A 103849-nucleotide genomic window follows, 5' to 3' on the forward strand; every position below is an offset into this window, starting at 1 on the left:
CCTGCCCCTGGAGGCCTATGGCCTCAAGGTCCTCTCCATCGCCAACATCGTGCCCCCCGGCCAGGCCATGATCTGGCGGGGGCCCATCCTCCACGGCACCCTCAAGCAGTTCCTGGAGGAGGTGAACTGGGGGGAGCTGGACTACCTGGTGGTGGACCTCCCCCCGGGCACGGGGGACGTGCAGCTTTCCCTCACCCAGCTCACCCGGGTTTCCGGGGGGGTGATCGTCACCACGCCCCAGGAGGTGGCCCTGATCGACGCGGAAAGGGCCGCGGACATGTTCAAGAAGGTGCAGGTGCCCATCCTGGGGGTGGTGGAGAACATGAGCCACTTCCTCTGCCCCCATTGCGGGCAGCCCACCCCCATCTTCGGCCAAGGGGGGGGACGCCGGTTGGCGGAAAGACTTAAGACCCGCTTCCTGGGGGAGATCCCCCTTACCCTTGCCGTGCGGGAAAGCGGGGACCAGGGGCGGCCCATCCTGGTGGCGGCCCCGGAAAGCCCCGAGGCCGAGGCCTTCCAGAAGGCGGCCCGGGAGCTGGCCGGCGCCCTGAGCGTGCAGAGCTTCATCGCCCTGCCCATGGCCTGATATGGCGCTTCTCCTGGAGGGCACCAAAGAGCGGGTTCTGGACCTCCTAAGGCTCCGCCCCCGCACGGCCAAGGAGGTGGCCGAGGCCCTTGGGGTGAGCCGGGCCGCGGCCCAGCGGCACCTTCAGGACCTCGAGGCCCGGGGCCTGGTGCGCTCCGAGGTGCGGCGGTGCCCGGGCCGGGGGCGGCCCCACCGGGTCTACCGGGCCCAGGACCAGGGGGCCCCCTACGCTGCCCTGTGCGGGGATGTCCTGAAGGGCTTGGAGCGGGCCCTGGGGCGGGAGGCGGTGGTGGCCTTGCTCCTGGAGCGGAACCGGGCCCTCTTCGCCCCCCTTCGCCTGGAGGCCCTGCCCCTTAAGGAAAGGCTCCTTCGCCTGGCCCTCTTCCTCAAGGAGCAGGGCTACGAGGCGGAGGTGGTGGAGGAGGGGGGGCGCCTTTACCTCTGCCAGCGGCGCTGCCCCAAGCTGGCCCTCTCCCGGGAGCACGCCGCCCTTTGCGAAAGCGAACTCCTGGCCTACCAGGAGCTTTTGGGCCTCCCTTTGGTGCGGGAGGAGCGCCTGGCCGAGGGGGGGAGCTGTTGCCGCTACCGGATAGAATGACGGGGTGTGGGTTTACCGTCTGAAGGGCACCCCAGCCGACTGGGAACCCTGGATCCCCGAGCTCTTCCAGCGGGGGGCCCGGGGGCTTTGGGAGCGGGAGGGGGAGGTCCTGGCCTACTTCCCTGCCCCCTTGGACCTTCCCTTTGGTGGGGCGTGGGAGGAGGTTCCCGACGAGGATTGGCTCGAGGCCTGGCGGCGGGACCTCAAGCCCGCCCTGGCCCCGCCCTTCGTGGTCCTGGCCCCGTGGCACGCCTGGGAGGGGCCGGAGATCCCCCTGGTCATTGAGCCGGGGATGGCCTTCGGCACCGGCCACCACGAGACCACCCGTCTGGCCCTTAGGGCCCTGGCCCGGCACTTGCGCCCCGGGGAGCGGGTTTTGGACCTGGGCACGGGCTCGGGCATCCTGGCCATCGCCGCCGCCAAGCTGGGGGCCGAGGCCTTAGGCGTGGACATCGACGAGGCCGTCCTTCCCCTGGCTGAGGCCAACGCCCGGGGGAACGGGGTGGCCGTGGGCTTCCAGAAGGGGAGCCTGGAGGAGGCCTTGCCCCAGGGGCCTTTCGGCCTGGTGGTGGCCAACCTCTTCGCCGAACTCCACCAGGCCTTCGCCCCCCTTTACCCCCAGGCCCTGGCCCCGGGGGGGCGGCTCCTGCTCACGGGCATCCTACGGGAAAAGCTTCCCTTGGTGCGGGAGGCCTTGGCGGGCAGGGGACTCAGCCTTCTGGAAGAGGAGGCGGAAGGGGAGTGGGCCCTTCTGGCCTACCGGAGGTGAGGGATGCGCCCCCACCGCGCCTACAGCCCCGGGCTTACCGGGGTCCTCTCCTTGCGGGAAAGCCGCCACCTCTTGGAGGTCCTGCGGGCCCAGGTGGGGGACCGGTTCACGGTGTTCGACGCCGAGCGGGAGGCCTTGGCCGAGGTGGTGGACCTGGGCCCCCCTGTGCGCTACCGCCTCCTGGAGGAGCGCCGCCCCGAGCGGGAGGTGGGGGTGGAGGTGGTCCTCTACATGGCCCTCCTCAAGGGAGACAAGCTGGCGGAGGTGGTGCGGGGGGCCACCGAACTCGGGGTGACCCGGGTGCAGCCCCTCATCACCCGCCACACCGTGCCCAAGGAGATGGGGGAGGGGAAGCTGAGGCGGCTTGAGGCCATCGCCGTGGAGGCGGCCAAGCAGTCGGGGCGGCTTAGGGTCCCTGAGGTCCTTCCCCCCATCCCCTTAAGGGCCGTGCCCCCCGTGGCCCATGGCCTCCTAGCCCACGTGGGGGCAGGCCGCCGGGTGGGGGAGGTCCTGGATCCTGGGAAGCCCCTGGCCCTGGCCGTGGGCCCGGAGGGGGGGTTTGCCGAGGATGAAGTGGAGTTTCTCCAGGAAAGAGGCTTCGTCCCCGTGACCCTGGGCCGGAGGATCCTGCGGGCAGAAACCGCCGCCCTGGCCCTTCTGGCCCTCTGCACCGCGGGGGAGGGGCGATGAGGTTCCCTTTGGCCCTTTTCCTCCTGGTGGTTCTCTCCGCCTGCCGCTACACCTTCTTGCCCCTAGACCCCGGCCGGCCCCCCGCCCCGGAAAGGCCCTTCGCCGTGGCCAGGCTCCAGCCTATGGGCCAGGAGGCCCTTCTCCTCCTCCAGGTGGAGCGCTGGCCCCTACCCGGCTACCTCCACCTCCGCTGGTTCCGGGAGGAGACCCTGGTCTTGGAACGGGCCCTTTTCCTGGAAGGCCCCGGGGCCTACCGGCTGGCCTTTCCCCTGGCCCCGGGGTACCACCGCCTGGTGGGGCTCTATGGGGGTGGGGTCCTCTTTCAGCTGGACCTGGGGGCCCCGGCCCTACCGGACCCCGATGAGGAGGAGAAAGAGGGGAATCGTTAGGAAGGCCAAGAAGGTGGAGACCACCACGCTCCGGGCTACCCTTAGGGCATCCCCACCGAACTCCTTGGTCATGAGGAAGGCGTTCACCGCCACCGGGGTGGCGGACTGGAGGACCAGGACCTGGTGCTCCAGCCGGGGCAGGTCCAGGAGGAACCCCACCCCATAGGCCAGAAGGGGGGCCAGGAGGAGCCTGAGGCCGCTCGCCACCCCTTCAAAGGCCCCCACCTGGAAGCGGGTCTGGCCCATCTGCATCCCCAGGGTGAGGAGGAGGACGGGGATGGCCGCCTGGCCCATGAGGCGTATCCCTTCGTCCAGCCGGAAGGGAAGGGTTATCCCCAAGGCCTTGAGGAGGAGGCCCAGGAAGAGGGCATAGAAAAGGGGGAGGCGCAGGGTGAAGCGGAGGCCCTCCTGAAGCCCGCCGCCCCGGATGAAGGCCGGGCCCAGGCCGAACATGACCACGCTGGAGAGGATGAAGTAGACCACGGCCCGCCTCAGCCCCTCCTCCCCCAGGGCGAAGAAGGTGAGGGAGAGGCCCATGTTGCCGGAGTTGGGGAAGAGGCTGCAGACCAAAAGCCCCTTGGTGGCCTCAGGGGAGAGGCGCAAAAGCCTCCCCCCTCCCCAGATGGCCAGGAAGAGGAGGGCGTAGGTGAGGGAGAAGCCCAGGGCCAGGCCCAAAAGCCCTTCCCGCGAGTACTCCGCCCGGTACATGGCGTCAAAGATGAGGGCGGGCACCAGGAGGTAGAGGGTGAGGCGGCTCAGGGTGGTGAGGTCCATGGGCACGCGCCTTCCCAGAAGGTAGCCGGCCAGGACCACCAGGGCCACGGGGACCACGGTGTTGAGGAGGGCCTGCATGTGGGGCATTCTAAGGGCATGGGGGAATACCTGGCCCTGGCCGAGGCCATCCGGGGGGTGCTCCTGAGGGGGGCCGAGGCCCCGCCCAGGCAGGTCCTACCCATCCCTGGGGGGCAGTTTCTGGTGATGCCCGCCGCCGATGCCGAGGTGGCCCTGTGCAAGCTGGTGACCGTGGAGGTGGGGAAAAGCCCCAGCGTGCGGGCCGAGGTCTGGGTGAGGCGGCTTGGAAGCGAGGAGGTGCTCCACCTGCCGGGGGAGGAGCTCACCCAGAAGCGCACCGCGGCCCTCTCCCTCCTGGCGGCCCGGCTTCTTGCCCCCAGGCGGACGGGGGCCTTGCTGGTGGTGGGGCCGGGGGCCCAGGGGGTGGCCCACCTCGAGGCCTTCGCCGAAGGCTTCCCCCTCACCCGGGTCCTGGTGCGGGGGAGGGGGCGGGAGAGGGTCCTGGCCTTTCTGCAAAGGGCCCAGGAGCTTGGGCTTGCGGCGGAGGAGTGGACGGGGGAGGAGGTCCCGGAGGACGTGGCCTTCGTGGTCACCGCCACCCCAAGCCCCACCCCCGTCCTGCCCGAGCGGGTGCCGGAAGGGGCCTTCATCGCCGCGGTGGGAAGCTACCGCCCGGGGATGCGGGAGGTGCCCGCGCCCCTGGTGGCCCGGGCCGCCCTTTACGCCGACACTGAGGCGGCCCTTAGGGAAGCAGGAGAACTGGTGGGCCTAGGGAAACCGGTGGTGACCCTTAAGGAAGCCCTTTTGGGCCAGAGGGCCGAAGGGGAGCCCGTGCTCTTCAAGAGCGTGGGCCACGCCCTCTTTGACCTGGCGGCGGTGCGCCACCTTCTGGGCTTGGACTAAAGCCGCACCACGATCTTGCCGGTATGCCCCCGGTCCAGGAGGGCCTGGAAGGCCCTTTCCGCCTCGAGGAAGGGGAAGACCGCCCCCACCACGGGCCTAAGCTCCTTCCCCAAACGGGGGAGGAGGAAGGCCAAGGCCTCTTCCACAAGGGGCCTTTCCCGCAACAGGGGGGCCAGCCAGAAGCCCAGGACGGCCAGGTTCTTCCGCATGAGGCGCAAGGGGTTGAGGGGGGCCACCTCCCCCTCGGCGGCCCCGATGTAGACCAGCCGCCCCCCGGGCCTGAGGAGGGAGAGGCTTTCCTCCAGGTCCTTTCCCCGCACCTCCAGGACCAGGTCCACCCCGCCCAGCTCCTTGGCCACCTGGGGGAGGGCCTCGTAGGGGGCCACGGCCTCCGCCCCCAGGGCCTGGGGCAGGGGGAGTTTCTCCGGCCTCGAGGCCGCCGCCAGGACCCGAAGCCCCAAGGCCTTGGCCACCTGAACCGCCGCCGTGCCCAAGGCCCCAGCCGCCGCCTGGACCAGGACCCACTCCCCGGGCCTGGCCCCCGCCTGCCGCAGGGCCAGGTAGGCGGTGAGGAAGGAAACCGGGTAGGCGGCGGCCTCCTCGGGGGAAAGCCCTTCGGGCACGGGCAGGAGGGCTTCTTCCGGCACCGCCACCCGCTCGGCCAAGGCCCCGTGGCCCATGAGGGCGGCGTACCGCCTTTCCCCCACCTTCCCCACCGCCTCCATGCCGGGCACGAAGGGAGGGTGGAGGCGGGTCAGGTAGCCGCCTAGGCGCAGGAGGTGGTCGGCGAAGTTGAGCCCCACCGCCTCCACCTCCAGCACCACCTCCCCCGCCTTGGGGGAGGGTTCGGCCACCTCCTTGAGCGCCAAGGGAGCCCCCAGCTTTTCCTGGATCCAGGCCTTCATGGGGGAAGTTTACCCCCTTCTGACCTTTTGCTATCCTCGGGGATGTGACGGAGAAGAACCTCGCCCGCTTCTATCAGGCCGCCCAGGAAACCTGGAGCCAGCTCCCTCCCCAGGCCCGCTTCCGCCCCCTTGAGGACGGCAAGGTCCTGGCCCGCTACGCCTCCTTGATGGAGGGCTGGACCGAGGAGGTGGTCCAGGGGTTTTACGACACCCTCTTCGCCCACCCCGCCACCAAAAGGGTCTTCCGGGAAGGGGAGCGCCCGGAGCGGGAGAAGACCTTGAGGGACTGGTACCTGCGCACCCTAAGGGGCCCCTTCAACGGCCAGTACTTTGCCTGGCAGGCCCTGGTGGGCCTGGTGCACGTGCGCCGGGGGGTGACCAACGGCATGATGGCCGCCATGTGGAACTGGCTGACGGGGACCGTGGCCCAGAAGGCCCGGGAAACCCTCCCGGCGGAGGAGGCCCGGGCCCTGGAGGACGCCTGGCGCCGCCTGGCCTTCACCGTCATGGCCCTCATCGCTGAGGAGTACCTGGAGGCCTACCTCGAGGCCCTGGCCCTCACCTGGGGGGAGGACCCCCGGGTCTTCCTGGAAAGGGCCCAGGAGGCCGCGGCCCGGCTTCTGGCCCAGCTTACCCCCTCCTAGCCCTTCACCGACCCCGCCAGGAGCCCCCGCAGGAAGTACCGCCCCAGGAAGATGTAGACCAAAAGGGTGGGCAGGGCGGCCAGGATGGCCCCGGCCATGGGCAGGTTCCACTTCACCGCCTCCCCTCCCGCCAGCTGGGCCAGGGCCACGGTGATGGGCTGGCTTTCGGGACGGGTAAGGGTGACGGCGAAGAGGAACTCGTTCCAGATCTGCGTGAACTGCCAGATGGCCACCACCACGAAGGCGGGGGCGGAAAGGGGCAGGATCACGTGGCGGAAAACCCCAAAGAACCCGGCCCCATCCATGCGGGCGGCCTCCACCAGCTCGTCGGGGATTTCCGAGTAGTAGTTCTTGAAAATCAGGGTCACGATGGGGATGCCGTAGACCACGTGCACCAGGACCAGCCCCCCCAGGGTTCCGTAGAGGCCGATGGCCTTCACGAACTGGAAAAGGGGGATGAGGACGCTCTGGTAGGGGATGAACATCCCGAAGAGCATGAAGGCGAAGAGGAGGTCCGAACCGCGGAAGGGCCACTTGGCCAGCACATAGCCGTTTAGGGCCCCCACCAGGGCGGAAAGCAGGGTGGCGGAGAGGGCCAGCACCAAGGAGTTTTGGAACTTGGGCCGGAAGGCTTCCCAGGCGATGCGGAAGCTCTCCCAGTAGACGGGGTCAGGCCAGCGCCAGACGGTATCCAGGGTGATCTTGGCGGGCTCCTTGAGGGCGGTGAGGACCACCAGGTAGACGGGCAGGAGGAAGAAGCCCGTCATGAGGAGCAAAAAGGCGTAGAGGAAAATCCGTCCCATCAGCGCCGCACCTCCTTCCTCAGCTGGCTCGCCAGGTAGGGGATGACCACCCCCGCCACCAGGAGGAGGAGGAGGATGCCGATGGCGGCCCCCTTGGCGAACTGGTTCCCCCGGAAGGCCAGGAGGTACATGTAGATGGCCGGAACGTCGGTGGGGGCATAGTCCAGCCCGGCCATGGCGAAGATGAGGTCAAAGATCTTCAGGGCAATGTGCCCCAAGACGATCATGGCCGAGAGGGTGATGGGGGCCAAGAGGGGGAGGATCACATGGCGGTAGGTCTGCCAGGGGCTGGCCCCGTCTACCTTGGCCGCCTCCAAGACCTCCACCGGGATCCCCCTGAGCCCCGCCAGGTAAAGGGCCATGGTGTACCCGGACATCTGCCACACCGCCGCCAGGATCACCCCCACCAGGGCCAGGCTGAACCCGTGGGGCTCGGGGTAGGGGAGGAGGTGGACGCGGCTGCCCACGGTCAGGGCCCAGAGGAGGAGGACCCCTCCGGAAAGGAGGGCCCAGAAGCGCCGCCTTTTTTCCCCTTCCCGGTGGGCCCGCCAGGCCACGTAGAGGAGGACAAGCCCCACCACCCAAGCGGTGTAGAGGGGCAGGCGGTTCCAGTCAAAGACCAGGACCTGCTCCCGGGTGGTGAGCCAGGGGAAGGCCAGGGGGGGTAGGCCCAAAAGGGTGGGAAGGACGTTCACCCCTCCTTGGGGCTGGAGGAGCCAGCGCCAGATGGTGCCCGTGACGACGAAGGAGAGAGCCATGGGGAAGAGGAAGACCGTGCGGAAAAACCCCTCCCCCCTGGGGCCTTGGTCCAGGGCCACCGCCAGGAGGAGGCCTAGGCCCAGGCTTCCCGCCATGAAGAAGAGGGTGAAGAAGACCAGGTTGATGACGCTTTGGCGGAAGCGGGTCTCCACGAAGCCGGTGAAGAGCTCCCGGTAGTTTTCCAAGCCCACAAACTGGAGTTCCGGCCTAAGGGCTAAGGCCTGGGCGGGATTTTTCCCCCAGTCGGTAAAGGAGACCCAAAGGTTCTGCCCGATGAACCCGTAGACGAAGATCCCCACCGCCACCAAGGAGGGGAGGAGGACCAAAAGGGCCGTGATGCGGTCGCGCATGCTGCCTCGGGGAAAACCCCGTGGGGGTAAAGCCCCCACGGGGCCGAAGGGGCCTTACCGGCCCAGGCCCACCTGGTTGGCGATGGCCTGGGCGGCGTTGGCCGCCGCCTGCGGGTTTTTGCTCTGCAGGAAGATTTCCATCACCGTGCCGAACTGGCTCATGAAGCTCTCGGGGGCCACCGCCCCGTGGACCAGGGAGCCCACGATGCGGTTGGACTTCCAGTCCTTCATGGCCGACTGGCCGTAGGCGTTGTACTTGGCCGGGTCGGAGTCCAGCCGGGCGGCGATGGAACCCTTGAGGGGGTTGAAGGTGTCCTGCCCCTCCTTGGAGCCCACCAGCCGGAGCCAGTTGAGGGTGTTCTGGCGGTTCTTGGCCCCCTTGGGCAGGCCGAAGGAGTCGGAGAGCATCATGAAGATCCCCGAGGTGCCGGGGGAGGGAGCCCAGGCGAAGTCGGTGCCGGGGCGGAGCTTCAGGGTGGTGGCCATGTAGCCCGCGGCCCAGTCCCCCATGATGTTGAAGGCCGCCTGGCCCTGGACCACCCGGTCCACGGCCTGCTGCCAGGAGAGGCCAGCGGCGTCCTTATTGGCGCAGTCCAGCACCTTGCCGAAGGTTTCCCACACCGCCACCGCCTTGGGGTCGGTGAACTTCAGCTTCCCGTTCCAGAGGTTGTTCCAGCCGTCCGCCCCCAGGAGGGCCAGGGCCACGCTCTCCCAGAGGTGCTGCTGGGTCCAGTTCTCCCCTAGGGCCAAGGGGGCCTGCAGGCCCTTGCGCTTGAGGGTTTCGCAGGTGGAGAGGAACTCGGCCCAGGTGCGGGGCGGGTTCACCCCCCATTCCCGCAGCTTGGCGGGGATGTACCACATGACGTTGGAGCGGTGGATGTTCACCGGCACGCTCCAGATCCCGCCCTTGTAGGAGATCAGGTCAATGAGCCCCTTGGGGAAGGCCTGGAGCCACCCCTCCTGGCGGAAGAGGCCCGTGAGGTCCTCCATCCTGTCGGCCACCACCCAGGTACCGATGAGCTCCATGCCCGCATGCACCTGGAAGCTATCGGGGGGGTCACCGCCCAGCATCCTGGTCTTGAGCACCGCCTTGGCGTTCACCCCGGCGCCCCCGGTGACCGTGGCGTTGATGACCTCCACGTTGGGGTAGCGTTGCTTGTAGAGCCGGATGAGGGCCTCGAGGGCCGGCCCCTCGTCCCCCGCCCACCAGGAGAAGATCTCCAGCTTGCCCGTCTGGGCCAGGGCGCTAAGCCCCAATACCATGCCGATCGCCCAAAGCCACTTCCTCATACCTACCTCCATTGCGACGTGGGCTTTCCGCCCACAGGCCGCCCAGCTCAAAGAAGCGGGCCAGAAACAGGCTGGCCCCTCCTACCGCCGCCGCCAGATGCCCGTAGGCCGAGGGGTGCACCGGGAGGGAGCGGTGGGTGGGCAAAAAGGCGTGGGCCTCGAGGGCCTGGCGTAGGGGTTCTTCCAAGAGGGGGAAGAGCTCTGCGGCCTTCCCCCCCACCACCACCCGGGCCGGGTCGTAGGCCACGGCCAGGTTGGCCACGAACCGCCCCAGGGCCTCGCCCAGTTGGCGGATGACCTGTAGGGCCAAGGGGTCGCCCTCCCGGGCCAGGGCGTGCAGGGCGTCCCAGTCCCCTGCCTTCCCCCCCAGGGCCTGGTAGCGGGCCAGGAGGGACCCCAGGCCCAGCTCCCGCTCCAGGCACCCCCGGCGCCCGCAGGCGCAAAGGGTTTCCCCGCTCCCCAGCCAGTGGCCCACCTCCCCCGCCGCCCCCCCGGTTCCCCGCAGGAGGCGGCCTTCGGCCACCACCCCCACCCCCAGGCCCGTGCTGAGAACCAGGTAGGCCAGGTTGGCCTCACCGTGGAAGAACACCTCGGAGAGGGCCGAGGCCTTGGCGTCGTTTTCCGGCAGGACGGGGAAGGGCAGGGGGGCAAGGAAGGGCTTTAGGTCCAGGTCCTCCCAGCCCAGATTGGGGGCCTTGAGCAGGCGTAGCCCCACCACCACCCCGGGCAGGGTGAAGCCCAGCCCCAAGGCCCCTTGGGCCCGGGGGAGGACCTCCTGCCAAAGCCGTTCCAGGCGCTCCTTGGGCCCGGCTTGGGGGGCGTGGCGCCACTCCAGGGTCCAAAGCACCTCCCCCCGCCAGTCCAGGGCCAGGAGGACCGTACCCTCCACCCCCACCTCGGCCCCCAGGGCGAAGCGGGCTCGAGGGCGCAGGTGGAGGAGGGTGCCGGGGCGGCCCACAGGGGGTGAGGTGAAGGCCCCCTCTTCCAGGAGGCCTTCCTGCAAAAGCTCGTCCACCAGGCGGCTCACCGCGCTCTTGGCCAGGCCGGTAAGGCGGGAAAGCTCCGCCCGGGTGAGGGGGCCCCGCCGCAGGTGGCCCAGGATGGCCCGGCGGTTGAGCCTGCGGATTTCCTGCGTATCCCCCTTGCGCACCCCACCTCCTTAGTTCGTTCTCAGGACTAAGTAAATCACCCACCGGGTTTCCCGTCAAGCCCTTGCCTTTTGCCAAGCTTGGCCTTAGCCTCCTCTTAAGGCCCGCTAGGGCCCTAAAGCCAGGTCCCGTTGCCCTGGTGCCTGGGCGCGTAGTCCAGGCTTAAAGTGGGGAAGTCCGGTGCAAGTCCGGCGCTGTCCCGCAACGGTAACCGGCCCCGCACCATGCCTTCCGCCGCAGGCCGGAAGCCCGAATACCTGCCAGGGCCGCCCGCCATGCCCCATGGGCGGGCACCTCACGCGGATGGGGGGAGCGATGGGGGTGCACCCGCGGTATGCGCCCCTGCCGTTTTCCCGGCAGGGGTTTTCCCTACCTCCCCCGGGCCTGGCCCTAGCGGCCTTAGGGAGGTAGGCATGAAAAGGGTACTGGCTCTCTTGGCGGTTTTCTTGGCCTTGGCTTGGGCTTTCCCCCTTACCCTCACCGACGACCTGGGGCGCACGGTGACCCTGAAGGCCCCCCCCAAGCGGGTGGTTTCCATGCTCCCCTCGGTGACGGAAACCCTTTGCGCCCTGGGGGCTTGCGACCGCCTGGTGGCCACCGACGACTACTCCGACTGGCCCGAAAGGGTGAAGGCCCTGCCCAAGGCCGGGGGGCTTTACAACCCCAACCCCGAGCTCATCGTTTCCTTGAAGCCCGATCTGGTGCTGGTTTCCAAGTATGGCCGCCTCTACGAGACCCTGGAGCGGGCGGGGCTTGCGGTCTACGCGGTGCGCACCGAGACCTACGAGGACATCTTCCGCACCACCCGCACCCTGGGCCGGCTCCTGGGGATGGAGGCCCAGGCGGAGCGCCTGGTGGCCCAGATCCAGCGGGAGGTCTACGGGGAGGAGTCCCGGGCCGCCCAGGCCAAGGCCCGTCCCCGGGTGTACTACGAGATCGATCCCACCCCCTACACCGTGGGGCCGGAGAGCTTCATCGGGGTGCTCATCGCCAAGGCCCGGGGGGTGAACATCGTTCCCAAGGAGCTGGGCCTTTTCCCCAAGATCGCCCCCGAGTTCGTGGTGGAGAAGAACCCCGAGGTCATCGTGGCCACCTACCCCAACGCCCAGGAAACCCTCCGCACCCGCCCGGGCTGGAGCCGGGTGAGCGCGGTGCAAAGGGGGCGGATCTGCGTCTTCACCGGAGGCCAGGACAGCCTCCTCTCCCGCCCCGGCCCCCGGGTGGCCCAGGGGCTTAGGCTTCTGGTGGACTGCTTCCACGGACGGTAGGCCATGACCCAGGCCCTTCCCCTGGCCCTGAGGCGGAGCCTGGTCTTCGCCTGGCTCCTCCTCCTCCTGGGCCTGGCCCTGGTCCTAGGGGTGGCCTTGGGGGCGGTGAGCCTCCCCCCCCAGGAGGTGCTCCGGGCCCTTCTGGGCCAGGGGGAAAACCCCATCGTCACCGAGATGCGCCTGCCCCGGGTCCTGGGGGGGATGCTGGTGGGGGCGGCCTTGGGGGTGGCGGGGGCGGCTTTCCAGGGCCTCTTCCGCAACCCCCTGGCCGACCCTTACCTCATGGGTTCGGCCGCAGGGGCGGCCTTCGCCGTGGCCCTCCTGGCGGCCCTCCTGGGTGGGCTTTCCCCCGCTTTTGCCCAGCACGCCGTCTTCCAGTCCCTGCCCCTTTCCGCCACCCTTTTCGGTTTCCTTGGGGCCCTTCTGGCCACGCTTCTCACCCTCCTCCTGGCTGGGGGTGTGGCCAGGACGGGGGAGCTGGTCCTGGCGGGGGTGGTGGTGGGGAGCGTTCTCACCGGGGCCACCACCTACCTGATGCTGCAGGACGCGGACCGGGTGCGGGCCGTCTTCGCCTACACCCTGGGCAACCTGGCCTTCGTGGGCTGGCCGGGGGTCAAGGCCTTGGCCTTCTTCCTGGCCTTGGCCCTGCCTTGCCTTTTCCTCCTGGGCCGGGTCCTCAACGCCCTCCAGCTGGGGGAGGAGACGGCCAAGAGCCTGGGGCTTCCCCTGGAGGCCCTGAAGCTTCTGCTCCTCATGGCCTCGAGCCTCCTCACCGCGGCGGCCGTGGCCCAGGCGGGGATCATCGGCTTCGTGGGCCTGGTCACCCCCCACGTCCTGAGGCGGCTTCTGGGGGAGGACTACCGCCTCCTCCTGCCCGCCAGCGCCCTGGGGGGGGCGGTCCTCCTCTCCCTGGCCGACCTCCTGGCCCGCACCCTCACCCGGCCCGCGGAGCTCCCCGTGGGGGTGGTGACCACCCTGCTGGGCGGGCCCTTCTTCCTCTACCTGATGTGGAGGCGGCGTGGCCGGGCTTGAGGCCAAGGGCATCTGGGGCCCCTTCGCCCTCTTGGGGGTGGACCTGGCCCTAAGGCCAGGGGAGTGGCTGGCCCTCCTTGGCCCCAACGGCTCGGGCAAGAGCACCCTGCTTCGGGTGATGGCGGGCCTCCTCCGGCCCAAGGCGGGGGAGGTCTTCCTGGAGGGCCGTACCCTTCGGGCCTACGGGAGCTACCGCCGGGGCCAGCTTCTCGCCTACCTGCCCCAAAGCGGCCCCTACCCGGAAGGCCTCCTGGTGGAGGAGGTGGTGCGCCTAGGCCGGCTTCCCCACCTAGGGCTTTGGGGGCGGGAGACCCGGGAGGACCGGGAGGCCGTGGCCTGGGCCCTGGAGGTGACGGGGACCCTTTCCTTCCGCCACCGCCCCCTCGGCACCCTTTCCGGGGGGGAGCGCCAACGGGTCCTCCTGGCCCGGGCCCTGGCGGCCAGGCCCCGCTACCTCCTCCTGGACGAGCCCACCACCTTCTTGGACCTCGAGCACCAAGGGGAGGTGGTGGCCCTGCTCCAGGGCCTGGCCCGGCTGGGGGTGGGGGTGCTCTCCGTCCTCCACGACCCCAACCAGGCGGCCCTGGCCCACCGGGTGGCGGTCCTGAAAGGGGGAAGGCTTCTTGCCGAGGGGGGGCCTGGGGAGGTGCTCAGCGAGGCCTTTTTGAAAAGCCTCTACGGCCCCCGGGTTCGGGTGGCCCACCTGGAGGGGAGGCCCCATGTCTACCTGGACGGATAGGGCCCGGCTTTACGTGCGGGGCCGGGCCTTTTTGCTGGACTTGGGGGAAGAGGTGGAGTTCTACACGGAAAGCGGCCCAAGGCGGGCCCGCTACTTCCTGGTGGGGCGGATCTCCCCCCCGGAGCGCCTCCGCCTGGGCCTTCCCCGGGAGGGGGTGCTCCACTACCCCCTGGCGGTGGACCCCTTGGCCTTTGAGTGGGAGGGGGAGACCCTGGTCCTGCCAGGCTTGCGGGTCTACCTGGGGGGGCCGCCCCCCTTTGTGGAAACCCCCTATTACGCCTGGCGCTGGCCCCGCTTGACGGAGGGGGGGGCGGAGGGGTAGGGTGCCCTTACCGACCGTTCGGTCGTGAGGAGGTGCGCGGTGCGGCTCAAGGACAAGGTGATCCTCATCACCGGGGCGGCCCACGGGATTGGCCGGGCCACCCTGGAGCTTTTTGCCCGGGAGGGGGCGAGGCTCATCGCCTGCGACCTGGAGGAAGGCCCCCTGGGGGAGGCGGCCTCGGCCACGGGGGCCATGCCCCTGGTGATGGACGTGGCCGATCCCACCTCGGTGGAGGGGGGCTTCCGGGAGGCCCTGGCCGCCTTTGGCCGCCTGGACGGGGTGGTGCACTATGCGGGCATCACCCGGGACAACTTCCACTGGAAGATGCCCCTGGAGGACTGGGAGGCGGTCCTCCGGGTGAACCTCACGGGGAGTTTTCTGGTGGCCCGGGCGGCGAGCGAGGCCATGCGGGAGCGGAACCCGGGGAGCATCGTGCTCACGGCGAGCCGGGTGTACCTGGGGAACCTGGGGCAGGCCAACTACGCGGCCTCCAAGGCGGGGGTGGTGGGGCTTATGCGGACCCTGGCCCTGGAGCTTGGGCGGTGGGGGATCCGGGTGAACGCCCTGGCCCCGGGGTTTATTGAGACGCGGATGACGGCCAAGGTGCCGGAGAAGGTGCGGGAGAAGGCCATTGCGGCCACGCCCTTGGGGCGGGCGGGGAAGCCTTTGGAGGTGGCCTATGCCGCCCTGTTCCTGGTTTCCGAGGAGTCCAGCTTCATCACCGGCCAGGTCCTCTTCGTGGATGGGGGGCGGTCCATCGGGGCCGCCCCGGCCTAGGGCCATGGGCTTTGCCAGGCTGGACGCCTACCTGCGGGGCCTGGTGGCTGAGGGCTTGCTGCCCGGCTTCGTGGCCCTGGTGGCCCGGGAAGGGGAGGTGGCCTACCTGGGGGTAGGGGGGTACCTGGACCCGGAGAAGGGCCTTCCCATGCGGGAGGATGCCCTTTTTCGCCTCTACTCCATGACCAAGCCCTGGGTTTCCGCCCTGGCCCTCACCTTTGTGGAGGAGGGGGTCCTTTCCCTCCAGGACCCGGTGGAGAAGTACCTGCCGGAGCTGGCCGGGCTTAGGGTGGGGCGGGAGGTGGGGGAGGAGGTGGTTTGGGAGCCCTTGCGCCGCCCCCTTACCCTTTACGAGCTCCTGCGCCACACCGCCGGCCTCCCCTACGGGGTCTTTTTCCCCTCCCCGGTGCGGCGGCTTTACCTGGAAGCGGGGGTGGAGCGCTTTGACCTCTCGCGGGAGGCTTTTTTGGCGGGCCTTTCCCGGCTTCCCCTCCGCTTCCAGCCGGGGGAGGCCTTTGAGTACGGCTTGGCCACCGATGTCCTGGGCCACCTCCTCGAGGCCCTTTCCGGCAAGAGCCTGGAGGCCCTTTTGCGGGAGCGGGTCTTCGGCCCCTTGGGCATGGAGGATGCGGGCTTCTGGGCCAAGGACCCGGCCCGCCTGGCCCAACCCTTCCCTCAGGACCCGGAAACGGGCAAGCGCATCCGCCTCATCCCCGTGGAAGCCCCTCCCCCCCGGTACGCCGGGGGCCTAGGGGGGGTGGGGACGGCGGGGGACTACTTCCGCTTCCTCGAGGCCCTGCGCCGGGGCCAGGGCCTCCTCCACCCCCGCCTGGCCCGGCTGATGACCGCAGACCACCTGGGCCCCCTCTATGGGGAGGGGCTCCGCCGCGGCCCCGAGTACCTGCCCGGCCCCGGCTACGGTTTCGGCCTGGGGGTGGCGGTGCGCCTGGGGGAGGGGGGTCTGGCCCCGGGAAGCCCGGGGGACTGGTACTGGTGGGGGTTTGGCGGCACCCACTTCCTGGTGGACCCCAGCCTGGGCCTCACCGCCCTCCTCCTCACCCAGGCCCCCAACCTCCTTTCCCTCGCCCGCCCCGAAAAAGCCCTCCACTCCCGCCTGGGCCAGCGGCTGGGCCTGGCCTTCCGCACCCTGGTCTACGGGGCTTTGGCCTGAAGGGCCGCCTCCACCCGCCTTAGGGCCTCGGGGATCTCCTCGTCCCTCAGGTCGCGGTGGGTGACGAAGCGTACCCTTCCCCCCACGGCCCCGGCCAGGACCCCGTGGGCCCGGAGCCTTGCCAGGAAGCCTTGGGGGTCTTTGACCCGGGCGTAGACCATGTTGGTCTGCACCGCCTGGGGGTCCACCTCGAGGCCCAGGCGGAGGAGGCCCTGGGCCAGGGCCCGGGCCAGGGCGTGGTCCCGCTCCAGGTGCTTGGGCCCCTCGTTCAGGGCCAACAGGCCCGCCGCCGCCAACACCCCCGCCTGCCGCCACCCCCCGCCCAGGAGCCTGCGGTAGCGGCGGGCCTCGGGGAGGAGGGCCTTGGGCAGGAGGAGGAGGCTCCCCACCGGGGCCCCCAGGCCCTTGGAGAGGGAGACCGTCACCGTGGCGAAGCCTCGGGCCAGGCGGGCGGCCTCCACCCCGAGGAAGGTGGCGGCGTTGAAGAGGCGGGCCCCGTCCAGGTGGGTGGGGAGGCGGTGGGCCTGGGCCAGGCGGAGGAAGGCTTCCTGGACCTCTAGGGGCACCACGGTACCCCCGGCCAGGTTGTGGGTGTTCTCCAGGGCCAGAAGCCCCGTGGGGGCCTGGAAGGGGCCCGGGCGCAGGGCGCCCTGCAGGGCCTCCAGGTCGGGAACCCCGTAAGGGGCGGGCACGGGGCGGACCAGGGCCCCGGCCAGGAGGGCCGGGGCCCCGAGCTCGTACTCGTAGAGGTGGGCCCCTTCGGGGACCACCACCTCCGCCCCCCGGGGGAGGTGGAGGAGGAGGGCCACCTGGTTGGCCATGGTGCCCGTGGGCAGGAAGAGGGCGCTTTCCAGGCCCAGCATCTCCGCCGCTAGGGCCTCCAGGCGGTTCACCGTGGGGTCTTCCCCGTAGACGTCGTCCCCCACCTCCGCCTCGGCCATGGCCCGGCGCATGGCCGGGGTGGGCCGGGTGAGGGTGTCGCTCCGCAGGTCTATGGGCCGCATGCTGCCTCCACCCCCACGGCCTGGGCCAGCTCTAGGGGCAGGAGGAGGACCTCCCCTTTGAGCTCAATCCGCACCCCTCCCGCCTTCTCCAGCACCCGCAAGGGGGTACCCGGGACCAGGCCCAGCCGGGAAAGGAGGTTCAGGGTGCCCTGGTCCTGGGCCAGGGCCCGCACCACCCGCACCTCCGCCAGGGGGGCCTCGGCCAGGGGCAGGGTGGATTGGGGGGGGAGGGCCAGATCCTTGGTGGGGATGGGGTCCCCGTGGGGGTCAAAGGGGGGGTGGCCGAGAAGCTCGGCGATCCGCTCCTCAAAGGCCTCGCTGATCACGTGCTCCAGGCGTTCGGCCTCCTGGTGTACCTCCTCCCAGCCGTACCCCAGGGCCCGGTGGAGGTAGGCCTCCAGGAGGCGGTGGTGGCGCAGGACCTCGAGGGCCACCCGCTGCCCGGCCTCCGTGAGCCGGGCTCCCCGGTAGGGGAGGTGTTCCACCAGGCCCAAGGCGGCCAGCTTCTTCAGCATCCCCGTGGCCGAGGGGGGCCGGACCCCAAGCCGTTCCGCCAGGGCCTGGGTGGGGACGGCCCCTCCCAGGGCTTCCTGGAGGAGGAAAAGCTGCTTGAGGTAGTCCTCCTGGGCTTCGGAAAGGGGCGGACGGGCCATCCCCCTCAAGGTAGCATGGGGGCATGGACCTCACCCACTACCCCTACCCTTCCCGCCGCTTCGTGGTCCTGGGGCGGCGGGGGGTGGTGGCCACGAGCCAGCCCCTGGCGGCCCTGGCGGGGATGGAGATGCTCCTCAAGGGGGGAAGCGCGGTGGACGCGGCCATCGCCATGGCCGCCTGCCTCACGGTGGTGGAGCCCACCGCCAACGGGATCGGGGGGGACCTCTTTGCCCAGGTGTGGGACGGGAAGCTCCATGGCCTGAACGCTTCGGGGAAAAGCCCCCTGGCCCTTTCCCCGGAGCGGCTTCCCCAGGGCAGGATGCCCGAGAGGGGCTGGCTTCCCGTGACCGTGCCGGGGGCGATTTCGGGGTGGCGGGCCCTGCACGGGCGCTGGGGCCGGCTTCCCTTTGCCGAGGTCCTGGCCCCGGCCATCCGCTACGCGGAGGAGGGCTTCCCCGTGGGGCCGGAGACGGCCCGGGCCTGGCGGCGGGCGGAAGGGGTGTACCTGCCCCTTAGGGGCCCCGAGTTTGCCGCCTTCCAGGAGGTTTTTTTCCCCGGGGGGCGGGCGCCTAGGGCGGGGGAGGTGTGGCGGAGCCCCCTGCACGCCAAGACCCTGAAGGAGATCGCGGAGAGCCACGGGGAAAGCCTCTACCGGGGGGCTTTGGCCGAGGCCCTGGCCCGGTTCAGCGAGGCCACGGGGGGCCTCCTCACCCTGGAAGACCTGAAGGCCCACACCCCGGAATGGGTGGAACCCCTTTCCCTGGAGTACAAGGGCCTCACGGTGCACGAGCTGCCCCCCAATGGCCAGGGGGTGGCGGTCCTTTTGGCCCTGGCCATCCTGGAGGGGTTCAGCCTCAAGCCCGAGGACCCCTGGAGCTACCACCTGCAGGTGGAGGCCATGCGCCTGGCCTTGGCCGATGCCTTCCGGCACGTGGCCGACCCCCGGTACGCGGAGGTTCCTCCCCAGGCCTTTCTCTCCCGGGCCTACGCGGCGGAGAGGCGGCGGCTCATAGGGGAGGGGGCCCTGCCCTCGGTGCTTCCTGGTCTTAGGCCGGAGGGGACGGTCTACCTGGCGGCGGCGGACGGGGAGGTGATGGTTTCCCTGATCCAGTCCAACTACCAGGGGTTTGGGGCGGGGGTGCTGGTGCCGGGGACGGGGATCGCCCTGCACAACCGGGGGCTGGGGTTCAGCCTGGAGCCAGGGCACCCCAACCGGGTAGGGCCGGGGAAACGGCCCTACCACACCATCATCCCCGGGTTTCTCACCCGGGAGGGGAAGCCCTTGGGCCCCTTCGGGGTCATGGGGGGGTTTATGCAGCCCCAGGGGCACGTGCAGGTGGTGGTGGGCCTGGCGGACTTTGGGCTCAACCCGCAGGCGGCCCTGGACCGGCCCCGGTGGCAGGTGGTGCCGGGGCGGGAGGGGGACGAGGTGGCCCTGGAGCCGGGGGTGGCGCAGGCGGTGGCCCTGTTCCTGAAGGACCTGGGGCACCGGGTGCGGTACGAGGCGGAGCCGGGGTTTTTTGGCCGGGGCCAGGCCATTCTGCGCCAGGGGGAGGCCCTGGTGGGGGCCAGCGACCCCCGGGCCGAGGGGCTGGCCTTGGCCCTCTAGAGGAGGCTCCCCGCCCAGGGGGGTGGTCCCAGGCCCAGGAGGCGCTTGAGGCCCAAGGCCGCCTCCACCCCTTGGGTGCCGTAGTTGTTGTTGAAGGTGACGTAGACGGTTTCCGCCCGCGCCGCCAGGGTACGGGTGGCCTCGGCCAGGTCTTCCAGCTCCTCCTCCGAGTAGCGCCAGTTGAAGCGCTCGTAGGCTTTGCGGTGGGGGCCCTTCCAGGCTTCGGCGTTGCGGCCATGGCAGCGGAGGACGGCCACGGGGTGGGTGGGTTCCAGCACCCGGGGCGGGGCCTCGGGGTGGGGTGGGGCGTCCACGCTCACGTGGACCAGGCCCAGCCGCTCCAGCTCCCGCTTCACGAAGCCCCAGGCCACGTACCACCTAGGGTTGCGGAACTCCACGGCCACCAGGTAGCCCTGGGTTCTTTCCGCCAGGCGTTCCAGGTACTGGAAGCTGCGGGGTTTGGGTTCGGTCCACGGAGGGAGGCCAAAGTGCAGGTAGCCCAGTTTGCCCGCCTCCCGCAAGGGGGTGAGGGCGGCGAAGAAGCGCCGCCAGGCCTCCTCCACCACCTCCTCGGGCACCTCCCGCTGGGGGAGGTGGCCCTCCTTCGTGGGGAGGAGGGCCCTCAGGTCCTTGGGAAGGGTTTGGGCCTCGAGGCCGTGGCCGGTGAAGGCGGAGTAGGCCTTCACGTGGAAGAGGAAGCCCTCCGGGGTCCTCGCCGCCCACTTGGCCACCACCTCGAGGCGGGGCAGGGCGTAAAAGGTGCTGTCCACCTCCACGGTGTCCAGGTGTTCCGCGTAGTAGCGGAGGCGCCTTTCCGGGTGGTGGCGCACCGCGGGCGGGTACCAGCCAGAGGCCAGGAGGGTCTCGTCCGTCCAGCTGGCGGTGCCCACGCGGATGGGCATGGTGCCCTTAGTGTACGGGCGGCCCGGGTAGGATGGAAAACATGCCTTCCGCTTGGCCAAAACCCAGGGTGGTGGTGAGCGCCTGCTTGGGCTTCGCCGCCGTGCGCTACTCGGGGGAGCTCATCCCCGACCGGGTGGTGCGGGCCCTAGGGGCCCACGTGGACTTCGTGCCCGTCTGTCCCGAGGTGGAGATCGGCCTAGGGGTGCCCCGGCCCACGGTGCGCCTGGTGCGGGGAGGGGAGGGGGTGCGGATGCTCCAGCCCAGCACCGGGGAAGACCTCACGGGGCGGATGGCCGCCTTCAGCGGGGCTTTCCTCCAGGGCCTGGGGAGGGTGGAGGGGTTCATCCTGAAAAACCGCTCCCCCTCCTGCGCCCTCAAAGACGCTAAGGTCTACGCCCCAGGGGGCGGGGTGGTGGGGCGCGGGCCGGGCCTTTTCGCCCAGGCGGTGGAGGAGGCCTTTCCCTTGCTTCCCAAGGAGGACGAGGGGCGGCTCACCAGCGCCCAGGTCCGCGCCCACTTCTTCACCCGTATCTTCGGCCTGGCCCGCCTGCGGATAGTCCAGGACCTACCCGGGCTCATGGCCTTTCATGCCCGCTACAAGCTCCTCCTCGCCGCCTACCACCAAGGGGAGGCCCGGGCCTTGGGCCGCCTCCTGGCCGGGGCCAAGGGGAGGCCTTTTGCCGAGGTGCGCCGGGCCTACGAGGAGGGGTTTTTGCGGGCCACCCGGCTTCCCTTCCGCCAGGGCCCCATGACGGATGCCCTTCTCCACGCCTTTGGCCACTTCAAGCGCCACCTTAGCCCCCGGGAGAAGGCCCATTTTTTGGACATACTCCATGACTTCCGCGAGGAGAGGGTTTCCCTCGAGGCCCCCCTGGCCCTCCTCCAATCCTGGGCCTTGCGCTTTGGCGAGGCCTACCTCGAGGGCCAGGCCCTCTTCGCCCCCTACCCCCGGCCCCTCATGGACCTCAAGACCTCCTAAAGGGGCTCAACCCGCCCCCGGGCTTCCTTGGGGGTGCGGGCCCCGATGGCGAAGAGGGCGGTGCGCATCTCCCACAGGTAGTCCTCCAGGTAGGCCTTCACCGCCTCAGCGCCCTCGAGGGCCGGCCTGAGGAGGGGCCTGGCCACCGCCACCAGGTCGGCTCCCAGGGCCAGGGCCTTCACCGCCGCCGTGCCCGTGTAGACCCCCCCGGAGGCGATGAGGGGCAGGTGGGGCAGGACCTCCCGCACCTCCAGGATGGCCTGGGCCGTGGGGATGCCCACCTCGCAAAGCTCCGGGTGGCGCACCTGGCCGAAGCGCACCCACTCCTCCACCCGGGCCCAGCTGGTCCCCCCGGCCCCGGCCACGTCCACCGCCGCCAGGGGAAGCCCCTTCAGGGCCAGGGCCGCCTCCCGGGAAAGCCCGTGCCCCACCTCCTTCACCAGGACCGGGAAGGGGAGGGGAAGGAGGCGTTCCAACCTGGCAAGGAGCCCGCGGAAGTCGGTGTCCCCCTTCTGCACCGCCTCCTGTAGGGGGTTGATGTGGAGGGCCAGGGCGTCGGCCTGGAGCATTTCCACCAGGCGCAGGAGGTCCTCCCGCCCGTAGCGGCTGAGTTGGACCAGGCCCAGATTGGCGATGAGGAGCACCTTGGGGGCCACCCGGCGCACCTGGAAGCTCCGCAGGGCCTCGGGCCTCTCCAGGAGGATCCTACCTGAGCCCAACATCATCCCCACCCCCAGGGCCTCGGCGGCCTCGGCCAGGGCCAGGTTGATCCCCTCCCCCCTTTCCTCCCCCCCCGTCATGGCCCCGACGAGGAAGGGGGCTTTTAGGGTCTTGCCCAGGAAGGGGGTGGTGAGGTCCACCTCCCCCAGGGCCAGGCCTGCCAGGGCCTGGTAGCGGAGACGGTAGGCCTCGAGGCCGGTGGTGGTCCTCTGGTAGGCCACCTCCCCTTCCAGGCAGGCCTGGAGGTGCTTCCGCTTCCGCTCCAGGGTGCTCAAGCCTTGGCCTCCAGAAGCCCCTTGGGGGCCCTTTCCAGGCCCAGGTCGTGGGCGATGAGCCTAGCGGTCATCTTGGCCGACATCATCACGCTGGGAAGCCCCGCCCCCGGCTGGTAGCTCTGGCCCACCAGGTAAAGCCCCTTCACGTCCTCGGAGCGGTTGTGGGGGCGGAAGCTGGCTGTCTGCCACAGCACGGGCTCAGGGCCGAAGGCGTTGCCCAGGTGGCTGTTTAGGGTCCACTGGAAGTAGTCGGGGGTGACGAAGTGGGCGTAGACAAGCCGCTCCCTAAGGCCTGGGAGGTAGCCGGCCTCGTCCAGGTACCCCAGGGCCTTTTCCAGGTACCTGGGCCCCAAGGCGCGCCAGTCCAGGCCGCTTCCGTTGTGGGGCACGGGCACCAGGGTGTAGGCGGCGTGGTGCCCCGGGGGGGCCAGGGAGGGGTCGGTGAGGGTGGGGAGGTGGAGGTAGTGGGCGAAGTCCTCAGGGAGGACCTTGCGCTGGAAGATGTCCTGGAGGAGCCCCTCGTAGCGCTCGGAGAGGAGGACGTTGTGGTGCCTAAGCCGATGGCCCTCATCCCCCTGAGCCCGGAAGCCGAAGTAGGCCACGAAAAGGCTCATGGAAAGCCGGGTGCGCCTAAGCCGCCAGTCCCCGTGCCAGAACCGGTCCTCGGGGGCCAAAAGCTCCCCGTAGGTGTGCACGTAGTCGGCGTTGGAGACCACCAGGTCCGCGTCCAGGCGCTCCCCGCTTTCCAGGACCACCCCCACCACCTTCCCCTTCCGGGTGAGGATGCGGCGCACGGGGGCCTGGTAGCGGATCTCCCCCCCTAGCTCCAAAAGCTTCCGCACCAGCCCCTCTACCAGGGCCCCCGTCCCCCCCATGGCGAAGTGGACCCCCCAGGTGCGCTCCACGAAGTGGATCATGGCGTAGATGGCGGGCACGCTTAAGGGGTTTCCCCCGATGAGGAGGCTTTCAAAGGAGAAGACCCGGCGCATCTTGGGGTTTTGGAAGTACTTGCGCACGAAGGCGAAAAGGGGGCGGACCGCGTCCAGCCTGAGGAGGTCCGGGGCCACGCGGAGGAGGTCTAAAACGCTCCCGAAGTGGGTGAAGCCCAGCTCCAAAAACCCCCGCCGGAAGATGGCCCGGGCGTCCCGCTCAAAGCGCAGGTAGCCCTCCAGGTCCTCAGGGGCCAGGCGGCGGATCTCGGAAAGGAGGTGCTCCCGGTCGTCCTTGTAGTCAAAGTGGGTGCCGTCGGGGAAGTGGATGCGGTAGAAGGGGTCCAGGGGCACCAGCTTCACGTAGCGCTCCGTGTGCTTAAGCCCCTCCTCTTGGGGGAAGTCCGGGTAGAGCCGGGGGTCCCCGGGGCGGGTGGCGAAAAGGTCTTCCAGAAAGGCGGGCACGGTGATCACCGTGGGGCCCATATCGAAGGTGAAGCCTTCCGCCCGGTGCACCCGGGCCCGGCCCCCGGGGCCGTCCAGCTTTTCCAGGACCAGGACCTTCAGGCCCATGGCCGCCAGGCGGATGGCGGCGGAAAGCCCACCTACCCCGCTGCCGATGACGATGGCGCGCATGCCTAGGAGTCTACCAGCCTCACCCGCGGCGGAAGTTGGGCGGGGCCCACACTAGAGGGCGCGCCCCTTCCAACGCTTTCCCGGCAGGAGGGCCCGGAGGTAGGCGGGGAGGAGGAGGAGGGGGGCCAGGGGGGCGAGGAGGCCGGGCCAGAGGGGCCCCCCTAGGGCCTTTTGCACCCAAGTCCTTTCCAAAACGCCCAAAAGGCCCAGGTCCAGCCGGCCACAAAGCCAGGGAAGGGTGTAAAGGGCCAGGTGGTAGAAGGCCGAGCCCAGGAGGACCAGGGGATTATGCAGGTGGATCTCCAGGAAGTTCTTGCCAAACCCCTCCACCACCTCCCCGTAGCCCCGGTACATGCGGGTGCGGAAAAGGGGGTGGCCTAGGGCCAGGCGGTAGCGCCGCACCCGCTTGGCCAGGGCCACGTCCTCCAGCACCTCCCCCCGCACGGCCTGGTGCCCCCCCATGGCCAAGTAGGCCTCCCGGCGGAAGGCCAACACCTGGCCATTGGCCACCCGCAGTTCCTCCAGGAAAGGGTGGGGTAGGAAGGAGAAAAGCCCCCCCATGACGAAGGGCACCGTGGCCCCCACCAGGGGGTTTTCCCCCACCTCCTGCCGGGGGAGGGCGGAGAGGAGGTCTTGGCCTTCCAGGGCCTCCAGGAGGCCGCCCAAGGCCCCTTCCTCCCAAAGGACGTCGGCGTCGGTGAAGATCAGGACCTCCCCCCGGGCGGCCTGGGCCAGCTGCCAGCAGGCCCAGTTCTTTCCCGTCCACCCTGGGGGAAGGGGCTGGCCCCGCAGGAGGCGGAAGCCGGGGTGTCCCCCGCCCAGGGCCTCGGCCACCTGGGGGGTACCGTCCTCCGAGGCGTCGTCCAGGACCAGGACCTCCAGGGCTCCCTGGCGCAGGAGGGCGGGGAGGGTTTGGGAAAGGTTGGCCGCCTCGTTCCGGGCCGGCACCAGGAGGGAGGCCGTGGGGCGGGAAGGGGTGGGGGCGGGTCGGAGACGGGGGAAGCGGAGGAGGTTATAGAGGAGGGCCAGGAGGCGGAGGAGGAGGAAGAGGAAGACCCCAAAGAAGAAGTCCCCGCTCATAGCCGCTTCAAGGCCGCCACCAGGGGCCTGACCCGCTCCTCCAGGCTCCGCCGCCCCTTAAGGACCTCCTGGAAACCCTCGGGCACCTCCCGGGGATGGGTGGCCCTCAGGAGGGCGTCTAGGGCCTCCAGGAGGCCGCCCATGGCCCCTGGCAGGTCCCCTTCCGGGGGAAGGGGCTCCCCCACCCAGAGGAAGGCCTCGGGGTGCTCAAAGCCCCGCACCGCCACCCGTAGGGCCACGGGGAGGAGGGGTACCCCCGCTTTTGCCGCCAGCCAGGCCGCCCCCGGGCGCAAGGGGCCCAAAGGGCCCGGGTAGCGCATCTCCCCCTCGGGGAAAAGGGCCACCCACTCCCCCCGGCCAAGCCGCCTTAGGGCCTCCCGTACCCGCGTGGCCTCGAGGGCCCCCGCCAGGGCGAGCACGGGAAAGGCCTTTAGGTTCTCCCCCGCCACCAAAAGGCTCGTGGGCCTCCCCGCAAAGCGGCCCAAAAACCAGACCAGGTGGCCGTCAAAGAAGCTGTGGTGGTTCAGGGCCAGGACCAGGGGCCCTTCCGGCACCCTTCCCCGGAGGTAGACCCCCCGGAGGCTCCCCTTGAGGCTCAAGAGGAGCATCCCTTGCACCAGGAAGCGCAGGAAGCGCCCCAGGGGGCGGTCGGGGGAAAGCCTCATCGCAGGCGCCTCAGGGCCTCAGGATGCCACGCCAGGAGGAGGCCCTGCACCACGGCCAGGTTGGTAAAGAGGAAGAAGACCATCTCCTCTAGGGGCAAGCCCAAGGCCTTCAGCCCCAGGGTGTAGGCCGGGGAGATCCACCAGATCCCTTCCCGGGTAATGGCCCAGAAATCGGCGAACCATAGGTAAAAGGTGGGGAGGAAAACCCCTAGAAGGAAAGGCCCCCGCCAGGCCCAAAGGAGGTCCCCGCCGAAGGCCCATTGCAGAACGAAGACGGGGGCGAAGTAGGCCAGGATGAGGCCCAGGTAGAGGTAGGGCCCCCCCAAGGCCAAGAGCATCACCCCCAAGGCGGCCAGGAGGAGCCACACCCCGCCCCCCACCACCCGGGAAAGCCCCGGCCCAGGCGGGGGCGGGCTTCCGGCCAGGCGCAGGAGGAGGGCCCCGGTGAGGAGGGGCTGGAGGAGGAAGAAGAGGTACTCCTCAAAGGGGACGTAGCCGATGCGGAAGAGGACCCGCCCCTCGGGGTAGCCCCACACCCCCCGCCAGACCAGGTAGTTGTCCCAGGGGGTGGTGTAGAGGAGGGCGATGAGGGGCATGAGGAGGTAGGCCCAAAGCCGTGGGGGCCGGGGCCGGGCTCCAAGGAGGAGGAGGAGCAAGGGGGGAAGGAGGAAGACCAGGTGGAACTCCAGGTAGGTCATGCGCCCTCCAGGACGGCCCAAAGCCCCCCCTGGGGCCTCAGGGTGACCCCGGCGTGCACCCGGGGTTCGGGCAAGGGGGGAAGCCGGAAGCGGCGGAAGAAGGCCATGAGGGCCACGGGGCCTTCCAGAAGGGCGAAGTCCCGCCCTAGGCAGAGCCTCTGGCCCAGGCCGAAGGGGAAGTAGCGCCCCGAGGGGGTTCCCCTTTCCCCCAGGAAGCGTTCGGGACGGAAGGCCTCCCCCTCGGGGAAGTGCAGGCGGTGGGTCACGTAGGGGGAGAGGACCACCGTGCTCCCCCGGGGGACCTCCTCCTTGCCCAGGTCCAGGGGGGCCTCGGCCTTGCGGGTGAGGATCCACGCCGGGGGGTAGAGCCGGAGGGCCTCCTGGAAAGCGGCCAGGGCGTGGGAGGGGCTTTGGGCCACGGCCTCCTGCCACTCGGGCCTGTGGGAGAGGAGGTAGAGGCTCCAGGTGAGGGCGCTGGCCGTGGTCTCGTGCCCGGCCACCAGGAGGGTCTTGGCCTCGGCCAGGGCCCGCTCCCGGGGCAGGGCGTTCAAGGGGGGCTCCTGAAGGAGGGGAAGGGCCTCTTGCTCCAAGGCCTTCTTGTCCCGGTGAAACCGCCGCTCCGCCAGGAGGTCCAGGCGGGAGAAGGGGTGTTGCATGCGGGTGAGGATCCGCTCCAAAGCGGAGAGGGCCAGCCCGGCGATGCGCTCGGGTAGGGGTTTTCCCCAAAGGGCCCGCCCCAAAAAGCGCAAGGAGAGGTGGAGCATCTCCTGGTCCAGATCCCGCCTTTCCCCGGGACGCCAGGGGGCGAAGAAGGCCTCGGCCTCCTCCTGCAAAAGGGGGCGGTATCCGGCCACGGCGCGGGGCAGGAAGGGGTCTTTGAGGGCCTTGCGGGCCTTCCGGTAGTCGGGCCCCCAGTCGGTGAGGAGGCCTTTGCCCGTGAGGCGGGCAAGCTCTTGGTACTGAAAGGTGGCCTTGGCGTCCGGGCCCAGGAGAACCCGCTCCACCCCCTCCGGATCAAAGACCAGGAAAAGGGGCATCCCTGGTAGGGGGAGGCGGAGCCTGGGGTGGGCCCGTCCCCAGGCCAGGAGGGCGGCTAGGGGGTCTTCCCGCAGGCGGCGCAGGTCGGGGAGGGCCCGCTTTAGGTCCAGGGTAGCGGTCATGGGTATAAGGATACTAGCGGCCCACCAGGGGGCAGTACCCCCCTTGGGCCAGGGGGAGGAAGCCCAGGATTTCGCCCCGGACTGGGCTCGGGGAGGGGAAGGGGGTGGAAAGCCTAGGGCGGAAGGCCACTCGGGGGGTGGGTGCGCGGAACATGGCCCCAGGCTAGCCTGGCCCCATTCCAGAGGGTGTGGCCCCGCCTACCCTCGGAGGAGACCCTGGGCCAGGGCCAGGTAGCGGCGCCTTGCCCTTTCCAGGTCCACCACGGGGTTCAGGGGGGTGTAGGAGGGGTACTCGGGGGCCCAGCGGGCCAGCCACTCCCCCTGGGGGTCGTGCCGCTTGCCCTGTTCTACCAGGTTGAAGACGCGGAAGTAAGGGGCCGCATCCACCCCCAGCCCCCCCGCCCATTGCCAGCCCTGGAGGTTTTGCGGCGTGTCCCCGTCCAGGAGGAGTTCCTTGAAGTGGGCCTCGGCCTTCCGCCAGGGGAGGAGGAGGTACTTCACGGCGAACTGGGCCACGCACATCCGCGCCCGGTTGGAGAGGAAGCCCGTGGCCCAGAGCTCCCGCATGGCCGCGTCCACCAGGGGCACCCCCGTCTTGCCCAGGAGCCAGGCCTGGAAAAGCTCCTCGTCCTCGTTCCAAGGAAGGGCCTCGAGGCGGGGGTCCAGGGGTTTTTCCCTTAGCCAAGGGAAGTGGTAGAGGAGGTGGTAGGAGAAGTCCCGCCAGAGGAGCTCGGCCACCCACTTCCTGGCTCCTTCCCCCCCGGCCTGCAGGGCGGGCCAGGCGGCCTGGCGGGGGGAGAGGACCCCCAGGGTGAAGTAGGGGGAGAGCCTCGAGCCTCCCTGCCCATCCAGGCGGTCCCGCCTTGCGGCGTAGGGGCCAAGCCCTTCCTGGAGAAAACGCCGGAGGCGCTCCAGGGCCGCTTCCTCCCCGGGAGGGGGCAAGGGGATGCCCGCCTCCTCCCGGGGGATTTCCCCCTCCTCGGGGGCGGGGGGGAGGCTTTCCGGCGGGGGGAGGGGAGGGTCTACCCCCTGGAAGTTCCGGCTGAAGGGGGTATAGACCCGGTAGGCCCGGGGCAGGTCCGGGGGGATGAGGTGGGGGGCGGGGAGGAGGTGGAGGGGCACGGGAAGGGCCTCCTGCACCCGTTCGTCCCGGTGGCGGCCATAGGGGGTGTAGGCCTTGAGGGCGTAGACCCCCCGGGCCCGCAGGGCCCGGGCCGCCTCGGGCACCTTCTCCCAGGGCAGCCCCTCCAGGACCCAAAGGGCCCCGCCCCGTTTTCGGTAGGCTTCCCTTAGGGCCCGGACGTTTTCCAGGAACCAGGCCCGCCGCCTGGGGGTGGTCCTCAGGTTGTTGGGGTCCAGGACCACCAGGCCCACCAGGGGGCCTTGGCGTAGGGCCTTAAGAAGGGCCGGGTGGTCGCCTAGGCGCAGGTCGGCCCGGTGCCAGACCAGGAACATGGGAGGCAGGCTATGCGCCTCGGGCCTAGGTTTCCGTAGCCGGGAACCCGTTTCGGGAAAGCCGCAGGGCCTCGGGCAGGAGCCTGAGCCTTTCCCAGGGCTTGAGGTGGGCCCGCCTCCGCAGGTTGTCGTAGCCGGATAGGCGGAGCTTATCCAGGATGCCTTGGTACTGCAGGGCGGCCAAGGCGATGGCCGCCTGGCCCACCTTCAGCTCCTTGAGGCCGGCAAGCCCCTCCCGGTAGAACCGGCGGGCCAGGGCCTCCAGGTGCCCCATGAGGGCCCGGTAACCGGGTCCGGTCCGGCCCAGGCGTAACTCCTCCAGGCTCACCCCGAAGCGTTCCAGGAGATCCTGGGGCAGGTAGACCCGGTCCTGGGCCAGGTCCTCCCCCACGTCCCGCAGGATGTTGGTGAGCTGCATGGCCTGGCCCAGACGCACCGCCTTTTCCTCCACCTCCGGGCCCCCGCCGGCGATGGGGGCCATCATCCGCCCCACGGTGCCCGCCACCTGGTAGCAGTAGGTGAGGAGTTCGGCTTCCGTCCCGAGGCGCACCGGCCCCAGGTCCCGCAGGAAGCCCTCGTACATGTGGCGGAAGGCCTCTTGGGGGATGGGCCAGCGGGCAAGGGCCCAGGCCAGCCCCCTTTCCCAGGCCGTCTGGGGCCTGCCCCCGTAGGCCCGCTCCACCCCCTGCCACCAGGCCTCCAGGGCCTCCCGGCCAGCCCCGGGCCCGTCCACCGCCTCGTCCCCCAGGCGGCAGGCGGCGTAGACCGCCCAGGCCCCCTTGCGCTCCTCCTTGGGGAAGAGGAGGCTCCCCAGATAGAAGGTGGCGGAATGGGCTCGCACAATACCCGCCAGGGCTTTCCAATCGGGTTCCATATGCCTTCTAGTTTCAGGATACCACCTGGGAGGGACTTTTGTCCTGCCCACACTTGGGTAAGACCTGTACTAATACTTGACAAAACTTGTTCAACCCCCTAGACTGGGGGCATGACCCGGCCAGGGGTGTACACCATCGCCGAGGTAGAGGCCATGACCGGCCTCTCCGCCGAGGTCCTCCGGCAATGGGAGCGGCGCTACGGTTTTCCCCGCCCTGAGCGTACCCCCGGGGGACACCGCCTCTACCGGGAGGAGGAGGTGGAGGCCTTACGCCAGATCCGCCGCTGGCTGGAGGAGGGGGCAACCCCCCAGGCGGCCATCCGCCGCTACCTGGCCCAGGAAACCCATCCCCAGGACCTTTCCCAGGAGCTCAAGGCCGCCCTCCTCGAGGCCGACCTCCCCCGGGCCGAGGCCCTCTTCCGCCGGGGGCTTAGGCTCTTGGGCCCGGAAGGGGCGGCCCAGGGGCTCGTGGTCCGGGTTCTGCGGGAGGTGGGGGAAGGCTGGCACCAGGGGGAGGTGAGCGTAGCCCAGGAGCATCTGGCCACCCAGTTCCTGCGGGCCCGCCTGCACGAGCTTCTGGACCTGGTGGGCTACCCTCGTGGGGCCCCCATCCTGGTCACCACCCCCCCGGGGGAGCGGCACGAGCTCGGGGCCATGCTGGCCGCCTACCACCTGCGCCGCCGCGGTTTCCCTGCCCTGTACCTGGGCCCCGACACCCCCTTGCCTGACCTGCGGGCCCTAGCCGCCAAGCTGGAGGCCAGGGGGGCCGTCCTCTCCGTCCTCCTTAGGGAAAACCTCCAGGCCCTGCCTGCTGGGGCCCTGCAGGACCTGGCTCCCCGGGTCTTCCTGGGCGGTCCCGGGGCCAGCCTCGAGGAGGCCAGGCGCCTGGGGGCGGTGTACGTGGAACGGTTGGAGGATCTGCCCAAGGCATTGGAGGAGGCAGCATGAAAAGGATTGCCCGCAAGGAAGTGGTCTATCTGGCTGGGGACCGGGCCGACACCCTCTACCGCCTGGAGTCCGGGCTGGTGCGCATCGTGGAACTCCTCCCCGACGGCCGCACCCTCACCCTGCGCCACGTCCTCCCCGGGGACTTCTTCGGGGAGGAGGCCCTGGAGGGGCGGCGCTACCGCTACGCCGCCGAGGCCATGACCGAGGTGGTGGTGCGGGGGTTTGAGCCCAAGGCCATGACCCATGAGGAGCTGCACCAGGTGGCCAGGAACCTGGCCCGGCAGATGCGCCGGGTGCAGGCCTACGAGACCCACCTGCAGACGGGGGAACTCCGGGCCCGCATCGCCCGCTACCTCCTCTTCCTGGCGGACACCCCGGCTTCCTTCCGCGACGCCAAGGGCCTTTACGTGACCGCCTCCCACGAGGAGATCGCCGACGCCACCGCCTCCACCCGGGAGTCGGTCTCCAAGCTCCTTTCCGACCTGCGCCGGGAGGGCCTTATCGCCACCGCCTACCGCAAGGTCTACCTCCTGGACCTGAAGGCGTTGGAGCGGGAGGCGGAAGGGGTCTTGGAAGCCGCCTAGCATGCGGGTCTTGGTGGTGGGGGGAACAGGGTTTGTGGGGCGGCACCTGGTCCGCCGCCTCCTCCAGGGGGGGCATACCCCCCTGGTCCTGGCCCGCTCCCCCAGGGACCTTCCCCCCGGGGCGGTCTTCCTTCCCGGGGACATCACCCGGGAAGCCCCGGACCTAAGGGGGGTGGAGGCCGCCATCTACCTGGCGGGGATCATCCGGGAACGGGGGCAGACCTTCCAACAGGTCCACGTGGAGGGGGTGAGGAACCTTCTCATGGGGATGCGCCGGGCAGGGGTGGACCGCCTCCTGCACATGTCCGCCCTGGGGGCCCGGCGGGGGACGGGAAGCCGCTACTACGAGACCAAGGCCCAAGGGGAGGAGCTGGTGCGGGAAAGCGGGGTTTCCTGGACCATTTTCCGCCCGAGCCTCATTTTTGGCCCTGGGGACGAGTTCTTTGGCGGGGTCCTTCGGGGCCTGGTCTGCCAGCCCTTGCCCTTTGTTCCCCTCATTGGGGATGGCTCCTTCCCCTTCCGGCCCGTGTACGTGGGGGACGTGGCCGAGGCCTTCGCTGGGGCCCTGGAACGCGGGGTGATGGGGACCTGGGACCTGGTGGGGCCCAGGGAGTACACCTTCCGCGAGCTCCTGGAGCGCACCATGGAGGTCCTGGGCCGGAGGAAGCCCTTTCTCCCCATCCCCTTGGGCCTCATGGACCGCCTGGTCCCCCTCCTCGGCCTCCTACCCTTCGCCCCCATCACCCAGGACCAGTACCGGATGCTCAAGGAGGGGAACACCGCCCCTTTCCCCGAAGGGCTAAGGGACCTCCTCCCGAGCCCCAAGGCCCTGGAGGAGGTCCTGCCCAGCTACCTCAGGTGCTAGGGACCTCTTGGGCCTGGGGCCGGGCCTCGTTCTCCAGGCGGCAGACGGGGCGTAGGCGCAGGCCCAAGGCGGTGCCCAGGAGGGCGAAGACCCCCCAGAGGGGCCCGTGGAGGCTAAAGGAGGCCGTGCCCCCCAGGTAGGCCCCGATGTTGCACCCCCCGGCCAGCCTGGCCCCGTATCCCATGAGCACCCCGCCCAGGAAGACCCCCAGGTGGGTGGTCCAGGGGATCTGCCTTAGGTCCTTGAAGCGCAAGGCCCCTCCCAGGGCGGCCCCCAGGAAGGCTCCCAGGAAGAGGCCGAAGTTGGTGACGCTGGTGGCGTCCTTAAGTACACTCTCCTGGAGTTTTTCCGCAAAGGGCGGGTTGTGGAAAAGGGCCCAGTCCAGCACGGGAACCCCCAGGGCCTCGGCCAGCTTCCCTCCCCAGAGGGCGAAGGCCGCCGTTACCCCCCAGGGCCGGCCCAGGAGGAGGAGGATGAGGAGGCTGCCCAGGGCCAGGACCACCGCGCCCCCCGCCAGGCTCCAGGGGCCGAAGAGGGGGTGGGTGGCCTCTCTGCGCAGGAGGGGTTCCACCTGGCCCCGGCGCTTTCTTTCCACCCAGGAGACGCCCAGGTAGAGGGCGGCCAAGAGGGCAAGCCAGAGGAGGAGGCCCAGGGTGGGGGAGGGGAACCAGGTGAGGGCGCTTCCCGGGGCCCAGGCCGGCAGGGCCTGCCAGAAGGGGAGGTGGTAGACCCCAAGAAGGGAGCCCACCATGAAGCCCAAAAGGACCAAGACCCCCCGGGTGTCCCCGCTGCCCGTGTGGTAAAGGGTGCCGGAGGCGCACCCGTCCCCCAGTTGCATCCCGATGCCGAAGAGGAAGGCCCCCACGGCCAGGGCCACCCCCAGGGGCACCACGAAGCCCTGGATGGGGGTTCCGAAGGCCTCCCCTTGGGCCAGGAAGGGGAAGAAGAGCAGGCTGGCCAGGGCGAAGAGGAGGAAGTGGGCCCGCATGAGGCGGCTTTCCCCGGTGAGGAGGAAGCGGCGGAAGCCCGAGGCAAAGCCGAACTTGGCGTGGAAGAGGGCCATGCCCAGGAGGACCGCCACCCAGAAGGCGAAAACAAGCCGGGGGCCGGAAGCCTGGTAAACCGCCAGGGAAAGCCCTCCCCCCAGGAGGAAGAAGGCCAGGAGGGGGAGGGGTTGGGGACGCGCCGTCCGCTCCATGCCCCTTATGGTACCTATGAGTCCATAAAAGTCAAGGGTATAGGCCGCCAAAACCCAGGGCCCCGGGGGTACCCCCAGGGCCTCGAGGCCCACCCAGGGCTAGAAGGCGAAGTCCTCCAGGTACCAGCGCTCGGTCTTCTTGTGCTCCTCCTTGGGGTCCATCTTCTCCGCGTGGGCCAGCATCACGATAAGCTTCCTTCCCGGGGCGATCTCCACGTCCGTGGCTTCCCCGGTTTTCAGCTTGCGGCTAAACTCCACCATCCACTTTTCCCCCTCGTAGGTGGCCATGGCGGCGAGGATGGAGTTCTTACCCCCTTCCTTGTCGTCGGTTACCGGGGCACCCGTGCGCTTGGTCTGGTACATGTCCAAGGCCACCAGCTTGCCGCCCTCCATGTAAAAGAGGTACTGGTCCCCTCCCTTCTTCTTGTCGCTTTTCTCCGCCAGGAAGCCGATTCCGATCCAGCCCTTGCTTTGGCCCTCGAGGGCCAGATACAGGGTGTCCCCCACCACGCTCCAGTACAGGGTGATCCCGCTTTTCTCGTGCTTGTAGCTCTTGGCGTACTCCCCGCCCGCGATCTTCCCGTCCACCTTGGGCGCCTGCGCCAAAGCCGCACCCAGAACCAGAACCCAAAGCCAGGCTAAGCTCCGCTTCATCCTCGCACCTCCCTTAGTCCCTTATGGTTATCCCTACCACGAAGGCCACGGCGCCCACGTGGGTGTGGGCCAAAGCCGCCAGTACGGGGCGGCTCCCTTCAAAGGCCTCCAAGAAGCCTTTGAGGCTCCAGAGGCTTACCTCCGCGTCCTGGGCGTTCCAGAGGAGGTGGTAGTAGGCTCCCAGGACACCCGTAACCACGCTCAGGAGCATCCAGGCCAGGAAGGGGTAGCGCACCCACCTACCCCGGTGGAAGAACATGAGGAGGGTGAGGGGAAAGCCCACCAGGGAAACGTAGAAGGGGATCCTGCTCTGCCAGCTTTCCGTCCAGTGATCCAAGACCCAGTGCTCCATGCCGTAGAAGGCAAAGCCCACCAGGGCGATGAGGAGGAAGACCGAGCGAAGGAACTCCAGAAGCCTTTCCTCCTCGGTCTGGGCTTTGATGAGGGCCTCGATCATGCGCCACCTCCTACCTGGCCCGGTACAGGGCGAGGAGCCCCGTCACCCCCATATGGGTGAAGGCTAGGGCCGCCAATACTGGGCGGCTTCCCGCCATGGCCTCCATGGCCGCCTCAAACTCCCAGGCCACCTCCCCCTCAAAGTTCCAAAGCAGGTGGAAGTAGGCCCCCAGGACCCCCGTCAGCACCGAGGCCCACATGGTGAGGATGAAGGCCCAGCGCACCCAGGGCGTCTTGCGGTCAAAGAGCACCCAAAGGGTGAAGACGAAGCCAGGAACGGCCACCAAGAAGGGGATCTTGCTCTGCCAGCTCTCCGTCCAGTGGTCCAGGAGCAGGAGCTCCACCGGGTACATCACCCAGCCCACCAGGCAAAGGAGGAGCATCACCAGCCGAATAAACTCCAGGGCCCACTGGGTGGGGTTTTGCGCGCTTCTAAAGGCGGGTATCACCTCTCACCTCCTTACCCCTGCCAAGACCATAACACAGGTATCCGGGGAGGTTTGTCCCCCCTTAGGCATCGCCCTGCGCAAGGGCTGGCTCAGGGGCTAAGGGCAGGGGTAAGCCAGGTCTGCGCCCCCAAGGGAAGGCCCTGCTCCTTGCCCTTGGCCTCCACCATGATGTCCGCCGGGCCCGGAAGGGCCCTTAGAAGCTCCCCCCAGTCCGCTTCCGTCACCCGGAAGGCGTGGGCCCCGGGGCGTTTTCCTGGGTCTTGGCTTGCCAGGTGGACCTTGGGGCGGCCCTTCCAGGTGGGGAAGGCCGCCCTCAGGGCCTCGGATAGGGAAAGCCGCCCCGGGTTTAGGGCGTGGTGCAGGGTATCCACCACCGCCCTCACCCCTAGGGCCTCCGCCGCCTTCAAGACCTCCTCCACCCCCCAAAGCCGCTCGTCGTTTTCCAGGGCCAGGTAGCGGAGAACCTCCCTTTCCCCCCGGAGGTTTTCCACAAAGCGCCTGAGCGCTCCCTCCCGCCCCCCATACACCCCGCCCAGGTGGAGGACCAGCACCCCGTCCTCTGCCCCCAGGAGGGAGAGGGCCCGGGCGGAGTAGCGGAGTTCAGCCAGGGAGCGCGCCACCACCTGGGGGTCTGGGCTTCCTGGGTTCACGTAGGGCCCTGGGTGGAAGGAAAGCCGCTGCCCCCTTTCCCGGGCCAGGCGGCCCAGCCGCCCTAGCTCCTCTCCGTGGGCCCTTTCCCAGTCGTAGGGAAAGGCGGGATGGGAGGCAAAGGGGATGAGGTGCTGGCCGATGCGGAAAAGGCGGAAGCCTGCCTTGGCGTTCCAGCGAAGGATGCGCTCCAGGTCCTCGAGGTTCTCCGCCACCTTGGCCCGGACCCTTTCCTCGCTGAGGGAGGCCAAGCGCAAGGTGTGGTTGGTGCTGGCCCCTAGGGTGAGGTTTTCGCAGGGGTAGCCCAGACGGATCACCGGCGCACCTCAGCCTCCAGGTAGACCTCCACCTCGTCCCGCACCTCCAGGAAGAGGAAGCGGGGTCTTTCCAGGTTCCAATCGGAAAACCGGGTGCGAAACCCCCCGCGGAAGCGGTAGCCGCTGGGTTGGTCCAGAAGCTCCCCCTCCACCCGCACCCGCCGCCTCAGGCCCGCCATCTCCAGCTCACCTTCCAGAAGGAACCGGCCTCCCTCCAGGCGGGCTCGCTGGGGGTAGAAGCAGGCCTGGGGAAACTCCTTGGCCCTAAGGATCTCCAGGGCCTTCTTGTCCCGCTCCCCGTTCCCCGAGTCCCAGGCGCGTTGCTCCAGGCATACCCGCCCGGAAGCCCTTTCCCCGTCCCACACCACCTCCCCCCGGGGGGTGGGGTTTCGCCCCTCCCAGCTGCCCAAAGGGTAGGAGCCCCGGTAGCGGGCCTCCCCCTCCACCCGGTAGGGGGCCTGGGCCAGGGCCAGGAAGGGAAGGAGGAAGGCAAGGAGCCACCTCATGGCCTAAACCGCCACCTCTCCCCCAAGGTGGCGTAGTCGCGAAAGCCCAGGAAGAGGATGGGCCGTTCCTTGGCCTCCCTAAAGCCTTCGGCGTGGACCACCTCCCCCAGGAAGAGGGCGTGGTCCCCGTCCGTGGGCCACTCCGTCACCGATAGTTCGTAGACCGCCAGGGCTTTTTCCGGCACCTGGGTATGGGAAAGCCTCCGTGCCGGGCGCAAGGCCACGCCCAACCTTTGCGCCTTGTCCGCTTTCCTTCCCGAGAGGTAGCCCGCCCGCACCACCCAGGCCCGCTCCTCCCAAGGCAGAAAGCAGAGGGCGGCCTCCCCCAGTTCCCGCAGGAGGCTTAGGCTGTGGTTCTGGCGGTCCATGGCGAAGAGGAAGCGGAAGGGCGTCTTGGAAACCGGGGTCCACCAGGCCAGGGGCATGAAGTTGCGCCCCACGGCCAAAAGGGCCAGGCGCATGGGGTAGAAGAAGGCCCGGTAGGCGGTTTGGGGTTGGCCCTTAGGGGCTTGTGCGGCCATGGCTAGACCTCCAGAAGCTCCGCTGGGGGTTCCTGCAGGAGGCCTTGGAGCACCTTGGCCGCCGCCTCTTCCGGGGAGAGGGCGTGCCTCGGGGGGCCGCCCAAGGGGTCCCAAAGCCCGGTGGCCACCGCGGGGAGGCGCACCACCACCAGGTGCACCCCCTCCCGGCGGAACTCCTTACGGGCGGCCTCCACGTAGGCCTCGAGGGCCCCCTTGGCCGCGGCGTAGGCGGCAAACCCCGGCACCCGCACGTAGGCGGGGTAGGCGCCGAAGAAGGCCGCCCGGGCCCCCGGGCGGAAGCGGGCGTGCTTAAGGGCAAGGTGGGCGGTGAGGAGGTGGGCCTGGAGGGTTTCCTCCAGGAGGTCCCTGGGGGTTTCCCGCACCGGGGCCCGGGCCCCCACCCCCACCGCGTGGAGGAGGAGGTCCACTGGGCCTGCTTCCTCCAGAAGGGCCTTGGCCTCTAGCTCGTCCGTCAGGTCTGCGGGCAGGGGCTTTCCCCCCACCTCCTCCCCCAGGGCCCGTAGGGCCTCGGCCCGCCGCCCGGAAAGGAGAAGCTCATGCCCCTTAAGGGCCCGGGCCAGGGCCCTCCCCAAGCCTCCCGTGGCGCCTAGGATCAAGACCCGCATGGCCTTACCCTACCCTTGGGTCTCGCCCGGCTCTGTAGCCCAAAAAGACTTGGGGCCGAAGCCCCCAGGCAGGCCCCGAAGGCTTTAGGCGGCCCTGGCCTCGGCCCCAAAACCCTCCTCTAGGCTCTTGGCCCGGGCGATGGCAAAGACCAGCAGGCCGTAGATGGGCTTGGCGATCAGGTCGGCCAGGCTGTAGCCAATCTGGATGGCCACCTCCTGGGCCGCGCCCCCGGGGAGCCAGGTACCCAGGGCGTAGGCGATGGGGTAGAAGCCCCAGGACATCAGGAGAACATACCGGGTGGCGTTTAGGAGCTCCAGCACCCTGGGGCCGAACTTGGCCTCACGGATGGCCTGGCCTAGCTCCACCCAGAGCACGTAAAGGATGTAGAAGAAGGGGATGGAGGAAAGAGCCCCCCAAAGGGTCCTGGGCCCGGCTTCGGTGTTCACCTCCCCCACGTACCCCAAGGCCAGCATGAGCACCGAGGCCACCACCAGCTTCAGGCTCAGGTTCCAGGTGCGGGCAGCGGTAAGCCCCAGGACCAGGATGAGCTCCAGGAGGAGGAGCGGTACGGTGAGGAGCCAGTCGGCGTAGCGGTAGAAGTCGTTAAAGGGCTTTCCCGTGGGCACGTAGACCCCGTCCTGGAGCTGGTAGGCCCCGATCCAGCTTTCAAAGATCCGTAGGTAGTGGTAGCCGGCGATGAAGACGATGAGGGCCGAGAGGTAGAGGGCGATGTGGTAACGGGGGGCCACGTAGCTCCTCGCCAGGAGGAAGAAGACGAAGGCGGCCAGCATCCCAGCGATGGTTAGGGAGAGCATGTTGAAGACCAACCAGTACTGTCCAAAGGTGAGTTCCGGCATCTCCCGCATGGGTACCTCCTTAGGGGCCTGCCTGGGCCGTAGGCCAACTCCATTGGAAACCTTAAGGTACACTGAAACCTTTACTTAGACAACACTTGTACATAAAGCATACGCACCGCTACAAATGGGGATAACGGGGAAACAAAGCATGAGATTATGCTGAGTGTGTACCTTCTCCCCTTGGCCCTCCTTCCCGAGAGCTGGGGGCAAGCCCTCCTCCTGCTTTCGGCCTTGGTTTTAGGGCTTCCCCATGGGGCTGCGGACCTCCTGGTGGCCCGGAGGCTAGGCTGGCCCCTGGCCCCTTTCCTTGGGGCCTACCTCCTCCTGGCCGCCCTCCCCCTGGCCCTTCTCCTCGCACACCCTCCCTTGGGCCTCCTAGGCTTCCTCCTCCTTGCCCTTTTGCACTGGGGCCGGGTGGAGGGAAAGGGCTTTCTCGGTTACCTGCGGGCGGGCACGGTCCTCCTTTTCCCCTTCCTTTTCCACGGCGAGGCCATCGCTCCTTTCCTGAAGGCCTTTGCCCAAGGGTTTGCCCTTCCTCCTGGGGTGGCCTTCGCCCTATGGCTTGGCCTTCTCCTACTGGCCCTTCGGGAGCGCCATTCCTTGAGGCTTTGGGGGGATACCTTGGCCCTGGCCCTCCTGGCCTTTGTGGCCCACCCCTATGCGGCCTTGGCGGGTTACTTCCTCCTGCAGCACAGCCTGGATAGCCTGCGCCTCGTGGGCGTGCGGGACCGGGAGTGGCTTGGCGTTTACGCCGCTACCTTGGCCGCCCTGGTCCTGGCCTTACTTCTCTACCCCCATTTCCAGGACCCCCTGGCCGCCTACATGGCCCTCCTCTTCGCCCTCACCCTGCCCCACGCCCTAACCCTCGAGGCCTGGCTGAGGCGGCCTCCGCTTCCCGGGCGATGGCCCGCGCCAGGTCGCTGAAGATGGGACGGTGGATGGGGTAGAGGAGCCACCAGTAGAGGAAGCCCGTAAGGCCCACAGGCTCAAAGTAGGCCGTCTGGACCAGCCTTGCCCCTTCCCCCTCCGGAAGGGCCTGCCACTCCAGCCAGGCCTTGCCCGGGAGGCGCATCTCCGCCCGCAGGCGGAGGAGGCGCGGGGGCTCCACCCGCTCCACCCGCCAGAAGTCCACCGCCTCCCCAGGGAGGAGTTGTTTGGGGTGGCGCCGCCCCCGGCGAAGCCCCGGTCCCCCCAGGAGGCGGTCCAGAAGCCCCCTTAGGGCCCAGGCCCAGTTCCAGACCAGCCATCCCCTTTCCCCGCCCAAGGCGGAGAAGACCTGGAAAAGGGCCTCGGGCGGGGCCTCCACGGGCAGGGAGCGCACCTCCCGGATGAGGCCTTCCCGGTCCTCCAAACGGTAGGCCTGGCCGAAGAGGGCCCCCGACCAGCGGGTTTCCACCTCCCCCAGGGCGGTGCGCTCCAGGGCCAACTCCACCGCCTTGCGGTAGGGAAGGGGGTCTACCTGCGGGAAGAGCGCCCGGGCCCTTCCCGTGTCCGCCACCAGGGGGTGGAGGATCCCCTCCACCAGGGGAAGGGCTAGGCGGTTGGGGATGGGGGTGACGAGCCCCACCCAAAGGGCGGCCAGCCTGGGGGCCAGCACGGGCACGGGCAGGATGAGGCGCCTAAGCCCCCGCACCCCGGCGTAGACCTCCATCATGCCCTTGAAGGTGAGGGACGGGGCCCCGATCTCCACTACCCCCGAAGGCCCCCGTTCCAGGGCCAGGAGGAGGTAGGCCAGGACGTCCCGGATGGCGATGGGGGAGATGGGGTTTAGGATCCAGCGGGGGGCCAGCATCACGGGAAGCCGCTCCGTGAGGTAGCGGACCATCTCAAAGCTGGCTGAGCCCGAGCCCACGATGGGCCCGGCCCGGAACTCCGTGGTGGGAAGGTGGGCCCTCAGGATCTCTCCCACCTGGGCCCGGCTTTGCAGGTGGGGGGAGGGCCTGCCCTCCTTGGGGAGGAGGCCCCCCAGGTAGATGGCGTGCCCTAGCCCGGTTTCCCGGGCCACGCGGGCGAAGGTTTCCGCCTGGCGGCGTTCGGCCTCGAGGAAGGCCTTTTCCGAGAGCATGGCGTGGACCAGGTAGTAAGCGGCTTCCACCCCCTCTAAGGCCCGGCGGAGGGAGGAAGGGTCTTCCAGGCTCCCCTGGACCACCTCCACCTGGGCCACCCAGGGCCGCCCCACCAGCCGGGAGGGGTCCCGCACCAGGAGGCGGACCCGGTGCCCCCTTTCCAAGAGCCGGGGAACCAGCCTTCCCCCCACGTACCCCGTGGCCCCCGTGACCAGAACGGTCATGCCCCTAGCCTAAGGGAGGGCCCCTAGGGGGAAGGGTGTCCGGGAAGGGGGTTCTCTAGGAGGACCATCCCCTCCTGGGCCGCCTGGCCCACCGCCCCGATCTCCTCCCGCCGCTTGGACCACTCCTCGGGGGTTAGGGCCACGTCGTAGGGCTAGGGTGCGGTGAAGGCAGGTGAGGCGCTCCAGATAGTCCATGCCCCGAAAGGCGGGGAGGTCCCAGTCGCTTGCCTCCAGGGCCTCCCCCCGGGCCCTGGAGGCAAAGAGGAGGGCGAGGGCAGTCGGGAAAGGGGCGCCGGCAAGGGCCTCCCTCGGCTTTTGCCAAACTTCCCTTCCACCCATGCAGGGATTTTCCTGCAGGCTTTAGACGGGCTTCCGCTTGGGCGCGGCCCTAGAGCTTGGCCGGTAGGGCGTTTCGCTTCCGGCCGCGTCCCCTTCCATCTTAGCCTGGGCCATGGTAAGGGGGATGGGGAGGCTTAGCCTAAGAAGCATGCGGGCGGTGGTGGTGGGGGCGGGGATCGGCGGCCTGGTGGCGGCCAGGCTCCTGAAGCGGGCAGGCCTCGAGGTGGTGGTCCTCGAGGCCCACACCTACCCCGGGGGCCTGGCGGGGAGTTTCTACCACCGGGGCTTTCGCTTTGACGCCGGGGCCACCCTGCTTTCCGGCCTGGCCCCAGGGGCGCCCCTGGCCCGGGTGGGGGAGGCCTTGGGGATGGCCTGGCCCGTGGAGCCCCTGCCCCTGGGCTTTCCCCTCATGGAGGTCCTCCTTCCCCGGGGTAGGCTTCTTCGCCCCGTGGGCCGGGAGGCGGAGCGGGAGGCCCAGAGGGATTTCTTCGGTCCCCAGGTTCTCCCCTTCTGGACCTGGCAGGAGGACCGGGCCAAGAGGCTTTTGGAGGTGGCCCATAGGCTCCCCTGGCCCCCCGAGAGGGAGGAGGTGGGCCTCCTCCTGGGGCTTCTCCCCGGCCTCCTTCCCCTCCTGCCCGACCTCTTGCGGCGGGTGAGCCGCCTCGCCCCTAGCGCACCGGATTTCCGCCGCTTCCTCGAGGCCCAGCTCCTCATCAGTGCCCAGCACGCCGACCCCTACGCCCTCTACGCCGCCTTGGCCCTGGACCTTCCCCACCTGGGCCCGGCCCTGGTCCCTGGGGGGATGGGAAGGGTGGCCGAGGCCCTGGCCCAGGGCCTGGAGGTGCGCTACAAGGCCCGGGCCCGGCGGCTTCTCCTCCGGCGAGGCCGGGCCCTGGGCGTGGAGGTGGTCTACGGGGGGAGGCGGCGCGGGGAAAAGGAGGTGGTGGAGGGGGAGTTTTTCCTCCTCAACGTCCCCCTGGAGCCCCTTCTCGGCCTCCCCGGGAGGGCGCCCCGGGACGGCTGGGGGGCCTTTGTCCTCTATGGGGTGCTCCCCTTTGCCGTCCCACCCCCCTACTACCGGCAAAACGCCCGGGAGAGGCCCTTTGCCTTCCTTTCCTTACGCCCCGAGGGCGAGAGGACGGTCTTCGCCCTTTCCCTCCACACCCCCTTGGCCCCCTGGGAGGGGCTGGAGGGGGAAGCTTACCGCCGGCTCAAGGCCCTTTGGCAGGAGAAGGCCCTGGCCCTGGGGGAGGCCCTCCTTCCGGGCCTGAGGGAGGCCGAGCCCCTCTTCGCCGCCACCCCCCATACCTACCGCCGCTTTGCCGGGCGGGCCTGGGTGGGGGGCTACCCCCAGACCCATCCCTTCCGCTTCCCCCGGGTGCGCCTGGCGGCCAACGCCTTCCTTGTGGGGGAGAGGGTTTTCCCCGGGCAGAGCGTGCCTGCCGCCGCCCTTTCCGGCCTCAGGGCTGCCCGCCTCCTCCTGGCCCACCTAGGGGTAGACCCCCTAGGTACCCCAGGATGGCCCTGGCCGTCTTGCCCTCCCGCTCCGTGAGGAGGTCCAGGTGGGTAAGGCTGGGAAGGATCTGGACCCCTAAAGGGGTCTTGGGGAAGGTCTCCCCCACCCGGAAGCCCGCTGCCTCGGGCAGAAGCCCCCTTTCCGCCCCTAGGGCCAGCACGGGGTAGGGGAGGGGGCGGGGCCGGTAGGGGCCCACGTAGGGGTAGCCGGCGATCTCCAAGAGGAGGCGGTAGGGGAAGTACCACTCCGAAAACCCGGTTTCGGGACGGGTGAAAGCCCTGAGGAAAGCCCTGGGGTCCGTGGCCTCCCCCGTGTCCCGCCACTCCACCAGCCTCCCCCTAGGCCCCCGCACCGTGTGGACCAGCCGCCCCTGGAGAAGCCCCAGAAGGCTCAGCCCCTCCCGGGCCCAGGCCCGGCCCGCGCTCACGCTGAAGATGGGGAAGAGGCTGTAGTGGTCGTCCACCCGGAGGAGGGCCCGGGCCTCGCGGGTGGCCCAGTGGGCCCCCAAGGGGACGGGCTCCAGGGGGCGGCGGGCCGCCAGCCAGGCCTCGGCCTCGGCCAGGGCCAGGTCTTTGGGGGAGAGGAAGGCGGTCTGAAAGACGGGGCTCGCCCGTCCGGCCAGCAGGTCCTCCAGGCCGGGCAGGCGGCCCAAGGGGGTCTCCTGCCCCTGGCGGAAGGCCTCCTCGGAAACCCGCACCGCCCCTAGGCTTCCGTCCAAGAGGAGGAGGCCCGAGAGCTTCTCCCCGTGCTGCCAGGCGTAGAGGGTGGCCAGGGCGGCCCCCAAGGAGTGCCCCCCGAGGACCACGGGGGCCCGCTTCCGGGCCGCCTCCACCGCCAGGTCCAGGTCCTGGAGGTGCACCGCCAGGCCCCAGGCCCGCAAGGGGGAGAGGTCGGGCGCCTTCAGGGCCTGGTAGTAGGCCAAGGGGTCTTGGGCCAGGAAGCCCCGGCGGTCCTCGAGGCCGTTGGCCCGCCGTTCCCAGGCCCAGACCTCGAGCCAGGGGGCCTCCGCCCGCAGGCGTTCGGCCAGGAGGGCGAAGTTGGTGCTCCCCCCCAGGAGCCCCGGCACCAGGAGGAGGACCGCCTTGGGGTTCTCCGCGCGGTAGACCAGGGCGTAGCTCTGGTCCAGGGCCCCGTGGCCCGTGGGCGCTCCGGGAAGGGCCCGGTACTCCTGGGCCAAGGCCAGGGAGAGGAAAAGGGCAGGCAGCAGGGCGCGCATACCCCCATCCTGCCCCGGAAGCCGTGGGGCATTTGCGGGAAAGCTTACAGGTCTTCCAGGGCTTCCGTCCCCAGGGTCCGGGAGCGCTCCAGGACCCGCAGGCGGCTTTGGAACTGGCCTTGGGCGTAGGCGAAAAACTCCTCGGCGGAAAGCCCCAAGGGGGCGCCCCCGGGGTAGGCGGCAAAGATCTCCCCCACCACCCCCAGAGCCTCAGGGAGGAGGAGGCCAAGCCGCTCCTCCACTGCCGCCCAAAGCCCCGGGTGGGCCTTCAGGTGCCGGGCAAGGAAGTAAAGCCCAAAGGCCACGTGGCGGCTTTCGTCGCGCTTCACGTGGCCCACGCCTTCCAGGGTACCGGGCATGGCCAACCCCCCTTGGGCCAGCCGTTCGGCCATGCGGAAGAAGCCGTGGTAGCCGGTTTCCGCCAACACCCCCTCCACCACCACGTTGTAGGTGAGGGCGGCCGCCACCTGGGCCTCGGGGCTCGGGTCCTGCCAGAGGCGTTCCATGGCCTGGGGGAGGAGCTCGTGGAAAATCCGCCGGTAGTGGGGCCCATGGTAATGGGCAAGGCCTCCCCGCCGTCCCGCTACCCTTTCCAGGAAACGGGCGAAGAACTCCACGTGCTTGGCCTCCTCCAGGAGGAAGGTGGTAAGGTACATCTCCTCCTCCAGCCGTCCCTCCCGGGCCACCGCCCATAGGAGGGGCAGGAGGTCCAGGGTTACCGCCTCCTCCCCACCCAGGAAAAGGCTCACCAGGCGCAGGATGAGGTCTTGCCCCTCTGGGGGGAGGCTTTGGAAGGTTTCCTGGTCTTGGCCCAGATCCAAGGCGGCCGGGTCCCAGAAGAAGCGCTTGGCCTTGTGGTAGAGGCGCAAGGGGTAGCTATCCTCTAGCCCCCGTTCCACGCTGAGGAAGTTGCGCATCCTGGTTCTCAGCTTACCTCAGCCTCGAGGAGGCCCAGGGCCCCATCCCGCTCCAGCCTGGGTTGGAAGCCCGCTTCCGCCAGCAGGGCCAAGACCTCCTCCTCCCTGGGCCGCCAAAGCCCCAGGGTAGGCCCCGGGCCCAGGAGGAGCATGCCCCAAAGCCTCCCCCCTGGCCGCAGCACCCGCCGGGCCTCCAGGGCCGCCTTCCGGGGGTGGAGGAACTCGTTCCAGGTGGGGCCGATGGCCACCCCGCCGAAGGCCCCCTCCCGAAAGGGCAGGGCCTCCCCGTGGCCCAGGAGATAGGCTCCAGGGCGCCTTTGGGCCGCCACCCGCAGGAAGGTGGGGGAGGGGTCCAGGCCTACCGCCCTCTCGCCCAGGGCTTCCCGGTAGAGGCCGGTTCCTGTACCCACGTCCAGAAAGGGCCCTCCCGTGGGCAGGAGCCAGGCCTGGAGGCGCCGCACCTCCTCGGCCCAGAGGAGGCTTCCCCGGGAGAGGAGCCGGTCCGCGCGGACCCGCCAGAGGTCGTAGAGGGAGGCCACGGGGGGAAGGGCGTTGGCTAGGCGTAGGAGGGGCCTCTCCCGCCAGGCCCGTAGGTCCAGGAAGCCTCCCCTCTCCCCGTAAAAGGCCCCGCATCCCAGGCAGCGGGCCCCTCCTTCCTGGGCCAGCTCCCCCCGGCACCGGGGGCAGGCCAGGAGGGGGTAAAGCCAAAGGGGAAGCCCCCCGAAAGGCCGGGGGGCTTGGGCGAGTCCCGTTATCGGTTCCCTCCCAGGGCGGCGGCATCCACCACCGCCACCACGGTCAGGGTGCCTGCCCGGACGCTGCCCACGGCGAAGACGGTGTAGGTCTTCCCGCTTTCCAGGTTCACCCCAGGCAGGTTCAGGGCCACCTGGTTGGTTCCTGCCACCCGGACCTCGAGGTCATACCGCCCGGCGGGCACCACCAGGTACTCGCTGGCCCGGGGGAAGGGGAGGTTGGGGAAGAGGACCGCGCCGCCCTTCACCGCCACGTCCACCGCCGGGGCATCGGGGGAGGTGTGCACCACCCGCACCCGGGCGAAGCCCGCCCGGGGGAAGAGGCCGGCCAGGGCGTCCGTGTACACCTGGGGCCGGATCTGGGCCAGGAAGCCCGTGGCGGCCACGGTGTAGTAGACCCCCTCGCGGAGGTCCAGCTCCGCGTCGATGACCGCGGGGGAGTTCTGGCCCGCGGGCACCACCTGTACCCGTACCCTGGCCGCAGGCAGGGCAAGATAAGGGGTGACCTCTTTAAAGGCCAGGTTGGTGATGGCCCGTTGGCCGTTTACCAGCACGTCCACCGCGGGGGCATCCGGGGAAAGGTGGGCCACCCGCACCATGGCCCCTTGGGCCAGGGCCAAGCCGCCTGCCGCCAACGCCAAGAGCACGCCTAGAAGCTTTTTCATGCTTTTTCCCTCCCAGAATCAGATTGGCCCAGGTTGACTTGTAAAACCTTTGTCTAGGATACGAAAGGGTTCTTGCCTATAGGGGCTTCTCGGCCTTGAGCCGGGCGTGGAAGGCGTGGGTCAGGGCGATGGCCAAGGCGTCGGCCAGGTGGCTCGGTTTGGGGGCCTCCCTTAGGCCCAGCATTCCCCGCACCATCAGGGCCACCTCCTCCTTGGGGGCATGGCCGTGACCGGCCAGGGCCTGCTTGACCTGCATGGGGCCGTAGGCGTAGACGGGTACCCCTGCCTCAAAGGCGGCCACCAGCACCGCACCCAGGGCCCAGCCCACCTTGTAGGCCAGCTCGTTTTGCCGGTAGAAGAACTGCTCCTCCACCGCCACCGCCTCGGGGCGGAAGCGGAGGAGGGCTTCCCTGACCCGGGCGTGGATCCGCCCCACCCGCACCTGGGCGGGCTCCTTGGCCGAGGTGGTCACCACCTCCCCGTGCAGGAGCTGGGCCTTCAGGGCGCCCCTCGCCTCCACGGCCACCACCCCCAGGCCCAGGTGGGTGATGCCTGGGTCAATCCCCAGAACCACCATGGGGAGGATGTGGCCCTAGTTGCCCCGCTTGGGGGGGTAGTCCCCGTCCCCGTAGCGGATGAAGGCGGGGATATCCAAGTTGTAGAGGTCCGCGTGGCTTGGGAAGTCCAGGGGGCGGGCAGGGCGGGGGACCACGGTGCTCTCCCCGAAACCCGCGGCGATAAGGATCACCCGCAGCTCGTCCTGGGCCCGCTCGTCGTAGGTGACCCCGTAGAGGATGTCCACCTCCTCTACCCCTGTGGCCTCGCGCACGCGCTCCACCACCTCGGCGGCCTCCATGAGGGAGAGGTCCTCGGAGCCCACCACGTTGAGGAGGAGCCTCCTCGCCCCCTCAATGGAACGCTCCAGGAGGGGGCTGCTGACGGCGGTTTTGGCCGCCTCCTCCACCCGGCCCTCCCCCCGGCCCGCCCCGATGCCCATGAGCACCTGGCCTGCCCCTTCCAGGAGGGCCTTCACGTCGGCGAAGTCTACGTTGATGAGGCCGGGGAGGTTGATGACGTCCGTGATCCCTTTCACGCCATGGTAGAGGACCCGGTCGGCGATGAGGAAGGCGTCCTTGAGGCTCACCTTCTTGTCCACGGCGGAGAGGAGGCGGTCGTTTTGCACCACCACCATGGCGTCCACCCGCTCCTTGAGGCGGCGGATGCCCTCTTCCGCAGCCTTTAGCCGCTTGGGGCCTTCGAAGCTGAAGGGCCGGGTGACCACGGCCACGGTGAGGGCCCCCTGCCGCTTGGCCACCTCGGCCACCACGGGGGCACTCCCCGTACCCGTCCCGCCCCCCATCCCGGCGGTGATGAAGACCATGTCGGCCCCCTCCAGGGCCTCGGCGATCAGGTCTTCCGCTTCCTGGGCCGCCTTCTCCCCAATCTCCGGGTTGGCCCCTGCCCCCAGGCCCCGGGTGAGCCTTTCCCCCAGCTGGATGCGCACGTCGGCCAGGCTCTTGGCCAGGACCTGGGCGTCGGTGTTGGCGGCGATGAACTCCACCCCCGAGAGCCCGGCCTCGATCATGCGGTTCACAGCGTTATTGCCCGCGCCCCCTAAGCCGATGACCTTGATGACCGCTCCTTCCATGCCCTGCCTCCTCCCCCATGCCTAGTTAGAATAGATTGTTAAATATCTCCTTGAGCCTGGCCCAAAAGCCTTCCCCCTTGGGTTTTTCCTCCTTGGCCCGAACCCTTTTGGGCTCCGGGGCGCGCACCGGCAGGCTGGCCCCGAAGCGCACCAGGCCCACCGCGGCCGCGTGGGCGGGGGTGGCCACCACGTCGGTGAGACCGGAAACCCCGTGGGGCCGGCCCACCCGGACGGGCAGGGTGTACTGCTGTCGGGCCAAGAGGTCAAAGCCCCGGAGCATGGCCGTTCCCCCAGTGAGCACCACCCGGTTCACGTGGATCTCCAGGGGGCCTAGGGCCTCGTCCACGCTCTGGCGGGCCAGGTGGAGGATCTCCCGCAGCCGGGGGCGGATGATGCGGGCCAGCTCGGGGGCAGGCACCTCCCCCAAGGAGCCTCCTTCCTGGTTGATCTCCAGGACCAGCTCGGGGTCGGCCAGCTCCGGGAGGGCGGCCCCGTACTTGCGCTTCACCCTTTCTGCCTCCTCAAAGGGGATTTTCAGGAGCTGGGCGATGTCCTGGGTCACGTGGTCCCCCCCTAGGGGGAGGACGGCAGAGTGGGCCAGCCGCCCCCCGCGGAACACGGCCACGTCGGTGGTGCCCCCGCCCACGTCTAGGAGGAGGACGTTCATCCTCTCCTCGTCGGGGTTGAGGACGCCCAGGCCGCCGGCCAGGACCTGGACCGCCAGGGCCTCCACGGTGAGGCCAGCCTCCTCCACGGCCCGGCGCAGGTTGGCCAAGGGTCCCCGGCCCGCCGCCACCAGGTGGACGTCCACCTCGAGGCGCACCCCTGCCATGCCGATGGGGTCCCGGATCCCCTCCTGCCCGTCCACCTTGAACTCCAAGGGCAGGGCGTGCAGGAGCTCCAGCTCCCCGTCAAAGGGGTAGGCCTTGGCCTGCTCAATGGCCCGTTCCACGTCGGCCTCGGTGATGCTGTGCCCCCGCCGGATGGCCGCCAGCCCATGGCTGGTCACGCTCTTGAGGTGGGGCCCCCCCACCCCCACCACCACCCGCTCCACCTTGACCCCCGCCACCCGTTCCGCCTGGAAGACGCTTTGCCGGATGGCCTCGGTGGTGCGCTCCAGGTTCACCACCACGCCCCGCTTCAACCCCTGGGAGGGGACGGTTCCCTCGCCGATGATGTCCAGCACGCCGTCGGGGGCCAGTTCCCCGATGACGGTGGTAACCTTGCTGGTGCCTACGTCCAGTCCGGCGATAATCATGGGCGTACACTCACCCCCCAAGAATACACGTAAACCTGGCCTTCGGGCCGAGCGCTTTGCGCATACTCTAGCAGAAGGCGAACGTTTGGGGCAAAGATCCTAGCCTGGGGCAGTTCCACCCAGAAGCCCCCTGGGGTGTAGCGGAGCCGTTGCGCCCCGGGGTAGGCCCGGGCCAGGGCCAGAAGGTCCTGGACGGGCAAGGGCCCCTTTCCTTCCACCCGGGGGCCCCGGGCCAGGGGGGCCCCCCCGGGGAGGAGGGTGCCGTCCTCCGCCAGGGCGTCCCCGCCGGGGAGGGGCAGGAAGGGGGTGCGTTCCCGCAGGAGGAGGCGCACCCGGCCAGGCCCGGGCTTTTCCATGCGGGCGGAGGCCACCCAAGGGTCTTGCAGAAGGGGGTTTAGGCGGCGGGCGGTGAGCCAGAGCCAGGGTTCCCCGGGGAGGATCCCAGTGCGGGCCAGCACCTCCTCCCGCTTCAGGTGCCTAAGCCCTTCCACCGTCACCTCTTCCACCGGGAAGAGGACCAGGCTGGCCACGTAAAGGGTGGCGAGGAGCAAAAGGGCCAGCATTGCCCTCACGGTTCCCATCTTATCCCCCCTGTAGGCTTTCCGGGAAAGGCTTCACGGCCAGACCTCCCACTCCAGTTCCAGGGGCAGCTCCTCCTGGATGCGCCTAAGGAGCTCCAGGACGTCCTGGGCCGTGGCCTGGCCCAGGTTGACGATAAAGTTGCCGTGCTCCAGGGAGACCATGGCATCCCCCACCCTGAGGCCCTTCAGGCCCCGCTCGTCGATGAGACGGCCCGCTGACTGCCCCGGGGGGTTTTTGAAGGCGCAGCCGGCGCTTTTGCGCTTGGGCTGACCCCTTCGGGCGGCGTCCACCTCGGCCATGCGCCGCCGGATTTCCTCTAGGGGGCGCTCCTTAAGCCTGAGCCGTACCCGGGTCACGATGCCCCCCGGGGGAAGCCGGCTTTGCCGGTAGCCGAAGCCAAGTTCCTCAGGCAGGTAGATCTGGAAGCGCCCCTCGTGGAAGATCTCTACCGCCTCCAGGGCCTCGGCCATCTCCCCGAAGCGGGTGCCGGCGTTCATCTTCACCGCCCCTCCCACCTGGGCGGGGATGCCCAGGAGGCCTTCCAGCCCGGAAAGCCCGGACCGGGCCGCCTCCTGCACCAGAAGCGGAAGGAGGGCCCCGGCGCCCACCCAGCCCCTCAGGTCATAGGCCTGGAACTCCCCCGCTAGGCGGATGACCCGCTCCGGCACCCCCTGGTCCAGCACCAGGAGGTTGGAGCCGTTGCCCAGCACCCGGTAGGGGGCCTCGGTGGCCTTTAGGAGTTCCTCCCGGGTTTCCACCGTCCAGAGCTCGGCTGGACCCCCCACGCCCAGGGTGGTGTAGTCCCTGAGGAGAACCCGTTCAACCCGCATGGACCAGCCTCCGGGCCAGTTCCGTCACGTCCCCTGCTCCCAGGGTGAGCCAGAGGTCTTCCGGGCCTGCCGTGGCCAAGGCGTAGGCCAAGGCCTCCTCCTTGTCCAGGAAGCGCGCCTGGCAACCCAGGTCCTTTAGGCGCTCTGCGATCCGTTGCCCCAGGGCCTCCGGGGTCACCTGGCCCCGTTCCCCTGCGGTGTAGACGGGTAGGACCACCACCTCCTGGGCCAGGGTCAGGGCCTGGGCAAACTCCTCCCAAAGCTCCAGGGTGCGCAGGAGGCGGTGGGGCTGGAAGAGGACCCGCACCCGGCGGCCCAGGAGGTGGGCGGCCTCGAGGGTGGCCCGCACCTCCGTGGGGTGGTGGGCGTAATCGTCCACCACCCAGGCCCCGCGGATCTCCCCTACCTTCTGGAAGCGCCGCCCCACGCCGGGAAAGCGGGCCAGGCCCTCCCGGATGGCCTCAAGGTCCACCCCGAAGGCCAGGGCGGCCAGGGCCGCCGCCAGGGCGTTTTTCACGTTGTGCCCCCCGGGGACCCCCAGGCGGACCTCCCCCAGATCCTTCCCCTGGTGGACCAGGCGGAAGCGGCTTCCCGTGGGGCCCAGGGCCACGGCCTCGGCCCAAAGCTCCCCGCCCTGGCCGAAAAGCCGGCGGGGAAGCCCCTGGGAGGCCTCCAGGAGGAGGGGGTCAAAGGCGGGGACCACGGCCACCCCTGCCCGGGCCAGGAAGCCCCGCATGGCCGTCTGGAGCTCCTCCAGGCTCCCGTGGTAGTTGGGGGCCCGCTGGCCAGGGGGGGCGATGTGGTCGGCCTCGAGGTTGGTGGCCACGGCCACCCTCACCCGCACCTCCTGGAAAAGGGCGTCGGACTCGTCCACCTCGGCCAGCCGAGGCCCTAGCCCGTAGCGGGCGTTGCCGGGCAGGAGGGAGAGTTCCCCCCCCAGGAAGACCCAGGGGTCCAGGCCCGCCGTGAGGAGGATGCTGGCCAGCATCCCGGTGGTGGTGGTCTTCCCGTGGGTGCCCGTTACGCCCAAGGAGGGCTTGGCCTCCAGGAGGTGGGCCAGGAGCTCCATGCGCCTCAGGATGCGCATGCCCCGCCGCCTGGCCTCGGCCACCTCGGGGTGGTCCAGGGGCACGGGGGTGGGGACCACCAGGACCTCCTCCTCCCCCAGGTGGCTGGGGTCGTGGCCGGGGAAGACGGATACCCCCAGGGCCTGGGCCCGTGCCCCCGGGGCCAGGTCGCACCCCGTTATCCCCACCCCCTCCGCCAGGAGGAGGCGGGCTAAGGCGCTCATGCCCACCCCCTCAATGCCCATGATGTGTGCCCGCTTCATAAGAATTCCTCCAACCAATCCGCAATCCTTCCCGCCGCCCCCTCAGGGGAGAGGCGGGCCATAGCCTCCCGGTAGGGTTCGGGCCGGGCCAGGAGGGCTTCCACCTGCTGCCAAAGCCTGGAATAGGCCCCAAGCTCCGCCGCCCCCGCCCTCTGGTAGGCGCGGGCGTTGGCCAGCTGGGCCCCCCCGTCCAGCCCTGGGGGAAGGGGGAAGAGGAGGGCGGGCAGGCGGTGGAAGGCCGCCTCCGCCAGGGTCCCCGCCCCCGCCCGGGCCAGAAGGAGGTCGGCGGCGCTCATGGCCAAGGGCGCGTCCACAAAGCCGGCGATGCGGTACGCCCCTTCCTCCAGGAAGCGGAAGCGCTCGGTCCACCGTTCCCCCACCTGGTGGAGGACGGGAAGGCCCAGGGGCTTGAGCAGGGGAGGGAGGTGTTGGTTCAGCTCCAGGCTGCCCTGGCTCCCCCCCAGGACGAGGAGGAGGGGCTTTCCCGGGTCAAAGCCCAGGCGGCGTTTGGCCTCGGCCCGGGGGTAGCGCACCTCCCGCACGGGGTAGCCGGTGCGGCGGGCCTTTCTGGCCAGCCACGGGGGGAGGTCCAGGGGGACGGAAAGGGCCAGGCCCCGGGCCAGGGGGGCAAGGAGGCGAAGGGCCAGGCCCAGCTTGGCGTTTTGCTCGTGGAGCAGGACGGGAAGCCCCTTGAGCTCCGCCAGGAAGGCCGCGGGGAAGCCCGCATACCCTCCCGTGGAGAGCACCGCCTTGGGGGGCCATTCCCGCAGCACCCGCGCCGCGCCTTTTAGCCCCTTAAGGAGGCGCCAAGCCTCCCCTGGCCGCAGGGCGCTCCGGTCCAGCTTGCCCGCGGGCACCAGGGCGTAGGGCAGGGGGGTCTGGGGCAGGAGGCGGGCCTCGAGGCCCCCCTCGGCCCCCAGGTAGAAGACCTCGTGCCCCCGGCGCCGCAGCTCCTCAGCCACCGCCAGGGCGGGGAAGAGGTGCCCCCCCGTGCCGCCTCCCGTCAGGAGGACCATGGGGCCACCTCCTTCCCTCCCTCCCGGGCCAGGCGGAGCAGGATCCCCACGGCCAAGCCGGATACCAAAAGGGAGCTTCCCCCGTAGGAAACCAAGGGCAAAGGCACCCCGGTCACCGGCAGGAAGCCCATGGTGACCCCGATGTTGAGGGCTGCCTGCAGGGTCAGGTAGAGGGTGAGGCCCAGGGCCAAAAGCCCCAAGGACCCAGGGAGGCTTAGGGCCAGGGAGAGGCCCCGGGCGAAGAGGAGGAGGTAAAGGAGAAGGACCACCCCTCCCCCCAGCCACCCCGTGGCGAAGACCACGCTGGCGAAGACCATGTCGTTGTGCCCCTCGGGCAGGTGGGGGAGGCTTCCCCCGGGCCCGTGGCCTAAGGGCCCTGCCAGGAGGAGGGCCTTTTGCGCCTGGACCACCTGGTAGGCCCCATGGGAGGAGCTGGCCTCTCCCTGAAGGTAATCCAGAAAGTTTGCGAAGCGCTCGGAAACGTACTGGAAGCGGGCGAAGTAGTACCCAGAGAAGGGGGAAAAGGCCAAAAAGCCCGCCAGGCTCACGGCCACGAGCCGCCGCCACGGCACCCCGGCCAGGACGAAGAGGAGGCCCCCTAGGGTGAGGAGGAAAAGGGCGGTGGCGAAGTCGGGCTCCACCAAGACCAGGCCGGCGGTGACCCCCACCAGGGCCGCCGCCCCCAGGATGGGGGCATCCCTGCCCTTGCGCGCCACAAAAGAGGCCAGGTAGAGCACCAGGGCCACCTTGGCCAGCTCGGAGGGCTGGAAGGCCATGGGCCCCAGGTAAAACCAGCGGCGTACCCCCCCAGGCCCATCGCCCAGGAAGAGGACCAGGACCAAAAGGCCCAGGGTGGCCCACAGGAGGGGCCGAGCCCAACGCAAAAGCCCCTGGGGAGGCAGGAGAAACCCCAGGCCCAGGGCCGCCAGGCTAGCGGCGAGGCGCAGGAGATGGCCTCCCAGGAGTTCGGGCTCGGCCACCCCCACCCCGAGGAGGCCAAAGGCCATGAGGAGGAGGGCGCTTAAGAGGAGGACGGGGTCCACGGTTCACCTCCTAAGGCGAACACCGCCTCCCGGAAAGCCTGGGCGCGGTCCTTGTAATCGCGGAACTGGTCAAAGCTTTGCCCCAAGGGGGCGAGGAGGACGGATCCCTCTTCCAGGCGCCTAAGGGCCTCGGCCACCGCCTGGCGCATGGCCGCCCGGCCATCCTCCTCCCGGATGGCCACCACCTCCACCCCGCCTCCCAGGGCCTCGGCCATCCGGGGCCCATCCCGGCCAATGGCCAGCACCACCCGCACCCGGGAGAGGAGGGGCTTGAGGGCCTCCAGGTCCGCCCCCTTGTCCTCCCCACCCAGGATCCAAGCGATGGGGGCCGGGGCGGCGGCCAGGGCGGCGGCCACCGAGGGGGTGCGGGTGGCGATGGAATCGTCAATGAAGACCACCCTTCCCTTGCGGGCGAAGACCTGGAAGCGGTGGGGGGGCATGGGAAGGGTCTTTAGGCCCTGGGCCAGGGCCGCTTCGTCCAGAGGGCGGCCCAGAAGGTCCAGGTAGGCCCGGGTGGCCGCCAAGGCCGCCCGCAGGTTGCTTTCGCTTGGGTTGGGCCCCGGGGTGAAGGGGTAGGGCCGGGCCGGGGTGCGGGCCGCCGCTTCCCGCACCCGGGGGTCGGCGGCGTTGTAGACCAAGGCGTCCTCCTCCGTGAGGTTTTTGAGGAGGTTCAGCTTGGCGGCGTGGTAGGCCTCGAGGCTCCCGTGCCGGTCCAGGTGGTCCACCCCCAGGTTGAGGAGGACGGCCACCCGTGGACGGAAGCTGTGGACCCGCTCCAGCTGGAAGCTGGAAAGCTCGGCCACCGCCACCTCGGCCTCGTCCACCACGCTCACCAAGGGGGGGTCCACGTTCCCCCCTTCCTTGGCCCTCACCCCCTGCCCCCGGAGGAGGTGGGCGGTGAAGAGGGTGGTGGAGGTCTTGCCCGCCGTGCCGGTGATGCCGATGATGGGGGTGGGGGAGAGGCGGTAGGCTAGCTCCGCCTCCCCCATGACCAAGGCCCCCCTTTCCTGGAGGCGCCTAAGCCCCGGGTGGGTGAGGGGCACCCCGGGGGCGGCCACCACCTCCAGGTAGCGGCCTTCCAGCTCCCAGTCCGGAGCAAAGCCCAAGGCCAAGGCTTCCTGCACCTCGGCCTCCTTGGGCCGGTCGTCGTAGAAGCGGGCAGGAAGCCCCCGCCCCTTGAGGAAGCGCAACACCCCCATCCCGCTCCGCCCCAGGCCGAAGACCAGGATCATCCCCCACCCCCCAGGCCAAAGGCCAGGGCCGTGGCCAAGGCGGTGAGGATGGCGAAGCGGAAGACCACCTTGGCCTCGTCCCAACCGGAAAGCTCCAGGTGGTGGTGCAGGGGGCTCATGCGCAGAAGCCGCCGCCCCGTGCGGCGGAAGTAGGCCACCTGGACCACCACAGAGAGGACCTCCAAAACGGGCACGATGGCCGCCAAGGGCAGGAGCCAGAGGTTCCCGCTGAGGACGAAAAGCCCGGCCACCAAGGCTCCCAGGGCCTGGCTCCCCGTGTCCCCCATGAAGACCTTGGCCCGGGGGGCGTTGTGCCAGAGGAAGCCCAACACCCCGCCCAGGAGGGTCTGGGCGAAGGGGTAGCCGTGGAAGGGGAGGAGGAGGATGGCGGCCACGCTGGCCAGAAGGCCGTCCAGCCCGTCGGTGAAGTTGAAGGCGTTGGCCGCCCCCACCACGGCCAGGGCTATAAGGAGGACGTCCAGGATGGGCCAGGGGGTGTAGGCCACCTGCCGGGCAGCCCAAAGGGCGAAGACCAGGGCCATGAGGCTTTGCAGGGCCAGCTTTTCCCGGGCCCTGAGGGGCCGGGCAAGGCTTCCCCCCAAGTCGTCCAAGAGCCCAAGCAGGGCAAAGCCCAGCCCCAGAAGCCAAAGCCCCAAGAAGGCGTCCTTTCCCGTGGCCAAATAGGCCAGGAAGGCGGCCAGCAGAAAGGCCACCCCGCCCATGCTGGGGGTGCCCTCCTTGGTCAGGTGGGTCTGGGGACCGTCCTGGCGTACCCTCTTCCCCAGGCCCAGACCCTTCATGAGGGAGATCCAAAAACCAGTAAAGATCCAGGATAGGAGGAGGGCTAGGGCCATACCACCTCCTTGCAGGAGAGGACCCTGGGGCCGGGGGTGAGGTACAGGGCCTCGCCCCAGGCCGCAAAGTCCTCCGCCTCGGCCACGGCCTTTACCCCTTCCGGCCGCACCAGGTAGAGCCTAGAGCCCAGGAGGGCCGCCACCCCGCAGGCGCTGGCCTGGGCTTTCCGCGGGGGCTCGGGCAGGGGCTGGCTTTGGCCTTCGGGGAGGAAAAGGGCCACCTCTCCCAGGGCTACCACCCGGCCCTCCCAGGCCACCACCTGGGTGAAGCGGCCCGGGCGGAGGAGACGGCCTTCCAGGTAGAGGCCTTCCCGCCCCACCCAGTAAAGGCCTCCTTCCGTCAGGACCCCGTCCAGGGCGGGGTAGGGCAGCAGCCCGGCCTCGGTGTACACGGCGTTTCCCAGGCCCAGGACCAGCCTGGGCGAGGCCCGCAGAAAGCGGGGCAGCCCCGGCAGGGGGAGGCTTTCCAGGCGCCCCTCGCGGAGGACCAGGAGCTGGTAGGGGTAGGCGGCGTAGAGGGCTTGCCCGTCCGCGTCCAGGAAGAGGGGAGGGCCGGGCAGGGCCGCTGGGAAGCGCCCCCCCACCAGGCCTCCCTGGGCGAAGCCTCCGGGGTAGGACAGGAGGGGGGCCTGGGCCTGCAGGGGGGCGCAGGCCGCGAGGAGGAGGGGAAGGGCGGCTAGGCGTCCCATAGGTCCAGGATGCGTTCCAGCCCTAGGGCCCTCGAGGCCTTGAGGTAGACCAAATCCCCGGGTTTTACCCGGGCCTTAAGCCACGCCAGGGCCTCCTCCAGGCTGCCTGCGGCCTCCCCGCCCAGGGCCGCTTGGGCTGGGGCGTAGCTTCCCAGGTAAAGGGGCCTGAGCCCCAGCCGGACCGCTTCCTCGGCCACCTCCAGGTGGAGCCGAAAGGCTTCTTCCCCCAGCTCCCGCATCTCCCCCAAGACCGCCCACTTGCGCCCAGGCTGGGCGGCCAGCCAGGCCAGCCCCGCCTTGACCGAAAGGGGGTTGGCGTTGTAGGCGTCGTGAAGGAAGACCACCCCCTCCTTTTCCCGCCGCTCCATCCGCCCGGGGGGAAGCCGGAGGCCCTCCAGGCGCTCGGCCACCTCCTTGGGGTCCCGCCCCAGGAGGTCGGCCACGGCCAGGGCCGCCAAGGCCCCCAAGGCCGGGCCCAGGCCCGGGTAGGGCACCCGCACCTCCAGGCCGCCGTAGCGGAAGCGGCTTTCCTCGGGGAGGAGGGAGAGGTCGTGGCCGGGGAAGGTGGCCTGGCCAAAGCCGTAGGTGGGCCAGCCTCCCCCCAGGCCGAAGGCCCCGAGCACCTCAGCCGCCTGCAGGCTCACCAGGACCTGAGGGGCTTGCAGGAGGCCGCTTTCCTCCGCCACCACCCCCTCGAGGCTGCCCAGGGCCTGGAGGTGCTCCTCCCCTAGGGCGGTAAGCACCCCCAGGTGGGGCTGGGCCAGGGCCATGAGCTCCGCCATCTCCCCCTTGCGGTCCACCCCCAGCTCCACCACGGCTCCTTCCGCCTTGGGGTCCAGGTGCAGGAAAAAGCGGGCCAGGGGCGGGGCGGTGTTCTGGTTCCCGGGTGGGGCGGGAAAGCCCAGGCCCTGGGCCAGGGCCTCCTTGGTGGTGGTCTTGCCCGAGCTACCCCCCACGGCCACCACCAACCCCGGGAATAGCCCCCGCAGGGCGCCTCCCAGGCGCAGAAGGGCCTGGGCCGTGTCCGCCACCTCCACCGTGGCCGGCCCTGGCCGGTCGGAGAGGACCAGGTGGGCCCCCCGGGCCCGGGCTTCCTCAGCGAAGGCCCGGCCATGGACCCTGGTCCCGGGGAGGGCCACGAAAAGGCTCCTTGGGCCTATTTCCCGGCTATCCCAATGGAGGTCCCTCACGGGCTTGCCCCCGGGGTGGAGCCGGCCCCCCGTGGCCTCGGCCACCCATTCCGGCGTTAGTTCCCTAACTTGAGCAAGATGCACAAGCCGCTCACCGCCCTTCAGCATAGGGGGGGAGGCCCCGGTAGGCCAAGAGCCTGGCGGCGATCTCGCGGAAGATGGGGGCCGCCACCTGGCTGCCGTGCACCTCCCCCTTGGGGTGGTGGACCGCCACCACCACGGTGTACAGGGGCCGATCCCCGGGGACGAAGCCGGCGAACCAGGCGGTGAAGACCTCCCGGGAGTACCGCCCTCCCACCACCACCTGGGCGGTGCCCGTCTTGCCCGCCAGGGGGTAGCCGGGAAGGTGGGCCCGGGGGGCCAGGCCCTCCCGCAGGGCCTGGCGCACCGCCTGGACCGTGGCCGGGGAAAAGACCCGCTCGGGCTGGACCTCCTGGCCTGCGAAGAGGCGGGGGGTGCGGTACAGGCCGTCCGTGAGGCTGGCGAAGGCCGCCGCCAGGTGCAAGGGGGTGATGAGGAAGCCCTGCCCAAAGGTGTGGTTGGCGTAGGCTACCCGGCTCCAGGCCTCGGGGGACTTGACCACGGGCGGCGTGGTCCGCACCCCAGGAAGGGGCGTGGGGTCGGTGAGGTGGAGCCTTTGCATGTAGCCGTAGAAGACCTCCTTGGGAAGCGCTTCGGCCAACAGGCTGATCCCCACGTTGGAGGAGTACTTGAGCACCTCGGCCAGGGTGAGCCGGGGCGGGTGGGGCACCACGTCCTGGATGGTCCACCCCTCCAGCCGGCGGGCCATGGGGGCCTCCACCCGGGTGTCCAGGGTGGCCGCGCCTTCCTCCAGGAGCATGGCGGCGGTCAGGGCCTTCATGGTGGAGCCGGGCTCCAAGGCCACCAAGAAGGCGTGGTTGCGCCAGGAGAGGTCCCGGGCGGGGTCTTTGCGGGGGGCCAGGGGGTCAAAGGCCGGGCCGTTGGCCACCGCCAGGAGCCTGGCCTCCCGGTCCAGGACCAGGGCGGTGGCGAAGGCCCCCCGGCTCTGGGCCAGGCCCTGCCACAGGGCCTGCTCGGCCATGGCCTGGATCCAGGGGTCTATGGTGAGGGTGAAGGAGCGCCCTTGGGAAAGGGCGCCGTTGAGGTCCCGCTCCAGGCCCTCGAGGCCCCTGCCCGAACCCCGCTCGCCAAAGCCCAGAAGCTGGCTGGCGCTCTTGCCCAGGGGGTAGTACCGCCCCTCCTCCAGGCTAAGGGCCAGGGGGGTACCGTCTTGGGCGTAAAGCCCCCCCCGGACGACCGGGGTGGGGGGCAGGTGGGGGGTGGGCCTGGGGGCGTGGGCCACCAGGGCGTACACCCCCAGGGCGAAGAGCACGAGCCACACGCTCAGGCCTACGAAGACCAAGGAAACCCGGCTAACCCCTACGGTCACGGCCCCCACCTCCCCTGGCTCATGGGCACGAAGCCCTCCTCCTTGGCCCATTCCAGGACCCGGTGGGGCTGGCTTGCCCGCCAGCCCTCCTTGAGGAGGGCTTCCTCTTGGGCCTGGAGTTTTTGTAGCTGGCTTTCCAGCGCGCGCAGGTGGGCCCGTTCCACCTGGTTCCGGTGGCCCAAGGTGAAGACCAGCAGGAGGGCCAAGAGGTAAAGCAGGCCGAAGCACCAGGCCGTCCTCATGCCCCCTCCTTCTCCGCGGCCCGGAGCTTGGCGCTGCGGGCCCTGGGGTTCTGCTCCACCTCCTTTGGGCTTGGCACCAAGGGCTTTTTGGTGAGGACCTTGAGGCCGCTTTCCCGGAGGAAGCGCTTCACCATGCGGTCCTCCAGGGAGTGGAAGGTGATGACCACCAGCCTTCCCCCGGGGGCCAAGGCCTCCTCCGCTTGGGCTAGAAACTCCCCTAAGGCCGCAAGCTCGTCGTTCACGTACATCCTCAGGGCTTGGAAGGTCTTGCGGGCCGGGTGGCCGGCCTTGCGGAAGCCCACCGCTTGGCGCACGATCTCCGCCAGCTGGGTGGTGGTGCGGATGGGGGCTTTCCGCCGGGCTTCCACGATGGCCTTGGCAATGCGGTAGGCCTGCTTTTCCTCCCCCAGGTCCCGCAGGATGCGGAAGAGCTCCTCCAGGGGCAGGCGGTTCACCGCCTCCTCGGCGGTGGGGCCTTCCCCGCCCATGCGCATGTCCAAGGGGCCTTCCTTCTGGTAGCTAAAGCCCCGCCTGGGATCGTCCAGGTGGAAGCTGCTCACCCCTAGGTCGGCCAGGATGCCCGCCACTTGCCTCACGCCGGCGGCTTCCAACACCCCCTTGAGGTGGCGGAAGTTGGCCTGGAAGACCCGCAAGCCCGGGAGGTTCAGGGCCTGGGCCCGGGCCACCGCCTCCGGGTCCTGGTCCAGGCCCAGGACCAGCCCCCCCCGTTCCAGGATGCCCCGGGCGTGGCCGGCCCCGCCCAGGGTGGCGTCCACATAGACCTCCCCGGGGCGTACCTTGAGGAGGTCCAGGGCTTCTCCGTAGAGGACCGGAATGTGCTGGGTAATGGGTTCCATCATCGCCTATCCGATAAGCCCCCGCAGGGCCTCCGGGGCCGGGGGGTTTTGCATAATGGCCTCAATGGCTTGCCACCACCGCGCCTGGCTCCAAATCTCCAGCCTGCCCGGGGCCCCGGCGATCACCACCTCAGCCCCCTCCTCCAGCCCGGCGAACTGGCGCAGGGGGGGAGGGATGAGGATGCGGGAGGCATTGTCCATCCGGGTTTTGTGGGCGCCCGAGTAGAAAAAGCGCACAAAGGCCCGGGCCTCGGCGTCGGTGAGGGGCAGGTTGACCAGCTGTTCCTCAATCTTGCGCCAGCGGTCCGAGGGGAAGACGTAAAGGCAGCCCTCCATGCCCCGGGTGAGCACCAGCCCGTCCTCGAGGAAGTCGCGAAAGGGGCCGGGAATGACCACCCGCCCCTTGTCGTCCAGGCTGTACTGGTACTCGCCGAAGGGCATCTCCCACCTGCTCCCACCTTCCGGGTCTGGGCCCTGCGCCCGTGCCGAGGTATTAGGCCGTACCCAGGGAAGGCTTTCGCAGGGCAGTATACCACGCTTCTCCCACGCTTTTCCACCAGGTCCCACTCTAGACCCACCTATACCCCACCTCGAGGGGCAAAAAAATCCCCGAGCCGAGGCTCGGGGGACCAGGACAGGGCGTAAGCCGGGTTCTGTTTTCTGCGGTCATCTCTCTGGGACCGGCGTCGCCGCCGGCCTCAAGCGGCCCATCCCAGGGGTTTTGGCGGGCCGGGCAAGCCCTTCCCCTCTACTGGGCCTTGCACCGGGTGGGGTTTGCCGTGCCGCCCCTGTTTCCAGGAAGCGCGGTGGGCTCTTACCCCGCCGTTTCACCCTTGCCCGCACCAGGCTAAGCCTGGCCGCTGGCGGTCTTTTCTCTGTGGCACTTTCCGTCGGGTTACCCCGCCCAGCCGTTAGCTGGCACCCTGCCCTATGGTGCCCGGACTTTCCTCACCCAGGGGGTACGTCCCCTAGGCGCGACCGCACCCCTGTCCTGGGGCATGCTTAAGTTTAGCAAAGCCCTTTTGGGCTTGTCCACCTGGTATGGTGAAAGGGTGCGGTTTCCCTGGTATGCCCCCCTCATCCTCCTCTTCTTGGCCCTGGTGGGCCTAGGGGTTTTGGGCCTTTTGTGGCTGCTAGGGGCCCTGGCCCTGGGAGCGGGGTTGTTGTGGCTGGCCTGGCGGCGGCTAGGCCGCCTTCTTGGCCCCCGTTGGCGACGCCTGCCGCCCCCCTAGGCTTGCGCTTTGGGAAGCCTGCGGGTACACTTAAAGGCGGTTTTCGCACGGCCAAGACCGTGCGAGAGGAGGCAGACGTGAAAGAGGGCATTCATCCCAAGCTGGTGCCCAGCCGCATCATCTGCGGTTGCGGCAACGTGATCCACACCTACTCCACCAAGCCGGAGATCCACGTGGAAGTCTGCAGCAAGTGCCACCCCTTCTACACCGGGCAGCAGCGCTTCGTGGACACCGAGGGGCGGGTGGAGCGCTTCCAGCGCCGCTTTGGCGATAGCTACCGTAAGGGGCGCTAGCCTTTCCAGGGTGGGCGGGGGCCTGGGCCTCCGCCCCCTCCTTTTAGAATGGCACCGGAGGAAGGATGCCGCCGGTTTTGCACCGCCAGGGTTGGATTGAGGTCATCGCAGGGCCCATGTTCTCCGGCAAAAGCGAGGAGCTGATCCGCCGGGTGAAACGGGCCCTCATCGCCCGCCAGCGGGTTTTGGTCTTCAAGCCACGGCTGGATAACCGCTACGGGGAGGGCCACGTGGTCAGCCACGACGGGGAGCGGGTGGAGGCCATCCCCATCGCCCGGGCGGAGGAGATGGAGGCCTACCTAAAGCCCCTGCCCCAGGTGGTGGCCGTGGACGAGGTCCAGTTCCTGGACCGTGCCCTCTTGCCCTTGGTGGAGCGGCTGGCCCAAGAGGGGGTGCGGGTGATCCTGGCGGGGCTGGACCTGGACTTCCGCGGGGAGCCCTTCGGCCTCATGCCCGAACTCTTGGCCCGGGCGGAGTTCGTGGAGAAGCTCACCGCCATCTGCCCCCGCTGCGGGGCTCCCGCCACCCGCACCCAGCGCTTGGTGGACGGAAAACCCGCCCGCTACACCGACCCCATCATCCTGGTGGGAGCCCAGGAGCACTACGAGCCCCGTTGCCGGGCCTGCCACCAGGTGGCCTACTGAACCAGAGGCAGGGCCGCTCCTTTGCGCTTGCGGAAGCGCACCTCCAGGACCCCCTGGCGCAGGCTGGCCTGGGCGGTACCCTCCTCAATGGGCCCGGGGAGGTCCAGGGTGCGGCGGAAGGTGCCCATGGGCCTTTCCTCCAGGAGGTAGGTCCCGGGAAGGGGGTGGCGCACCCCGGCCAGGGTGACGCGGTTCCCTTCCTCCAGGAGTTCCAGGTCTTCCGGGCGCACCCCGGGCAGGTCCACCAGGAGGACGTAGTGCTCCTCATCCTCCAGGAGGTCTACCCGGGGCGTCCAGGCGGCGGGTTCCTCCCCCGTGAGCTGGTAGGCCAGCTCGGCGATGCGCTCTTGCAGCTCTTTCAGTTTCCGCAGGGTTTCCAAGCGGTCCAAGGGCTCCAGCATGCCCTTAGCATAAGGGATGTGGAGCGCATACCCGTCCTGGCGGGCCCCACGGGAAGCGGCAAGACCCTCCTGGCCCTGCGCCTAGGGGAGGAGATGCCCGTGGAGGTGGTATCCGCCGACGCCACCATGGTGTACCGGGGCCTAGACGTGGGCACGGATAAGCCCTCGCCGGAGGAGCGCCGCCGCGTCCCCCACCACTTGGTGGACGTGCTGGAACCCAGCGAGGCCATGAGCGTGGCCCGCTGGGTGGCCATGGCCGAGGCCGCCATCGCCGAGGTCCTCTCCCGGGGCCGGCTGCCCCTGGTGGTGGGGGGGACGGGGTACTACATCCGGGCCCTTTCCGAAGGGCTTCCCGGGCTTCCTCCCCCGGACCCAGAGGTGCAGGCAGCCCTTTGGCAGGAACTGGAGGCCAAGGGGCTTGAGCCTTTGCAGGCCGAGCTGGCCCGGGCCAGCCTCGAGGACGCTCTGCGGGTGGGGAAAAACCCCCGCAGGCTCGTCCGGGCCCTGGAGGTCCTGCGCCGCACGGGTATCCCCCCTGCCCGTTTTCCCCGCCGCCCCCCCCGCTTTGGCTACGCCAAGCTGGTGCTTTGGCCCGAGCGGGCCTGGCTTTTCCCCAAGCTGGAGGCCAGGGCCAGGCGGCAGTTTGCCCAGGGCCTGGTGGAGGAGGTGAGGGCCCTCCTGGCCCGTTACCCCGGGATGCCCACCGCCCTCCAGGCCATCGGGTACAAGGAGGTGGTGGGCTACCTCAAGGGGGAGTATGGCCTGGAGGAGGCCATCCTGCGGGACATCCGGGCGGTGAAGGCTTATGCCAAGCGGCAGTACACCTGGTTCCGCCACGAGCCTGGGGAGGTGGTCTACCTGCCCCGGGGCGGGGAGGAGGCCTACCGGGGCTTTCGGGACTGGCTCCGCCTCCACTTCGGGCTATAGTGGGGGCATGTTGGCCTACGAGATCCGCGCCAAGGTGGCCCGAGGGGAGGTTTCCCCCCGGGAGGTAGCCCAGGTTTACCTGGAACGGGTTCGCACGTTGGACCCTAGCCTGGGGGCCTTCCTCACCTTGAACGAAAACCTCCTGGAGGAGGCCGAGGGGGTGGACCCCGGCCTTCCCCTGGCGGGCCTCGTGGTGGCGGTGAAGGACAACATCGTCACCCAAGGCCTGCGCACCACGGCGGGAAGCCGCCTTCTGGAGAACTTCATCCCCCCTTACGAGGCCACGGCGGTGGCCCGGCTTAAGGCCATGGGGGCCTTGGTCTTGGGCAAGACCAACCTGGACGAGTTCGGCATGGGCTCCTCCACCGAGCACTCGGCCTTCTTCCCCACCCGCAACCCCTTTGACCCCGGAAGGGTCCCTGGGGGTTCCAGCGGGGGAAGCGCCGCGGCGGTGGCCGCAGACCTGGCCCCCGTGGCCCTGGGTTCCGACACCGGGGGCAGCGTGCGCCAGCCCGCTGCCTTGTGCGGGGTCTACGGCCTCAAGCCCACCTACGGCCGGGTGAGCCGGTATGGCCTCATCGCCTACGCCTCCAGCCTGGACCAGATCGGCCCCATGGCCCGTTCCGTGCGGGACCTGGCCCTGCTGATGGACGCCATGGCGGGCCTGGACCCCCTGGACGCCACCAGCCTGGACCTGCCCCCCCGTTTCCAGAGGGCCTTGGCCGAGCCCCTTCCTGCCCTGCGCCTGGGCCTGGTGCGGGAGGGGCTTTGGGGAAATAGCCCCGGGGTGGAGCGGGCCCTGGAGGAGGCCTTGGCCGTGTGGCAGGGGCTAGGGTTTTCCGTGCGGGAGGTTTCCTGGCCCTCCTTGCCCCTGGCCCTGAACGCCTATTACATCCTGGCCCCGGCGGAGGCCAGCTCCAACCTGGCCCGTTATGACGGCAGCCTGTACGGGTACCGGGGGGAAGGGGAGGAGGGGGTGCAGGTGGTGGAGGCCACCCGGGCCCGGTTTGGCCTCGAGGTCAAGCGCCGCGTCCTGGTGGGCACCTTCGTCCTCTCCAGCGGTTATTACGAGGCCTATTACGGCCGGGCCCAGGCCTTCCGCCGGCGGCTCAAGGCCGAGGCCAGGGCCCTTTTCGCCGAGGTGGACCTTCTCCTCCTGCCCACCACCCCCCACCCGGCCTTCCCCTTGGGGTCCAGGCCCGACCCCCTGGCCATGTACCGGGAGGACCTTTACACCGTGGGGGCCAACCTGGCAGGCATCCCGGCCCTTTCCTTCCCCGCAGGGTGGGAGGAGGGGTTACCCCTGGGGTTGCAGCTCCTGGCTCCCTGGGGGGAGGATGAACGCCTGTTGCGGGCGGCTTTGGCCTTTGAGGAGGCCACGGACCGCGCCTTCTTGAAGGCGCCTCTGGGAGAAGCCCTCTAGTGGAGCCCGTCTTCCGCTACCGCCTGGCCACCCGCCTAGCCCGAAAGTTGCGGGCCCAGGGCCATCCCCTGCCCTTGCCTGCCCTGGGGGAGGCCTTGGGCCTTCGGGGTCCGGTGGAGCCCATCCTCAAGCCGCTTCTGGACGGCCGTTTCTTCCTGGCGGAAGGGGTGGGTCTGTGGGAGTGGCGCTACCCCTTTCCCCATCCTGGCGAAAGCCTGGTCTTCCTGGACCTAGAGACCACGGGCCTAGCCCCCGGCCTCCACGAGGTCATTGAGCTGGCCCTGGTGCGCCTGGAGGGGAACCGGCGCGTGGCCTTCCAGAGCCTGGTGCGCCCTGAGCACCCCCCAAGCCCCTTCATCCAGCGCCTCACGGGGATACGGGCCGAGGAGCTGGAAGGGGCCCCATGCCTAGAGGAGGTGCTGGAAAGGGCCTACCCCTTACTCCAAGGGGCCACCTTGGTCCTCCACAACGCCCCCTTTGACCTGGGCTTCCTGCGCCCGGCCCTGGAGGCCATGGGCTGGCGGCTGGAAGGTCCCGTGGTGGACTCCATCCCCTTGGCCCGGCGGGCCATGCGCGGCCTGAAGCGGTATGGTCTGGACGCCCTTTCCCAGGTGTTGGAGCTTCCCCAAAGGCGGGAGCACCGGGCTTTGGACGATGTGGAACGGACCCTTGCCGTGGTCTATGAGGTGTATTATATGCTCACTTCAGGGAGCCCCCGCCCCCTTCGGGACCTTGGGAGGTGATATGACCGCGCGTTATGTCCTTACGAGTACCTGTATCCAGTCCGGGACCATGGCCCTTACCCTCTCCCTCCGCCAGCACCTCCTGGGCCGGGAGCGGGTGCGCTTTGTGGACGAGGATGGGGAGGTGTACGAGGCCGAGGTGGACTGGAAAGGGGGGGTGATCCGGGGGCTTCTCCCTTACTACCAGAAGCGCCGCCTGGGGGTGAACGAAACGGTGTGGCTCCACTTCCGGGGGGAGGAGGTGGAGCTTCGGGCCACCCCCAGGGGCCAGCCCCGGGGGGAGTCCCCCCGGCCTGAGCGCCACGAGCCCTTGCAGGAGGCCGAGGCCCGCCCGGAAAGGCGCCGGGTGCGGGTCACCCCCTACCCCAAGGAGGTCCTTTTCCCCCATGGGCCCAAAGGGGCCTTGGAACCCCCGGGGATCACCGAGGACCTGCGCCGCTTGGGTTTCCTCCTGGAGGGGGGGCCCCCTTGGGTCTACAAGGCCCCCCTGGGCAGGCGGCAGGTGGCCCTGGCCCTCCTGCGCCTGGGGGAGGGGGAGGCGGCGGCCTTGCGCCCCTTGCGCCAGCAGGGGTTTTACACCGCCTTTTTGGCCCCGGAGTCGCAAAAGGGGGAGGTACCCCAGGGCGTGGGCTACCTCTCCCCTGAGGCGGTGAACCGCCTGGTGCGCCTGAAGGCCCGCTTTCCCCTCTCCCCGGTGGACGTGGAGGACCTCCTGCGCCAGGGCCGGGTGGACCTCGAGGCGGTGGAGGCCCTGGAGGACCGGCTGGTGGCGGAGCTTTCCGAACGGGGAGCCCTGGCGGCCTTGCTCCTCCTCCTGGCCAAGAAGCCCTTGGGGGAGGTGTTCCTCCTGGCGGACCTCGAGGCCGAGGCCCTGGAGGAGGGCCTGATCCCCGAGGTGGTCCGCCAGGGGGTGGAGCTCCTTTCCCAGCCGCCTTTCCTGCTCCTCAAGCGCCTTTCCCCGGGGGAGTTCTTGCTGCGGCAGGAGGTGGAGGAGGCCCTATCCGACCTCCAGGCCTTCGCCGAGGGGCTCAAGGGCCGCCTCAGCCGCGTCCGTGGGGGCGCTTGACCGGGGTGGCCTCCCCCAGGGCCAGGTCAAAGCTCTGCCGGGCCCGCTCCTTCAGGGCCGCCACCTTTTCCCAGTCGGGGATGCGGCCGTACATGGCCGCCTTGGAGAGCTTGATGGGGTCCCCGGGCAGTTCCTGGTAGTAGGCCCCCGTCTCCTTGGCAAAGGCGGCCACCTTGGGGTCGTAGGAGAGGGCGGCGAAGGGGGTGCCCGCGGCCGCGGCCAGGATGAGGCCGTGGAGGCGCATGGAGATCACGTACCCCGCCTGGGCCGCCAGGTACAGGACCCGCCGGGGGTCGGAGGTCTTCTCGATGCGGTGCAGGTAGAAGGTGTCCATGACCTCGTCGTCGTAGCCGGGCTGGAGGAGGAGGACCAGGACCTGCTTGCCCTCGTGCACCAGGTGGTTGGCGGTGATGTAGAGGTTTTTCAGGGCCTCCCGGTCCACCCCGGCCCGGGGGATGACCAGGACCAGGTCCTCCTCCCGTTTCACCGGGGGAGGGGTGAGGAGGAGGGCGGGGTCCGCCCCCAAGGCGGCGGGGAGGCCCAGGCGCTTGGCGTACTCCACGGAGTCCTGGTCGCGGAAGATGAGGGGCACGCCCCTCAGGGCCCGGGCCACCTGGCGCTCCCCCCAAGGGGAGAGGGGCCCCAGGGACTGGTTGAAGACCACCACCCGCTTGCGGAAGAAGCGGGCGGTCCTCAGCACGGAGAGGTAGTAGAGGAGGCTTAGGGAGCTGGTGGCGTCCTGCAGGAGGCCGCCGCCCCCCAGAAGCCAGAGGTCGGCCTGGAGGAGGGCCAGAGGGTTCAGGCGGTGGGCGGCGCGGAGGCCGTGTTCTTCCTGGGTTTTGCGGGGGTCCCCGGAAAGGGCCAGCACCCTGTGCCCCCTGGCCTTGAGCTCCCGGGCGATGGCCTCGAGGATGGCCTCGTCCCCGGCGTTTTTGAACCCGTAGTACCCGGCTACCCCAACCACCATGCCCTTAGCCTCCTTACCAGGATAACCCCCACCAGGCCCAGGAGGAGGCCCAAGAGGGCCCCGTTGACCACGCGGAAGAAGGAGATGGGAAGGGGGGTGTGGAAGTGGCTGAAGGTGTTCAGGATGGAGGCCACCCCCAAAGCGGCCAGGAAGAGGAGGCCATTTTGCACCCAGCGGGGCCAGGGGAGGAGAAGGGCGAGGGGAAAGAGGGCGTGGCCGAAGACCTCCTTGAAGCGGGGGCGTACCATTACGTCCTGCAGGAGGCTTCTCAGCTTGAGCTCCAGCTCGGGAACCAGGGGGGCCTCGTTCCCCCGCCGCAGGAGGGCCAGGAGGAGGAGGAGGAGGGCCAGGCCCGCCAGGCCCACCTCCCCCAGGCGCAAGGGGTGCTGGAAGAGCCGGGTAAGGGCGGCCCTAAAGTCCCTTTCCAGGAAGCTGTAGGCCACCAGCAGGGGGGGGAGGAGGAGGGTGAGGGAAACCCCCTTGAAGGGGGCCAGGCCCAAGACCGTGGCCGGGGTGGAGCCTAAGGCGGAGAGGAAGACCACCCCAGCCAGGGCGTACCCTAGGGTGCGCAGCCAGAGCCAAAGCCCATTCCTGGGCCCCAGGAAGCCTAAAACGGGGAAGACCAAGGCGGCGAGGAGGGCCCCGGCCTGGCTCCCCGCGTAGCCCAGGGCCAGGAGGAGGAGGAGGAAGGCCACCAGGGGTCCATACAGGGGAAGCCCCAGGGCCAAAAGCCCAAGCCCCGCCAGGACCCCTACCCAGGCGGCTAGGCGCCAGGGGCTTGGGGCGAAGTCCCGGGGGGCGGGGCGGCCTAGGGGGATGTGGCTGGCCTTGAGGCCCTCACCCAGCCGCTTCAGGAGGCGCTCGGTGTCCTGGGGGTAGGGGTAAGGCCGGAGGTAGAGGAGCTGGTGGCCCCGTTCCCGGGCGGCCAGCTCGTACTTGTCCGCCGCCTCCTCGGGGGTGAGGGTGAGCTGCCACTCGTAGCGCAGGCTAAAAAGGCGCAGGATCCCCTTCTCCCTGTAGGCTGGAAGCCCCGGCTGGGGCGTGCCCTCGATCAGGGCCACGGGCACCTTCACCAGGCCCTGGGCCTCCTCCAGCCGGTAGGGGTACCCTAGGGCCTCGAGGCCGGCGAAGACCACGGCGTCCGCCTCCTGGGGCACGATGGGCAGGCCTGGGTCCAGGCGGCGCAGGCGGTGGTTGATGGGGCGCACCGCCACGTAGAAGCCCGCCTCCTTGGCCGCCCGGATCTCCCCTAGGGGGTAGAAGGCGGGCAGGGTTTGGATGTCCACGGGGAAGCCCAGCCAGGGCCCAACCCGTTCGCTGGGAAGCTGGTAAGCCCGTTCCAGAAGGGCCACCAGCCACCCTTCCCCCTTCACGTAGTACCAGCCGGGCTTGGCGGGGAGGCCCATCTCCCGCAGCTCCTGGCCGGTGCGGTAGAGGAGGGCTCCCTGGGCTACCCAGTCCTTGACGAAGCGTTCGGGGAAGGCCACCCCCTCCACCCCTAGGGCCCGGTAAGCCTGGAGGGTTTGCAAAAGGCTTTGCCCCTGGGATCGGGCCTCTTCCCAGGCCGCCTCCGCGTCCAGCATCAAGACCACGGGGCCGGGCCGCTCCGCCCGTAGCCTGGGCCCCAGGGCCAGGAGGGAGGGGAGGAGGGCCAGGAGGATCAGGCCTTGCAGAAGGCGCTTCATGCCAGCTCCAGCTGGGCTAGGTGGGCCAGGGCCTTGGCCTTCAGGGTTTCCAGGGCCACGGGGTTTTGGCCGCCTCCGGGCAGGATCACGTCCGCGTGGCGCTTGCTGGGCTCCACAAAGGCCAGGTGCATGGGTTTGACCTTCTCCAGGTACTGCTGCACCACGCTTTCCAGGCTTCGCCCCCGTTCCTTCACGTCCCGCTCCAGGCGGCGGATGAAGCGCTCGTCGGCGTCGGCGTCCACGAAGACCTTGAGGTCCATGAGGGCCCTGAGCTCCGCAGGGTAGAGGACCAGGATCCCCTCGAGGATCACCACCGGGGCGGGCAGTGCCCGTTCCGTGAGGGGGCTCCGGGTATAGGCCTTGAAGTCGTACAGGGGAGCCTCCACCGCCTTTCCGGCAAGGAGGGCCTGGGCGTGGCTCAGGTACAGCTCCAGGTCAAAGGCCTCGGGGTGGTCGTAGTTGCGCTTGAGCCGCTCGGGAAAGGGCAGGTGGGAGAGGTCACGGTAGTAGTGGTCCATGGGCAACAGGGCTACCCGCTCCCCCAGGGCCTTGGCCAAAGCCTGGGCCAGGGTGGTCTTGCCGCTGGCGCTTCCGCCAGCAATCCCGATGACGAAGGGCCTGCTAAACCCGCTCACCCCTCCATGATAAAGGCGGGGGGCCAGCCCCCCCGCCTTTTGCCCGGCCCTTTTAGCGGGCTACCACCGCCCTTTCCTGGGCGTGGCCGATGGTCTGGTCGGTTTCCACGTCAAAGGCGTGCAGGCGCCCGGTATCCGCCAGAAGCTCCACCTTGTCCCCGGGCTTCACCGGGGCGTGGCCGTCCACCTTGGCCACCAGGACGGTGCCGTCCACGCTCACGTGGATCTCGGTCTCCGCCCCCAGGGGTTCGGCCACCTCCACCTCGCCCCGGATGACGTTTTCCTCTTCCGGGATCACCGTGTACCCCTTGAGGCCCAGGTGTTCGGGGCGGATCCCCATCCAGACCTCCTTGCCGGCGTAGGGGCGTACCGCCTGGGCCAGAACGGGGTTGGCCCGCACCCGGAAGCCGGGAGCGAAGAGGTAGACCTTCTCCCCCTGGACCTCCACCCGGGCGCGGATGAAGTTCATGGAGGGGCTTCCGATGAAGCCGGCCACGAAGCGGTTGGCGGGGAAGTCGTAGAGGTTGAGGGGGGTGTCCACCTGCTGCACCTCCCCGTCCTTCATCACCACGATGCGGTGCCCCAGGGTCATGGCCTCCACCTGGTCGTGGGTGACGTAGATGGTGGTGACCCCAAGCCGCCGCTGCAGCTTGGCGATCTCGGCCCGCATCTCCACCCGGAGCTTGGCGTCCAGGTTGGAAAGGGGCTCGTCCATGAGGAAGACCTTGGGCTCCCGCACGATGGCCCGGCCCATGGCCACCCGCTGGCGCTGGCCGCCGGAGAGCTCCCGGGGCTTGCGGTTTAGGAGGTGCTCAATCTTCAGGATCCGGGCCGCCTCCTTCACCCGGCGGTCAATCTCGTCCTTGGGGTAGCGGCGCAGGCGGAGGCCGAAGGCCATGTTCTCGTAGACGTTCATGTGGGGGTAAAGGGCGTAGTTCTGGAAGACCATGGCGATGTCCCGGTCCTTGGGGGGGACGTCGTTCACCAGGCGCTCGCCGATGTAGATCTTGCCCTCGGAGATCTCCTCCAGCCCGGCGATCATGCGCAGGGTGGTGGTCTTGCCGCACCCGGAGGGCCCCACGAAGACCACAAACTCCCCGTCCTCCGTCTCCAGGTTGAAGTCCTTGACCGCCACCACCTTGCCGAAGCGCTTCCACACGTGCTCCAGCCTGACCTTGGCCATGCCAAACCTCCTCTAAACCCCGCGCTTTGAGCACCCTTGGCCCATCGGGGGTCGGGCTTATTTTACCGGCTCTTGCCGATATACTACTGAGGACTGGGGCGGCTCAGCCCAAGGGCTATGAAGGTGATACGAATGTGGCAGGGGTTCAAGGCGTTTTTGATGCGGGGCAACGTGGTGGACCTGGCGGTGGCCGTGATCCTTGGGGGGGCCTTCGGCCAGGTGATGAACTCCTTGGTGGCCGATGTCTTAACCCCTTTGCTCGGGGCCTTGGGTGGGGTTCCTGATTTTTCCGCGGTCAAGCTGGGGCCCGTGGCCCTGGGGAAGTTCATCAACGCGGTACTGAACTTCCTAGTGGTGGCGGCGGCCATCTACTTCCTGGTGGTGGTGCCCATGCAGCAGGTGCAGAAGCGCCTGCGCAAGGAGGAGGCAGCCCCCTCAGAGCCCCCCGAGGAGGTCAGGCTTCTTCGGGAGATCCTCCAGGAGCTGCGGAAGAGGGCTTGAGGCGGTTCCACAGGAAAAGGGCCGCGTACCCTAGGCCAAGCTCCGGCCTGGGCTCGAGGGTGACCGAGAGGGCGAAGGCGTGGAAGAGAAGGCTTTCCAGGGCGTGCCGCGGGGTGCACAGCAAAAGGGCCTTCAAGGCCCCCCCTTGCCGTAGGGCCAGGAGGGCCAGGTAGGGCAGGTAGGGCCAGGGGCCCGTGGGGAGGCCCAGGGCCGAGGCCCCCAAGGCGGCGAAGGCCAGCCCCCGGGCCCAGGGCAAGGGGTCAGGGTCCAGGGGGTGGAGGCTATCCCAAAAGGGTTCCGTCTCCCCCGGCCAAGGGGCCTTGAGGAGGAGGAGCCTCCGCCCCTCGTGCCCGCCCAGATACAGGCTGGGCTCGGGGGCCACCCCCAGGGGGAGGAGGCGGCCAGGGTGCTCCCGAAGCTCCTGGTAGAGGGCCGGGTCCAGGGGGAGGCCGTCCACCAGGAACCAGGTGTGGGGGCGGCCCGAGAGCAAAAACCCCAAGGCCCTTTCCACCCGGTGCCCCCGGTGGGCCAGGATGCCCGGCCAGGCTTCCGGGGGCTCCCGGAGGAGGCTTGGGCCCCAGGGGGGGCGGTGGGTGAGGGGGCTGGCCCTTAGGCGGAAGCGCACCTCCAGCCTTTCCCCTTCCCCCAAGGCGAAGCGGGCCAGGAGGTTGTCCCTGGCCTCGTACACCGCCTCTGGCCTTTGGGAAAGGAAGAGATCCCCCACCTCCTGGCCGGCCAGGGACTGGGGCAGGGGAAGGAGGAAGCTTCCCGCATGGGGGGCTCGGAAGCGGAGGGCGAGCCGCACAGAGGATACGATACACTCTTCCCATGGAGTGGCTCCTCACCCCCGGACCTGTGCGGCTTCACCCTAAGGCCCTGGAGGCCTTGGCCCGCCCCCAGCTCCACCACCGCACCGAGCCCGCGCGGGAGCTTTTTCTGAGGGCCCGAAGCCTTCTGCAGGCGGCCTTTGCCACCCAGGGCGAGGTGCTCATCCTTACGGGAAGCGGCACCCTGGCCATGGAGGCCCTGGTGCTCAACCTCTTCGCCCCGGGGGAGAGGGTGTTGGTGCCCGTCTACGGCAAGTTCTCCGAGCGCTTCGCCGAGATTGCGGAAAGCGCGGGGCTTCGGGTGGACCGCCTCGAGCTTCCCTACGGCCAGGTGCCCACCCCCGAAAGGGTGGCCCGCCCCGGGTACCGGGGGCTCCTCCTCGTCCACTCGGAAACCTCCACCGGGGCCCTGGTGGACCTCCCCGCCTTGGCCCAGGCCTTCAAGGGGGAAAACCCCGAGGGCCTGGTGGGGGCGGACATGGTCACGAGCCTCCTGGTCTCCCCGGTGGCCCTCGAGGCCTGGGGGGTGGACGGGGCGGTCTCCGGGAGCCAAAAGGGCCTCATGTGCCCACCCGGCTTGGGCTTGGTGGCCCTTGCCCCTCGGGCCTTGGAGGGGCTTAGGCCCCGGGGGTACTACCTGGACCTGGCCCGGGAACTCCGGGCCCAGCGGGAAGGGGAGAGCGCCTGGACCCCGGCCATCAACCTGGTGGGGGCGGTGGCGGCGGTGCTGGAGGAGGTCCTGCCCCGCCTGGAGGACCACCTGGCCCTCAAGGCCTGGCAGAACGCCCTCCTCTACCGGGTGGGAGAGGAGCTGGGCCTAAGGGCGGTGCCTGTGACCCAAAGCCCGGCGGTGGCCGCCTTTTACCTGCCCGAGGGGGTGCCCTACCGGGCGGTCAAGGAGGCCTTTGCCCAGCGGGGGGCGGTGATCGCCGGGGGGCAGGGCCCCTTGCGGGGAAGGATCTTCCGCCTCTCCCTCATGGGCTCCTACGACCGCTACGAGGCCCTGGGGGTGGCGGCCCTCTTCAGGGAAGCCCTTGGCGATATTCTTCTACCTTCCTGAGCATCTCCTCCCGGGTGTAGACCGCCCGGGCCCCGCCCACCAGCTTGGGCCGGGTCTTGGCGGCGATGAGGGGTGCCTCCCCGATCCGCCTCGAGGGAAGGCGCAAGGGGACGGCCACGGGCCTCAGGTGCATGCCAATGAGCACCCCGCCGATGTCCATCCCCCCGTGGGCCTGGGCCCGGAGGGACTCCACCATCACCGGGTCCCGGAAGCGGAGGAAAGCCGCGGTGGCCAGGCTGCCCCCCGCCTTGGGGTGGGGGAAGACCGTCACCTCCTCCAGGCCGTAGGCCCGGGCCGCCTCCCGCTCCACCACCAGGGCCCGGTTTAGGTGCTCGCAGGCCTGGACCGCCACCCACACCCCCCGCTCCAGAAGGGGGGATAGGAGGCCCTCCAGGATGGCCTCGGCGGCCTCGAGGCTGGGCCTTGTCCCCACCCGCTCCCCCAGGACCTCGCTGGTGGACCCCCCAAGGACGAAAAGGGCGCCCCGCTCCATGGGGAAGAGTTCCAAAAACTCCCGGATGGCCCGTTCCGCCTGCCGCTTTAGCCCCTCCATGCCCCCAGGCTACACCTAGAGGAGGAGGTCCAAGACGAGGAAGAGAAACATCCCCAGGCTTACCCCTACGTTGGCCTGGAAGAAGGCCACGTCCACCCGGGAGAGGTCCCGAGGGGAGACCAAGCGGTGCTCGTAGAGGAGGAGCCCCCCCACCAGGAGGAGGCCCAGGAAGTAAAGGGGCCCAGCCCCGTAGGCCAGGCCCGCCTCGAGGAAGGCCAGCCAGGCCAAAAGGTGGGTGGCCCGGGCCAGGGCCAGGGCCCTAGGGATGCCGAAGCGGGCGGGGATGCTCTTCACCCCGTAGGCCCGGTCAAAGGCGTAGTCCTGGGTGGCGTAGAGGATGTCAAACCCGGCGATCCAAAGCCCCACCCCGGCCCAAAGCCAGTAGGCGGTGGGGGCAAAGCTTCCCGTGACCGCGATCCAGCCCCCGGCAGCCGCCGCCCCAATGGTGAGGCCCAGGACGTAATGGCAAAGCCAGGTGAAGCGCTTGGTGTAGGAGTAGCCGGTGAGGAAGAGGACGGCCACGGGCAAGAGCCTTGCGGTGAGGGGGTTTAGGGCAAGGCCGGCGTAGACCAATAGGACCAGGCCCAAAAGGGCCAGGAGGAGGGTTTCCCCGGGCTTGACCAGCCCCCGGGGCAGGTGGCGGTTTTGGGTGCGGGGGTTGAGGGCGTCGATCCGCCAGTCGATGAGGCGGTTCAGGGCCATGGCCATGGTCCTGGCCCCCACCATGGCCAAGGTGACCAGGAGGAAGGTCCGGAATCCCGGCCAGCCCCCTGCCGCCCAGAGCATCCCCCCGTAGGCGAAGGGAAGGGCGAAGAGGGTATGCTCAAAGCGGATGAGTTCCAGGTAAAGCCGGAGGCGCCTCACCCTTTGCGCACCTCCAGGATGCGGTTTTTCTCGTCCACCAGGACCACGGTGGGCTTCAGGGCCCGCGCCTCCTCCTCGGTGAACACCCCGTAGGCCACCAGGATCACCAGGTCCCCTGGGCGCACCAGGTGGGCGGCGGCCCCATTGATCTGCACCACCCCCGAGCCCCGGGGGCCAGGGAGGGCGTAGGTGGTGAGCCGGGCCCCGTTGCTGATGTCGTAGATGTCCACCTGCTCGTAGGGAAGGATGCCAGCGGCGTCCAGGAGGTCTTGGTCCACGGTCACCGAGCCCACGTAGTGTAGGTCGGCCTGGGTCACGGTGGCCCGGTGGATTTTGGCGTGGAACATCACCCTCTTCACGGGGTCTAAGTTTATCCCGCCTCCCCCTCCCCGGGAAGCGTGCCCTCCACGAAAAGGGTCTTGGCCCCCGTGTAGAGCACCTGCCCGGGGGGGGCTTTGCGGGGCCGCCAGACGTGCTTTTTGCGGGTGTAGTCCACGGGCACCTGCTTCTCCCCCCGGGCCTTGGAGTGGTAGGCGGCGAGCCTGGCGGCGAAGAGGAGGTCCTCTAGGGGCGGGTTTTTCCCCTCAGCCTTCAGGATCACGTGGCTCCCCGGTACCCCTTGGGCGTGGAACCAGAGGTCCTCGGAGTGGGCCAGGCGGGTGAGGAGGTCGTTTTCCTTGGCGTTGCGCCCCACCAGGACGGGGAAGCCCGAGGGGGAGGTGTAGCGCAGGCCCAGCCTGGGGCCCTTGTCCTCCCTGGGCTTCCGGGTAAGGGCCAGAAGCTCCCCCAGGTCCGCCCGGGCGATGCGGGCCATCTCCGCCTCCAGGGCCCGTACCCTTTCCTCCGTTTTGGGGATGAGGTCCAGGGCCCGCTCCGCCAGCTCCTCCAGGCGCCTGGCCCGCTCGTAGAGCTTCTTGGCGTTCTCCTGGGGGGTGAGGCCCGGGTCCAGGGGGATGGCCACGGGCTGGCCGTCAAAGCCTTCCAGGATCACCTCCTTGGCCCCCTTGGGCACGGCCTTGAGCCGGGCCAGGAGGAGGTCGGCCTTCTGGCGCAAGCCCGCCGCCTCCTCCAGGCGGGCCAGGGCCCCCTGGTAGTCGGCAAGCCGGGCAAGCAGGGTTCTCTTTTCCCGTTCCAGGGCCTCGAGGAGGGGCTTTCTTAGGGCTTCCTTCTCCTCCTCGGCCCACCTGGCCCTAAGCTCCTCCGAAAGGGTGGTGCGCAGCCTGGGGTCTTCCACCAGGCCTTTCAGGGCCTGGTAGAGCCTTTCCAGACCCGGTGGGTCCAGGGGGGTTTCGGGGGTAAGGCCGGCCCGCCGGGCCAGCTCCCGCATCAGCTCCAGGCCCACCCCGTCCACGTGGCGCACCACCGCCTTGAGGGGCTGGCCCAGAAGCCCCTGGAGGTCCTCTGGGGTAAGGGTCCTGGGGTCCAGCTTGGCGTAGGGGGGTGGGGGGGTGTAGGGGAGGCCGGGCCGCAGCTCGCGGTAGCGGTTCACCTCCTGGGTGATGACCCGGTCCACCCCCAGGATCCGCCCTTCCTCGTCCAGGAGAAGGAGGTTGGCGTTCCTCCCCGTGGCCTCAAAGACCAGGGTGGTGGGGGGGGTGTCCACGAACCCCTTTTCCCCGGCGAAGCGCAGGAAGACCACCCGGTCCAGCTTGAGCTGCTCCGCCTCCTTCAGGGGGCCTTTCACCCGGGCGGCGAGCTGGCGCTGGAAGGGGGTCTTGGCCTCCCCCAGGAGGGTGCCCTCCTCCAGCACCAGGCTTGGGCTTGGGGGCCGGTAGTGGAGGACCAGGTTGAAGATCCGCCCCGACCGCCCCTTGAGGAGGACCGCCAGGGTGCCCTCCTCGGGGAAGGCCAGGCCCAGGTTGAGGGCGGGCAGCTCGGGGAGGAGCTCCCGCAAGACGGCATGGATCAGGAGGCCTTCCATTTTCTAAAGACCACCAAAAAGGCCGTGTGCCCCACCTGCTGGAAGCGGGGGTGGGCCACGGGAGGGCGCACCTCCCACTCCCGCCAGGCCACCTCCAAGACCCTCTCCAGCCTAAGGGGCAGGCCCTCTGCTTCCCGCACCAGCTCCAGGACCTGGGTGATGTTGGGCAGGTAGGCGGCCAGGAGGCGGTCGGGCATCAGGGCCCGGGCCGCCTGGGGCAGGACCTTCCAGGGCTCCATCAGGTCCAGGGCCACCCCGTGGAAGCTTTCCCCTTCCAGCTGGGCTTCCTCCAGGCTTAGGGCGTGGAAGCGGACGTTTTCCACCCGCCAGAAGGCTCGGACGTTCCTTTGGGCCTGGGCCAGGTGCTGGGGGCGCTTTTCGTAGCTTTCCACCCAGCCCTCAGGCCCCACGGCCCGGGCCAGGAAGAGGGTGAGCCCTCCGGAACCGGTGCCGGCCTCGAGGACCCGCATGCCCGGGGCCAGGTCCAGGAGGGCTACCAGGGCGCTGGCGTCCTTGGGGTAGGTGGGGGTGGCGCTCCGCCGCATGTGGAGGACGTACTCCTCCAGGGTCGGGCGGTGCACGGAAAGCACCTCGCCCAGATGGGTGCGGACCTGCCCCCCGGGGCCGGCCTTTCGGATGGCCTCGTGGGGGACCGTACCCCGGTGGTGGTGGAAGACCCCGCCCTCCTTGAGCCACACCAAAAAGGCCCGGCCCTTTTGGTCCTTGAGGAGGAAAACCTCGCCTTCCACCCCGCCCACTTTAGCGGGCAAGCTCCAGGTAGTCCAGCACCTGGGGGAGGTCAAAGGGGTTGGGCACCCGGTAGGGGCCGGCGAAGACCGCCGGGGTACCCCGTAAGCCCAGCCTTAGGGCCAAGGCCCGCTCCTCCTCCACCTTGGCCCGCACCCCAGGGTCCCTTAGGCATCGGGCAAAGGCTTCCTCCTCCAGCCCCAGGGCCTGGGCCAGGCCTAGGTAGTCCCCCAGGCGGCCCGCCATTAGGCGGTCGTGGTAGGCCCAGAAGGCCCCCTGGCGGTGGGCGCACTCCGCGGCCATGGCCGCGGGCAGGGCCTCGGGGTGGATCTCCGTGAGGGGGAAATGGCGGTAGCTGAGGCGCACCTTCCCCCGGGCCGCCCGGGCCTTGAGGGCAGGGAGGACCTCCCGGGCCAGGCGTTGGCAGAAGGGGCACTGGAAATCGGAAAACACCCGGAGAAAAGGCCCCTGTTGCCCCAGGACCAGGCGGTCCTGGCCGAAGGCGCTTTCGGGCACGCTTACGGGGGCCACCCGGGCCCACAAGCCCTCACCCAGGGATAGCTCCAGCAGGTGGGCCTCCCCCAGGCGAAGGGTGAGGCGCTGGCCCGTGAGCCTGGGGGCGTTTTGCGCGTACCAACTGAGGAAGGCCTGCCCCAGGGCCTCCCCGGTGGCCTTTTCCAGCAGGAGGGCTAGGAAGGCCGCGTTCCTGGGCCCCTGGTAGGTGGCGGCCAGGAGGCGGCCATTCCGGGCTTCCACCTCCACCCTGGCCCCGGGCGGGGGTTCGCCCAGGGCCCGGGTAAAGGCCTCCACCGGCCTGGCGGTCTGGGCCAGGGCCAGGCCCAGGAGGAGCCCTAAGGCCAGCCCCCTCATACCTTGAAGAAGCCTTCCACCGGCAGGACGAAGACCACCGCCCCCCCCACCTGCACCTCCACCGGCTGGGCCAGGAAGGGGTCAGGGGCTTCGGATAGGGGGAGGCCCCGGGTCACCAGGCGGGTGCGGGTGCGGCACTTTTCCCGGATGAGATCCAGCACCTCCTCCACCCGGTCGTCCTCCAGGCCGATGAGCAAGGTGGTGTTCCCTTCCCGGAGAAACCCCCCCGTGGAGGCCAGCTTGGTGGACTGCAGGCCCCGCTCCATCAGGGCCTTGGTGAGCCCGGGAGCGTCGGTGTCCTGCACGATGGCCACGATGAGCTTCATTTGCGACCCATTCTACACCCTTGGGGTTGGGAGGGGCTTGGGCATCCGGTGCCACTCCTGCAGGCTTCGGGCCTCGGGGTCCTTTTCCCGGGCCCTTAGGATGGCCTGGAGGCTCCACCAGGCCCCCTCGAGGGTGGTGATGAAGGGAAGCCCCTTCTCCACCGCCCGCCTCAACTCGGGATGGGGCACGGGGCTGATGAGGAGGTCGTACGCGTCCTGGGCGAGGGAAAAGCCCGCTTCCAGGTAAAGGCGCTTCACCTCCTCCAGCCGCGCCCTTTCCCCTTCCGGGAGGCCTTCTTCCAGGAAGCGCACCCGCCCCGTGAGGGGGAGCTTCTGCCCGGCGCCAAGCTGGGCCTTGTAGTAGGCCAGGTAGGGGTCCTCGTCCATCCCCATGCTCTCCCCCGTGGAGCGCATCTCCGGGCCCAGGACCGGGATGACCCCGGGAAACTTGAGCCAGGGGATGACCACCTCCTTGACCGCGTAGTAGGGGGGCACGGGTTCCAGGTCCTCTATCCCAAGCTCCCTAAGGGTCTTGCCCACGGCGATCAGGGCCGCCAGCTTGGCCAGGGGTACGCCGATGGCCTTGGAGACGAAGGGCACGGTGCGGCTGGCCCGGGGGTTGGCCTCCAGGATGTAGACCTCTTCCCCTTGAACGGCGTACTGCACGTTGAGAAGCCCCTTCACCCCCAGGGCCAGGGCCAGGCGGCGGGTGTAGTCCTTCACCTTGGTCAAGGCCGCGGGGGAGAGGTGCACCGGGGGGAGGACCGTGGCCGAGTCCCCGGAGTGGACCCCGGCCCGCTCCACGTGCTCCATCACCCCGGCGATCATCACCTCCTCCCCGTCGGCTAGGGCGTCCACGTCCAGCTCCAGGGCCCCTTCCAGGTAGCGGTCCAGGAGGATGGAGGGCTTGTCCTGGAGGGGAGCGTAGACCTCTTCCAGGTAATGCCGAAGCTCTTCCCGGTTCCTCAGGACCCGCATGGCCCGTCCCCCCAGGACGTAGCTGGGCCGGGCCAAGAGGGGGAAGCCCACCTCCTCGGCCAGGCCCAGGGCCTCCTCGGGGGTGGCCGCTACCCGGCCCTCGGGCTGGGGGATGCCGAGCCGTTGGCAAAGGCGGTGGAAGGCCTCCCGGTCCTCCGCCTGATGGATGGCCGCGAAGGGGGTGCCGAGGAGCTTGACCCCGGCCTCCTCCAGCCCTTGGGCCAGCTTCAAGGGGGTCTGGCCCCCCAGGGTGGCGATCACCCCCAGGGGCTTTTCGTGCTCCACCAGGTTGAGGACGTCCTCCAGGGTGAGGGGTTCAAAGTAGAGGCGGTCGGCGGTGTCGTAATCGGTGGAAACCGTTTCGGGGTTGGAGTTCACCATGATGGTCTCGTAGCCCGCCTCCTTCAGGGCCCAGACCGCGTGCACCGTGGCGTAGTCAAACTCCACCCCCTGGCCGATGCGGATGGGCCCGGAGCCCAGGATCACCACCTTGGGCCTTTCCGAGGCCCAGACCTCGTCCTCCAGCTCATAGGTGGAGTAGTGGTAGGGGGTGTAGGCCTCAAACTCTGCGGCGCAGGTGTCCACGGTCTTGTAGACGGGGGCCACCCCGTGGGCCTGGCGGGCCTGGCGCACGGCCTCCTCCCCTTGGCCCAAGAGTTCCCCTATCCGCCGGTCGGAGAGGCCCAGGCCCTTGTAAAACCGCCAGTCCTCCCGGTCCCTGGGGGGGTGGCCCTTGAGCCACTCCTCGGCCTCCACCACCTCCTTCATCTGGTGGAGGAACCAGGGGTCAATGCGGGTGGCCCCGTAGAGCTCCTCCACCGGCATCCCCCGCCTGAGAAGTTCCAGCACGGCGTAGATGCGGTCAGGGTTGGGGTAAAGCTTCCCTTCCAGGGCCTCTGTTTTCACCCCTGCCAGGGCCCGCACGTCCCGCTCCAGGCCGCGGAGGGCCTTGAGGAGGGCCTCCTTGAAGGTGCGGCCGATGGCCATCACCTCCCCCACGGACTTCATCTGGGTGGAGAGCTCGTCCTTAAGCCCCCCCAGGGTGTTGGGCAGGTCCTGGAACTTCTCGAAGGCGAAGCGGGGGATCTTCACCACTACGTAGTCGATGGTGGGCTCAAAGGAGGCCGGGGTCTTGCGGGTGATGTCGTTGGGCAGCTCGTCCAGGCGGTAGCCCACCGCCAGGAGGGCGGCGATCTTGGCGATGGGGAAGCCGGTGGCTTTGGAGGCCAGGGCGCTGGAGCGGGACACCCGGGGGTTCATCTCAATGACCACCTGGCGGCCCGTCTTGGGGTCCACGGCGAACTGGATGTTGGACCCGCCGGTGTCCACCCCGATCTCCCGGATCACCGCCTTGGCCGCATCCCGCATGCGCTGGTACTCCTGGTCGGAAAGGGTCTGGGCTGGGGCCACGGTGATGGAGTCCCCGGTGTGGACCCCCATGGGGTCCACGTTCTCAATGCTGGTGATGATGACCACCGTGTCCGCGTGGTCCCGCATCACCTCCAGCTCAAACTCTTTCCAGCCTAAGACCGATTCCTCCACCAAGGCGGTGTGCACGGGGGAGAGGAGGAGGCCCCGGCCCAGCACCTCCTTGAGCTCCTCTTCGTTGCGGGCGATGCCGCCTCCGGTGCCCCCCAGGGTAAAGGAGGGTCGGACCACCACGGGGTAGCCCACCTCCCGGGCGAAGTGGAGGCCCTCCTCCAGGCTAGCCACCATCCTGCCCCGGGGCACCTCGAGGCCGATCTTGCGCATGGCCTTCTGGAACTCCTCCCGGTCCTCCCCCTTGCGTATGGCCTCGGCCTTGGCCCCGATGAGCTCCACCCCGTAGCGGGCCAGGATCCCCTCCTCGTAAAGGGCCATGGAGAGGTTCAGGGCCGTCTGGCCGCCCAGGGTGGGCAGGAGGGCATCGGGGCGCTCCTTGGCCAGGACCTTCTCCAGGTACTCCAGGGTAAGGGGCTCCACGTAGGTGCGTTCGGCCAGGTCGGGGTCGGTCATGATGGTGGCGGGGTTGGAGTTGACCAGGATGGCCTCGTACCCCGCTCCCCGCAGGGCTTTCACCGCCTGGGTGCCGGAGTAGTCAAACTCCGCGGCCTGCCCGATGGTGATGGGCCCCGAACCGATGATGAGGATCTTCTTGAGGTCTCTTCTCGGCGGCATCGCGTACCCAAGGGTAAAGCTTAGCACAAAGGCCCTGGACCGCCAAGGATGAGCCGGCGTTCTTATGCAATAAGGCCGGGAATATCTGCATAGACTTGCGGAGTGGGCGGAGGGGGCTGGGGTATACTCAGGCCATGCGCAAGGTGCCTCCCGAGGAGCTCCCCGCCCTTTTGGCCCAAGGGGTGAAGGTGGTGGACGTGCGCCCTGCGGAGCGGCGCACTTCCCCCTTGCCCTTTGCCGCCGACTGGGTGCCCCTGGAGAAAATCCAAAAGGGTGAGCACGGCCTGCCCCGGGTTCCCCTGCTTCTGGTGTGCGAGAAGGGGCTTTTGAGCCAGGTGGCGGCCCTTTACCTCGAGGCCGAGGGGTACGAGGCCATGAGCCTGGAGGGCGGGCTTCAGGCCTTGACGGAGGGGAGGTAGGCCCGTAGAATGGCGGATGCTGAGCGTGGTGAGCGTAGCTCAGCTGGTTAGAGCACCGGACTGTGGATCCGGGGGTCGTGGGTTCAAGTCCCATCGCTCACCCCAACCCCGCCACCCCGTAAGGGGTGGTATTTTGAAGGAGGGCCTCGCCCTCCTTGCGAGGATGGCGGAACCGGTAGACGCGCCGGACTTAGGATCCGGTGGGGCAACCCGTGCGGGTTCAAGTCCCGCTCCTCGCACCAGCCGGGCGAGGCCCTTCTCCATGGCAGATACGCGAGGTGAGGCGTGGCGGAGATCCTGGAGCGTTCCGGCTATCGGGTAAAGGTCCGGGTGGAGGTTCCGGCGGATAAGGTGCAGGAGAGCTACCAGGCCCTCCTTAGGGACCTGGCCAAACGGGTGCGGATCCCCGGCTTCCGTCCGGGGAAGGCGCCTTTGAAGGTGGTGGAGGCCAGGCTGGGCCGGGAGGAGCTCCTTTCCGACCTGCAGGAGCGCCTGGTGGAGGAGACCTACCCCGAGGCGGTGCGGGAGCTTGGCCTCCTCCCCGTGGCCGCCCGGGTGGTGGAGCAGGAGCTCAAGGAGGGGGAGGGCTTCCGCTACGTGGCCGAGGTGGAGAACTACCCCGAGGTCCACCTCCCCGACTGGCGAGGCTTCACCCTGGGGGTGGAGCCTCCCGAGGTCACCGAGGAGATGGTGGAGCGGGCCCTGGAGGAGCTTCGCCACCGCTACGCCGAGCTGGTCCCCGTGGACCGGGAGGCCCAGGAGGGGGACCACGTCTTCGTGCGCACCGAGGAGGGGGCCGAGTTCCCCATTGACCTGGCCAAGGCCCTGCCCCACGTGAAGGAGGCCCTTTTGGGCAAGCGGGCCGGGGACGTGGTCCAGGTCCCGGTGCTCAACGAAAAGGGCGAGAAGGTGCGGGAGGTGCGCACCGAGGTCTTGGAGGTGAAGGCCCTGGAGCTTCCCGCCCTGGACGAGGAGTTCGCGAAGACCCTGGAGGCGGCCAGCCTCGAGGACCTTAAGGAGCGGGTGCGGGAAAGCCTCAAGCGCCAGGCGGAGCGGGAGTACCAGGAGGCCCGGGAGCGGGTCTTCTTGGAGAAGCTGGCCGAGGGCCTGGAGGCCGAGGTGCCCCCCTCCATGCTGGAGGCGGAGGAGCGCCACCTCCTGGAGCACCTGGCCCAGGACCTGGCCCGGCAGGGGGTGGCCCTCGAGGCCTACCTCCAGGCCCTGGAGGAGCGGGGCGAGCTGGCCAAGTTCCGCGAGGACCTCAAGGCGGAGGCCCTGAAGCGGGTGCGCCGCTCCTTGGCCAAGGAGCGCCTGGCGGAGGAGCTCAAGCCTGAGCTCACCGAGGAGGAGTGGCAGGCCTACCTGCAGGCGGTGGCCCGCTCCTACGGCCTTTCCCTCCCCGAGTTCAAACGGGAGTTCGGGGAGCGGGGCCTGGCCCGCCTGAAGGCCGCCTACCTCCAGGACAAGGCCCTGCGCCAGGCGGTGGCCCAGCTGGCCTAAGGCGGCCAGGGTGGCCCAGGGGGGATTTCCCCCTGGGGTTACGGCTACAATGGGAAACGGTATGGTCATACCCTACGTCATAGAGCAGACCGCCCGCGGCGAGCGGGTCTACGACATCTACTCCCGCCTCCTCAAGGACCGGATCATCTTCCTGGGCACCCCCATTGACGCCCAGGTGGCCAACACCATCGTGGCCCAGCTCCTCTTTCTGGATGCGCAAAACCCCAACCAGGAGATCCGCCTCTACATCAACTCCCCTGGAGGCGAGGTGGATGCGGGGCTGGCCATCTACGACACCATGCAGTTCGTGCGGGCCCCCGTGTCCACCATCGTGATCGGCCTGGCGGCCAGCATGGCCGCCGTCATCCTGGCGGCGGGGGAGAAGGGAAGGCGCTACGCCCTGCCCCACTCCAAGGTGATGATCCACCAGCCCTGGGGCGGGGCCAGGGGCACGGCCAGCGACATCGCCATCCAGGCCCAGGAGATCCTCAAGGCCAAGAAGCTCCTCAACGAGATCCTGGCCAAGCACACCGGCCAGCCCCTGGAGAAGGTGGAAAAGGATACGGACCGTGACTATTACCTTTCCGCCCAGGAAGCCTTGGCCTACGGCCTCATCGACCAGGTGGTGACCCGTGAGGAAGCCTAGACCCACCTGCAGCTTTTGTGGCCTGCGCCCCCCGGAAACGGGGCGGCTTCTGGAAAGCCCCATCGCCGAGGCCTACATCTGCGAGAGCTGCGTGGAGCGGGCCGGGGAAGTGTTGCGCCAGGAACGGCGCCAGCCCAGGGGGCCGAGCCGCCTGCCCAGGCCCCAGGAGATCAAGGCCCACCTGGACGCCTACGTGGTGGGGCAGGAGGCGGCCAAGCGGGCCCTTTCCGTGGCCGTCTACAACCACTACAAGCGCCTCCTGCACCCGGAGGCGGAGATCGGCAAGGCCAACATCCTCCTCATCGGGCCCACGGGCACGGGCAAGACCCTCCTGGCCGAAACCCTGGCCCGCTACCTGGATGTGCCCTTCGCCATCGCCGACGCCACGACCCTCACCGAGGCCGGCTATGTGGGCGAGGACGTGGAAAACGTCATCCTCCGCCTGCTGCAGAACGCCGACTTTGACGTGGAGCGGGCGGAGATGGGCATCGTCTACATTGACGAGATCGACAAGATCGCCCGCAAGTCGGAAAACCCCTCCCTCACCCGGGACGTTTCCGGGGAAGGGGTACAGCAGGCCCTGCTCAAGATCATTGAGGGTACCATCGCCAACGTGCCCCCCCAGGGTGGCCGGAAGCACCCCCATCAGGAGTTCATCCCCGTGAACACCAAGAACATCCTCTTCATCCTGGGCGGGGCCTTTGAGGGCCTGGAGAACATCGTCAAGGCCCGCACCGAGCGCACCACCATCGGTTTTACCCGGCCCAAGGCCACCGGGGCCAAGGAGGAGGCCCTGGAGGTTCTCCCGGAGGACCTGGTGAAGTTTGGCATGATCCCGGAGTTCGTGGGCCGGGCCCCCCTGATCGTCCAGCTCCACCCCCTTTCCGAGGACGACCTGGTGCGCATCCTCACCGAGCCCAAGAACGCCCTGGTGCGGCAGTACCAGGAGCTTATGCGCATGGAGGGGATTGAGCTCCGCTTTACCCAGGCGGCCCTCAAGGAGGTGGCCCGCCGCGCCCTCAAGCGGGGCACCGGGGCCCGGGGCCTTAGGGCCATCCTGGAGAAGACCATGGTGGACCTGATGTTTGAGGCCCCGGGGAGTGGGGTGAAGGAGCTGGTCATTGACCTGCCCCACCTGGACCACCCCCTGAAGGCCCTCGAGGAGGCCAGGCTCAGGCAGGCCTCCTAATCCCGGCTGAGCCGGGCCACCATCTCCTCCTTGAGGGCAAAAAGCCTCTCCGTGAGGGAAACGTGGTAGATGTGGGGGTTCACCAGGCGGCGCACCCCGGGGTCCAGGCGCTCCACGTCCTTGCGCCGCCTCTCCTGCAGGACCTCGAGGGGCAGGGGAGGGAAGAGGCGCCGGCCCCGGTAGGCCTCCTGCAGCAGGGGTTCCAGGGTGAACTCCCCCGGCCTTAAGGTGCGGCGCTTGGTGGGGTCGGTGGGGTGGCGCAGGCAGAGGGCCTGGTCCTCCCGCACCTCCTCCTCGGAGGTGGCCAGGAGGTCGGCCGTGGCCAGGCCCCGCCGGTCGTAGACCCGGTAGACCTTCTTGTGCCCCGGGTTCAGGATCTTTTCCAAGGAGTCCGAGATCTTGATGGCTGGGGCCCAGGTGCCGTTTTCCCGGATGGCCACCAGCTTGTACACCCCGCCCAAGGCCGGATACCCCCAGGAGACCACCATCTTGGTGCCTACCCCGTAGACCAGGCGCTTCAGGAGGGCCTCGGGCTCCACCCCGTAGCGGGGGGCTTCCTCCAGGATCTGGCTCTTGATCTGCCAGATCACCAGCTCGTCCAGGTCCCCGGAGAGGACGATGAGGGTGTCGGGGAAGCCGGCCTTGTCCAGCTCCTTGGCCACCTGGATGGCCAAATAGGCCAGGTCCCCCGAGTCAATGCGCACCCCCACGGGCTTATGCCCCTTGCGGCGCAAGCCCTCAAAGACCCGGATGGCGTGGGGGAGGCCGGAGCCCAGGGTGTCCACGGTGTCCAGGAGGAGGATGGTGTCGTCGGGGAAGACCTCGGCGAAGGCCTGGAAGGCCTCCTCCTCCGAATGGCCTAGGGCCAGGAAGGCCTGGACCAGGCTGTGGGCATGGGTGCCCGAGGAGGGGAGGCCCAGGAGGTGGGAGAGGCTTACGGCGCTGGAGCGGTTGGCCCCGCCGATGAGGCTGGCCCGGGTGGCGCTTTCCCCCCCCTTGGCGGGGGCGCGGCGGAGGCCGAACTCCAGGACCGCCGCCTCCCCCGCCGCCTCCCGCACCCGGCTGGCCTTGGTGGCGATGAGGGTTTCGTAGTTGATGCGGTTGAGGAGGGCGGTCTCCAGGAGCTGGGCCTGGAGGAGGGGGCCCTCCACGCTGAGGAGGGGCACCTGGGGGTGGGCCACCCGGCCCTCGGGGAGGGCCCGGAGGGTGAGGCCGGAAAAGCCGCCCATCCCCTTGAGGTAGCGCAGGTAGTCCTCGGCGAAAAGGGGTTTGCCCGAGCGGCCCTTGAGGGCGCGGAGGGCTTCCAGCTCCGCTTCCCCGAAGTGGGCCCCTTCCATCCAGGAAAGGAGGGGGTCCAGGCCGGCGAAGACGGTGTACCCCGCCTGGTGGGCCCCGTAATCGGGGTTCTTGCGGTAGAAGGCCTCAAAGAGGGCCTCCTTCTCGTGGAGCCCCAGGCGGAAGTAGACCTGGCCCATGGTGAGCTGGTAGAGGTCGGTGTAGAGGATGCCGAAGGGGTCCATGGGCCTAGCATACCCCCCTCCTTTTCGCTACACTAGCGGGATATGGTGGAGGTCCACACCTGCAGCCCCGGCTGCCGCCACCACCTGGGGGGGGCGGGGTTTGGCGAGGCGCCCTTGGTGCGGCTCGGGTACAACAAGGAGGCCCGGGCGCGGAAGTTCCCCTACCTCAAGGCCCTCCTGGAAAGACCCCTGGTCTTTGACGGGGCCATGGGCACCGAGCTACAAAAACGGGACCTCTCCCCGGAGGACTACGGCGGGGAGGCCCACTTCGGCTGCCCGGAGGTCCTGAACCGCACCCGCCCCGAGGTGGTCCGGGAGGTCCACCGGGCCTACCTCGAGGCCGGGGCCGAGGTCATCGAGACCAACACCTTCGGCGCCCTGAGGCACGTCCTGGCGGAGTACGGCCTGGAAGGGGAGGCGGAGGAGCTGGCCTACCTGGGGGCCCGGATCGCCAAGGAGGCGGCGGAACCCTATGGGGCCTTCGTGGCCGGGGCCCTGGGCCCAGGCACCAAGCTCATCTCCCTGGGGCAGATCTCCTGGGAGGAACTCTTTGCCGCCTACAAGGAGGCGGTGCGGGGGCTTCTTAGGGGCGGGGTGGACCTCATCCTCCTGGAGACCGCCCAGGACATCCTCCAGGTGCGTTGCGCCGTCCTAGCGGCCCGGGAGGCCATGGCCGAGGTGGGGCGGGAGGTGCCCCTGCAGGTGCAGGTGACCCTCGAGGCCACGGGCACCATGCTGGTGGGCACGGACGAGCAGGCGGCCCTGGCCGCCCTGGAAAGCCTCCCCGTGGACGTGGTGGGGATGAACTGCGCCACCGGCCCCGACCTCATGGACAGCAAGATCCGCTACTTCGCAAAGAACAGCACCCGCTTCGTGGCCTGCCTGCCCAACGCCGGCCTGCCCCGGAACGAGGGGGGAAGGGTGGTCTACGACCTCACCCCCGAGGAGCTGGCCCAGTGGCACCGCAAGTTTGTCCTGGAGTACGGGGTGAACGCCGTGGGGGGGTGTTGCGGCACCACGCCCCAGCACATCCGCCGGGTGGCCGAGGCGGTGAAGGGCCTGCCCGTGCAGGCGCGCCCCCAGGCCTTCCCCCCCCAGGTGGCCTCCTTGTACCAGGCGGTGGCCCTGAGGCAGGAGGCGAGCCTTTTCCTGGTAGGGGAGCGCCTGAACGCCACGGGGAGCAAGCGCTTCCGGGAGATGCTCTTCGCCCGGGACCTGGAGGGCATCCTGGCCCTGGCCCGGGAGCAGGTGGAGGAAGGGGCCCACGCCCTGGACCTCTCCGTGGCCTGGACGGGGCGGGACGAGCTGGAGGACCTGAAGTGGCTCCTGCCCCACCTGGCCACCGCGGTCACCGTGCCCTTCATGGTGGACTCCACCAGCGCCGAGGCCATGGAGCTGGCCCTGAAGCACCTGCCGGGCCGGGTCCTCCTCAACTCCGCCAACCTGGAGGAGGGCCTGGCCCGCTTTGACCGGGTGGCTTCCCTGGCCAAGGCCCACGGGGCGGCCCTGGTGGTCCTCACCATTGACGAGAAGGGCATGGCTAAAACCCGGGAGGAAAAGGTGCGGGTGGCCCTTTCCATGTACGAGCGCCTCACGGAGCACCACGGCTTCCGCCCGGAGGACCTCCTTTTGGACCTCCTCACCTTCCCCATCACCCAAGGGGACGAGGAGAGCCGCCCCTTGGCCAAGGAGACCCTCTTGGCCCTGGAGGAGCTTCGGGAGCGGCTTCCGGGGGTGGGGTTCATCCTGGGGGTGTCCAACGTTTCCTTTGGCCTCAAGCCAAGGCCCCGGCGGGTGCTCAACTCGGTCTTCCTGGACGAGGCGCGGAAGAAGGGGCTCACCGCCGCCATCGTGGACGCGGGGAAGATCCTGCCCATGGACGCCATCCCCGAGGAGGCCTACGCCCTGGCCTTGGACCTCATCTACGACCGCCGCCGCGAGGGATACGACCCCCTCTTCGCCTTCATGGCCTACTTTGAGGCCCACCAGGGGGATTTTGCCGCCAAGGAGGACGCCTTTGCCGCCTTGCCCCTTTGGGAAAGGCTGAAGCGCCGGGTGGTGGAGGGGCGGAAGGGGGGCCTCGAGGCCGACCTGGACCAGGCCCTGAAGGAAGGGCACGGCCCCTTGGACCTCATCAACGGCCCCCTCCTTCAGGGGATGAAGGAGGTGGGGGAGCTTTTCGCCGCGGGAAGGATGCAGCTTCCCTTTGTCCTCCAGGCTGCCGAGGTGATGAAGCGGGCCGTGGCCCACCTGGAACCCCACATGGAGCGCAAGGGGGAGGGGAGGGGCAGGATGGTCCTGGCCACGGTCAAGGGCGATGTGCACGATATCGGCAAGAACCTGGTGGACATCATCCTCTCCAACAACGGCTACCAGGTGGTGAACCTGGGCATCAAGGTGCCCATTGAGGAGATCCTCAAGGCGGTGGAGGAGCATAAGCCCCACGCGGTGGGCATGTCCGGCCTCCTGGTGAAGAGCACCCTGGTGATGAAGGAAAACCTGGAGTATATGCGGGAAAGAGGGTATACCCTCCCGGTCATCCTGGGCGGGGCAGCCCTCACCCGAAGCTTTGTGGAGGAGGAGCTCCGCCGCATCTACCCCAACGTCTACTACGCCGAGGATGCCTTTGAGGGCTTGCGGCTCATGGAGGCCCTCACGGGCGGGGCCCCCTTGCCCGCCCCGGCCCAGGGAATCCCCAGGCCCAAGGAAGCCCCCCGGGTGGCGGTCCGCTCCAAGCCCGTGGGCGAGCCCCCCTTCGTGCCCCGCCCCCCCTTCTTCGGGGTGCGGGTGGAGGAGGGGCTGGACCTGGCCACCCTCGCCCACTATGTGAACAAGCTGGCCCTTTTCCGGGGGCAGTGGGGCTACCGCCGCCAAGGGATGAGCCGGGAGGCCTGGCAGGCCCTGGTGGAGCGGGAGGCGGAGCCGGTCTTCCGCCGCCTCCTGGAGGAGGCCATAAGGGAGGGATGGCTCCGCCCCCGGGTGCTCTACGGCTTCTTCCCCGCGGCCCGGGAGGGGGAGGAGGTGCTGGTCTTCTCCCCGGATACGGGGGAGGTCCTGGAGCGCTTCCCCTTTCCCCGGCAGCGGGGCGGGGGCCTAAGCTTGGTGGACTATTTCCGCCCCCGTTTTGCCCCTCCCCTGGGGGAGGAGGCCGCCTGGCTTCCCGCCTACGGGGCCGGGGCCCGGGACGTGCTGGGGGTGCAGCTGGTCACCATGGGGGAGGAGGCCTCCCAGAAGGCCCGGGCCCTGTTTGCCGCCGGGGCCTACCAGGACTACCTCTTCGTCCACGGCTTCGCCGTGGAGATGACCGAGGCCTTGGCGGAGTACTGGCACAAGCGCATGCGGCAGATGTGGGGGATCGCCGGCAAGGATGCTCCGGACATCCGCAGGCTCTTCCAGCAGGGCTACCAAGGGGCCCGTTACTCCTTCGGCTACCCCGCCTGCCCGGACCTCTCCCACCAGGCCAAGCTAGACCGGCTCATGGGCTTCCACCGGGTGGGGGTGCGGCTCACGGAGAGCTACCAGCTGGACCCCGAGCACGCCACCAGCGCCCTGGTGGTCCACCACCCCGAGGCCCGCTACTTCAACGTGGACTAGGGCCAGGTGTGGACGGTGCCGCAGTTGCCCACGGCCACGAAGCGGCCATGGCCATAGGCTGCGGCCTCGGGTTCGCTGTCCAAAGGGTGGACCTCCTCCCAGCGGAGGCCATCCGGGGAGAAGGCTGCCACCCCGGGGCCCGGGGCGGGGTGTCCCACCAGGAGGAAGCGCCCCTGGCCGTAGGCGGCCCCGGTGAGGAAGGGGGGAAGGTGGCCTACGGCGGCCTCCTCCCAGTCCCAGACCCGCTTGGCCACCAGGGCACGGCCGTAGCCCGCAACCAGGAAGCGGCCCCCGCCGAAGGCCAGGGCCTTGAACCAGGGGGTTTCGCCCTCCAGGACAGCCTCCCAGGTGTGGCCGTCCCTCGAGGCCCACACCTTCCCCTTCTCCCCTGCGGCCAGGAAGGTTCCCTCCCCGTGGACGATGCCCAAGAGGCTGTGGGCCTGGGGCAGGGGAAAGGCCTCCCACCTGAGCCCGTCGCGGGAAAGGAGGAGGGCTTCCCCCACGGCCACGAAGCGACCCTCCCCGAAGGCCACCCCATAAAGCCAGCCTGGGGTAGGGGCCTGCAGGGCCCGCCAGCGCCGGCCGTCCGGGGAAACCAGGACCAGGCCCTTCTCCCCCACGGCCACGAACCGCCCCTGGCCCCAGGCCACCCCGGTGAGCCAGCCCTGGACCCGGGCCGCCAGGTGCCAGGCAACCCCGTCGGTGGAGACCAGGACCACCCCCAGCCTGCCCTCATACCCCACGGCCACGAAGCGGCCCCCCCCGTGGGCTACCCCCAGGAGCCACTGGCCGGTGCCCGGATGGAGGGCCTGCCAGGAGAGGCCGTCTTCCGAGGTGTACAGGGCCCCGCCCCACCCCGAGGCCACGAAGCGCCGGCCATTCCAGGCTACCCCCGTGAGGAAGGGCATGCCCTCGAGGGCCACCTTGTGCCAGCGCTCCCCATCCGGGGAGACCAGGACCGTGCCCCGCTCCCCCACGGCCACCCAGCGCCCAGCCCCCCGGACCACGCCAAAAAGGCCGCTCCATACCCCCGAGGCCTGCCGCTTCCAGTGGTGGCCGTCCGGGGAGGTGAGGATAAGCCCGCCCCAGCCCACGGCCACCCAAAGCCCGTCCCCATGGGCCACCCCGTTGAGGATGCCGGGGGCGGAGAGGGTTTCAAACCCAAGCCCATCCGAGGAGACCAGAATCACCCCGTGGCCCACGGCCACGAAGCGGCCTTGGGCAAAGGCTAGGCCCCAGAGGTTGGCCTCGAGCCCTAGGTCCAAGGGCCTCCAGGTGAGGCCGTCCTCCGAGGCCAGGGCCATGCCCCCCATGCCCACCGCCACAAGGCGGCCCCTTCCGTGGGCCACGGCCCAAAGCCCCCGCCCCTCCTCTCCCCCTTGCACCCGGGTGGGAGGGTGGCCGGCCTCGGCCAGGAGGACCGTGCCCTTGCCCCCCACCGCCACCAGATGGCGCCCTGCCCGGGCGCAGGCGGTCAGGGCTTCCCGGGTGGGGGTGGGGAGGGGCTTCCAGCCTAGGCCGTCCCGGCTTTCCCAGAGCTGGCCGTGCCAGCCCACGGCCCAGAAGCGGTCCCCCAGCCAGCGCACCCCCAGCAAGGGGGTGGACCGCACGGCCCAGGCCCCTACCTCCTGGACCCCTAGGCCGTGGGGTAACCCCGAGGTTTCCATAAACCCCCCTTGGTTGGGGATATTACAGGTGAGACTGGCCCCAAGGCAAGGGGGGTGGGCTACGCCCCGGGTATACTTGGGGCCGTGCTGGGGCTTTACCATGCGGCCCGCACCCGGGGGCTTCGCCCGGCCCTCCTGGAGTCCTTGGGGCCCAGGACCCCCTTTTCCCGGCTTTCCCTCCTCGGGGTGCGCCCCCGGCACCGCCTCGAGGTCTGGGAGGGCAGGCTCTACCTGGATGGCCGGCGGGTGGGGGAGGCCTTGGACCTCTTCAGCTACCTGGAAAGGGGCCTGGGGAGGGGGTTTTTCCCCGCCTGGATGGGGTTTTTCGCCTACGAGTTCGCCCGCCACCTGGGCCTGGCCACCCACCCTCCTCTTCCCGGCCTGCCCGAGGCGGCCTTCTTCTACTACCCCGAGGGGTTCGCCCTTCTGGAGGGCCACCTGGTCCAGGGGCCTAGCCTTCCCCTGGCCCCCCTGGCCTACCGCCCCGGCCCCCTCCCCCGGCACCCCTTGGTTTCCGACTTCCCCCAAGAGGCCTTCGTGCGCGGGGTGGAGGAGGTGCGGGAGAGGATCCGGGCCGGGGTGGTCTACCAGGTGAACCTCTCCCACCGCTTCCGCCTCCTGGGCCCCGTGGACCCCCTCCTCCTCTACGCCCGCCTGCGGTCCCTGAACCCCTCCCCCTTCATGGGCCTTCTGGAGGGGGAGGGCTGGGCGGTGGTCTCTGGGAGCCCGGAAAGGCTTTTCCAGAAGGTGGGCCCCCGGGTCCGGGCCCGGCCCATCGCCGGCACCCGGCCCCGGGGGGGGAGCGAGGCGGAGGACCTGGCCCTGGAGGAGGAGCTTCTGGCCTCTCCCAAGGAGCGGGCGGAGCACGCCATGCTGGTGGACCTCCTGCGCAACGATCTGGCCCGGGTGGCCCTTCCGGGCACGGTGCGGGTGCGGGAGCTTTTCACCGTGGAGCGCTACGCCCACGTGATGCACCTGGTCTCCGAGGTGGAGGGCTATACCCGGGCCTCCTTGGGGGAGGTCTTCCGCAGCCTCTTCCCCGGAGGCACCATCACCGGGGCCCCCAAGGGGACGGTGATGGAGGCCATCCGCGACCTGGAGCCCGTCCCCCGGGGGGCCTACACGGGGAGCCTGGGGTACGTTTCCGGCCAGGGGGCGGACTTCAACATCCTCATCCGCTCCTTCCAGCGGGTGGGGGAGGAGGTGCTCTTCTCCGCCGGGGCGGGGGTGGTGATCGCCTCCGAGGCCCAGGCGGAGTACCGGGAAACCCTCCACAAGGCGGAAAGCCTCCTCCTGGCCCTGGAGCGGGGGAGGCCCGGGCAAAAACCCCTTCCCCCAAGGCCCACGGCCTCCTGGACCCCGCCCCCGCCCCCCAGGCGGCGGCGGGCCCGGGTCCTCTTCCTGGAAAACCGCGACTCCTTCAGCTACAACCTGGTGGACTACCTGAAGGCCCTGGGGGCCGAGGTGGAGGTGGCCGACCAGGAGGAGGCCCCCCGCTTCGCCGGCTTCACCCACCTCCTGGTGGGCCCAGGCCCTAAAGACCCCTACGGGGCGGGCCGGGTCCTGGAGTGGACGGAAGAGGCCCTGCGGGAGGGCATCCCCTTCCTGGGGGTCTGCCTGGGCCACCAGGCCCTGGGGGTGGCCCTGGGGGCGGAGCTTTACCGGGAGGCCCCGGTGCACGGGGAGGCCCACCCCGTCTTCCACGGGGGAGAAGCCCTTTTCCAGGGGTTTCCCAACCCCCTTCCCTTCGCCCGCTACCACTCCCTGGCCCTGAGGGGCCTCCCCCCCTCCCTTCGGCTTCTGGCCTGGACGGGGGAGGGGGTACCCATGGCCCTGTGGGACGGGAAGGTGGCCTTTGGGGTGCAGTTCCACCCGGAAAGCATCCTCTCCCCCTGGGGGATGGAGCTTCTGGCCCGCTTCCTGGAGGTGGGGTAGGTGGCTGGGCGTTGGGTGTTGCGCAAGGGAGAGCCCTTTTCCGAAGGGCTTCCTGAGGGCTTCCTCTACCATGGGCAAAGCGTCTTCACCACCCTGCGGGCCGAGGGAGGGAAGCCCCTTTGGCTTGAGGACCACCTGGGCCGGCTGCGCCGCCACGCCGAGGCCCTAGGCCTTCCCTACCCGGGGGATGGGGCCTTTTTGCGGGACCTGGAGTTCCTCCTCGCCGCCCTGCCCCAGGCCCCTTGCCTCCGCCTCCGCTTCACCGTGGGGGAAGGGGTCTGGCTTTCCGAGGCCAGGCCCTACACCCCTCCGCCCCCTTCCGCCTACCGCCAGGGGGTGCGGGTCCACCTCACCGCCTTCCGCGTCCACCCTGACCTGGCCCGCTACAAGACGGGCAACTACCTGCCCTACCGCCTGGCCCTGAAGGAGGCCGAGGCCCGGGGGGCCTTTGAGGGGCTTCTCCTGGACCCCTGGGGGTACGTGGTGGACGGGAGCCGCACCAGCCCCCTCCTCTACCGGGAAGGGGTGCTGTACCTCCTGGAGGGGGGCCTCGAGGGCCTCACCCGGGAGAAGGCGGCGGCGGCTGCCCGGGAGCTGGGCCTGAAGGTGGTGCGGGCCCGCCTGCGCCCCAAGGCCCTCCAGGGCCTCCTCCTCCTGGCGGGAAGCGGGGTGGGGCTATTGCCCGCAGGCCCCGCGCCCCCGGAGCTCCTTCCCCTCCTAGAGGCTTTTCGCCCCCCCTGCTATACTGAATAGCGGTACCTCCAGCCCAAGCCCTTGGGCTGGTCCCCTTTTTACGCGGAGGCAAGGATGAAAAAGCCGGTCTACCTCACCCCGGAAGGCTATCGGCGCCTTCAGGAGGAGCTGCATCACCTGAAAACCACCAAGCGGCAGGAGATCTCCGCCGACTTTGAGCAGGCCCTGGAGGAGGGGGATCTGCGGGAGAACGCCGGCTACGACGAGGCCCGGCGGGCCATGTGGCAGAACGAGGCCCGCATCGCCCAGCTGGAGGACCTCCTGAGCCGGGCGGTGGTGGTGGAGGGGAACGGCACCTACGAGCAGGTGGCCTTGGGCTGCCAGGTGGAGCTGGAAACCGAGGCGGGGGAGAGGCTTTCCCTGGCCATCGTGGGCAGCCACGAGGCGGACATCTTCAGCGGCAAGATCTCCGACGAGTCCCCCCTGGGCCAGGCCCTGTTGGGCAAGAAGGTGGGGGACGTGGTGGAGATCCGGGGCAAGAAGGGGGCCCAGGTTTACACCATCCTGGAGATCAAGCCCCTATAGGGCTAGGGCGCTGCGCAAGGGGCCAAGGGCTTCCTCCGCGTGGCCCTTCAGGGCCAGGAAGAGCCTTTCCAGGGGGGCTTCTTCCAGGTAGGCCAGGGCCTCCCCCCCGGGGAGGTGGAGGATGGCCCTTAGGGCCTCCACCCCCTTCTCCCCCAGGTAAACCCCTTCCTCCCCCAGCCGCCCCCCCTGGAGGTGGAGGCCCGGCCCCAGGAGGCTTGGGGCCAGGCCCCCGGCCTTCACCACCCGCCAGCCCGCCCAGACCAGGGGAAGGAGGGGCTCGGGGTGCTTGGCGATGCCCCGCAGGCCCGAGACCAGGACGGGGTAGAGCCTAGGGGCGGCCTCGGGGGAGGCCAGGCGGTAGGCCAGCTCGGCCAGGAAGGAGGCCAGGAGGAAGCGCCGGGGTTCTTCCAGGCCGTGGAGGCGGCCCACCAGCTCCGCCTGGGTCAGGGTGGGCAGGCCCTCGCCCTTGGCGTAAACCTGGAAGCGGACGTGGTGGAAGAGGGAAAGCCGCCCCGAGCGCCCCGTGGGCCTAAGGCCCTTTTTCGCCAGGGCCTCGAGGCTCCCCTTGGGCGTGACGAAGCGCAGGAGGAGGTCGCCTTGGGGAAGGGCCTTCCGCCCCACCACCAGCCCCTCCTCTAGCCGGTAGCGCTCCACCTTTCCAGTGTATGCTTAGGGCATGGAACGGACCCTGCGCGACATCCTGGAGTGGGTGGTCCTGGGCCTCTTGGTGGTGGTGGGGGTGCTCCTGGCCCTATGGGTGGGCGGCTGGGTCTTCACCTTCCTGGGCCGGGTCCTCCTGGCCCTTTCGGGGCTCATCTGGACCCTCCTCACCTACGCCATCCCCCTCCTCATCCTGGCGGGCATCGGCTATGGGGTGGTCTACTACCTGCAGCGGCGGAACGCCTAGCCCCGCTGCCGTACCCCGGGGGGCCTGCAGGCCCCCCGGCTCCGTATAATGCCCCCATGCGGGTTCTCTTCATTGGGGACGTGATGGCCGAGCCTGGCCTGCGGGCGGTGAGCCTGCACCTGCCCGACATCCGCGACCGCTACGACCTGGTCATCGCCAACGGGGAGAACGCCGCCAAGGGCAAGGGCCTGGACCGTCGCGCCTACCGCCTCTTGCGGGAGGCAGGGGTGGACCTCGTCTCCCTGGGCAACCACGCCTGGGACCACAAGGAGGTGTACGAGCTTTTGGAGCGGGAGCCCGTGGTGCGGGCCCTCAACTATCCCCCTGGGACCCCGGGCCGGGGCTGGTGGCGGCTTCCCGTGGGGAAGGAGAGCCTCCTCTTCGTCCAGGTGATGGGACGGGTCTTCATGGACCCCCTGGACGACCCCTTCCGCGCCCTGGACGCCCTCCTGGCCCAGGAGGAGGCGGATTACGTTCTGGTGGAGGTCCACGCCGAGGCCACCAGCGAGAAGATGGCCCTGGCCCATTACCTGGACGGGCGGGTTTCCGCCGTCCTGGGCACCCACACCCACGTGCCCACCCTGGACGCCATGCGGCTGCCCAAGGGCACCCTCTACCAGACCGACGTGGGCATGACGGGCACCTACCAGTCCATCATCGGCGGGGAGGTGGAGACCTTTTTGGCCCGCTTCCTCACGGGCCGTCCCCAGCCCTTCCGCGCCGCCCAGGGCCGGGCCCGGTTCCACGCCACGGAGCTCTTCTTTGAGGGGGGGAAGCCCCTTTCCCTCAGCCCCTACGTCTGGGAGGAGCCTTGACCCCGGAGCCCTTTGACCGCCTCAGGGCCGAGGTGGACCTCCTGGGCCGCCTCCTGGGGGAGGCCATCCGGGCCGTTTCCGGGGAGCGGATCCTCGCCCTGGTGGAGGAGGTGCGCCATCTGGCCAAGGCCCGCCGGCAGGGGGAGGAGGGGGCGGGGGAGGCCCTGGGCCGAAGGGTGGAGGGCCTTTCCCTGGCCGAGGCCGAGGCCCTGGTGCGGGCCTTCACCCACTACTTCCACCTGGTGAACCTGGCGGAGGAGCGGCACCGGGTGCGGGTGAACCGCCTGCGGGCGGAGGCGGAAACCCTGGAAAACCCCAGACCCGAGGGCTTTTTGGCCCTGGCCAAGGCCCTGAAGGAGCGGGGGCTTTCCCTGGAGGAGGCGGAGGCCCACCTGAACCGCCTGGAGCTTCACCTCACCTTTACCGCCCACCCCACGGAGACCCGGCGGCGCACCCTGCGCCACCACCTGGAGCGCCTGGGGGAGGAGCTGGAAGCGGGGGAGAAGGAGCGCCTCCTGGCCCGGGTGGCCCTGCTCTATGCCACCGAGGAGGTGCGCAAGGCCCGCCCCTCGGTGGAGGACGAGATCAAGGGGGGGCTTTACTACCTGCCCACCACCCTTTGGCGGGCCATCCCCCGGGTGGTGGCGGGCCTCGAGGCGGCCCTGGAACGGGTCTATGGCCGGCGTCCCCGCCTCCGGAGCCCGGTCCGCTTCCGCAGCTGGATCGGGGGGGACCGGGACGGGAACCCCTTCGTCACCCCGGAGGTGACGGCCTTCGCCGCCCGCTACGCCCGCCAGGTGGCCCGCGAGCGGTTTTTGCAGGAGCTGGAGGCCCTGGTGCGGGACCTTTCCCTCGCCGAGGCCCGGGTCCCCGTCCCGCGGGAGGTGCGCTCCGGGGGGGAGGGGGTGGAGCGCTTCCCCGGGGAGGCCTACCGCCGCTTCTTCGCCGGCCTTTACGGGCGCCTGGAGCGGGAGGAGCTCACCACGGAAGGGCTTTTGCGGGCCGTGCGCCTGGCCGAGGGGGGGCTGGAGGGGGTGGGGCTTGGTCCCGTGGCCCGGGCCTTCCTCCGGCCCCTCGAGGCCCGCCTGACCGCCTTCGGCCTGGAGCTTGCCCCCTTGGACCTGAGGGAGGAGTCCGCCAAGCTCCTGGAGGCGGCGGCGGAGCTCCTGCGCGCGGGTGGGGTCCACCCCGACCTCCTCTCCCTTCCCCCTGAGGCCCAGGAGGCCCTCCTCACCGAGGAGCTGGGGAGCGCAAGGCCGCTCCTTCCCGTGGGGGAGGAGCCCCAAGGGGAGGCCCTGCGGGTGGCCCTGGGGTCCATGCGGGCCTGGCGGGACAAGGGGGCCCACGTGGTTTCCATGACCCACCACCCCGCCGACCTCTTGGCGGTCTTCCTCCTGGCCCGGGAGGTGGGCCTGTACCGTCCGGGAAGGCCCTTGCCCTTGGACGTGGTGCCCCTTTTTGAAACCCTTGAGGACCTGCACCGGGCCCCAGAGGTCCTCCGCCGCCTCCTTGGCAACCCGGTGTTCCGCACCCACGCCCAGGGAAGGGGCGGGGTGGAGGTCATGATCGGCTACTCCGACTCCAACAAGGATGCGGGCTTCCTGGCGGCCAACCTGGCCCTATACGAGGCCCAGGAGGCCCTGGCCCAGGTGGGGCGGGAAGCGGGGCTTCCCGTCTTCTTCTTCCACGGCCGGGGGACCTCCACCGCCCGGGGCGGGGGGCCTGCGGGGCGGGCCATCGCCAGCCTTCCCCCCAGGAGCGTGGGCCACCGCCTGCGCCTCACGGAGCAGGGGGAGGCCCTGGCCGACCGCTATGCCCACCCCGACCTGGCGGTGCGCCACCTGGAGCAGCTCCTCTTCCACTTTGCCCAGGCCGCCTTGGGGGAAGGGCGGGAGCCTGAGCCCGCCTGGCGGGAGGCCCTAAGGGGGGCAGCGGAGGAGAGCATGGGCCGCTACAGGGCCCTCCTGGGCCAGGAGGGCTTTTTCCCCTTCTTTGAGGCCTTCACCCCCATCCGCGAGATCGGGGAGCTGCCCATCGCCAGCCGTCCCGTCTACCGCCATGGCCGGGTGCGGGAGATCCGGGACCTCCGGGCCATCCCCTGGGTCATGGCCTGGACCCAGGTGCGCCTCCTCTTGCCCGGTTGGTATGGCCTTTCCGCCCTGGAGGGCCTGCCGCTTTCCCTGCTAAGGGGGATGTACCGGGGCTGGCCCTTCTTCGCCACCACCCTGGAGAGCGCGGCCATGGCCCTGGCCAAGGCCGACCTGGGGGTGGCCCGGCTTTACCTGCGCCTGGTGCCCGAGGCCCTTCACCCCTTCTTCCACCATCTGGCCGAGGAGTACCGCAAGACGGTGGCCCTCTTGGAGGCCATCTTTGAGGCCCCCCTTCTCCACAACCAGCGCACCCTGGAGCGGCAGATCGCCCTGCGTAACCCCTACGTGGACCCCATCAACTTCGTCCAGGTGGAACTCCTCGCCCGCTACCGCGCCCCGGGGGGCCGGGAGGACGAGGGGGTGCGCAAGGCCCTCCTCCTCTCCCTCTTGGGGGTAGCCGCCGGCCTGAGGAACGCGGGCTAGGCCCCGGTATGATGGGGCCGATGGAGCCCCTTGGCCACCACCAAGACCAGCGGGTGGGGGTGTTCGTGGACACCCAGAACCTTTACCACTCCGCCCGGGACTACTACGAGCGCAACGTGAACTTTGAAAGCCTCCTGCGCTTCGCCGTGGGGGGAAGGCGCCTGGTGCGGGCCACGGCCTACGTGGTGGAGAAGGAGGGGGACACCTCCGCCTGGCCTTTCATCTACAAGCTCTCCACCATCGGTTACCGGGTGCGGCGCATGTATCTCACGGTGAAGGAGCTGGGGGAGGGGGGGAGGCCCATCTACGAGGGGAACTGGGATATGGGCATCGCCGCGGACATGGTGCGCCTCATGCCCTACCTGGACGTGGTGGTGCTGGGAAGCGGGGACGGGGATTTCGTGGAGATCCTCGAGGTCCTCATGGAGCGGGGGATCCGGGTGGAGGTGGTGGCCTTCCGGGAGACCACCTCCCAGAAGCTCATCGACGCCGTGGACCGCTTCGTTCACCTGCCGGAGATCCCCAACCCCTTCATGGAGCCCAAGGGCGGGGAGCGATGAGCCTGGAAGCCTACGATTACCCCCTGCCCCCGGAGCTCATCGCCCAGGAGGGAGTGGAGCCCCGGGACCTGGCCCGGCTCATGGTGGTCCACCGGGAGGGCCCTTTTCGGGCCCAGCACGCCCGGGTGCGGGACCTGCCCCTTTTCCTGCGCCCGGGGGACGTGCTGGTCTTCAACGAGAGCAAGGTGATCCCGGCCCGGCTCCTGGGGCAAAGGCCCACGGGGGGCAAGGTGGAGGTCCTCTTGGTGCGGGAAAAGGCCCCGGGCCTCTGGGAAGCCCTTTTGGGCCCGGCCCGCAAGGCCCCTCCCGGGACCCGGCTCCGCTTCCTCTCTCCCAAGGACCTCCGCCCGGTGGCGGACCTCGAGGCCGAGGTGGTGGGGGTGGAGCCCGACGGGGTGCGGCTTTTGCGCTTCCAGGGCGACCTCATGGCCCACCTGGAGGCGGTGGGGGAGGTGCCCCTGCCCCCCTACATCAAGGCCCGGGTGCCCCTGGAGCGCTACCAGACCGTCTACGCCAGGCGCCCGGGCTCCGTGGCCGCCCCCACCGCCGGCCTCCACTTCACCCCCGAGCTCCTGGAGCGCCTCAAGGCCATGGGGGTGGAGCTTCGCTTCCTCACCCTGCACGTGGGCCCCGGCACCTTCCGCCCCGTGAAAGGCGACGTGGAGAAGCACGAGATGCACGCCGAACCCTTTGAGATCCCCGAGGAGACCGCCTTGGCCCTCAACCGGGCCCGGGCCGAGGGGCGGCGGGTGGTGGCCGTGGGCACCACCGTGGTCCGGGCCCTGGAGAGCGCCTTCCGGGAGGGGGAGGGGGTGGTGCCGGGGGCGGGGGAGACGCGCCTTTTCATCCGCCCCCCCTACGCTTTCCGGGCCGTGGACGCCCTTTTCACCAACTTCCACCTCCCCAGGTCCACCCTGCTCATGCTGGTGGCGGCCTTCCTGGGCTACGAGAAGACCATGGCCGCTTACCGCCTGGCCGTGGCCGAGCGCTACCGCTTTTACTCCTTGGGGGATGCCATGCTCATCCTGTAGAAGGCCCAGGGCTAGGGGTCCTGGGCCTCCTGCAGGGCCTCCAACCAGGCCTGGGCGCTTTCCGGACCCTCCACCCGGGGGGCCCGTTCCCGGGGGAACCAGGACAGGAGGGGGGTAAGGTCTTCCCCGGCCAGGGCCTCGAGGCTGGGGGCCAGGAGGAGCTTATGGTCCCCGTCCGCCAGCCAGAGGAGGCCCACCACCAGCCCCTCGGCCTCGGTGCCTGGGGGCAGGGGAGGCCCCAGGAAAACGGCGTCCACCTCCTCCCCGTCCGCCGGGTTCAGGAGGCCGGGCAGAAGGCCGTAGTTCACCGGGGCCGGCCGGTCCCGCCCCACCTCTAGAAGCCGCCCATCCTTCCAAGCGAAGCGCACCGGGCTTCCCCGGCTCCATTCCACCACCATGCGCAGCCGCTTCATCCCAGGTTCAGCAGGAACCGGGCCAGGCTCAGGTAGATGAGGAGGCCCGTTACGTCGGTGAGGGTGGCGATCAGGGGGTTGGAGAGGAGGGCGGGGTCCACCCCCAGGCGGCGAAGGGCGAAGGGGAGGAGGGCCCCCACCAGGTTGGCGAAGAGGACGATGAGGAAAAGGGCCAGGCCCACCACCGGTACCAGGTTGGCGTGCCCGTCCAGGGCCACCTTGCCCAGGAGGAGGAGGGCCAGGGTCAGGCCCAGAAGCAGGCCCACGGCGCTTTCCTTGGAGAGGACCCGCCGCCAGTCCCTAAGGTCCAGGTCCCGGGTGGCCAGGGCGCGGATGATGAGGGTGGCCGACTGGTTGCCGGTGTTGCCTCCCGTCCCGATAAGCACCGGCACGTAAAAGGCCAGGGCGGTCAGGGCATCCAACAGGCGCTCAAACCCCTGGAGGATGGAGCTGGTGACCATGCCCGTGAGGATCAGGATCACCAGCCAGCGCACCCGGGCCAGCCACAGGGTCACGGGGGAGGCCTGGCTGTAGACCAGGTCGGGCACGTCCACGGCGGCCAGGCGGTGGATGTCCTCGGTGGCCTCGGCCTCCAGCACGTCCAGCACGTCGTCCACCGTGACGATGCCCGCCAGCTTCCCCTCCTCGTCCACCACCGGCAAGACGGTGAAGTCGTAGTCGGCCATGAGGCGGGCCACCTCTTCCTGGTCGGTGTCGGTGCGGACGTAGACCACCTTGGGGTTCATGATCTCGGCCACCTTGGTCCTGGGGTCGGCCACGATCAGGTCCCGTAGGGAGAGGACCCCCTTGAGGTGGCCCGCCTCGTCCACCACGTAGATGTAGTAGATGGTTTCCGCGTCGGGGGCGGCCCGGCGCAGGAAGCGGAGGACCTCGTCCACGCTCATGCCTTCCCGCACCGCCACGTACTCCGGGGTCATGAGGCCGCCCGCCTCGTCCTCCTCGTACTGGGTAAGCTCCTCCACCTCGGCCCGGGTTTCCGGGTCCAGGGCCTCCTTCAGCCGGCGGTAGAGCTCGGGGTCCTCCTCCTCCACCGCCTGCAGGGCGTCCGCCAGGTCGTCCAGGGAGAGCTCTTCCAGAAGCTCCCGCACCCGCCAAGGAGGCAGGGTTTTCAGGTACTCGGCCTGCTCCTCCGAGGGCAGGTGGGAGAAGACCTCCGCCGCCCGGTCCTTGGGCAAGAGGGTGAGGACCACGTAGCGGTGCTCCCCCTTGAGCTCGTCCCAAAGGGCCAGGAGGTCCTGGGGGTGGGCTTCCCCCAGGAGGGTTTTCAGGGCCAGGGTGTCGCCCTCTTCCAGGGCTTGCAGCAGGGGGGAAAGGGCTTTTTCCACAGGCGGCCTCCTTTCCTGCTGAAGGCCGCCTGGTGGCGGCCTTCAGGGCTTGGGACTCGAGGGCAGAGCCTCGCTCATACCTTCTCCAGCCTAGAGGGCTTCTGCAAGGGCGTCAACCTTGCCCGCTAGAAATGTAGGAAAAATTGAGGTTGACATGCTCAAGGGGGGTGGTCTATCCTGGGGCCTGGCCTTAGGGGGCCCAAGGGCATGTTCGGACAGCTGGCGGCGAGACTGCAAGAAGCCATCGATCGGCTCCGGGGCCGGGGCCGGATCACCGAGGAGGACCTCAAGGGGACCCTGCGGGAGATCCGCCGCGCCCTCATGGACGCGGACGTCAACCTGGAGGTGGCCCGTGCCTTCGTGGAGGGCG

General features: G+C 69.6%; 110 protein-coding genes, 2 tRNA genes, 1 other RNA gene and 1 riboswitch (2 of these 114 running past the window's edge). Of the genes, 45 read left to right on the forward strand and 68 right to left on the reverse strand.

The window, feature by feature from the left end:
- The 5 genes in view from TCCBUS3UF1_RS04835 to TCCBUS3UF1_RS04855 are tightly spaced (at most 4 nt apart) and all read left to right on the forward strand, a layout consistent with a single transcriptional unit that may run on beyond the window.
- Positions 1 to 586, forward strand: partial view of an Mrp/NBP35 family ATP-binding protein gene (locus TCCBUS3UF1_RS04835; RefSeq protein WP_014515387.1) — the 3' portion only. Its footprint begins 467 nt before the window's first position; only the last 586 of its 1053 coding nucleotides appear in the window; its start codon lies beyond the left edge, outside the window; its stop codon occupies positions 584 to 586.
- A gap of 1 nt (position 587) precedes the next feature.
- Positions 588 to 1184 carry a metalloregulator ArsR/SmtB family transcription factor gene (locus TCCBUS3UF1_RS04840; protein ID WP_014515388.1) on the forward strand — a complete coding sequence of 199 codons (597 nt, stop codon included), beginning with the start codon at positions 588 to 590 and terminating at the stop codon, positions 1182 to 1184.
- Between the two features lie 4 nt (positions 1185 to 1188).
- A complete protein-coding gene (locus TCCBUS3UF1_RS04845) occupies positions 1189 to 1953 on the forward strand; it encodes a 50S ribosomal protein L11 methyltransferase (RefSeq protein ID WP_014515389.1) in 765 nt (254 codons plus the stop codon).
- 3 nt (positions 1954 to 1956) lie between these two features.
- The gene (locus TCCBUS3UF1_RS04850; RefSeq protein WP_014515390.1) at positions 1957 to 2643 is read left to right on the forward strand and encodes a 16S rRNA (uracil(1498)-N(3))-methyltransferase; all 687 of its coding nucleotides are present in this window, start codon (positions 1957 to 1959) and stop codon (positions 2641 to 2643) included.
- The gene (locus TCCBUS3UF1_RS04855) at positions 2640 to 3032 is read left to right on the forward strand and encodes a hypothetical protein (RefSeq protein ID WP_014515391.1); all 393 of its coding nucleotides are present in this window, start codon (positions 2640 to 2642) and stop codon (positions 3030 to 3032) included. The genes TCCBUS3UF1_RS04850 and TCCBUS3UF1_RS04855 overlap by 4 nt, the downstream gene beginning before the upstream one ends.
- On the opposite strand, the gene TCCBUS3UF1_RS04860 is transcribed toward TCCBUS3UF1_RS04855, so the two are convergent.
- A complete protein-coding gene (locus TCCBUS3UF1_RS04860; protein WP_155983264.1) occupies positions 2991 to 3893 on the reverse strand; it encodes an AEC family transporter in 903 nt (300 codons plus the stop codon). The two genes, TCCBUS3UF1_RS04855 and TCCBUS3UF1_RS04860, sit on opposite strands and share 42 nt — an antisense overlap.
- A gap of 9 nt (positions 3894 to 3902) precedes the next feature.
- Between TCCBUS3UF1_RS04860 and TCCBUS3UF1_RS04865 the strand changes: the two genes are divergently transcribed.
- Positions 3903 to 4727: an ornithine cyclodeaminase gene (locus TCCBUS3UF1_RS04865; RefSeq protein ID WP_041433768.1), complete on the forward strand. Its 825-nt coding sequence runs from the start codon at positions 3903 to 3905 to the stop codon at positions 4725 to 4727.
- Here the strand turns inward: TCCBUS3UF1_RS04865 and TCCBUS3UF1_RS04870 are convergent.
- Positions 4724 to 5632, reverse strand: coding sequence for an NADPH:quinone oxidoreductase family protein (locus TCCBUS3UF1_RS04870; RefSeq protein WP_014515394.1), 909 nt, complete (start codon positions 5630 to 5632; stop codon positions 4724 to 4726). The genes TCCBUS3UF1_RS04865 and TCCBUS3UF1_RS04870 overlap by 4 nt on opposite strands.
- 44 nt (positions 5633 to 5676) lie before the next feature.
- Here TCCBUS3UF1_RS04870 and TCCBUS3UF1_RS04875 point away from each other — a divergent pair, with 44 nt between their 5' ends.
- The gene (locus tag TCCBUS3UF1_RS04875) at positions 5677 to 6276 is read left to right on the forward strand and encodes a protoglobin domain-containing protein (RefSeq protein WP_014515395.1); all 600 of its coding nucleotides are present in this window, start codon (positions 5677 to 5679) and stop codon (positions 6274 to 6276) included.
- Here the strand turns inward: TCCBUS3UF1_RS04875 and TCCBUS3UF1_RS04880 are convergent.
- Genes TCCBUS3UF1_RS04880 through TCCBUS3UF1_RS04895 form a run of 4 tightly spaced genes read right to left on the reverse strand, consistent with a single transcriptional unit; the run spans position 6273 to position 10628 of the window.
- On the reverse strand, positions 6273 to 7079 hold the full coding sequence (locus TCCBUS3UF1_RS04880) for a carbohydrate ABC transporter permease (RefSeq protein WP_014515396.1): 807 nt from the start codon (positions 7077 to 7079) through the stop codon (positions 6273 to 6275). The genes TCCBUS3UF1_RS04875 and TCCBUS3UF1_RS04880 overlap by 4 nt on opposite strands.
- On the reverse strand, positions 7079 to 8188 hold the full coding sequence (locus TCCBUS3UF1_RS04885) for a carbohydrate ABC transporter permease (protein ID WP_041433769.1): 1110 nt from the start codon (positions 8186 to 8188) through the stop codon (positions 7079 to 7081). Before TCCBUS3UF1_RS04885 ends, TCCBUS3UF1_RS04880 begins: the two co-directional genes overlap by 1 nt.
- Before the next feature lie 54 nt (positions 8189 to 8242).
- The gene (locus tag TCCBUS3UF1_RS04890; RefSeq protein ID WP_014515398.1) at positions 8243 to 9478 is read right to left on the reverse strand and encodes an ABC transporter substrate-binding protein; all 1236 of its coding nucleotides are present in this window, start codon (positions 9476 to 9478) and stop codon (positions 8243 to 8245) included.
- Complete coding sequence (locus TCCBUS3UF1_RS04895; RefSeq protein ID WP_014515399.1) at positions 9435 to 10628, reverse strand: ROK family transcriptional regulator; 1194 nt, start codon at positions 10626 to 10628, stop codon at positions 9435 to 9437. Before TCCBUS3UF1_RS04895 ends, TCCBUS3UF1_RS04890 begins: the two co-directional genes overlap by 44 nt.
- Positions 10629 to 10746: 118 nt before the next feature.
- Positions 10747 to 10906, forward strand: a riboswitch (cobalamin riboswitch).
- Between the two features lie 133 nt (positions 10907 to 11039).
- Between TCCBUS3UF1_RS04895 and TCCBUS3UF1_RS04900 the strand changes: the two genes are divergently transcribed.
- Genes TCCBUS3UF1_RS04900 through TCCBUS3UF1_RS04925 form a run of 6 tightly spaced genes read left to right on the forward strand, consistent with a single transcriptional unit; the run spans position 11040 to position 15935 of the window.
- Positions 11040 to 11894 carry an ABC transporter substrate-binding protein gene (locus tag TCCBUS3UF1_RS04900; RefSeq protein WP_014515401.1) on the forward strand — a complete coding sequence of 285 codons (855 nt, stop codon included), beginning with the start codon at positions 11040 to 11042 and terminating at the stop codon, positions 11892 to 11894.
- A gap of 3 nt (positions 11895 to 11897) precedes the next feature.
- Positions 11898 to 12926 carry an iron ABC transporter permease gene (locus tag TCCBUS3UF1_RS04905; RefSeq protein ID WP_014515402.1) on the forward strand — a complete coding sequence of 343 codons (1029 nt, stop codon included), beginning with the start codon at positions 11898 to 11900 and terminating at the stop codon, positions 12924 to 12926.
- Complete coding sequence (locus TCCBUS3UF1_RS04910; protein ID WP_014515403.1) at positions 12913 to 13665, forward strand: ABC transporter ATP-binding protein; 753 nt, start codon at positions 12913 to 12915, stop codon at positions 13663 to 13665. The genes TCCBUS3UF1_RS04905 and TCCBUS3UF1_RS04910 overlap by 14 nt, the downstream gene beginning before the upstream one ends.
- On the forward strand, positions 13646 to 13987 hold the full coding sequence (locus tag TCCBUS3UF1_RS04915) for a hypothetical protein (RefSeq protein WP_014515404.1): 342 nt from the start codon (positions 13646 to 13648) through the stop codon (positions 13985 to 13987). Before TCCBUS3UF1_RS04910 ends, TCCBUS3UF1_RS04915 begins: the two co-directional genes overlap by 20 nt.
- Before the next feature lie 39 nt (positions 13988 to 14026).
- Positions 14027 to 14764 (forward strand): SDR family oxidoreductase, encoded by a 738-nt coding sequence (locus tag TCCBUS3UF1_RS04920; protein WP_014515405.1) that lies wholly within the window; start codon positions 14027 to 14029, stop codon positions 14762 to 14764.
- A 4-nt stretch (positions 14765 to 14768) separates the two neighbouring features.
- The gene (locus TCCBUS3UF1_RS04925) at positions 14769 to 15935 is read left to right on the forward strand and encodes a serine hydrolase (protein WP_014515406.1); all 1167 of its coding nucleotides are present in this window, start codon (positions 14769 to 14771) and stop codon (positions 15933 to 15935) included.
- Here TCCBUS3UF1_RS04925 and TCCBUS3UF1_RS04930 read toward each other — a convergent pair.
- Together TCCBUS3UF1_RS04930 and mntR are read right to left on the reverse strand one after the other, a co-directional pair.
- Positions 15917 to 16939: a low specificity L-threonine aldolase gene (locus TCCBUS3UF1_RS04930; RefSeq protein ID WP_014515407.1), complete on the reverse strand. Its 1023-nt coding sequence runs from the start codon at positions 16937 to 16939 to the stop codon at positions 15917 to 15919. The two genes, TCCBUS3UF1_RS04925 and TCCBUS3UF1_RS04930, sit on opposite strands and share 19 nt — an antisense overlap.
- A complete protein-coding gene (gene mntR, locus TCCBUS3UF1_RS04935) occupies positions 16927 to 17592 on the reverse strand; it encodes a manganese-dependent transcriptional regulator MntR (RefSeq protein WP_014515408.1) in 666 nt (221 codons plus the stop codon). Before mntR ends, TCCBUS3UF1_RS04930 begins: the two co-directional genes overlap by 13 nt.
- Before the next feature lie 23 nt (positions 17593 to 17615).
- Here mntR and TCCBUS3UF1_RS04940 point away from each other — a divergent pair, with 23 nt between their 5' ends.
- Positions 17616 to 19202: a gamma-glutamyltransferase family protein gene (locus TCCBUS3UF1_RS04940; RefSeq protein ID WP_014515409.1), complete on the forward strand. Its 1587-nt coding sequence runs from the start codon at positions 17616 to 17618 to the stop codon at positions 19200 to 19202.
- On the opposite strand, the gene TCCBUS3UF1_RS04945 is transcribed toward TCCBUS3UF1_RS04940, so the two are convergent.
- On the reverse strand, positions 19199 to 20104 hold the full coding sequence (locus TCCBUS3UF1_RS04945; protein ID WP_014515410.1) for a DUF72 domain-containing protein: 906 nt from the start codon (positions 20102 to 20104) through the stop codon (positions 19199 to 19201). The two genes, TCCBUS3UF1_RS04940 and TCCBUS3UF1_RS04945, sit on opposite strands and share 4 nt — an antisense overlap.
- A gap of 41 nt (positions 20105 to 20145) precedes the next feature.
- Here TCCBUS3UF1_RS04945 and TCCBUS3UF1_RS04950 point away from each other — a divergent pair, with 41 nt between their 5' ends.
- Positions 20146 to 21084, forward strand: coding sequence for a DUF523 and DUF1722 domain-containing protein (locus tag TCCBUS3UF1_RS04950; RefSeq protein ID WP_014515411.1), 939 nt, complete (start codon positions 20146 to 20148; stop codon positions 21082 to 21084).
- Here TCCBUS3UF1_RS04950 and fni read toward each other — a convergent pair.
- The 9 genes from fni to TCCBUS3UF1_RS04990 are packed head-to-tail and all read right to left on the reverse strand — an operon-like array spanning position 21081 to position 29576.
- Entirely contained in the window at positions 21081 to 22079 is a 999-nt protein-coding gene (fni, locus tag TCCBUS3UF1_RS04955) for a type 2 isopentenyl-diphosphate Delta-isomerase (protein ID WP_014515412.1), read from the reverse strand. The two genes, TCCBUS3UF1_RS04950 and fni, sit on opposite strands and share 4 nt — an antisense overlap.
- Positions 22076 to 23644, reverse strand: a complete 1569-nt coding sequence (gene crtI / locus TCCBUS3UF1_RS04960; RefSeq protein ID WP_014515413.1) for a phytoene desaturase family protein — start codon at positions 23642 to 23644, stop codon at positions 22076 to 22078. Before crtI ends, fni begins: the two co-directional genes overlap by 4 nt.
- 51 nt (positions 23645 to 23695) lie before the next feature.
- Positions 23696 to 24724, reverse strand: coding sequence for a glycosyltransferase family 2 protein (locus TCCBUS3UF1_RS04965; RefSeq protein WP_014515414.1), 1029 nt, complete (start codon positions 24722 to 24724; stop codon positions 23696 to 23698).
- Positions 24721 to 25389, reverse strand: a complete 669-nt coding sequence (locus TCCBUS3UF1_RS04970) for a 1-acyl-sn-glycerol-3-phosphate acyltransferase (RefSeq protein WP_014515415.1) — start codon at positions 25387 to 25389, stop codon at positions 24721 to 24723. The genes TCCBUS3UF1_RS04965 and TCCBUS3UF1_RS04970 overlap by 4 nt, the downstream gene beginning before the upstream one ends.
- Positions 25386 to 26087 carry a lycopene cyclase domain-containing protein gene (locus TCCBUS3UF1_RS04975; RefSeq protein WP_014515416.1) on the reverse strand — a complete coding sequence of 234 codons (702 nt, stop codon included), beginning with the start codon at positions 26085 to 26087 and terminating at the stop codon, positions 25386 to 25388. Before TCCBUS3UF1_RS04975 ends, TCCBUS3UF1_RS04970 begins: the two co-directional genes overlap by 4 nt.
- Positions 26084 to 27247, reverse strand: a complete 1164-nt coding sequence (locus TCCBUS3UF1_RS04980; protein WP_014515417.1) for a cytochrome P450 — start codon at positions 27245 to 27247, stop codon at positions 26084 to 26086. The genes TCCBUS3UF1_RS04975 and TCCBUS3UF1_RS04980 overlap by 4 nt, the downstream gene beginning before the upstream one ends.
- A 13-nt stretch (positions 27248 to 27260) precedes the next feature.
- Positions 27261 to 27401, reverse strand: a complete 141-nt coding sequence (locus tag TCCBUS3UF1_RS11785; RefSeq protein WP_155983266.1) for a hypothetical protein — start codon at positions 27399 to 27401, stop codon at positions 27261 to 27263.
- Positions 27402 to 27445: 44 nt separating this feature from the next.
- Positions 27446 to 28702, reverse strand: a complete 1257-nt coding sequence (locus TCCBUS3UF1_RS04985; RefSeq protein ID WP_014515419.1) for a deoxyribodipyrimidine photo-lyase — start codon at positions 28700 to 28702, stop codon at positions 27446 to 27448.
- A gap of 25 nt (positions 28703 to 28727) precedes the next feature.
- Complete coding sequence (locus TCCBUS3UF1_RS04990) at positions 28728 to 29576, reverse strand: phytoene/squalene synthase family protein (protein WP_014515420.1); 849 nt, start codon at positions 29574 to 29576, stop codon at positions 28728 to 28730.
- Between the two features lie 111 nt (positions 29577 to 29687).
- Between TCCBUS3UF1_RS04990 and TCCBUS3UF1_RS04995 the strand changes: the two genes are divergently transcribed.
- From TCCBUS3UF1_RS04995 to TCCBUS3UF1_RS05005, 3 genes are read left to right on the forward strand one after another with little or no spacing between them, the layout of a single operon-like run.
- Positions 29688 to 30524 (forward strand): MerR family transcriptional regulator, encoded by an 837-nt coding sequence (locus TCCBUS3UF1_RS04995; protein ID WP_014515421.1) that lies wholly within the window; start codon positions 29688 to 29690, stop codon positions 30522 to 30524.
- Positions 30521 to 31108 carry a helix-turn-helix domain-containing protein gene (locus TCCBUS3UF1_RS05000; RefSeq protein WP_014515422.1) on the forward strand — a complete coding sequence of 196 codons (588 nt, stop codon included), beginning with the start codon at positions 30521 to 30523 and terminating at the stop codon, positions 31106 to 31108. The genes TCCBUS3UF1_RS04995 and TCCBUS3UF1_RS05000 overlap by 4 nt, the downstream gene beginning before the upstream one ends.
- Before the next feature lies 1 nt (position 31109).
- Positions 31110 to 31973: a complex I NDUFA9 subunit family protein gene (locus TCCBUS3UF1_RS05005; protein WP_014515423.1), complete on the forward strand. Its 864-nt coding sequence runs from the start codon at positions 31110 to 31112 to the stop codon at positions 31971 to 31973.
- Here the strand turns inward: TCCBUS3UF1_RS05005 and TCCBUS3UF1_RS05010 are convergent.
- From TCCBUS3UF1_RS05010 to TCCBUS3UF1_RS05050, 9 genes are all read right to left on the reverse strand, one after another.
- Positions 31963 to 33171, reverse strand: coding sequence for a YeeE/YedE family protein (locus TCCBUS3UF1_RS05010; protein WP_041433973.1), 1209 nt, complete (start codon positions 33169 to 33171; stop codon positions 31963 to 31965). The genes TCCBUS3UF1_RS05005 and TCCBUS3UF1_RS05010 overlap by 11 nt on opposite strands.
- 99 nt (positions 33172 to 33270) lie before the next feature.
- The gene (locus TCCBUS3UF1_RS05015) at positions 33271 to 33825 is read right to left on the reverse strand and encodes a DOMON domain-containing protein (protein WP_014515425.1); all 555 of its coding nucleotides are present in this window, start codon (positions 33823 to 33825) and stop codon (positions 33271 to 33273) included.
- A gap of 13 nt (positions 33826 to 33838) precedes the next feature.
- Positions 33839 to 34282 (reverse strand): hypothetical protein, encoded by a 444-nt coding sequence (locus TCCBUS3UF1_RS05020; protein ID WP_014515426.1) that lies wholly within the window; start codon positions 34280 to 34282, stop codon positions 33839 to 33841.
- A gap of 10 nt (positions 34283 to 34292) precedes the next feature.
- Positions 34293 to 34730 (reverse strand): hypothetical protein, encoded by a 438-nt coding sequence (locus TCCBUS3UF1_RS05025; protein WP_014515427.1) that lies wholly within the window; start codon positions 34728 to 34730, stop codon positions 34293 to 34295.
- Between the two features lie 89 nt (positions 34731 to 34819).
- Complete coding sequence (gene uvsE, locus TCCBUS3UF1_RS05030; RefSeq protein ID WP_014515428.1) at positions 34820 to 35695, reverse strand: UV DNA damage repair endonuclease UvsE; 876 nt, start codon at positions 35693 to 35695, stop codon at positions 34820 to 34822.
- Positions 35692 to 36201 (reverse strand): YceI family protein, encoded by a 510-nt coding sequence (locus TCCBUS3UF1_RS05035; RefSeq protein WP_014515429.1) that lies wholly within the window; start codon positions 36199 to 36201, stop codon positions 35692 to 35694. Before TCCBUS3UF1_RS05035 ends, uvsE begins: the two co-directional genes overlap by 4 nt.
- On the reverse strand, positions 36198 to 36722 hold the full coding sequence (locus TCCBUS3UF1_RS05040; RefSeq protein ID WP_014515430.1) for a flavin reductase family protein: 525 nt from the start codon (positions 36720 to 36722) through the stop codon (positions 36198 to 36200). Before TCCBUS3UF1_RS05040 ends, TCCBUS3UF1_RS05035 begins: the two co-directional genes overlap by 4 nt.
- 2 nt (positions 36723 to 36724) lie before the next feature.
- Positions 36725 to 37348, reverse strand: a complete 624-nt coding sequence (locus TCCBUS3UF1_RS05045; protein WP_014515431.1) for an SDR family NAD(P)-dependent oxidoreductase — start codon at positions 37346 to 37348, stop codon at positions 36725 to 36727.
- Positions 37349 to 37432: 84 nt separating this feature from the next.
- Positions 37433 to 38215 (reverse strand): bacteriorhodopsin, encoded by a 783-nt coding sequence (locus TCCBUS3UF1_RS05050; RefSeq protein ID WP_041433770.1) that lies wholly within the window; start codon positions 38213 to 38215, stop codon positions 37433 to 37435.
- Between the two features lie 147 nt (positions 38216 to 38362).
- Here TCCBUS3UF1_RS05050 and TCCBUS3UF1_RS05055 point away from each other — a divergent pair, with 147 nt between their 5' ends.
- Positions 38363 to 39130, forward strand: coding sequence for a beta-carotene 15,15'-dioxygenase, Brp/Blh family (locus TCCBUS3UF1_RS05055; protein ID WP_041433771.1), 768 nt, complete (start codon positions 38363 to 38365; stop codon positions 39128 to 39130).
- Here the strand turns inward: TCCBUS3UF1_RS05055 and TCCBUS3UF1_RS05060 are convergent.
- Positions 39048 to 40496 carry an SDR family oxidoreductase gene (locus TCCBUS3UF1_RS05060; protein WP_014515433.1) on the reverse strand — a complete coding sequence of 483 codons (1449 nt, stop codon included), beginning with the start codon at positions 40494 to 40496 and terminating at the stop codon, positions 39048 to 39050. The two genes, TCCBUS3UF1_RS05055 and TCCBUS3UF1_RS05060, sit on opposite strands and share 83 nt — an antisense overlap.
- Before the next feature lie 487 nt (positions 40497 to 40983).
- On the opposite strand from TCCBUS3UF1_RS05060, the gene TCCBUS3UF1_RS05065 reads away from it, so the two are divergent.
- Positions 40984 to 42387: an NAD(P)/FAD-dependent oxidoreductase gene (locus TCCBUS3UF1_RS05065; RefSeq protein ID WP_014515436.1), complete on the forward strand. Its 1404-nt coding sequence runs from the start codon at positions 40984 to 40986 to the stop codon at positions 42385 to 42387.
- Here TCCBUS3UF1_RS05065 and TCCBUS3UF1_RS05070 read toward each other — a convergent pair.
- The 21 genes from TCCBUS3UF1_RS05070 to rnpB all read right to left on the reverse strand — a co-directional run bounded on the left by TCCBUS3UF1_RS05070 (position 42296) and on the right by rnpB (position 61077).
- A complete protein-coding gene (locus tag TCCBUS3UF1_RS05070; protein ID WP_041433772.1) occupies positions 42296 to 43567 on the reverse strand; it encodes an alpha/beta fold hydrolase in 1272 nt (423 codons plus the stop codon). The genes TCCBUS3UF1_RS05065 and TCCBUS3UF1_RS05070 overlap by 92 nt on opposite strands.
- A 44-nt stretch (positions 43568 to 43611) precedes the next feature.
- Positions 43612 to 44484, reverse strand: coding sequence for a R2-like ligand-binding oxidase (locus TCCBUS3UF1_RS05075; RefSeq protein WP_014515437.1), 873 nt, complete (start codon positions 44482 to 44484; stop codon positions 43612 to 43614).
- 8 nt (positions 44485 to 44492) lie between these two features.
- Positions 44493 to 45023 (reverse strand): class I SAM-dependent methyltransferase, encoded by a 531-nt coding sequence (locus TCCBUS3UF1_RS12325; RefSeq protein WP_014515438.1) that lies wholly within the window; start codon positions 45021 to 45023, stop codon positions 44493 to 44495.
- Between the two features lie 212 nt (positions 45024 to 45235).
- A complete protein-coding gene (locus TCCBUS3UF1_RS05085; RefSeq protein WP_014515439.1) occupies positions 45236 to 45901 on the reverse strand; it encodes a DUF4397 domain-containing protein in 666 nt (221 codons plus the stop codon).
- Between the two features lie 76 nt (positions 45902 to 45977).
- The gene (ruvC, locus tag TCCBUS3UF1_RS05090; RefSeq protein ID WP_014515440.1) at positions 45978 to 46478 is read right to left on the reverse strand and encodes a crossover junction endodeoxyribonuclease RuvC; all 501 of its coding nucleotides are present in this window, start codon (positions 46476 to 46478) and stop codon (positions 45978 to 45980) included.
- Positions 46479 to 46493: 15 nt separating this feature from the next.
- The gene (gene ftsZ / locus TCCBUS3UF1_RS05095; protein WP_014515441.1) at positions 46494 to 47549 is read right to left on the reverse strand and encodes a cell division protein FtsZ; all 1056 of its coding nucleotides are present in this window, start codon (positions 47547 to 47549) and stop codon (positions 46494 to 46496) included.
- A gap of 25 nt (positions 47550 to 47574) precedes the next feature.
- A complete protein-coding gene (ftsA, locus tag TCCBUS3UF1_RS05100) occupies positions 47575 to 48807 on the reverse strand; it encodes a cell division protein FtsA (RefSeq protein ID WP_014515442.1) in 1233 nt (410 codons plus the stop codon).
- Positions 48804 to 49388 (reverse strand): FtsQ-type POTRA domain-containing protein, encoded by a 585-nt coding sequence (locus tag TCCBUS3UF1_RS05105; RefSeq protein ID WP_041433774.1) that lies wholly within the window; start codon positions 49386 to 49388, stop codon positions 48804 to 48806. Before TCCBUS3UF1_RS05105 ends, ftsA begins: the two co-directional genes overlap by 4 nt.
- A 33-nt stretch (positions 49389 to 49421) precedes the next feature.
- Entirely contained in the window at positions 49422 to 50219 is a 798-nt protein-coding gene (locus TCCBUS3UF1_RS05110) for a UDP-N-acetylmuramate dehydrogenase (RefSeq protein WP_014515444.1), read from the reverse strand.
- Positions 50209 to 51549 carry a UDP-N-acetylmuramate--L-alanine ligase gene (murC, locus tag TCCBUS3UF1_RS05115; RefSeq protein ID WP_014515445.1) on the reverse strand — a complete coding sequence of 447 codons (1341 nt, stop codon included), beginning with the start codon at positions 51547 to 51549 and terminating at the stop codon, positions 50209 to 50211. The genes TCCBUS3UF1_RS05110 and murC overlap by 11 nt, the downstream gene beginning before the upstream one ends.
- Complete coding sequence (locus TCCBUS3UF1_RS05120; RefSeq protein WP_014515446.1) at positions 51546 to 52565, reverse strand: glycosyltransferase; 1020 nt, start codon at positions 52563 to 52565, stop codon at positions 51546 to 51548. Before TCCBUS3UF1_RS05120 ends, murC begins: the two co-directional genes overlap by 4 nt.
- A complete protein-coding gene (locus TCCBUS3UF1_RS05125; protein WP_014515447.1) occupies positions 52553 to 53608 on the reverse strand; it encodes an FtsW/RodA/SpoVE family cell cycle protein in 1056 nt (351 codons plus the stop codon). Before TCCBUS3UF1_RS05125 ends, TCCBUS3UF1_RS05120 begins: the two co-directional genes overlap by 13 nt.
- Positions 53587 to 54840 (reverse strand): UDP-N-acetylmuramoyl-L-alanine--D-glutamate ligase, encoded by a 1254-nt coding sequence (gene murD / locus TCCBUS3UF1_RS05130; RefSeq protein ID WP_014515448.1) that lies wholly within the window; start codon positions 54838 to 54840, stop codon positions 53587 to 53589. The genes TCCBUS3UF1_RS05125 and murD overlap by 22 nt, the downstream gene beginning before the upstream one ends.
- Positions 54837 to 55694 (reverse strand): phospho-N-acetylmuramoyl-pentapeptide-transferase, encoded by an 858-nt coding sequence (locus TCCBUS3UF1_RS05135; RefSeq protein ID WP_014515449.1) that lies wholly within the window; start codon positions 55692 to 55694, stop codon positions 54837 to 54839. The genes murD and TCCBUS3UF1_RS05135 overlap by 4 nt, the downstream gene beginning before the upstream one ends.
- Complete coding sequence (locus TCCBUS3UF1_RS05140; RefSeq protein WP_014515450.1) at positions 55685 to 56383, reverse strand: hypothetical protein; 699 nt, start codon at positions 56381 to 56383, stop codon at positions 55685 to 55687. The genes TCCBUS3UF1_RS05135 and TCCBUS3UF1_RS05140 overlap by 10 nt, the downstream gene beginning before the upstream one ends.
- Complete coding sequence (murF, locus tag TCCBUS3UF1_RS05145) at positions 56371 to 57681, reverse strand: UDP-N-acetylmuramoyl-tripeptide--D-alanyl-D-alanine ligase (protein ID WP_041433775.1); 1311 nt, start codon at positions 57679 to 57681, stop codon at positions 56371 to 56373. The genes TCCBUS3UF1_RS05140 and murF overlap by 13 nt, the downstream gene beginning before the upstream one ends.
- Positions 57665 to 58984, reverse strand: coding sequence for a penicillin-binding protein 2 (locus TCCBUS3UF1_RS05150; protein WP_014515452.1), 1320 nt, complete (start codon positions 58982 to 58984; stop codon positions 57665 to 57667). The genes murF and TCCBUS3UF1_RS05150 overlap by 17 nt, the downstream gene beginning before the upstream one ends.
- Positions 58981 to 59226 (reverse strand): hypothetical protein, encoded by a 246-nt coding sequence (locus tag TCCBUS3UF1_RS05155; protein ID WP_014515453.1) that lies wholly within the window; start codon positions 59224 to 59226, stop codon positions 58981 to 58983. Before TCCBUS3UF1_RS05155 ends, TCCBUS3UF1_RS05150 begins: the two co-directional genes overlap by 4 nt.
- Positions 59223 to 60083, reverse strand: a complete 861-nt coding sequence (gene rsmH, locus TCCBUS3UF1_RS05160) for a 16S rRNA (cytosine(1402)-N(4))-methyltransferase RsmH (RefSeq protein WP_014515454.1) — start codon at positions 60081 to 60083, stop codon at positions 59223 to 59225. The genes TCCBUS3UF1_RS05155 and rsmH overlap by 4 nt, the downstream gene beginning before the upstream one ends.
- A gap of 6 nt (positions 60084 to 60089) precedes the next feature.
- Positions 60090 to 60524: a division/cell wall cluster transcriptional repressor MraZ gene (gene mraZ / locus TCCBUS3UF1_RS05165; protein WP_014515455.1), complete on the reverse strand. Its 435-nt coding sequence runs from the start codon at positions 60522 to 60524 to the stop codon at positions 60090 to 60092.
- A gap of 185 nt (positions 60525 to 60709) precedes the next feature.
- Positions 60710 to 61077, reverse strand: an RNA gene (gene rnpB, locus TCCBUS3UF1_RS11515) — RNase P RNA component class A.
- A gap of 58 nt (positions 61078 to 61135) precedes the next feature.
- On the opposite strand from rnpB, the gene TCCBUS3UF1_RS05170 reads away from it, so the two are divergent.
- The 3 genes from TCCBUS3UF1_RS05170 to TCCBUS3UF1_RS05180 all read left to right on the forward strand — a co-directional run bounded on the left by TCCBUS3UF1_RS05170 (position 61136) and on the right by TCCBUS3UF1_RS05180 (position 62252).
- On the forward strand, positions 61136 to 61315 hold the full coding sequence (locus tag TCCBUS3UF1_RS05170; protein WP_041433975.1) for a hypothetical protein: 180 nt from the start codon (positions 61136 to 61138) through the stop codon (positions 61313 to 61315).
- A gap of 77 nt (positions 61316 to 61392) precedes the next feature.
- Positions 61393 to 61608 carry a 50S ribosomal protein L31 gene (gene rpmE, locus TCCBUS3UF1_RS05175; protein WP_014515457.1) on the forward strand — a complete coding sequence of 72 codons (216 nt, stop codon included), beginning with the start codon at positions 61393 to 61395 and terminating at the stop codon, positions 61606 to 61608.
- Positions 61609 to 61673: 65 nt separating this feature from the next.
- Positions 61674 to 62252, forward strand: a complete 579-nt coding sequence (locus tag TCCBUS3UF1_RS05180; RefSeq protein WP_041433776.1) for a thymidine kinase — start codon at positions 61674 to 61676, stop codon at positions 62250 to 62252.
- Here TCCBUS3UF1_RS05180 and TCCBUS3UF1_RS05185 read toward each other — a convergent pair.
- On the reverse strand, positions 62246 to 62653 hold the full coding sequence (locus TCCBUS3UF1_RS05185) for an Hsp20/alpha crystallin family protein (RefSeq protein WP_014515459.1): 408 nt from the start codon (positions 62651 to 62653) through the stop codon (positions 62246 to 62248). The two genes, TCCBUS3UF1_RS05180 and TCCBUS3UF1_RS05185, sit on opposite strands and share 7 nt — an antisense overlap.
- Before the next feature lie 18 nt (positions 62654 to 62671).
- Between TCCBUS3UF1_RS05185 and miaA the strand changes: the two genes are divergently transcribed.
- From miaA to TCCBUS3UF1_RS05205, 4 genes are read left to right on the forward strand one after another with little or no spacing between them, the layout of a single operon-like run.
- Positions 62672 to 63580 (forward strand): tRNA (adenosine(37)-N6)-dimethylallyltransferase MiaA, encoded by a 909-nt coding sequence (miaA, locus tag TCCBUS3UF1_RS05190; protein ID WP_014515460.1) that lies wholly within the window; start codon positions 62672 to 62674, stop codon positions 63578 to 63580.
- A gap of 7 nt (positions 63581 to 63587) precedes the next feature.
- Positions 63588 to 65003 (forward strand): Asp-tRNA(Asn)/Glu-tRNA(Gln) amidotransferase subunit GatA, encoded by a 1416-nt coding sequence (gene gatA / locus TCCBUS3UF1_RS05195; protein WP_014515461.1) that lies wholly within the window; start codon positions 63588 to 63590, stop codon positions 65001 to 65003.
- A complete protein-coding gene (locus TCCBUS3UF1_RS05200; RefSeq protein ID WP_014515462.1) occupies positions 65003 to 65746 on the forward strand; it encodes a PolC-type DNA polymerase III in 744 nt (247 codons plus the stop codon). The genes gatA and TCCBUS3UF1_RS05200 overlap by 1 nt, the downstream gene beginning before the upstream one ends.
- A 1-nt stretch (position 65747) precedes the next feature.
- Positions 65748 to 66812, forward strand: coding sequence for a hypothetical protein (locus tag TCCBUS3UF1_RS05205; protein ID WP_014515463.1), 1065 nt, complete (start codon positions 65748 to 65750; stop codon positions 66810 to 66812).
- On the opposite strand, the gene csaB is transcribed toward TCCBUS3UF1_RS05205, so the two are convergent.
- From csaB to TCCBUS3UF1_RS05225, 4 genes are read right to left on the reverse strand one after another with little or no spacing between them, the layout of a single operon-like run.
- On the reverse strand, positions 66787 to 67779 hold the full coding sequence (csaB, locus tag TCCBUS3UF1_RS05210) for a polysaccharide pyruvyl transferase CsaB (RefSeq protein WP_014515464.1): 993 nt from the start codon (positions 67777 to 67779) through the stop codon (positions 66787 to 66789). The two genes, TCCBUS3UF1_RS05205 and csaB, sit on opposite strands and share 26 nt — an antisense overlap.
- Positions 67764 to 69464, reverse strand: a complete 1701-nt coding sequence (locus TCCBUS3UF1_RS05215; RefSeq protein ID WP_014515465.1) for a DUF5693 family protein — start codon at positions 69462 to 69464, stop codon at positions 67764 to 67766. The genes csaB and TCCBUS3UF1_RS05215 overlap by 16 nt, the downstream gene beginning before the upstream one ends.
- Complete coding sequence (gene udk / locus TCCBUS3UF1_RS05220; protein ID WP_014515466.1) at positions 69461 to 70099, reverse strand: uridine kinase; 639 nt, start codon at positions 70097 to 70099, stop codon at positions 69461 to 69463. The genes TCCBUS3UF1_RS05215 and udk overlap by 4 nt, the downstream gene beginning before the upstream one ends.
- A 52-nt stretch (positions 70100 to 70151) precedes the next feature.
- Entirely contained in the window at positions 70152 to 71282 is a 1131-nt protein-coding gene (locus tag TCCBUS3UF1_RS05225) for an ABC transporter ATP-binding protein (RefSeq protein WP_014515467.1), read from the reverse strand.
- 132 nt (positions 71283 to 71414) lie between these two features.
- On the opposite strand from TCCBUS3UF1_RS05225, the gene mscL reads away from it, so the two are divergent.
- Positions 71415 to 71783, forward strand: coding sequence for a large conductance mechanosensitive channel protein MscL (gene mscL, locus TCCBUS3UF1_RS05230; protein WP_014515468.1), 369 nt, complete (start codon positions 71415 to 71417; stop codon positions 71781 to 71783).
- On the opposite strand, the gene TCCBUS3UF1_RS05235 is transcribed toward mscL, so the two are convergent.
- Complete coding sequence (locus tag TCCBUS3UF1_RS05235; protein ID WP_014515469.1) at positions 71737 to 72588, reverse strand: hypothetical protein; 852 nt, start codon at positions 72586 to 72588, stop codon at positions 71737 to 71739. The genes mscL and TCCBUS3UF1_RS05235 overlap by 47 nt on opposite strands.
- 23 nt (positions 72589 to 72611) lie before the next feature.
- On the opposite strand from TCCBUS3UF1_RS05235, the gene TCCBUS3UF1_RS05240 reads away from it, so the two are divergent.
- Positions 72612 to 73670, forward strand: coding sequence for an alanine--glyoxylate aminotransferase family protein (locus TCCBUS3UF1_RS05240; RefSeq protein ID WP_014515470.1), 1059 nt, complete (start codon positions 72612 to 72614; stop codon positions 73668 to 73670).
- Here the strand turns inward: TCCBUS3UF1_RS05240 and TCCBUS3UF1_RS05245 are convergent.
- The 8 genes from TCCBUS3UF1_RS05245 to carB are packed head-to-tail and all read right to left on the reverse strand — an operon-like array spanning position 73633 to position 82086.
- On the reverse strand, positions 73633 to 74223 hold the full coding sequence (locus tag TCCBUS3UF1_RS05245) for a TIGR01440 family protein (protein ID WP_014515471.1): 591 nt from the start codon (positions 74221 to 74223) through the stop codon (positions 73633 to 73635). The two genes, TCCBUS3UF1_RS05240 and TCCBUS3UF1_RS05245, sit on opposite strands and share 38 nt — an antisense overlap.
- A gap of 15 nt (positions 74224 to 74238) precedes the next feature.
- Positions 74239 to 75087 carry a menaquinone biosynthesis prenyltransferase MqnP gene (mqnP, locus tag TCCBUS3UF1_RS05250; protein ID WP_014515472.1) on the reverse strand — a complete coding sequence of 283 codons (849 nt, stop codon included), beginning with the start codon at positions 75085 to 75087 and terminating at the stop codon, positions 74239 to 74241.
- Positions 75084 to 75434 carry an aspartate 1-decarboxylase gene (panD, locus tag TCCBUS3UF1_RS05255; protein ID WP_014515473.1) on the reverse strand — a complete coding sequence of 117 codons (351 nt, stop codon included), beginning with the start codon at positions 75432 to 75434 and terminating at the stop codon, positions 75084 to 75086. Before panD ends, mqnP begins: the two co-directional genes overlap by 4 nt.
- A gap of 23 nt (positions 75435 to 75457) precedes the next feature.
- Positions 75458 to 77008, reverse strand: coding sequence for an NFACT family protein (locus TCCBUS3UF1_RS05260; protein WP_014515474.1), 1551 nt, complete (start codon positions 77006 to 77008; stop codon positions 75458 to 75460).
- Positions 76993 to 77766, reverse strand: coding sequence for a tRNA (adenine-N1)-methyltransferase (locus tag TCCBUS3UF1_RS05265; protein ID WP_014515475.1), 774 nt, complete (start codon positions 77764 to 77766; stop codon positions 76993 to 76995). Before TCCBUS3UF1_RS05265 ends, TCCBUS3UF1_RS05260 begins: the two co-directional genes overlap by 16 nt.
- 1 nt (position 77767) lies before the next feature.
- Positions 77768 to 78625 carry a DsbA family protein gene (locus TCCBUS3UF1_RS05270; RefSeq protein ID WP_014515476.1) on the reverse strand — a complete coding sequence of 286 codons (858 nt, stop codon included), beginning with the start codon at positions 78623 to 78625 and terminating at the stop codon, positions 77768 to 77770.
- Entirely contained in the window at positions 78622 to 78951 is a 330-nt protein-coding gene (locus TCCBUS3UF1_RS05275) for a cyclic-di-AMP receptor (RefSeq protein WP_014515477.1), read from the reverse strand. The genes TCCBUS3UF1_RS05270 and TCCBUS3UF1_RS05275 overlap by 4 nt, the downstream gene beginning before the upstream one ends.
- Before the next feature lie 12 nt (positions 78952 to 78963).
- Entirely contained in the window at positions 78964 to 82086 is a 3123-nt protein-coding gene (gene carB, locus TCCBUS3UF1_RS05280) for a carbamoyl-phosphate synthase large subunit (RefSeq protein WP_041433976.1), read from the reverse strand.
- Between the two features lie 134 nt (positions 82087 to 82220).
- On the opposite strand from carB, the gene TCCBUS3UF1_RS05285 reads away from it, so the two are divergent.
- The 6 genes from TCCBUS3UF1_RS05285 to clpX all read left to right on the forward strand — a co-directional run bounded on the left by TCCBUS3UF1_RS05285 (position 82221) and on the right by clpX (position 85840).
- Complete coding sequence (locus tag TCCBUS3UF1_RS05285) at positions 82221 to 82505, forward strand: rhodanese-like domain-containing protein (protein WP_014515479.1); 285 nt, start codon at positions 82221 to 82223, stop codon at positions 82503 to 82505.
- 28 nt (positions 82506 to 82533) lie between these two features.
- Positions 82534 to 82610: transfer RNA gene (locus TCCBUS3UF1_RS05290), tRNA-His, on the forward strand.
- A 52-nt stretch (positions 82611 to 82662) separates the two neighbouring features.
- Positions 82663 to 82747, forward strand: a tRNA-Leu gene (locus TCCBUS3UF1_RS05295).
- A gap of 43 nt (positions 82748 to 82790) precedes the next feature.
- A complete protein-coding gene (gene tig, locus TCCBUS3UF1_RS05300) occupies positions 82791 to 84005 on the forward strand; it encodes a trigger factor (protein ID WP_014515480.1) in 1215 nt (404 codons plus the stop codon).
- Between the two features lie 61 nt (positions 84006 to 84066).
- Complete coding sequence (gene clpP / locus TCCBUS3UF1_RS05305; RefSeq protein ID WP_041433777.1) at positions 84067 to 84651, forward strand: ATP-dependent Clp endopeptidase proteolytic subunit ClpP; 585 nt, start codon at positions 84067 to 84069, stop codon at positions 84649 to 84651.
- Entirely contained in the window at positions 84638 to 85840 is a 1203-nt protein-coding gene (gene clpX, locus TCCBUS3UF1_RS05310) for an ATP-dependent Clp protease ATP-binding subunit ClpX (protein WP_014515482.1), read from the forward strand. Before clpP ends, clpX begins: the two co-directional genes overlap by 14 nt.
- Here the strand turns inward: clpX and TCCBUS3UF1_RS05315 are convergent.
- Positions 85837 to 87360, reverse strand: coding sequence for a nicotinate phosphoribosyltransferase (locus TCCBUS3UF1_RS05315; RefSeq protein WP_014515483.1), 1524 nt, complete (start codon positions 87358 to 87360; stop codon positions 85837 to 85839). The genes clpX and TCCBUS3UF1_RS05315 overlap by 4 nt on opposite strands.
- Positions 87361 to 87402: 42 nt before the next feature.
- On the opposite strand from TCCBUS3UF1_RS05315, the gene TCCBUS3UF1_RS05320 reads away from it, so the two are divergent.
- The gene (locus tag TCCBUS3UF1_RS05320; RefSeq protein WP_014515484.1) at positions 87403 to 90954 is read left to right on the forward strand and encodes a homocysteine S-methyltransferase family protein; all 3552 of its coding nucleotides are present in this window, start codon (positions 87403 to 87405) and stop codon (positions 90952 to 90954) included.
- On the opposite strand, the gene TCCBUS3UF1_RS05325 is transcribed toward TCCBUS3UF1_RS05320, so the two are convergent.
- Positions 90951 to 92621, reverse strand: coding sequence for a hypothetical protein (locus tag TCCBUS3UF1_RS05325; protein WP_014515485.1), 1671 nt, complete (start codon positions 92619 to 92621; stop codon positions 90951 to 90953). The two genes, TCCBUS3UF1_RS05320 and TCCBUS3UF1_RS05325, sit on opposite strands and share 4 nt — an antisense overlap.
- Before the next feature lie 84 nt (positions 92622 to 92705).
- Between TCCBUS3UF1_RS05325 and TCCBUS3UF1_RS05330 the strand changes: the two genes are divergently transcribed.
- The 3 genes from TCCBUS3UF1_RS05330 to greA are packed head-to-tail and all read left to right on the forward strand — an operon-like array spanning position 92706 to position 95834.
- A complete protein-coding gene (locus tag TCCBUS3UF1_RS05330) occupies positions 92706 to 94556 on the forward strand; it encodes a chorismate-binding protein (protein ID WP_014515486.1) in 1851 nt (616 codons plus the stop codon).
- A complete protein-coding gene (locus tag TCCBUS3UF1_RS05335) occupies positions 94557 to 95309 on the forward strand; it encodes an aminotransferase class IV (RefSeq protein WP_014515487.1) in 753 nt (250 codons plus the stop codon).
- Positions 95310 to 95363: 54 nt separating this feature from the next.
- On the forward strand, positions 95364 to 95834 hold the full coding sequence (gene greA, locus TCCBUS3UF1_RS05340) for a transcription elongation factor GreA (protein WP_014515488.1): 471 nt from the start codon (positions 95364 to 95366) through the stop codon (positions 95832 to 95834).
- Here the strand turns inward: greA and TCCBUS3UF1_RS05345 are convergent.
- On the reverse strand, positions 95829 to 96488 hold the full coding sequence (locus tag TCCBUS3UF1_RS05345; protein WP_014515489.1) for a DNA repair protein RecO: 660 nt from the start codon (positions 96486 to 96488) through the stop codon (positions 95829 to 95831). The two genes, greA and TCCBUS3UF1_RS05345, sit on opposite strands and share 6 nt — an antisense overlap.
- 22 nt (positions 96489 to 96510) lie before the next feature.
- On the opposite strand from TCCBUS3UF1_RS05345, the gene TCCBUS3UF1_RS05350 reads away from it, so the two are divergent.
- From TCCBUS3UF1_RS05350 to queA, 5 genes are read left to right on the forward strand one after another with little or no spacing between them, the layout of a single operon-like run.
- Positions 96511 to 96741, forward strand: coding sequence for a hypothetical protein (locus tag TCCBUS3UF1_RS05350; protein WP_014515490.1), 231 nt, complete (start codon positions 96511 to 96513; stop codon positions 96739 to 96741).
- Positions 96742 to 96797: 56 nt separating this feature from the next.
- Positions 96798 to 97556, forward strand: coding sequence for a TIGR00282 family metallophosphoesterase (locus tag TCCBUS3UF1_RS05355; protein ID WP_014515491.1), 759 nt, complete (start codon positions 96798 to 96800; stop codon positions 97554 to 97556).
- Positions 97553 to 100129, forward strand: coding sequence for a phosphoenolpyruvate carboxylase (locus TCCBUS3UF1_RS05360; RefSeq protein WP_014515492.1), 2577 nt, complete (start codon positions 97553 to 97555; stop codon positions 100127 to 100129). Before TCCBUS3UF1_RS05355 ends, TCCBUS3UF1_RS05360 begins: the two co-directional genes overlap by 4 nt.
- 20 nt (positions 100130 to 100149) lie before the next feature.
- A complete protein-coding gene (locus TCCBUS3UF1_RS05365) occupies positions 100150 to 100689 on the forward strand; it encodes an NYN domain-containing protein (protein WP_014515493.1) in 540 nt (179 codons plus the stop codon).
- Positions 100686 to 101720 carry a tRNA preQ1(34) S-adenosylmethionine ribosyltransferase-isomerase QueA gene (gene queA, locus TCCBUS3UF1_RS05370; protein ID WP_014515494.1) on the forward strand — a complete coding sequence of 345 codons (1035 nt, stop codon included), beginning with the start codon at positions 100686 to 100688 and terminating at the stop codon, positions 101718 to 101720. Before TCCBUS3UF1_RS05365 ends, queA begins: the two co-directional genes overlap by 4 nt.
- Positions 101721 to 101731: 11 nt before the next feature.
- On the opposite strand, the gene TCCBUS3UF1_RS05375 is transcribed toward queA, so the two are convergent.
- Together TCCBUS3UF1_RS05375 and mgtE are read right to left on the reverse strand one after the other, a co-directional pair.
- A complete protein-coding gene (locus TCCBUS3UF1_RS05375; RefSeq protein WP_155983268.1) occupies positions 101732 to 102133 on the reverse strand; it encodes an ADP-ribosylglycohydrolase in 402 nt (133 codons plus the stop codon).
- Positions 102130 to 103479, reverse strand: coding sequence for a magnesium transporter (gene mgtE / locus TCCBUS3UF1_RS05380; protein ID WP_014515496.1), 1350 nt, complete (start codon positions 103477 to 103479; stop codon positions 102130 to 102132). The genes TCCBUS3UF1_RS05375 and mgtE overlap by 4 nt, the downstream gene beginning before the upstream one ends.
- Positions 103480 to 103686: 207 nt before the next feature.
- On the opposite strand from mgtE, the gene ffh reads away from it, so the two are divergent.
- Positions 103687 to 103849 carry the 5' portion of a signal recognition particle protein gene (gene ffh / locus TCCBUS3UF1_RS05385; protein WP_014515497.1) on the forward strand. Its footprint extends 1142 nt past the window's final position, so 163 of the gene's 1305 nt are visible here — the first part of the coding sequence; the start codon lies at positions 103687 to 103689; its stop codon lies off the right edge, out of view.

It is taken from the genome of Thermus sp. CCB_US3_UF1 (assembly GCF_000236585.1).
In the GTDB taxonomy this organism is placed as follows: Bacteria; Deinococcota; Deinococci; order Deinococcales; family Thermaceae; genus Thermus.

What these genes read in the sequence shown, in the direction of transcription:
- TCCBUS3UF1_RS04840 (WP_014515388.1), top strand. Translation starts at nt 588, where the DNA reads ATGGCGCTTCTCCTGGAGGGCACCAAAGAGCGGGTTCTGGACCTCCTA.
- TCCBUS3UF1_RS04850 (WP_014515390.1), top strand. Translation starts at nt 1,957, where the DNA reads ATGCGCCCCCACCGCGCCTACAGCCCCGGGCTTACCGGGGTCCTCTCC.
- TCCBUS3UF1_RS04855 (WP_014515391.1), top strand. Translation starts at nt 2,640, where the DNA reads ATGAGGTTCCCTTTGGCCCTTTTCCTCCTGGTGGTTCTCTCCGCCTGC.
- TCCBUS3UF1_RS04860 (WP_155983264.1), bottom strand. Translation starts at nt 3,893, where the DNA reads ATGCCCCACATGCAGGCCCTCCTCAACACCGTGGTCCCCGTGGCCCTG.
- TCCBUS3UF1_RS04865 (WP_041433768.1), top strand. Translation starts at nt 3,903, where the DNA reads ATGGGGGAATACCTGGCCCTGGCCGAGGCCATCCGGGGGGTGCTCCTG.
- TCCBUS3UF1_RS04870 (WP_014515394.1), bottom strand. Translation starts at nt 5,632, where the DNA reads ATGAAGGCCTGGATCCAGGAAAAGCTGGGGGCTCCCTTGGCGCTCAAG.
- TCCBUS3UF1_RS04880 (WP_014515396.1), bottom strand. Translation starts at nt 7,079, where the DNA reads ATGGGACGGATTTTCCTCTACGCCTTTTTGCTCCTCATGACGGGCTTC.
- TCCBUS3UF1_RS04885 (WP_041433769.1), bottom strand. Translation starts at nt 8,188, where the DNA reads ATGCGCGACCGCATCACGGCCCTTTTGGTCCTCCTCCCCTCCTTGGTG.
- TCCBUS3UF1_RS04890 (WP_014515398.1), bottom strand. Translation starts at nt 9,478, where the DNA reads ATGAGGAAGTGGCTTTGGGCGATCGGCATGGTATTGGGGCTTAGCGCC.
- TCCBUS3UF1_RS04900 (WP_014515401.1), top strand. Translation starts at nt 11,040, where the DNA reads ATGAAAAGGGTACTGGCTCTCTTGGCGGTTTTCTTGGCCTTGGCTTGG.
- TCCBUS3UF1_RS04905 (WP_014515402.1), top strand. Translation starts at nt 11,898, where the DNA reads ATGACCCAGGCCCTTCCCCTGGCCCTGAGGCGGAGCCTGGTCTTCGCC.
- TCCBUS3UF1_RS04915 (WP_014515404.1), top strand. Translation starts at nt 13,646, where the DNA reads ATGTCTACCTGGACGGATAGGGCCCGGCTTTACGTGCGGGGCCGGGCC.
- TCCBUS3UF1_RS04925 (WP_014515406.1), top strand. Translation starts at nt 14,769, where the DNA reads ATGGGCTTTGCCAGGCTGGACGCCTACCTGCGGGGCCTGGTGGCTGAG.
- TCCBUS3UF1_RS04930 (WP_014515407.1), bottom strand. Translation starts at nt 16,939, where the DNA reads ATGCGGCCCATAGACCTGCGGAGCGACACCCTCACCCGGCCCACCCCG.
- mntR (WP_014515408.1), bottom strand. Translation starts at nt 17,592, where the DNA reads ATGGCCCGTCCGCCCCTTTCCGAAGCCCAGGAGGACTACCTCAAGCAG.
- TCCBUS3UF1_RS04940 (WP_014515409.1), top strand. Translation starts at nt 17,616, where the DNA reads ATGGACCTCACCCACTACCCCTACCCTTCCCGCCGCTTCGTGGTCCTG.
- TCCBUS3UF1_RS04945 (WP_014515410.1), bottom strand. Translation starts at nt 20,104, where the DNA reads ATGCCCATCCGCGTGGGCACCGCCAGCTGGACGGACGAGACCCTCCTG.
- TCCBUS3UF1_RS04950 (WP_014515411.1), top strand. Translation starts at nt 20,146, where the DNA reads ATGCCTTCCGCTTGGCCAAAACCCAGGGTGGTGGTGAGCGCCTGCTTG.
- crtI (WP_014515413.1), bottom strand. Translation starts at nt 23,644, where the DNA reads ATGCGCGCCATCGTCATCGGCAGCGGGGTAGGTGGGCTTTCCGCCGCC.
- TCCBUS3UF1_RS04965 (WP_014515414.1), bottom strand. Translation starts at nt 24,724, where the DNA reads ATGAGCGGGGACTTCTTCTTTGGGGTCTTCCTCTTCCTCCTCCTCCGC.
- TCCBUS3UF1_RS04970 (WP_014515415.1), bottom strand. Translation starts at nt 25,389, where the DNA reads ATGAGGCTTTCCCCCGACCGCCCCCTGGGGCGCTTCCTGCGCTTCCTG.
- TCCBUS3UF1_RS04975 (WP_014515416.1), bottom strand. Translation starts at nt 26,087, where the DNA reads ATGACCTACCTGGAGTTCCACCTGGTCTTCCTCCTTCCCCCCTTGCTC.
- TCCBUS3UF1_RS04980 (WP_014515417.1), bottom strand. Translation starts at nt 27,247, where the DNA reads ATGACCGCTACCCTGGACCTAAAGCGGGCCCTCCCCGACCTGCGCCGC.
- TCCBUS3UF1_RS11785 (WP_155983266.1), bottom strand. Translation starts at nt 27,401, where the DNA reads ATGTTCCGCGCACCCACCCCCCGAGTGGCCTTCCGCCCTAGGCTTTCC.
- TCCBUS3UF1_RS04985 (WP_014515419.1), bottom strand. Translation starts at nt 28,702, where the DNA reads ATGTTCCTGGTCTGGCACCGGGCCGACCTGCGCCTAGGCGACCACCCG.
- TCCBUS3UF1_RS04990 (WP_014515420.1), bottom strand. Translation starts at nt 29,576, where the DNA reads ATGGAACCCGATTGGAAAGCCCTGGCGGGTATTGTGCGAGCCCATTCC.
- TCCBUS3UF1_RS04995 (WP_014515421.1), top strand. Translation starts at nt 29,688, where the DNA reads ATGACCCGGCCAGGGGTGTACACCATCGCCGAGGTAGAGGCCATGACC.
- TCCBUS3UF1_RS05000 (WP_014515422.1), top strand. Translation starts at nt 30,521, where the DNA reads ATGAAAAGGATTGCCCGCAAGGAAGTGGTCTATCTGGCTGGGGACCGG.
- TCCBUS3UF1_RS05005 (WP_014515423.1), top strand. Translation starts at nt 31,110, where the DNA reads ATGCGGGTCTTGGTGGTGGGGGGAACAGGGTTTGTGGGGCGGCACCTG.
- TCCBUS3UF1_RS05010 (WP_041433973.1), bottom strand. Translation starts at nt 33,171, where the DNA reads ATGGAGCGGACGGCGCGTCCCCAACCCCTCCCCCTCCTGGCCTTCTTC.
- TCCBUS3UF1_RS05015 (WP_014515425.1), bottom strand. Translation starts at nt 33,825, where the DNA reads ATGAAGCGGAGCTTAGCCTGGCTTTGGGTTCTGGTTCTGGGTGCGGCT.
- TCCBUS3UF1_RS05020 (WP_014515426.1), bottom strand. Translation starts at nt 34,282, where the DNA reads ATGATCGAGGCCCTCATCAAAGCCCAGACCGAGGAGGAAAGGCTTCTG.
- TCCBUS3UF1_RS05035 (WP_014515429.1), bottom strand. Translation starts at nt 36,201, where the DNA reads ATGAGGTGGCTCCTTGCCTTCCTCCTTCCCTTCCTGGCCCTGGCCCAG.
- TCCBUS3UF1_RS05040 (WP_014515430.1), bottom strand. Translation starts at nt 36,722, where the DNA reads ATGGCCGCACAAGCCCCTAAGGGCCAACCCCAAACCGCCTACCGGGCC.
- TCCBUS3UF1_RS05045 (WP_014515431.1), bottom strand. Translation starts at nt 37,348, where the DNA reads ATGCGGGTCTTGATCCTAGGCGCCACGGGAGGCTTGGGGAGGGCCCTG.
- TCCBUS3UF1_RS05050 (WP_041433770.1), bottom strand. Translation starts at nt 38,215, where the DNA reads ATGCGGGAGATGCCGGAACTCACCTTTGGACAGTACTGGTTGGTCTTC.
- TCCBUS3UF1_RS05055 (WP_041433771.1), top strand. Translation starts at nt 38,363, where the DNA reads ATGCTGAGTGTGTACCTTCTCCCCTTGGCCCTCCTTCCCGAGAGCTGG.
- TCCBUS3UF1_RS05060 (WP_014515433.1), bottom strand. Translation starts at nt 40,496, where the DNA reads ATGACCGTTCTGGTCACGGGGGCCACGGGGTACGTGGGGGGAAGGCTG.
- TCCBUS3UF1_RS05065 (WP_014515436.1), top strand. Translation starts at nt 40,984, where the DNA reads ATGCGGGCGGTGGTGGTGGGGGCGGGGATCGGCGGCCTGGTGGCGGCC.
- TCCBUS3UF1_RS05070 (WP_041433772.1), bottom strand. Translation starts at nt 43,567, where the DNA reads ATGCGCGCCCTGCTGCCTGCCCTTTTCCTCTCCCTGGCCTTGGCCCAG.
- TCCBUS3UF1_RS05075 (WP_014515437.1), bottom strand. Translation starts at nt 44,484, where the DNA reads ATGCGCAACTTCCTCAGCGTGGAACGGGGGCTAGAGGATAGCTACCCC.
- TCCBUS3UF1_RS05085 (WP_014515439.1), bottom strand. Translation starts at nt 45,901, where the DNA reads ATGAAAAAGCTTCTAGGCGTGCTCTTGGCGTTGGCGGCAGGCGGCTTG.
- ruvC (WP_014515440.1), bottom strand. Translation starts at nt 46,478, where the DNA reads ATGGTGGTTCTGGGGATTGACCCAGGCATCACCCACCTGGGCCTGGGG.
- ftsZ (WP_014515441.1), bottom strand. Translation starts at nt 47,549, where the DNA reads ATGGAAGGAGCGGTCATCAAGGTCATCGGCTTAGGGGGCGCGGGCAAT.
- ftsA (WP_014515442.1), bottom strand. Translation starts at nt 48,807, where the DNA reads ATGATTATCGCCGGACTGGACGTAGGCACCAGCAAGGTTACCACCGTC.
- TCCBUS3UF1_RS05105 (WP_041433774.1), bottom strand. Translation starts at nt 49,388, where the DNA reads ATGGGAACCGTGAGGGCAATGCTGGCCCTTTTGCTCCTCGCCACCCTT.
- TCCBUS3UF1_RS05110 (WP_014515444.1), bottom strand. Translation starts at nt 50,219, where the DNA reads ATGCGGGTTGAACGGGTTCTCCTCAGGGACTACACCACCCTGGGCGTG.
- murC (WP_014515445.1), bottom strand. Translation starts at nt 51,549, where the DNA reads ATGAAGCGGGCACACATCATGGGCATTGAGGGGGTGGGCATGAGCGCC.
- TCCBUS3UF1_RS05120 (WP_014515446.1), bottom strand. Translation starts at nt 52,565, where the DNA reads ATGGTCCTCCTGACGGGAGGCGGCACGGGGGGGCACCTCTTCCCCGCC.
- murD (WP_014515448.1), bottom strand. Translation starts at nt 54,840, where the DNA reads ATGATCCTGGTCTTCGGCCTGGGGCGGAGCGGGATGGGGGTGTTGCGC.
- TCCBUS3UF1_RS05135 (WP_014515449.1), bottom strand. Translation starts at nt 55,694, where the DNA reads ATGGCCCTAGCCCTCCTCCTATCCTGGATCTTTACTGGTTTTTGGATC.
- TCCBUS3UF1_RS05140 (WP_014515450.1), bottom strand. Translation starts at nt 56,383, where the DNA reads ATGGGACGCCTAGCCGCCCTTCCCCTCCTCCTCGCGGCCTGCGCCCCC.
- murF (WP_041433775.1), bottom strand. Translation starts at nt 57,681, where the DNA reads ATGCTGAAGGGCGGTGAGCGGCTTGTGCATCTTGCTCAAGTTAGGGAA.
- TCCBUS3UF1_RS05155 (WP_014515453.1), bottom strand. Translation starts at nt 59,226, where the DNA reads ATGAGGACGGCCTGGTGCTTCGGCCTGCTTTACCTCTTGGCCCTCCTG.
- rsmH (WP_014515454.1), bottom strand. Translation starts at nt 60,083, where the DNA reads ATGGAACCCATTACCCAGCACATTCCGGTCCTCTACGGAGAAGCCCTG.
- mraZ (WP_014515455.1), bottom strand. Translation starts at nt 60,524, where the DNA reads ATGCCCTTCGGCGAGTACCAGTACAGCCTGGACGACAAGGGGCGGGTG.
- TCCBUS3UF1_RS05180 (WP_041433776.1), top strand. Translation starts at nt 61,674, where the DNA reads ATGCCGCCGGTTTTGCACCGCCAGGGTTGGATTGAGGTCATCGCAGGG.
- TCCBUS3UF1_RS05185 (WP_014515459.1), bottom strand. Translation starts at nt 62,653, where the DNA reads ATGCTGGAGCCCTTGGACCGCTTGGAAACCCTGCGGAAACTGAAAGAG.
- gatA (WP_014515461.1), top strand. Translation starts at nt 63,588, where the DNA reads ATGTTGGCCTACGAGATCCGCGCCAAGGTGGCCCGAGGGGAGGTTTCC.
- TCCBUS3UF1_RS05205 (WP_014515463.1), top strand. Translation starts at nt 65,748, where the DNA reads ATGACCGCGCGTTATGTCCTTACGAGTACCTGTATCCAGTCCGGGACC.
- csaB (WP_014515464.1), bottom strand. Translation starts at nt 67,779, where the DNA reads ATGGTGGTTGGGGTAGCCGGGTACTACGGGTTCAAAAACGCCGGGGAC.
- TCCBUS3UF1_RS05215 (WP_014515465.1), bottom strand. Translation starts at nt 69,464, where the DNA reads ATGAAGCGCCTTCTGCAAGGCCTGATCCTCCTGGCCCTCCTCCCCTCC.
- TCCBUS3UF1_RS05225 (WP_014515467.1), bottom strand. Translation starts at nt 71,282, where the DNA reads ATGGCCAAGGTCAGGCTGGAGCACGTGTGGAAGCGCTTCGGCAAGGTG.
- mscL (WP_014515468.1), top strand. Translation starts at nt 71,415, where the DNA reads ATGTGGCAGGGGTTCAAGGCGTTTTTGATGCGGGGCAACGTGGTGGAC.
- TCCBUS3UF1_RS05240 (WP_014515470.1), top strand. Translation starts at nt 72,612, where the DNA reads ATGGAGTGGCTCCTCACCCCCGGACCTGTGCGGCTTCACCCTAAGGCC.
- TCCBUS3UF1_RS05245 (WP_014515471.1), bottom strand. Translation starts at nt 74,223, where the DNA reads ATGGAGGGGCTAAAGCGGCAGGCGGAACGGGCCATCCGGGAGTTTTTG.
- panD (WP_014515473.1), bottom strand. Translation starts at nt 75,434, where the DNA reads ATGTTCCACGCCAAAATCCACCGGGCCACCGTGACCCAGGCCGACCTA.
- TCCBUS3UF1_RS05260 (WP_014515474.1), bottom strand. Translation starts at nt 77,008, where the DNA reads ATGGAAGGCCTCCTGATCCATGCCGTCTTGCGGGAGCTCCTCCCCGAG.
- TCCBUS3UF1_RS05270 (WP_014515476.1), bottom strand. Translation starts at nt 78,625, where the DNA reads ATGAGGGGGCTGGCCTTAGGGCTCCTCCTGGGCCTGGCCCTGGCCCAG.
- TCCBUS3UF1_RS05275 (WP_014515477.1), bottom strand. Translation starts at nt 78,951, where the DNA reads ATGAAGCTCATCGTGGCCATCGTGCAGGACACCGACGCTCCCGGGCTC.
- carB (WP_041433976.1), bottom strand. Translation starts at nt 82,086, where the DNA reads ATGCCGCCGAGAAGAGACCTCAAGAAGATCCTCATCATCGGTTCGGGG.
- TCCBUS3UF1_RS05285 (WP_014515479.1), top strand. Translation starts at nt 82,221, where the DNA reads ATGCGCAAGGTGCCTCCCGAGGAGCTCCCCGCCCTTTTGGCCCAAGGG.
- clpP (WP_041433777.1), top strand. Translation starts at nt 84,067, where the DNA reads ATGGTCATACCCTACGTCATAGAGCAGACCGCCCGCGGCGAGCGGGTC.
- TCCBUS3UF1_RS05315 (WP_014515483.1), bottom strand. Translation starts at nt 87,360, where the DNA reads ATGGACCCCTTCGGCATCCTCTACACCGACCTCTACCAGCTCACCATG.
- TCCBUS3UF1_RS05320 (WP_014515484.1), top strand. Translation starts at nt 87,403, where the DNA reads ATGGTGGAGGTCCACACCTGCAGCCCCGGCTGCCGCCACCACCTGGGG.
- TCCBUS3UF1_RS05325 (WP_014515485.1), bottom strand. Translation starts at nt 92,621, where the DNA reads ATGGAAACCTCGGGGTTACCCCACGGCCTAGGGGTCCAGGAGGTAGGG.
- greA (WP_014515488.1), top strand. Translation starts at nt 95,364, where the DNA reads ATGAAAAAGCCGGTCTACCTCACCCCGGAAGGCTATCGGCGCCTTCAG.
- TCCBUS3UF1_RS05350 (WP_014515490.1), top strand. Translation starts at nt 96,511, where the DNA reads ATGGAACGGACCCTGCGCGACATCCTGGAGTGGGTGGTCCTGGGCCTC.
- TCCBUS3UF1_RS05355 (WP_014515491.1), top strand. Translation starts at nt 96,798, where the DNA reads ATGCGGGTTCTCTTCATTGGGGACGTGATGGCCGAGCCTGGCCTGCGG.
- TCCBUS3UF1_RS05365 (WP_014515493.1), top strand. Translation starts at nt 100,150, where the DNA reads ATGGAGCCCCTTGGCCACCACCAAGACCAGCGGGTGGGGGTGTTCGTG.
- queA (WP_014515494.1), top strand. Translation starts at nt 100,686, where the DNA reads ATGAGCCTGGAAGCCTACGATTACCCCCTGCCCCCGGAGCTCATCGCC.
- TCCBUS3UF1_RS05375 (WP_155983268.1), bottom strand. Translation starts at nt 102,133, where the DNA reads ATGAAGCGGCTGCGCATGGTGGTGGAATGGAGCCGGGGAAGCCCGGTG.